Origin of the sequence: Epilithonimonas zeae, assembly GCF_900141765.1 — a bacterium.
Classification (GTDB): Bacteria; Bacteroidota; Bacteroidia; order Flavobacteriales; family Weeksellaceae; genus Epilithonimonas; species Epilithonimonas zeae.
In genome coordinates this window covers 115,033-230,375 of the sequence record NZ_FSRK01000003.1, presented here as the reverse complement: position 1 = coordinate 230,375, position 115,343 = coordinate 115,033, and the positions used below count along the sequence as shown (strand labels likewise).

General features: G+C 35.7%; 101 protein-coding genes and 8 tRNA genes (2 of these 109 only partly in view). 67 read left to right on the top strand and 42 right to left on the bottom strand.

Annotated elements, in window-relative coordinates; all coding sequences use genetic code 11:
* Positions 1–1,122, top strand: the 3' portion of a protein-coding gene (locus BUR19_RS17295; RefSeq protein ID WP_074236762.1) for a TolC family protein. 168 nt of this gene lie to the left of the window's left edge; the window shows 1,122 of its 1,290 coding nt (coding positions 169–1,290); its start codon lies beyond the left edge, outside the window; it ends in the stop codon at positions 1,120–1,122.
* Positions 1,123–1,583: 461 nt separating this feature from the next.
* Positions 1,584–3,680 (top strand): type IA DNA topoisomerase, encoded by a 2,097-nt coding sequence (locus BUR19_RS17290; RefSeq protein WP_074236760.1) that lies wholly within the window; start codon positions 1,584–1,586, stop codon positions 3,678–3,680.
* A 119-nt stretch (positions 3,681–3,799) separates the two neighbouring features.
* Here the strand turns inward: BUR19_RS17290 and BUR19_RS17285 are convergent, their stop codons facing one another.
* Positions 3,800–5,287 carry a glycoside hydrolase family 28 protein gene (locus tag BUR19_RS17285; RefSeq protein ID WP_074236758.1) on the bottom strand — a complete coding sequence of 496 codons (1,488 nt, stop codon included), beginning with the start codon at positions 5,285–5,287 and terminating at the stop codon, positions 3,800–3,802.
* A gap of 394 nt (positions 5,288–5,681) precedes the next feature.
* Between BUR19_RS17285 and fabV the strand changes: the two genes are divergently transcribed.
* A complete protein-coding gene (gene fabV / locus BUR19_RS17280) occupies positions 5,682–6,884 on the top strand; it encodes an enoyl-ACP reductase FabV (RefSeq protein ID WP_074236757.1) in 1,203 nt (400 codons plus the stop codon).
* A gap of 86 nt (positions 6,885–6,970) precedes the next feature.
* On the opposite strand, the gene BUR19_RS17275 is transcribed toward fabV, so the two are convergent.
* From BUR19_RS17275 to BUR19_RS17265, 3 genes are all read right to left on the bottom strand, one after another.
* Entirely contained in the window at positions 6,971–7,768 is a 798-nt protein-coding gene (locus tag BUR19_RS17275; protein ID WP_074236755.1) for a lysophospholipid acyltransferase family protein, read from the bottom strand.
* A 96-nt stretch (positions 7,769–7,864) separates the two neighbouring features.
* Complete coding sequence (locus BUR19_RS17270; RefSeq protein WP_074236753.1) at positions 7,865–8,494, bottom strand: NUDIX hydrolase; 630 nt, start codon at positions 8,492–8,494, stop codon at positions 7,865–7,867.
* Positions 8,495–8,610: 116 nt separating this feature from the next.
* Positions 8,611–9,972, bottom strand: coding sequence for a TolC family protein (locus tag BUR19_RS17265; RefSeq protein ID WP_074236751.1), 1,362 nt, complete (start codon positions 9,970–9,972; stop codon positions 8,611–8,613).
* 173 nt (positions 9,973–10,145) lie between these two features.
* On the opposite strand from BUR19_RS17265, the gene BUR19_RS17260 reads away from it, so the two are divergent.
* The 4 genes from BUR19_RS17260 (at position 10,146) to BUR19_RS17245 (ending at position 14,728) form a co-directional block, all read left to right on the top strand.
* Positions 10,146–10,835, top strand: a complete 690-nt coding sequence (locus tag BUR19_RS17260) for an ABC transporter ATP-binding protein (protein WP_074237032.1) — start codon at positions 10,146–10,148, stop codon at positions 10,833–10,835.
* Between the two features lie 77 nt (positions 10,836–10,912).
* Entirely contained in the window at positions 10,913–12,142 is a 1,230-nt protein-coding gene (locus tag BUR19_RS17255) for an ABC transporter permease (RefSeq protein ID WP_074236749.1), read from the top strand.
* A 77-nt stretch (positions 12,143–12,219) separates the two neighbouring features.
* Positions 12,220–13,488: an ABC transporter permease gene (locus tag BUR19_RS17250; protein ID WP_074236747.1), complete on the top strand. Its 1,269-nt coding sequence runs from the start codon at positions 12,220–12,222 to the stop codon at positions 13,486–13,488.
* Positions 13,489–13,531: 43 nt separating this feature from the next.
* Positions 13,532–14,728, top strand: coding sequence for an efflux RND transporter periplasmic adaptor subunit (locus tag BUR19_RS17245; protein ID WP_074236745.1), 1,197 nt, complete (start codon positions 13,532–13,534; stop codon positions 14,726–14,728).
* Positions 14,729–14,943: 215 nt separating this feature from the next.
* Here the strand turns inward: BUR19_RS17245 and BUR19_RS17240 are convergent, their stop codons facing one another.
* Genes BUR19_RS17240 through dapF form a run of 3 tightly spaced genes read right to left on the bottom strand, consistent with a single transcriptional unit; the run spans position 14,944 to position 19,366 of the window.
* The gene (locus tag BUR19_RS17240) at positions 14,944–17,529 is read right to left on the bottom strand and encodes a TonB-dependent receptor domain-containing protein (RefSeq protein WP_074236743.1); all 2,586 of its coding nucleotides are present in this window, start codon (positions 17,527–17,529) and stop codon (positions 14,944–14,946) included.
* A gap of 26 nt (positions 17,530–17,555) precedes the next feature.
* On the bottom strand, positions 17,556–18,581 hold the full coding sequence (mltG, locus tag BUR19_RS17235) for an endolytic transglycosylase MltG (protein ID WP_074236742.1): 1,026 nt from the start codon (positions 18,579–18,581) through the stop codon (positions 17,556–17,558).
* Positions 18,582–18,601: 20 nt separating this feature from the next.
* On the bottom strand, positions 18,602–19,366 hold the full coding sequence (gene dapF, locus BUR19_RS17230; RefSeq protein WP_175565929.1) for a diaminopimelate epimerase: 765 nt from the start codon (positions 19,364–19,366) through the stop codon (positions 18,602–18,604).
* 214 nt (positions 19,367–19,580) lie between these two features.
* Here dapF and BUR19_RS17225 point away from each other — a divergent pair, with 214 nt between their 5' ends.
* Entirely contained in the window at positions 19,581–20,138 is a 558-nt protein-coding gene (locus tag BUR19_RS17225; protein ID WP_074236738.1) for an RNA polymerase sigma factor, read from the top strand.
* 15 nt (positions 20,139–20,153) lie between these two features.
* Complete coding sequence (gene lipA, locus BUR19_RS17220) at positions 20,154–21,008, top strand: lipoyl synthase (RefSeq protein WP_074236737.1); 855 nt, start codon at positions 20,154–20,156, stop codon at positions 21,006–21,008.
* Between the two features lie 34 nt (positions 21,009–21,042).
* Here lipA and BUR19_RS17215 read toward each other — a convergent pair whose 3' ends face one another.
* The gene (locus BUR19_RS17215; protein ID WP_074236736.1) at positions 21,043–21,231 is read right to left on the bottom strand and encodes a hypothetical protein; all 189 of its coding nucleotides are present in this window, start codon (positions 21,229–21,231) and stop codon (positions 21,043–21,045) included.
* A 173-nt stretch (positions 21,232–21,404) separates the two neighbouring features.
* Between BUR19_RS17215 and BUR19_RS17210 the strand changes: the two genes are divergently transcribed.
* Positions 21,405–22,748 carry an ammonium transporter gene (locus tag BUR19_RS17210; RefSeq protein ID WP_074236735.1) on the top strand — a complete coding sequence of 448 codons (1,344 nt, stop codon included), beginning with the start codon at positions 21,405–21,407 and terminating at the stop codon, positions 22,746–22,748.
* A gap of 59 nt (positions 22,749–22,807) precedes the next feature.
* Here the strand turns inward: BUR19_RS17210 and BUR19_RS17205 are convergent, their stop codons facing one another.
* Positions 22,808–23,506: a class I SAM-dependent methyltransferase gene (locus BUR19_RS17205; RefSeq protein WP_245799101.1), complete on the bottom strand. Its 699-nt coding sequence runs from the start codon at positions 23,504–23,506 to the stop codon at positions 22,808–22,810.
* Between the two features lie 130 nt (positions 23,507–23,636).
* On the opposite strand from BUR19_RS17205, the gene BUR19_RS17200 reads away from it, so the two are divergent.
* Positions 23,637–24,968, top strand: coding sequence for a hydroxymethylglutaryl-CoA synthase family protein (locus BUR19_RS17200; RefSeq protein WP_074236732.1), 1,332 nt, complete (start codon positions 23,637–23,639; stop codon positions 24,966–24,968).
* A 92-nt stretch (positions 24,969–25,060) separates the two neighbouring features.
* On the opposite strand, the gene BUR19_RS17195 is transcribed toward BUR19_RS17200, so the two are convergent.
* Positions 25,061–25,978, bottom strand: coding sequence for a helix-turn-helix domain-containing protein (locus BUR19_RS17195; protein WP_074236731.1), 918 nt, complete (start codon positions 25,976–25,978; stop codon positions 25,061–25,063).
* Positions 25,979–26,190: 212 nt separating this feature from the next.
* On the opposite strand from BUR19_RS17195, the gene BUR19_RS17190 reads away from it, so the two are divergent.
* The 3 genes from BUR19_RS17190 to BUR19_RS17180 all read left to right on the top strand — a co-directional run bounded on the left by BUR19_RS17190 (position 26,191) and on the right by BUR19_RS17180 (position 29,610).
* Positions 26,191–27,717: an aldehyde dehydrogenase family protein gene (locus BUR19_RS17190; RefSeq protein WP_074236729.1), complete on the top strand. Its 1,527-nt coding sequence runs from the start codon at positions 26,191–26,193 to the stop codon at positions 27,715–27,717.
* A gap of 222 nt (positions 27,718–27,939) precedes the next feature.
* Entirely contained in the window at positions 27,940–28,974 is a 1,035-nt protein-coding gene (adhP, locus tag BUR19_RS17185; RefSeq protein WP_074236728.1) for an alcohol dehydrogenase AdhP, read from the top strand.
* A 246-nt stretch (positions 28,975–29,220) separates the two neighbouring features.
* The gene (locus BUR19_RS17180) at positions 29,221–29,610 is read left to right on the top strand and encodes a DUF779 domain-containing protein (RefSeq protein ID WP_074236726.1); all 390 of its coding nucleotides are present in this window, start codon (positions 29,221–29,223) and stop codon (positions 29,608–29,610) included.
* Between the two features lie 216 nt (positions 29,611–29,826).
* On the opposite strand, the gene BUR19_RS17175 is transcribed toward BUR19_RS17180, so the two are convergent.
* Positions 29,827–31,041 carry a dicarboxylate/amino acid:cation symporter gene (locus BUR19_RS17175; RefSeq protein WP_074236724.1) on the bottom strand — a complete coding sequence of 405 codons (1,215 nt, stop codon included), beginning with the start codon at positions 31,039–31,041 and terminating at the stop codon, positions 29,827–29,829.
* A 68-nt stretch (positions 31,042–31,109) separates the two neighbouring features.
* The gene (locus tag BUR19_RS17170) at positions 31,110–32,306 is read right to left on the bottom strand and encodes an oxygenase MpaB family protein (protein ID WP_074236723.1); all 1,197 of its coding nucleotides are present in this window, start codon (positions 32,304–32,306) and stop codon (positions 31,110–31,112) included.
* A 150-nt stretch (positions 32,307–32,456) separates the two neighbouring features.
* Between BUR19_RS17170 and BUR19_RS17165 the strand changes: the two genes are divergently transcribed.
* Positions 32,457–33,707: a CinA family nicotinamide mononucleotide deamidase-related protein gene (locus BUR19_RS17165; protein WP_074236721.1), complete on the top strand. Its 1,251-nt coding sequence runs from the start codon at positions 32,457–32,459 to the stop codon at positions 33,705–33,707.
* A 56-nt stretch (positions 33,708–33,763) separates the two neighbouring features.
* Here the strand turns inward: BUR19_RS17165 and BUR19_RS17160 are convergent, their stop codons facing one another.
* From BUR19_RS17160 to BUR19_RS17130, 7 genes are read right to left on the bottom strand one after another with little or no spacing between them, the layout of a single operon-like run.
* On the bottom strand, positions 33,764–34,507 hold the full coding sequence (locus BUR19_RS17160) for a dienelactone hydrolase family protein (protein WP_074236719.1): 744 nt from the start codon (positions 34,505–34,507) through the stop codon (positions 33,764–33,766).
* A 12-nt stretch (positions 34,508–34,519) separates the two neighbouring features.
* Positions 34,520–35,692 (bottom strand): MFS transporter, encoded by a 1,173-nt coding sequence (locus BUR19_RS17155; protein WP_074236717.1) that lies wholly within the window; start codon positions 35,690–35,692, stop codon positions 34,520–34,522.
* Between the two features lie 3 nt (positions 35,693–35,695).
* Positions 35,696–36,640: an aldo/keto reductase gene (locus BUR19_RS17150; RefSeq protein WP_074236716.1), complete on the bottom strand. Its 945-nt coding sequence runs from the start codon at positions 36,638–36,640 to the stop codon at positions 35,696–35,698.
* Between the two features lie 12 nt (positions 36,641–36,652).
* Positions 36,653–37,645 (bottom strand): alpha/beta fold hydrolase, encoded by a 993-nt coding sequence (locus tag BUR19_RS17145; protein WP_074236715.1) that lies wholly within the window; start codon positions 37,643–37,645, stop codon positions 36,653–36,655.
* A gap of 17 nt (positions 37,646–37,662) precedes the next feature.
* Entirely contained in the window at positions 37,663–38,049 is a 387-nt protein-coding gene (locus BUR19_RS17140; protein WP_074236714.1) for a DoxX family membrane protein, read from the bottom strand.
* Between the two features lie 16 nt (positions 38,050–38,065).
* Positions 38,066–39,118 carry an aldo/keto reductase gene (locus BUR19_RS17135; RefSeq protein WP_074236712.1) on the bottom strand — a complete coding sequence of 351 codons (1,053 nt, stop codon included), beginning with the start codon at positions 39,116–39,118 and terminating at the stop codon, positions 38,066–38,068.
* An 18-nt stretch (positions 39,119–39,136) separates the two neighbouring features.
* Positions 39,137–40,120 (bottom strand): aldo/keto reductase, encoded by a 984-nt coding sequence (locus BUR19_RS17130; protein ID WP_074236711.1) that lies wholly within the window; start codon positions 40,118–40,120, stop codon positions 39,137–39,139.
* Positions 40,121–40,288: 168 nt separating this feature from the next.
* Between BUR19_RS17130 and BUR19_RS17125 the strand changes: the two genes are divergently transcribed.
* Positions 40,289–41,134: a helix-turn-helix domain-containing protein gene (locus tag BUR19_RS17125; protein ID WP_083600816.1), complete on the top strand. Its 846-nt coding sequence runs from the start codon at positions 40,289–40,291 to the stop codon at positions 41,132–41,134.
* Between the two features lie 7 nt (positions 41,135–41,141).
* On the opposite strand, the gene BUR19_RS17120 is transcribed toward BUR19_RS17125, so the two are convergent.
* The 7 genes from BUR19_RS17120 to BUR19_RS17090 all read right to left on the bottom strand — a co-directional run bounded on the left by BUR19_RS17120 (position 41,142) and on the right by BUR19_RS17090 (position 48,883).
* On the bottom strand, positions 41,142–41,555 hold the full coding sequence (locus BUR19_RS17120; protein ID WP_074236707.1) for a DUF6157 family protein: 414 nt from the start codon (positions 41,553–41,555) through the stop codon (positions 41,142–41,144).
* A gap of 1 nt (position 41,556) precedes the next feature.
* Positions 41,557–42,489, bottom strand: a complete 933-nt coding sequence (locus tag BUR19_RS17115; protein ID WP_074236706.1) for a DUF6438 domain-containing protein — start codon at positions 42,487–42,489, stop codon at positions 41,557–41,559.
* Positions 42,489–44,066, bottom strand: coding sequence for a sodium:solute symporter (locus tag BUR19_RS17110; RefSeq protein ID WP_074236704.1), 1,578 nt, complete (start codon positions 44,064–44,066; stop codon positions 42,489–42,491). Before BUR19_RS17110 ends, BUR19_RS17115 begins: the two co-directional genes overlap by 1 nt.
* Positions 44,067–44,114: 48 nt before the next feature.
* Entirely contained in the window at positions 44,115–45,272 is a 1,158-nt protein-coding gene (locus tag BUR19_RS17105) for an MDR family MFS transporter (protein WP_074237031.1), read from the bottom strand.
* Between the two features lie 165 nt (positions 45,273–45,437).
* Positions 45,438–45,827, bottom strand: coding sequence for a hypothetical protein (locus tag BUR19_RS17100; protein WP_074236702.1), 390 nt, complete (start codon positions 45,825–45,827; stop codon positions 45,438–45,440).
* A gap of 18 nt (positions 45,828–45,845) precedes the next feature.
* Entirely contained in the window at positions 45,846–48,398 is a 2,553-nt protein-coding gene (locus BUR19_RS17095; protein WP_074236701.1) for a beta strand repeat-containing protein, read from the bottom strand.
* Between the two features lie 5 nt (positions 48,399–48,403).
* Positions 48,404–48,883 carry a T9SS type A sorting domain-containing protein gene (locus BUR19_RS17090; protein ID WP_074236699.1) on the bottom strand — a complete coding sequence of 160 codons (480 nt, stop codon included), beginning with the start codon at positions 48,881–48,883 and terminating at the stop codon, positions 48,404–48,406.
* Positions 48,884–49,021: 138 nt separating this feature from the next.
* Between BUR19_RS17090 and BUR19_RS17085 the strand changes: the two genes are divergently transcribed.
* A complete protein-coding gene (locus BUR19_RS17085) occupies positions 49,022–51,103 on the top strand; it encodes a tetratricopeptide repeat-containing sensor histidine kinase (RefSeq protein ID WP_083600815.1) in 2,082 nt (693 codons plus the stop codon).
* On the opposite strand, the gene BUR19_RS17080 is transcribed toward BUR19_RS17085, so the two are convergent.
* Together BUR19_RS17080 and BUR19_RS17075 are read right to left on the bottom strand one after the other, a co-directional pair.
* Positions 51,083–51,787: a LytR/AlgR family response regulator transcription factor gene (locus tag BUR19_RS17080; RefSeq protein WP_074236696.1), complete on the bottom strand. Its 705-nt coding sequence runs from the start codon at positions 51,785–51,787 to the stop codon at positions 51,083–51,085. The genes BUR19_RS17085 and BUR19_RS17080 overlap by 21 nt on opposite strands.
* Positions 51,788–51,914: 127 nt before the next feature.
* Positions 51,915–53,438, bottom strand: a complete 1,524-nt coding sequence (locus tag BUR19_RS17075) for a trypsin-like peptidase domain-containing protein (protein ID WP_074237030.1) — start codon at positions 53,436–53,438, stop codon at positions 51,915–51,917.
* Between the two features lie 376 nt (positions 53,439–53,814).
* On the opposite strand from BUR19_RS17075, the gene BUR19_RS17070 reads away from it, so the two are divergent.
* From BUR19_RS17070 to mtaB, 4 genes are all read left to right on the top strand, one after another.
* The gene (locus tag BUR19_RS17070; protein ID WP_074236694.1) at positions 53,815–54,135 is read left to right on the top strand and encodes a hypothetical protein; all 321 of its coding nucleotides are present in this window, start codon (positions 53,815–53,817) and stop codon (positions 54,133–54,135) included.
* A gap of 53 nt (positions 54,136–54,188) precedes the next feature.
* Entirely contained in the window at positions 54,189–54,668 is a 480-nt protein-coding gene (locus BUR19_RS17065) for a hypothetical protein (protein ID WP_074236693.1), read from the top strand.
* A 2-nt stretch (positions 54,669–54,670) separates the two neighbouring features.
* Positions 54,671–54,859, top strand: coding sequence for a DUF6496 domain-containing protein (locus tag BUR19_RS17060; protein WP_074236691.1), 189 nt, complete (start codon positions 54,671–54,673; stop codon positions 54,857–54,859).
* Between the two features lie 103 nt (positions 54,860–54,962).
* Entirely contained in the window at positions 54,963–56,321 is a 1,359-nt protein-coding gene (gene mtaB / locus BUR19_RS17055) for a tRNA (N(6)-L-threonylcarbamoyladenosine(37)-C(2))-methylthiotransferase MtaB (protein ID WP_074236689.1), read from the top strand.
* A gap of 76 nt (positions 56,322–56,397) precedes the next feature.
* Here the strand turns inward: mtaB and BUR19_RS17050 are convergent, their stop codons facing one another.
* Positions 56,398–57,150: a hypothetical protein gene (locus tag BUR19_RS17050; protein ID WP_074236687.1), complete on the bottom strand. Its 753-nt coding sequence runs from the start codon at positions 57,148–57,150 to the stop codon at positions 56,398–56,400.
* A 57-nt stretch (positions 57,151–57,207) separates the two neighbouring features.
* Between BUR19_RS17050 and BUR19_RS17045 the strand changes: the two genes are divergently transcribed.
* Complete coding sequence (locus BUR19_RS17045) at positions 57,208–57,642, top strand: RNA-binding S4 domain-containing protein (protein ID WP_074236686.1); 435 nt, start codon at positions 57,208–57,210, stop codon at positions 57,640–57,642.
* Here the strand turns inward: BUR19_RS17045 and BUR19_RS17040 are convergent.
* Positions 57,639–58,154 (bottom strand): shikimate kinase, encoded by a 516-nt coding sequence (locus BUR19_RS17040; protein ID WP_074236684.1) that lies wholly within the window; start codon positions 58,152–58,154, stop codon positions 57,639–57,641. The genes BUR19_RS17045 and BUR19_RS17040 overlap by 4 nt on opposite strands.
* A 109-nt stretch (positions 58,155–58,263) precedes the next feature.
* Here BUR19_RS17040 and BUR19_RS17035 point away from each other — a divergent pair.
* From BUR19_RS17035 to BUR19_RS17025, 3 genes are all read left to right on the top strand, one after another.
* Positions 58,264–58,336, top strand: a tRNA-Lys gene (locus BUR19_RS17035).
* 36 nt (positions 58,337–58,372) lie between these two features.
* Positions 58,373–58,455: transfer RNA gene (locus tag BUR19_RS17030), tRNA-Leu, on the top strand.
* A gap of 88 nt (positions 58,456–58,543) precedes the next feature.
* Positions 58,544–58,616: transfer RNA gene (locus tag BUR19_RS17025), tRNA-Lys, on the top strand.
* A 95-nt stretch (positions 58,617–58,711) separates the two neighbouring features.
* Here the strand turns inward: BUR19_RS17025 and panC are convergent.
* Positions 58,712–59,557, bottom strand: a complete 846-nt coding sequence (panC, locus tag BUR19_RS17020; protein WP_074236682.1) for a pantoate--beta-alanine ligase — start codon at positions 59,555–59,557, stop codon at positions 58,712–58,714.
* Positions 59,558–59,852: 295 nt separating this feature from the next.
* On the opposite strand from panC, the gene BUR19_RS17015 reads away from it, so the two are divergent.
* The 12 genes from BUR19_RS17015 to BUR19_RS16955 all read left to right on the top strand — a co-directional run bounded on the left by BUR19_RS17015 (position 59,853) and on the right by BUR19_RS16955 (position 74,702).
* Positions 59,853–60,623 (top strand): glycogen/starch synthase, encoded by a 771-nt coding sequence (locus BUR19_RS17015; RefSeq protein WP_074236681.1) that lies wholly within the window; start codon positions 59,853–59,855, stop codon positions 60,621–60,623.
* A gap of 20 nt (positions 60,624–60,643) precedes the next feature.
* Positions 60,644–62,248: a DUF4270 family protein gene (locus tag BUR19_RS17010; protein WP_245799100.1), complete on the top strand. Its 1,605-nt coding sequence runs from the start codon at positions 60,644–60,646 to the stop codon at positions 62,246–62,248.
* Between the two features lie 11 nt (positions 62,249–62,259).
* The gene (gene glmS / locus BUR19_RS17005; protein ID WP_074236677.1) at positions 62,260–64,113 is read left to right on the top strand and encodes a glutamine--fructose-6-phosphate transaminase (isomerizing); all 1,854 of its coding nucleotides are present in this window, start codon (positions 62,260–62,262) and stop codon (positions 64,111–64,113) included.
* Between the two features lie 106 nt (positions 64,114–64,219).
* The gene (gene porK, locus BUR19_RS17000) at positions 64,220–65,644 is read left to right on the top strand and encodes a T9SS ring complex lipoprotein PorK/GldK (RefSeq protein ID WP_074236675.1); all 1,425 of its coding nucleotides are present in this window, start codon (positions 64,220–64,222) and stop codon (positions 65,642–65,644) included.
* 46 nt (positions 65,645–65,690) lie between these two features.
* Positions 65,691–66,368, top strand: coding sequence for a type IX secretion system motor protein PorL/GldL (gene porL / locus BUR19_RS16995; protein ID WP_074236674.1), 678 nt, complete (start codon positions 65,691–65,693; stop codon positions 66,366–66,368).
* Between the two features lie 47 nt (positions 66,369–66,415).
* The gene (porM, locus tag BUR19_RS16990) at positions 66,416–67,984 is read left to right on the top strand and encodes a type IX secretion system motor protein PorM/GldM (RefSeq protein ID WP_074236673.1); all 1,569 of its coding nucleotides are present in this window, start codon (positions 66,416–66,418) and stop codon (positions 67,982–67,984) included.
* Between the two features lie 49 nt (positions 67,985–68,033).
* Entirely contained in the window at positions 68,034–69,251 is a 1,218-nt protein-coding gene (gene porN / locus BUR19_RS16985; RefSeq protein ID WP_074236672.1) for a type IX secretion system ring subunit PorN/GldN, read from the top strand.
* A gap of 57 nt (positions 69,252–69,308) precedes the next feature.
* Positions 69,309–70,340, top strand: coding sequence for an NAD(P)/FAD-dependent oxidoreductase (locus BUR19_RS16980; protein ID WP_074236670.1), 1,032 nt, complete (start codon positions 69,309–69,311; stop codon positions 70,338–70,340).
* 79 nt (positions 70,341–70,419) lie between these two features.
* Positions 70,420–71,133, top strand: a complete 714-nt coding sequence (locus tag BUR19_RS16975) for a phosphoadenylyl-sulfate reductase (protein WP_074237029.1) — start codon at positions 70,420–70,422, stop codon at positions 71,131–71,133.
* A gap of 18 nt (positions 71,134–71,151) precedes the next feature.
* Complete coding sequence (gene cysD / locus BUR19_RS16970) at positions 71,152–72,060, top strand: sulfate adenylyltransferase subunit CysD (protein WP_074236669.1); 909 nt, start codon at positions 71,152–71,154, stop codon at positions 72,058–72,060.
* A gap of 92 nt (positions 72,061–72,152) precedes the next feature.
* The gene (locus BUR19_RS16965; RefSeq protein WP_074236667.1) at positions 72,153–73,391 is read left to right on the top strand and encodes a sulfate adenylyltransferase subunit 1; all 1,239 of its coding nucleotides are present in this window, start codon (positions 72,153–72,155) and stop codon (positions 73,389–73,391) included.
* 18 nt (positions 73,392–73,409) lie between these two features.
* The gene (locus BUR19_RS16955) at positions 73,410–74,702 is read left to right on the top strand and encodes a TSUP family transporter (protein ID WP_083600814.1); all 1,293 of its coding nucleotides are present in this window, start codon (positions 73,410–73,412) and stop codon (positions 74,700–74,702) included.
* Between the two features lie 4 nt (positions 74,703–74,706).
* On the opposite strand, the gene BUR19_RS16950 is transcribed toward BUR19_RS16955, so the two are convergent.
* The 4 genes from BUR19_RS16950 to BUR19_RS16935 all read right to left on the bottom strand — a co-directional run bounded on the left by BUR19_RS16950 (position 74,707) and on the right by BUR19_RS16935 (position 82,026).
* Positions 74,707–75,222 carry a hypothetical protein gene (locus BUR19_RS16950; protein ID WP_074236666.1) on the bottom strand — a complete coding sequence of 172 codons (516 nt, stop codon included), beginning with the start codon at positions 75,220–75,222 and terminating at the stop codon, positions 74,707–74,709.
* Between the two features lie 84 nt (positions 75,223–75,306).
* Positions 75,307–77,565: a TonB-dependent siderophore receptor gene (locus BUR19_RS16945; protein WP_074236664.1), complete on the bottom strand. Its 2,259-nt coding sequence runs from the start codon at positions 77,563–77,565 to the stop codon at positions 75,307–75,309.
* 147 nt (positions 77,566–77,712) lie between these two features.
* Complete coding sequence (locus BUR19_RS16940) at positions 77,713–79,623, bottom strand: ABC-F family ATP-binding cassette domain-containing protein (RefSeq protein ID WP_074236662.1); 1,911 nt, start codon at positions 79,621–79,623, stop codon at positions 77,713–77,715.
* Positions 79,624–79,719: 96 nt separating this feature from the next.
* Positions 79,720–82,026: a M14 family zinc carboxypeptidase gene (locus tag BUR19_RS16935; RefSeq protein ID WP_074236658.1), complete on the bottom strand. Its 2,307-nt coding sequence runs from the start codon at positions 82,024–82,026 to the stop codon at positions 79,720–79,722.
* A gap of 166 nt (positions 82,027–82,192) precedes the next feature.
* Between BUR19_RS16935 and BUR19_RS16930 the strand changes: the two genes are divergently transcribed.
* Complete coding sequence (locus BUR19_RS16930) at positions 82,193–83,017, top strand: carboxypeptidase-like regulatory domain-containing protein (RefSeq protein ID WP_074236656.1); 825 nt, start codon at positions 82,193–82,195, stop codon at positions 83,015–83,017.
* A 39-nt stretch (positions 83,018–83,056) separates the two neighbouring features.
* Positions 83,057–83,836 (top strand): alpha/beta fold hydrolase, encoded by a 780-nt coding sequence (locus tag BUR19_RS16925; protein WP_083600813.1) that lies wholly within the window; start codon positions 83,057–83,059, stop codon positions 83,834–83,836.
* Here the strand turns inward: BUR19_RS16925 and BUR19_RS16920 are convergent.
* Positions 83,833–84,693, bottom strand: a complete 861-nt coding sequence (locus tag BUR19_RS16920; RefSeq protein WP_074236654.1) for a GH25 family lysozyme — start codon at positions 84,691–84,693, stop codon at positions 83,833–83,835. The two genes, BUR19_RS16925 and BUR19_RS16920, sit on opposite strands and share 4 nt — an antisense overlap.
* Before the next feature lie 134 nt (positions 84,694–84,827).
* Between BUR19_RS16920 and BUR19_RS16915 the strand changes: the two genes are divergently transcribed.
* Both BUR19_RS16915 and BUR19_RS16910 read left to right on the top strand, forming a co-directional pair.
* Positions 84,828–85,208, top strand: a complete 381-nt coding sequence (locus BUR19_RS16915; protein WP_074236653.1) for a hypothetical protein — start codon at positions 84,828–84,830, stop codon at positions 85,206–85,208.
* A 133-nt stretch (positions 85,209–85,341) separates the two neighbouring features.
* Entirely contained in the window at positions 85,342–85,980 is a 639-nt protein-coding gene (locus BUR19_RS16910) for a LolA family protein (RefSeq protein WP_074236651.1), read from the top strand.
* A gap of 94 nt (positions 85,981–86,074) precedes the next feature.
* Here the strand turns inward: BUR19_RS16910 and BUR19_RS16905 are convergent, their stop codons facing one another.
* Complete coding sequence (locus BUR19_RS16905; protein ID WP_074236650.1) at positions 86,075–86,659, bottom strand: DUF3109 family protein; 585 nt, start codon at positions 86,657–86,659, stop codon at positions 86,075–86,077.
* A gap of 12 nt (positions 86,660–86,671) precedes the next feature.
* A complete protein-coding gene (locus BUR19_RS16900; RefSeq protein ID WP_074236649.1) occupies positions 86,672–87,577 on the bottom strand; it encodes a DUF6427 family protein in 906 nt (301 codons plus the stop codon).
* A gap of 42 nt (positions 87,578–87,619) precedes the next feature.
* Between BUR19_RS16900 and BUR19_RS16895 the strand changes: the two genes are divergently transcribed.
* A complete protein-coding gene (locus BUR19_RS16895) occupies positions 87,620–87,853 on the top strand; it encodes a hypothetical protein (protein ID WP_074236648.1) in 234 nt (77 codons plus the stop codon).
* Positions 87,854–87,950: 97 nt separating this feature from the next.
* Here the strand turns inward: BUR19_RS16895 and BUR19_RS16890 are convergent, their stop codons facing one another.
* From BUR19_RS16890 to BUR19_RS16875, 4 genes are all read right to left on the bottom strand, one after another.
* Positions 87,951–88,394, bottom strand: a complete 444-nt coding sequence (locus tag BUR19_RS16890; protein ID WP_074236647.1) for a universal stress protein — start codon at positions 88,392–88,394, stop codon at positions 87,951–87,953.
* 69 nt (positions 88,395–88,463) lie between these two features.
* On the bottom strand, positions 88,464–89,072 hold the full coding sequence (locus BUR19_RS16885; RefSeq protein WP_074236646.1) for a fumarylacetoacetate hydrolase family protein: 609 nt from the start codon (positions 89,070–89,072) through the stop codon (positions 88,464–88,466).
* A gap of 20 nt (positions 89,073–89,092) precedes the next feature.
* Positions 89,093–89,857, bottom strand: coding sequence for a 3'-5' exonuclease (locus BUR19_RS16880; protein ID WP_074236645.1), 765 nt, complete (start codon positions 89,855–89,857; stop codon positions 89,093–89,095).
* 62 nt (positions 89,858–89,919) lie between these two features.
* On the bottom strand, positions 89,920–90,669 hold the full coding sequence (locus BUR19_RS16875) for a CDP-alcohol phosphatidyltransferase family protein (RefSeq protein ID WP_074236644.1): 750 nt from the start codon (positions 90,667–90,669) through the stop codon (positions 89,920–89,922).
* 49 nt (positions 90,670–90,718) lie between these two features.
* Between BUR19_RS16875 and BUR19_RS16870 the strand changes: the two genes are divergently transcribed.
* From BUR19_RS16870 to BUR19_RS16750, 25 genes are all read left to right on the top strand, one after another.
* Positions 90,719–92,638 (top strand): LTA synthase family protein, encoded by a 1,920-nt coding sequence (locus BUR19_RS16870; protein WP_074236643.1) that lies wholly within the window; start codon positions 90,719–90,721, stop codon positions 92,636–92,638.
* Between the two features lie 161 nt (positions 92,639–92,799).
* Complete coding sequence (locus tag BUR19_RS16865) at positions 92,800–93,219, top strand: DUF2147 domain-containing protein (RefSeq protein WP_074236642.1); 420 nt, start codon at positions 92,800–92,802, stop codon at positions 93,217–93,219.
* A 126-nt stretch (positions 93,220–93,345) separates the two neighbouring features.
* A complete protein-coding gene (locus tag BUR19_RS16860) occupies positions 93,346–94,329 on the top strand; it encodes a pyruvate dehydrogenase complex E1 component subunit beta (protein ID WP_074236641.1) in 984 nt (327 codons plus the stop codon).
* Positions 94,330–94,767: 438 nt separating this feature from the next.
* Positions 94,768–94,965 carry a 30S ribosomal protein S21 gene (rpsU, locus tag BUR19_RS16855; protein WP_027384137.1) on the top strand — a complete coding sequence of 66 codons (198 nt, stop codon included), beginning with the start codon at positions 94,768–94,770 and terminating at the stop codon, positions 94,963–94,965.
* Positions 94,966–95,041: 76 nt separating this feature from the next.
* On the top strand, positions 95,042–95,941 hold the full coding sequence (locus BUR19_RS16850; protein WP_074236640.1) for a tyrosine-type recombinase/integrase: 900 nt from the start codon (positions 95,042–95,044) through the stop codon (positions 95,939–95,941).
* Between the two features lie 40 nt (positions 95,942–95,981).
* On the top strand, positions 95,982–96,272 hold the full coding sequence (hpf, locus tag BUR19_RS16845) for a ribosome hibernation-promoting factor, HPF/YfiA family (RefSeq protein WP_074236639.1): 291 nt from the start codon (positions 95,982–95,984) through the stop codon (positions 96,270–96,272).
* Positions 96,273–96,536: 264 nt separating this feature from the next.
* Positions 96,537–96,610 (top strand) — tRNA-Thr (locus BUR19_RS16840).
* Positions 96,611–96,629: 19 nt separating this feature from the next.
* A tRNA-Tyr gene (locus BUR19_RS16835) sits at positions 96,630–96,710 on the top strand.
* Between the two features lie 86 nt (positions 96,711–96,796).
* A tRNA-Gly gene (locus BUR19_RS16830) sits at positions 96,797–96,869 on the top strand.
* A 39-nt stretch (positions 96,870–96,908) separates the two neighbouring features.
* Positions 96,909–96,980, top strand: a tRNA-Thr gene (locus BUR19_RS16825).
* A 217-nt stretch (positions 96,981–97,197) separates the two neighbouring features.
* Entirely contained in the window at positions 97,198–98,409 is a 1,212-nt protein-coding gene (gene tuf / locus BUR19_RS16820) for an elongation factor Tu (protein ID WP_027384134.1), read from the top strand.
* A gap of 56 nt (positions 98,410–98,465) precedes the next feature.
* A tRNA-Trp gene (locus BUR19_RS16815) sits at positions 98,466–98,536 on the top strand.
* Between the two features lie 13 nt (positions 98,537–98,549).
* A complete protein-coding gene (gene secE / locus BUR19_RS16810; protein WP_074236638.1) occupies positions 98,550–98,756 on the top strand; it encodes a preprotein translocase subunit SecE in 207 nt (68 codons plus the stop codon).
* 17 nt (positions 98,757–98,773) lie between these two features.
* Positions 98,774–99,316 carry a transcription termination/antitermination protein NusG gene (gene nusG / locus BUR19_RS16805; RefSeq protein WP_074236637.1) on the top strand — a complete coding sequence of 181 codons (543 nt, stop codon included), beginning with the start codon at positions 98,774–98,776 and terminating at the stop codon, positions 99,314–99,316.
* A 204-nt stretch (positions 99,317–99,520) separates the two neighbouring features.
* Positions 99,521–99,964 carry a 50S ribosomal protein L11 gene (gene rplK / locus BUR19_RS16800; protein ID WP_074236636.1) on the top strand — a complete coding sequence of 148 codons (444 nt, stop codon included), beginning with the start codon at positions 99,521–99,523 and terminating at the stop codon, positions 99,962–99,964.
* 11 nt (positions 99,965–99,975) lie between these two features.
* Positions 99,976–100,668: a 50S ribosomal protein L1 gene (gene rplA / locus BUR19_RS16795; protein WP_074236635.1), complete on the top strand. Its 693-nt coding sequence runs from the start codon at positions 99,976–99,978 to the stop codon at positions 100,666–100,668.
* A 15-nt stretch (positions 100,669–100,683) separates the two neighbouring features.
* Entirely contained in the window at positions 100,684–101,280 is a 597-nt protein-coding gene (gene rplJ, locus BUR19_RS16790) for a 50S ribosomal protein L10 (RefSeq protein WP_074236634.1), read from the top strand.
* Between the two features lie 46 nt (positions 101,281–101,326).
* Positions 101,327–101,695 carry a 50S ribosomal protein L7/L12 gene (gene rplL, locus BUR19_RS16785; protein WP_074236633.1) on the top strand — a complete coding sequence of 123 codons (369 nt, stop codon included), beginning with the start codon at positions 101,327–101,329 and terminating at the stop codon, positions 101,693–101,695.
* Between the two features lie 116 nt (positions 101,696–101,811).
* Entirely contained in the window at positions 101,812–102,468 is a 657-nt protein-coding gene (locus BUR19_RS16780; RefSeq protein WP_074236632.1) for a hypothetical protein, read from the top strand.
* Between the two features lie 83 nt (positions 102,469–102,551).
* The gene (locus tag BUR19_RS16775; protein ID WP_074236631.1) at positions 102,552–105,026 is read left to right on the top strand and encodes a thrombospondin type 3 repeat-containing protein; all 2,475 of its coding nucleotides are present in this window, start codon (positions 102,552–102,554) and stop codon (positions 105,024–105,026) included.
* Positions 105,027–105,038: 12 nt separating this feature from the next.
* The gene (locus BUR19_RS16770) at positions 105,039–105,599 is read left to right on the top strand and encodes a hypothetical protein (RefSeq protein ID WP_074236630.1); all 561 of its coding nucleotides are present in this window, start codon (positions 105,039–105,041) and stop codon (positions 105,597–105,599) included.
* A gap of 372 nt (positions 105,600–105,971) precedes the next feature.
* Positions 105,972–109,799: a DNA-directed RNA polymerase subunit beta gene (rpoB, locus tag BUR19_RS16765; protein WP_074236629.1), complete on the top strand. Its 3,828-nt coding sequence runs from the start codon at positions 105,972–105,974 to the stop codon at positions 109,797–109,799.
* A 92-nt stretch (positions 109,800–109,891) separates the two neighbouring features.
* Entirely contained in the window at positions 109,892–114,157 is a 4,266-nt protein-coding gene (gene rpoC / locus BUR19_RS16760; protein ID WP_074236628.1) for a DNA-directed RNA polymerase subunit beta', read from the top strand.
* 83 nt (positions 114,158–114,240) lie between these two features.
* Positions 114,241–114,546 carry a DUF3467 domain-containing protein gene (locus BUR19_RS16755; RefSeq protein ID WP_027384121.1) on the top strand — a complete coding sequence of 102 codons (306 nt, stop codon included), beginning with the start codon at positions 114,241–114,243 and terminating at the stop codon, positions 114,544–114,546.
* Between the two features lie 132 nt (positions 114,547–114,678).
* Positions 114,679–115,343: the 5' portion of an alkaline phosphatase family protein gene (locus BUR19_RS16750; protein WP_074236627.1), read on the top strand. It continues 619 nt past the right edge of the window; 665 of the gene's 1,284 nt are visible here — the first part of the coding sequence; its start codon is at positions 114,679–114,681; its stop codon lies off the right edge, out of view.

Here is a 115,343-nt window from a genome sequence, read left to right as displayed (position 1 = left end):
CTGCCATCTGTGGATGCTGGAGTCAATCACAACTATAATTTCGGAAACGGAATCAATCAGCAGAATAATCAGCGTGAAGCAATCAATACCCAAACCGATAATCTCTATGCACAAGCCAATTGGGAACTGATGAACTGGCGGAATTACCTCAATATTTCTTTGTCCAAAATCAATAAGGAAAGCGCGACTTTCAAAATGAAACAAGCTCAGAACGAGGTTAAAATGAATGTCATCCAGATGTTTTTCACTTACCAGAACAGTAAAAGTTGGCTCGACGTCTTGGAAACGCAGCTTTCTGGGATTGAAGACCAGATCAAACGTACCGAGAAAGAAGTTGAAATTGGGAATCGTCCGAAAAGTGACATTTACGATATTAAAGCAAACCTTGGAACAATGCAGGAACAATGGGTTTCTGCGAAGAATCAGAGAGACCTTTCTAAAATTAATTTATTAAATGCTTTGGCCATTACAAAAGATACACTGGATTTTACAATGACCGAAGAAAATCTGGCAAGTTCAAATTTCAATGATGCTAATTTCATTCAAAATCTTTTGGAAAAAAATCCGGCATATCAAACAACCTTGGCAGAAATTAAAGTCCAGCAGAAAAGTGTTGAAGTCGCAAAATCCGGCTATTTACCAACCCTGAACGGTTCTTACACTTGGTCAAGTTTTTATAACAAAGTCTTGGGACAGCCGGCTCCGGCCAATTTTTCAGACCAAATCAAAACGAACAAAAATCAGCAATTAAGTTTTGGACTCAATATTCCGATTTTCAACAAACTGCAGGTTAAAAACAATGTCGAAATAGCCAAACTGAATGTCATCAATTCCAATTATGATAAAGATATTGTCATTAATGATTTGACAAAAAGCATCAATTCCATCAAAGCACAATTTCTTAATGCTCAGGAAAAGTACAATCTTCTAGAAGCCAATTTCGAAAACCAAAAATTATCATTCCAAAAATCCGAGGAAAAATACAAAGAAGGATTAATGGATGCCTACACTTTTTTTGTGGTCAGAAACAACTGGCTTCAAGCGAATTATAATTTGATTAACAGCAAAAATGATGTTGTCCAGCAGACAGAACTGCTCAAAGTTTTTGAAGCTGGCTTATAAAAAAATTCTTATATTATTTTCTTATGAATCCTTTCGAAGACTCACACTTTGGAAGGATTTTTTATTTAACTAAGTCGAACCACTTAGGTTTGGGCGCCTTTATCCGCCTTCCATTCCCGCTTGTTACTATGAGGCCCTCGAAGAGTCCGCCCAAGTCGGGGCGCAGATTCAACGTAAATCAACATTAGTCATAGAACAGAATATTTGTCATTCTGAAAGAATCTCAACTGCCGAGATTCCTCCGGAAAACAAAAAATATTTTCAATAAAGGTGAAAAAAGCCTGCGTTCTTTGCATTTAAAATAAAAATTAATTCCAATCTTAATATAAGCGAAGTGCCTTTGTGTACATAAACTCTTTTCAGTCAGATAATAAAAAACTTTGTGATCTTTGTGTTCAAAATCCCTCGTTTTTTAAAATTAAAAATTGCATTTTTGCAAGCCTTATTTCAAGCCAAGTCAGATGAAACTTTGTATAGCCGAAAAACCCAGCGTTGCCCGTGATATTGCCAAAGTTTTGGGTGCTACAACGCCCAAAAGCGGATATATGGAGGGAAATGGCTATTGCGTCACTTGGACTTTCGGTCATCTTTGCACTTTGAAAGAACCGCAGGATTATGCACCACATTTCAAATCCTGGGATTTGATTTTCTTACCAATTATTCCTAAAAACTTCGGAATCAAATTGATTGATAACAATGGGGTTGAAAAACAATTTAATACGATAGAAAAACTGGTTCAGGAATGTGATGAGGTCATCAATTGTGGGGATGCCGGGCAAGAAGGAGAACTCATTCAACGCTGGGTTTTGCAGAAAGCAAAATGTGACAAACCGATGAAACGTTTATGGATTTCGTCCTTGACAGAAGATTCAATAAAAGAAGGTTTTGAAAACTTGAAACCTGCCGAAGATTATAAAAATCTATATCAAGCAGGAAATGCAAGAGCAATTGGAGATTGGCTTTTAGGAATCAACGCAACAAGATTATTCACGAAAAAATTCGGTGGAAACAAAGGTGTTTTATCGATTGGACGTGTTCAGACACCAACTTTGGCAATGCTTGTTCAGCGTCAAAAAGAAATCGATGCATTTTCTCAGGAAGAATATTGGGAACTCAAAACCAAATATCGTGATGTGCTTTTCAGTGCGTCAATTGACCGATTGAAAACTTTAGATAAAGCAGAAAAAGGCTTAGAATATCTCAAGAAAAATCAATTTGAGATTGTCTCTTTCGAAATCAAAGAAGGAAAAGAAAAGAATCCGAGATTGTTTGATTTGACGGGACTTCAGGTGGAGGCTAATAAAAAATATGGTTATTCTGCTGAACATACACTTAATTATATTCAAAGTCTTTACGAGAAAAAGCACACAACTTATCCGAGAGTTGATACGACCTATTTATCAGAAAACCTTTATCCAAAAATTGGTGGAATTCTGAGAAGTATGACAATTTATTCAGAGTTAATTTCGCCCTTGCTTTCTCAACCAATTCCGAAAACTAAAGCCGTTTTTGATGATACAAAGGTAACTGACCACCACGCGATTATTCCAACAGAAATTCCGCCTTCATCTAATTTGACAAGAGAGGAGAAGCTGATTTATGATTTGGTAGCAAGACGATTCATCGCAGTTTTTTATCCTGAATGTAAAATCTCGAATACTTTGGTAGAAGGACAAGTTGGAACAATTCCTTTCAAAGCTTCAGGAAAACAAATCCTTGAATCTGGTTGGCGAGCGGTTTATGCTAAAGATAAAAAAGAGGAGAAGGACGAAAAAGATAAAGATGAGGAACAAACCATTCCAGAATTTGTTGCTGGAGAAAAAGGAGAGCACGAACCTTTGATTCATCAAGGAAAAACTTCACCTCCAAAACCATACACAGAAGCTACTTTGCTAAGAGCAATGGAAACTGCAGGAAAACAAGTGGAAGATGAGGAACTACGAGAAATGTTGAAAAATAACGGAATCGGAAGACCATCAACCCGAGCCAATATCATCGAAACTTTGTTCCGAAGAAAATATATCGAACGTAAAAAGAAAAACCTTGTTGCAACGTCGATTGGTATTGATTTGATTGACATCATCGAAGACGAAGTTCTTAAAAGTCCTGAACTCACAGGAGAATGGGAGTCAAAACTGAGAAAAATAGAAAAAGGAGAATATGAGGCAAATCAGTTCAAAGAAGAATTGATAGAAATGGTTACTGATTTGACTCAGAAAGTGATTAGAGGAAAAGGAAAAGTTATTAATTTCGAAGAAGAAAAACCGGCTCCTAAAGAAAAGATACCAAGAGTAAAAACTGAAATCGTCTGGACAGAAACCCAATGTCCAAAATGTAAATCTAATAACCTGATGAAAGGCAAAACCGCCGTTGGCTGTTCCGATTATAAAGGTTGTGGTTTCAAAGTTCCATTCGAGATATTTGGAAAAAAATTATCAGAAAAACAACTTCAGGATTTGATTCTGAAAAGCAAAACGTCTAAACTAAAAGGCTTTACAGGAGAACAAGAAGAAGGCGTTTTGATTATGAACGAAGATTTTTCAATCAGTATAAAATAACTATTAAAGTAAAACCCTTTCAGAGTTTCAAACTCTGAAAGGGTTGAATCGTTTTACTCTCGCAGATTTACAAATTAAGCTGATAAATCTGCAAAATTCGTCAAATCAGCGAGAAATAATTATTTCACAACAATCGCTTTTTTCAAACCGCTGTCGATTTTATAATCTGTAGAATTATTGATTTTCACATTTTCAAAAACGATATTCTGTGCGTTCTTGCCAACGATTCCTTTTTTACTTGTGATATTCACGTTTTTAAAGAAAAGGTTTTCAATCAATTTTTCAGGAAGTCCACTGAAACTGAAAGCCGTTTCGGACGAAGCACAATTCACATTACTCACATAGAAATCGTGAAAATAAGGGACTTTGTCTCCCGAATGTTGCGCCGCTTCGCTTTCTTTTGTACTTCCAACAGGTGCATCTGCATAGAACGTATCAAATAAAACTGCCTCTTTGATAATGTTTTTCATTTCAATATTATCGATGAAAATTTGGCTCACATCACCACCTCTTCCAGAGTTACTTTTCACCCGGATTCCAATGTCCGTCCCATCAAAAGTACAGTTGGTAACGTAGATGTTTTTCATTCCTCCGTCTGTATTACTTCCGATTACGAAACCGCCGTGACCTTCATTCACAGTGCATTCTGCGATGATGACGTTTTGTAAGTTGGCTTCTCCGTTTTTCGGAGTTCCGCTGGATTTCATACAGATTCCGTCATCGCCAGCATTCACTTTTGTGTTGTAAATAATCACATTTTTCGAAGCACTGATATCGATTCCGTCTCCATTTTGAGCCCATTTTGGATTGTAAACCGTTGTATTTCTGATGACAAGATTTGTAATTTGTTTCGGGTTGATAACAAATTTCGGAGAATTTCTGAAAGTCGGTCCGTCAATTAAAAGATTCGTCACTTTAGAAAGCGTGAACATCATTGGTCTTAAAAAATGATGAATTTGCTCGTACATATCTATTGTTGCGCCTGGCGTTTTTGTAATCACTTTGGCTAATTCTTCGCCATTTTTCGCAGCTACACTTGGCCACCAGATTTTTCCGTCCTCGCTAAGTGTACTTCCTGGTTTTGCCAGCAATTCTTTCCATTGCGCATCAGTGGTTTTGAATTTCTTGACTGGTCTCCAAGCCTCACCTGCGCCATCAAAAATTCCTTTTCCAGTGAAAGAAACATCTTTCAAATTATTTCCCCAAATCGGAGCTGTCACCTCAAATTTTCCTGGTGAAGATTCTCTTATGGGGAATTGTTTGATATCGCTGCTGAACTGCACAATCGCACCTTCTTCCACGTGAAAATCGATTTTGCTTTTCAGTTCAATTGGACCTGTCAACCAAGTTCCGGCTGGAACAATCAGTCTTCCTCCACCGTTTTGAGCAATTGTAGAAATCGCTTTTTCGAATGCTTTCGTATTCAGCGTTTTTCCGTCGCCAACACCTCCAAAATCCTTGAAATTATAATCCTTTTGTGGAATAGTTGGCAAAACCATTTCCCCAAATTTAAAAGGGGCTTTCTCGATGTAATAATTAATGTCATTTTTCTGCGCAGAAATCATTGCTGTAACAGAAAATGCGAGACCTATTAAAAGTTTTTTCATTGTTTATCTAAGTAATTTATTCTATTCTAATTTTAATTTGACTTTGTCGAACCACTTTGTTAGGTTTGGGCAGCTTTATCCGCCTTCCGCTCCTAATCTTTTCACTTCACTTCGTTGCGTAAAAAGGATTTCCGCTCAAGTCGGGCTGCGAGTGATTCTACGTTCTCAGATTGTACTTAATATTTTAAATAATATACTTAATACAATTTCGAATGCAGGTAAAATTAAACAAAATAACGACTTGCGCAATCGATTGCGCAAAATAAAAACAACGACTCTCCAAAAGCATTATTAATACTCGAAAAACAGAAAACAGTAATACGCTTTTTTCCAGATAATTCTTAATATATGATTCAAATTTCTTTAATTTGCAATGCTAAAAATAATTTCAACAATGATTATTCAACCTAGAACAAGAGGATTTATTTGTTTGACAGCACATCCGGATGGAGCGCATCAAAGCATTAAAAATCAAATAGAATATGTAAAGTCTAAAGGCAAAATCAAAAACGGACCAAAAAAAGTTTTGGTAATCGGTGCTTCTACAGGTTTCGGACTTTCTTCCAGAATCACGGCTGCTTTCGGTTCTGATGCTGCTACAGTTGGTGTTTTTTTCGAGAAACCAGCATCTGAAGGAAAAATGGGCACAGCAGGTTGGTACAATACTGCGGCTTTCGAAAAAGAAGCGCACGAAGCTGGACTTTACGCCAAAAGTATCAACGGCGATGCGTTTTCTGATGAAGTAAAAAAAGAAACAATTGAGTTGATTAAAAAAGACCTTGGTCAGGTTGATTTGGTGGTTTACAGTTTGGCTTCTCCAAGAAGAACACATCCAAAAACGGGTGTTGCTTATGCATCAGTTCTTAAGCCAATTGGTCAACCATTTACTAATAAAACGGTTGATTTTCATACAGGCGTAGTTTCTGATATCACCATTAATCCGGTTGAAAACGACGAAGATATTTCCAACACTGTTGCTGTAATGGGCGGCGAAGACTGGAAATTCTGGATAGAAGATTTGAAGGCGGCAGGCGTATTGGCAGAAGGCGTTCAAACCGTTGCTTATTCTTACATTGGCCCTGAACTGACTTTCCCAATCTACAGAAACGGAACAATCGGACAAGCGAAAAATGACTTGGAAGCGACTGTAACAGTTTTGAATGATTTATTAAAAGACCTCAACGGAAAATCCTATGTTTCTGTAAACAAGGCTTTGGTAACACAGTCCAGTTCAGCTATTCCTGTAGTTCCATTATATATTTCTTTACTTTATAAAGTGATGAAAGCAAAAGGAACGCACGAAGGAACGATTGAACAAATCCAAAGATTATTTGCTGAAAGATTATACACTGAAAATGGGAATGTTGAATTAGATTCTGCAGGAAGAATCAGAATTGATGACTGGGAAATGGCGGAAGATGTTCAGGCGGAAGTGGCGAAGCTTTGGGAACAAACTTCAACTGAAAACCTTTCCGAAATCAGTGATATCGAAGGTTACAGAAAAGAATTCTTCAATCTTTTTGGTTTCCAGTTTGACGAAATCGATTATGAGAAAGATGCGAATGAGAATGTGCAAGTTCCAAGTATTGAAGCTTAAGAATAGAAATTAGAGTTTAGATGTTAGAATTTAGACTTTAGTTAAAATAATAAAATAGAAACGGCTACTTTTTCAGTAGCCGTTTTTTATTGTTGAGATTGAGATTTTATCTCTTTCTGTTTGACATCGTATTCGTGGAGAAGGTTGTGTTCAGGCGTTTGCTCGATAGCGTGCATTATTTTGTCCAAAATTTGTGTTGCTGACTCATTATCATAATCGATATCCAAAGCTGGTTTAAACTCCATTGTAGGTTTTACACCAGTTACTTTGATTTTCAGTCCTTTCTTGTCAAATGCTCTTCGGAATCCATCAATTTTAATTGGAATTACCGTTGGCCTTTGGTTTTTAATCAACTTCGCCGTTCCTTTTCTACCTTGTGCATAAGCAGAAGTTGTACCTTGAGGAAAAGTAATCACCCAACCGTTATCCAAAGCTTTCATAATGTTTTCAACTTCGGTAAGGTCAACCATTCTGTTTACGTTTTGACCTTCTGCTCTCCACGTTCTTTTTACTGTAACAGCACCGGCAATTTTAAAAATTCTAGCCAGAATTCCTTTATTCATTGTTTCTTCTGCAGCTACATAATAGAAATCTACTTTTGGGTTGAGAAGATAAACAGGATTCTTTATCGTATTGTGATAACCATTATTCACAGCACAAAAAGCGTGATACATCGCCGCAACATCCGCAAAATAAGTCTGATGGTTGGAAACGAAAAGAACGTTGCTGTCTGGCAAATCAGAAAGATTTTCAGTTCCGGTAATTTTCAATTTATTAAAACCATTGAATCTCCTGTAGGAAACAATTCCCAAAATGAAAATAATTATCCTTTTCAGAATATAAATATTTCCAAAAGAATCGGTAAAAATATTTTTTTTTGCCATTGTTTTTTTAATTAGATTTTAAAACTAAAAATCTTTATTAATTTAATAAATTGATTAACCAATTTTCATTCCCAAACTGCGGGAATATTTGCAAAATTAAACATTTTTTAACAAGTTGCTGAATTCACTCAAAATCATTGATGTAGCACCCCAAATGATGTACCCATTGAAATCGATTACGGGAACTTCATAACCTTTCGTGGAAGGCAAAGCCATTATTTTGGGTTGGTTAGGAAGACTCAATAAAGATGAAATCGGGAATTCAATCAATTCTACAGCTTCGGTTTCCTGTAAAAAGAATTCAGGATTTTTCTTCGTATAAGACACAAAAGAGTGAACATAAAAATTACTTGGCGGAATATAAATCGGAGACATTTCGCGGATTATCCTCACGTAATGGTCATCAATTCCTAATTCCTCAGAAGTTTCACGTTTAGCTGTGTAAGCAAAATCAGGGTCTTCTTTTTCTCTTTTTCCACCAGGCAATGAGATTTGTCCACTGTGTCTGTCGTTTTCATTCACGCTTCTTACAATCAGAGGGAAATGCCATTCATTATTCTTAAGATAAAGTAGAATATTAACGGCTGCAAACTTTGGATTTTTAGTCAGAATATCTTCGTAACTGAAAACAGGACGATAGGGCGGAGAATAAATTTTGTGAGCATTTTCGCCTAACAATTCCGCTGCTTTGATATCTCTGAGTAAATCTTTTCCAAAAATCTGCATATCTCAAAGATAAGAAAAGTTAAAGAATTTCTTATCGTCGTTTAATATAAAAAAAGTCGCAAAGACTAACTTTACGACTTTAGAATATTATAATTTATGAATGTTTGATATAATAGTTACAAATTAATCCCACGTCCCGCGTAGAAATCTAAAACTTTGATACTGAACAGATAATTGTATTTCGCCTGTGCTACAGAACCTTGCGCATTTGCATAATTATTTCTGGCAATTGTTACATCATAGATTGTAGAGCGTCCAGCTTCGTAACTTTTCTCAGCAAAATCCAAAGCTAATCTCGTGCTTTTTTCAGCTTCGATGGCAGCGACATAGATTTCATAATTAGAATCTGCATTGAACTGCGCCTGCTGAATATCCTGCTTCAACTGGAATTTCTGTTGCTCCAAATTATTTTTAGCAATGACTTCATTGATTTTTGTTTGCTCCACTTGCAGTTTTGTAATTCCTTTATTGAAAATCGGGATGTTAGCTGATAAGCTCAACTGTTGTCCAAAATTATCTTTGTATTGTTGTGTGAAATTTCTTTCGGTTATTGCCACAGGATTTCCAGCTGCATCTACACTGTAACCAATTGTATTTTTATTCAAAAGATTGTTATAAAAACTTCCAATCCCAGCAGTAGCGGATATTGTTGGATAAAAATTAGTTTTAACAACTTCAGTTTGTGCTTCAGCTGCTTTTATTCTGATTTCCGCAGCTTTCACGATTGGTTGAGAAGTGTAAGCAATATTCAGGACTTCTTCTACAGATTCAGTTTGTGGTGTCAATTCATCGGGAACTGGAATGTCTACCACATCAAATGTTTTGTAATCTTGTAATTGAAGAAGCTGAGCCATTGCAAAAAGCGCTTTATCAACATTGATTTGAGCTGTTTTTACATTCTGTTTTTCTCTCGCCACAGATGCCGTTGCTTCTGCTAAAACGGTCTGAGCCGTAGTTCCAACATCTGTCGTGATTTTCGCCCGGTCATATAATCTTTGTGCATTTTCCATTGCACTTTCAGAGATTTTTTTTATTTCTCTATTCAGCATCACATTCAGATATTGCTGAGCAATTTGAAGGGAAATATTATTTTTGATGGTTTCGATATCCTGTAGACTCGCATCCACATCGAAGCTGGTTTTCTTGATGGTTTTTTCCAATCTTCCGTTATTATAAACCAAAATATTAGCCCCTAAATTGGCACCGTTATAATAACTGTCATTTCTAATACTGCTGGTTCCGACTAAGGATTGTCCAAAATTGGCGTTGTTATTAATTGTTCCGGAAACAGAAGGCAAATATTCCTTTTTAGCCATTTCCAGATTTTTTGTCTGCACATCTTTGTTGTAAGCCTGCGCTTGGATTTGCAAATTGTTTTTAATTGCATAATCCACACATTCCTGAATCGTCCATTTCTTCTGAGAAAATCCCAAAACTCCTATTGACAAAAGCGAAATACAAAAAACTTTTTTAAGCATAAAAGAAAAATTATACCCAATAAGACTCCGGAATTATAAAAATGTTACGCCAGTAATTAAAATTTTTTCAAAATCTGATTAAATAAAAAAATCACAAAATATTTTTTCGTGTTCTGTAACATTTGTATTCTCCGGTTTACTTATAATGGAAAATCCAGACAATGTCTCATCCCATTTTGAAAATAGAAGATGTCAACAAATCTTACGATACAGGCAAGAGCAAACTTCACGTGCTGAAAGGTATTAATCTTAATATCAACCAAGGTGAGTTTGTTTCTATTATGGGAAGCTCGGGTTCCGGAAAATCGACTTTGCTTAATATCATTGGGATTTTGGATGAAGCAGATAATGGGATTTATGAACTTGATGGATTTCCGATTAAACATCTTACAGAAGTAAAAGCTGCTGAATACAGAAGCCGTTTCATTGGATTTATTTTTCAGTCATTTAATTTGATTAATTATAAAACGGCGTTGGAAAACGTAGCGCTTCCATTATATTATCAAAATGTTTCCAGAAAAGAAAGAACCCAAAAAGCTTTGGAATATCTGGAAAAAGTAGGATTGAAAGAATGGGCAGAACACCTTCCCAGTGAACTTTCCGGAGGACAAAAACAAAGAGTTGCTATCGCCAGAGCATTAATCTCTGAACCAAAATTAATTCTCGCTGATGAACCAACCGGAGCTTTGGATTCCAAAACAACCCACGATATTATGAAGCTACTTCAGGAAATTAACAATGAAGGGAAAACAATTGTTGTAGTAACTCACGAGAACGATGTTGCAGCACAAACCAAAAGAAATGTTGTCCTGAAAGATGGCAGAATAGAAAGCGATGAGTATATCCAACAAATTGTTTTATAAATAAATTTAAAAGGCTTCGAAAACTTCAGCCTGACAAAAAATAACAATTAACAATTCATCATTAATAATTAAATAAAATGTTTGATTTAGACCGCTGGCAAGAGATATTTAGTTCCATTCGCAGTAATGTATTGCGGACGGTGCTTTCTGGTTTTACGGTGGCATTGGGTCTTTTCATTTTCATTGTTTTATTTGGGATTGGGAACGGACTTAATAACTCATTTGCGAAGGCATTTACAAGAGATGCAACCAATCTGATAATGGTTTGGGGTGGAAAAACGACTATTCCTTATGCAGGTTTACAGTCGGATAGGACCATTACATTTAATAATGATGATTTTGATGCGATTGTAAAAGAAAGTAAAGGAAAATTAGAGTACGCTTCACCAAGATATACGACAAATCTTACTGTGAAATATGGTAAGGAAAGTGGAAGTTATCAAATCAACGGTGTTTTGGGAGATGAAAAATTTCTCGAAAATAGAACGATGATAGACGGTCGTTACATCAATGAGCGAGATAACGAACTGAAACAAAATGTAGCATCCATTGGAAGAATGGCTTGGCGGGATTTGATTCGTGATGGTAATCCAATTGGGAAAGATTTGGAAATCAATGGAACGATGTTCAAAGTCGTTGGTGTTTTCTCTGACCCAGGTGGTGATTGGGATGAACGCCATATTTCTATTCCGCTTTCCACACTACAACAGATGAAAAAAAGTTCGGACACCATCAGTACTGTGATGCTGGCTTATAACCCGGATATGACACCGGATGAAGGTGTAAAATATGGAGACCAACTCGAGAAAAACATTAGAGCAAGACAAAGTATCTCTCCAGAAGACCAACAAGGAATCAGAGTTAGTAATAATGCTAAAAATACACAGGATTCTTTTGCTTTCTTGTTCGTGATTACTGCTGTTGTAGGATTTATTGGGCTTGGAACTTTGCTGGCGGGAATCATTGGTATTAGTAACATCATGGTTTACATCATCAAAGAAAGAACTAAGGAAATCGGAGTACGAAAAGCAATTGGTGCGAAACCAGCCGGAATTGTCGCTTTGATTTTACAGGAAAGTATTGTGATTACTGTGATTTCCGGATTCGTTGGAGTAGGATTAGGTGTTCTGGCTTTGAAATTAATTGGTAATAATCTGGAAGATTTCTTTATCACAGAACCATCCGTAGGTTGGGGATTAATTGCTGCAGCATTTTTCTGTTTGGTACTTTCTGGTGCAATTGCAGGATTTGTTCCGGCTTACAAAGCCTCAAAAATCAAACCAATTGAAGCTCTGAGAACAGATTAAGTTTAAGGGTAGGAGAATTTGAAAATATAATATTGAAATCATTTATCAATCATCATTAATCATTTATAAACAAAAACGTGAATATACTTTTCAAAAGAGATACCTGGCAGGAGATTTATTATTCCCTTCGGAATAATAAGCTCAGAACGTTTCTCACGATGATAGGCGTGGGTTGGGGTATGTTTTTGTATGTTAGCTTGTTAGGTGCTGCAAAAGGAATGGAGAATGGTTTTAACAAATTGTTTTCCGGGCTTGCGACCAACTCGATATTCCTTTGGCCACAAAATACAAATATCCCTTACGAAGGTTTTGCGAAAGGTAGAAAAATGGATCTTCATCTGAAAGACATAGAATACATCACGAAGAAAATTCCGGAAATCGATTATATTTCGCCGCAAAGTGTACGAGGTAATTTTGGGACGCCAGGTGAGCAGATTTCCAGAAATGGAAAGAAAAATACCTATATGATAACCGGCGATTTTCCTGTTGGTAATCAGATTTCCAAGAAAAAATTATTGTTCGGACGATATATTAATGACGCAGATATTCAGGCTAAAAAGAATGTGATTGTCATAGGAGAGGAGATTTACAAAAATCTTTTCGATGCGAAGAAAAATGAAAATCCCATTGGGAAATCAGTCAATCTGAAAGGTATATTTTTCAATGTCATTGGTGTTTTCAGGGTTCCAAGAGGTGGTGGAATGGAGAATGATCAATCTGCTTATATTCCGTTTTCCACTTATTCCGGGATGTATAACGAAGGTGATAAAGTTGGATTTTTCGCTATTGTTGGAAAACCAAATGCCGAAGCTGCAATTGTAGAAACTAAAGTGAAAGACGAATTGAAAAAAATTAATCACGTTTCACCGGAAGATACTAATGCATTCGGAAGCTTTAACCTTGCAAAAGAATTTAAAAAAGTAACAGGATTTTTAACAGGAATGCAGTTGTTGACAATTGTTGTAGGAACGTTGACAATTTTAGCAGGTGTCATTGCCATCTCGAATATCTTATTAATTACAGTAAAAGAAAGAACCAAGGAAATAGGAATCAGAAGAGCTTTGGGCGCAAAACCTGCAGAAGTTCGAAATCAGATTTTGCTGGAAAGTGTTGTGATTACTTTATCATCAGGATTATTAGGATTTTTATCTGGGATTTTCCTTCTCATTATTCTGAATGTTGCAACGATGAACAACGATGCTTTCCCATTCAGCAATCCGACTGTGGATTACGGAAACGTATTTTCGGCAATGGGAATTATGATTTTCCTAGGATTGGTAATCGGATTGATTCCTGCACAAAGAGCGGTTAAAATCAAACCAATTGAAGCCTTAAGAACAGAATAAAACTAACAATTAATCATTTATAATTAAACTATATTTCTACATAATGGAAAAGGAAAAAAAGAAATTTACATTCAAGAAAGCGATTTCCATATTTTTGGGATTACTTTTCGTGGTAGCTTTAGTTGGCGGAATCGGTTATCTTATCAAGTCCAATTCGGCTGAGAACGAAGTTTTCCTGACCAGAAAGCCTAGCATCAAAAATCTGGATGATAAGGTAATGGCAACCGGAAAAATAGAACCTCGCGAAGAAATCGAAATCAAACCAAACATTGCAGGAATTATCCAAAGCATCAATGTAGACGAAGGTGATAAAGTGCAAGCCGGACAATTGATAGCAACAATAAGAATTGTTCCTAATATCACGGAAGTGAACAACGCTACGATGCAGGTCAATAATTCGCAAATTCAATTGACGAATGCAAAAGTCAATGTTGACAATCAGCAGAAACAATACGAAATGCAGGCGAAATTGTACAAACAAGGTGTGATTTCTAAGCAGGAATACATCACTGCTCAGCAACAATTGGAAACGACGGTTCAACAACAGAAATTAGCCGTACAACAGCTGAATGCAGCTCAAAAGCAATTACAGATTGTAAGAACCGGTGCTACACCAGAATTGCAAAGTATGGCAACCACTCAAGTCCGTGCAAAAGCGGCGGGAACGGTGCTTACAATCCCTGTAAAAGTAGGAAGTCAGGTTATCGAAGCTAACTCTTTCAATGCTGGAACAACAATCTGTTCTATCGCAGACCTTAATTCATTAATTTTTAAAGGTAATATCGATGAAGCGCAAGCTGGAAAATTGAAACAAGGAATGGATATGAGCGTCGTAATCGGTGCTTTGCAAAACAAATCTTTCCCTGGGAAATTAACTTTGATTGCTCCAAAAGGAACTGAGGAAAGCGGAACAATCAAATTCGCTGTGGAAGGAGATGTGTTCAATAAAACTGGAGAATACATCAGAGCAGGTTTCAGTGCAAACGGAGAAATCTTATTGAGTTCTAAGAAAAATGCATTACTTTTGGATGAGTCACTGATCCAGTATGAAAAGGGTAACAACAAATCCTTTGTAGAAGTAAAACAACCGAATGGTGGCTTCAAAAAAGTATATGTTAAGTTAGGTTCAAGTGACGGAATCAATGTTCAAATTCTTTCAGGAATAGACAAAAATGCTGAGGTAAAAGTTTGGAATCCTTCTGATAAGGATAAAGAAGAACTGAAGGAACAAAAAAAATAATAGACCTTTAATTATAATTGTTAAAAGAATCCGTCTCGTTTTTATAGCGAGACGGATTTTTTTTTGTATGTTACTAATTCTATGATGTTTATAACTTATGTATAATACGACTTACAAGAATGGTCTTATTAATGGTCTAATGCCTCGATAAATACCTTAATTAAAAAAGACCCTGCATGCTTGCAGAGTCTTCAATTGTTTTAGTAGGAGGATTTTTACATCGGACCTTGCTGGTCATCACCAGAAGTGTTCGAGTTAATATCTTTTTTACGTTTTGGTTGTTCTACTTTTTCTCCTTGTTTGAATCTGTAGGTTAAAGACATTGTAAACTGTCTAGGTTGCCATTGCATATAAGAGTCTCTTGTGCTGTTTGCAGTGTAGGTAGTAGATTGCATTGCTCTCGTATTAAAAACATCCTGAATATTGAAAGCCAACGTTCCATTACCATTCCATATTGTTTTTGATGCTCCAAAATTGATTGCATACATATCTTTTCTGATTTGATAATCTGTTTTTGTTCCGCCTCTATAGAATCCTTGCAGTTGCAGATTGAGAGTCTTATCAATTTTAAATGTTGACGTAAGTCTTGATCTAGTTGAAACACCTTTTCCATTAAAATTGGCTATTGCAACAATAGGATTTCCATCCTTGTCTAATGTATTATAAGGTGTACTTCCTTTTGTATTATAGCCAAATACATCCACATTACCCATAAACTTGAGCCAGCTTGTAGCATCCCAATTAAAATTTAAATCCAATCCAAATTTGTCATCGGTTCCCAGATTGATAGGCTTGGTATGGAATACGATTCGGTCCTTGAAAACATCAGGCTCAGATTCATATCTTTCTTTTGTGTTGTAAACCAGCATTTTTACATCATCTTCTTGATGTCTGTAATAAAGTGTTGGATTAATGGTGAATTTCTTTTTAGAAATGCTGTAACCTACTTCGTAGGAATCAACATAAGAAGGATTAAGATCTATATTACCATCAAAGATATTCTGATTGTCATTATAGCTAGGATTTGGAATCAAGAAAAATCCTCTTGGTCGGTCAATTCTTCGGGTATAATTAACTAATAATTGATTGTCTTTAGCAAACTCATAGCTCAAAAATACACTTGGAAAAAGGTTGTTGTAACTTTTCTTTCTGTTTACTATTGGATCTGTATAGCCAACCGAGCCTGGAGTTAACAAATTTTGATAATCTATCGTAACACTAGAAACTTCATCCCTTAACCCCAATTGATAACCAACATTTCCAATTTTACTTTTGAATTGTAAATAAAAGGCATTAAACAACTCCTTATAATTAGCATCATAAGTATAAAGTCCAAGATTTCTCAATGTAGGGAAAGCTGTTGTACTTTCCAGAACATTATTATCGTAGGTATTATTATTGGAATCTAAACGATATCCGGCCTCCAACTTGGAAATTTCTCCGATTGGTAATTCATAATCAGCTTTCGCAACAATGTTTTTGTTGAGCGTTCTTTGACTAATAAGATTTTGGAGAGATGTTACGGTGCTGTAATCATCATATTCCTTGATGTTGGAATCATTATTCGAACGATTTCTCTGTAAACTCAATGATAAAGATAGATTCTGTCCTTTATCATCAAATTTATGATCTAAACCAAAATCTCCCTGAAACGCAAGATTGTTACTGGTACCGATGGTATTTCTTAATGTATAAGTGCTTGGTGAATTAAAAAGTTCGTAATTGTAATCAATATTACCAGTGTTATCACTCTCAAATGTTCTTACAGTTCCGGATGCATTGACAGATGTCTTGTCAGATATTTCATAAACAATTCCGGCTGTAGCATTATAGTTGCTGTTTTTATTCTCTATTTCAGAATTTTGGTGAGACTCTGTTTCATCACCGACAGTCGTGACATTATTATAATAATTGTCATTTCTATTGGTGTTTTTAGATTCTCTGTAGCCACCACCACCGTTTAAGAACCAAGAAAAATTCCCTTTTCTCCAACTAAGGCTTGTGTTAAGATTGGTTTGTGGCAAATATCCTAAAGTTCCAATCACACTGCCATTAAAACCTGTCTTTTTATTTTTCTTTAGGATAATATTAAGAATACCTGCAGTTCCACTTGCTTCGAATTTTGAAGATGGATTGGTTATAACCTCAATCTTTTCAATTTGATCGGCAGGGATACTTTGTAACGCATTCGCTCCATCATCAATACCCAGAAGTGCAGAAGGTTTTCCGTTAATCAAAAATCTCACATTTGAACTTCCACGCATAGAAACCGTTCCGTCCGTATCAACAGAAACAGATGGAACATTGGACAAAACATCTTGTAAACTTCCACCTTTGCTCACTAAATCCTGCGAAGGATCATAAGTTTTTTTATCCAATTCAACCTTGTAAGGTTTTGTTGATTGTGCAGTAATTACAACGCCTTGGATGTCGGTTGTATTATTAAGATTGGCTTTTCCATCAGAAACAACAACGAAGGGTGCAATGGCGCCAGCTTTCTCTACTCTGATTGTTTGTGTGAATTTTTTATAATCAACCGCTTCTATGCTTACGTCGTAACTTCCAGGAGCTAGATCTAATTTATAGTTTCCGTCAGCATCTGCCAAAGCTGCATCACTTAATTGTGAATTTTGTTGATTTTTAAAAGTTATGGATGCATATCCAACACCGCCATTTGTATCTTTTACATTTCCAGAAATAGTCACTTTTTGCTGAGCCATTATAAAACTCGCAGCTCCAATGGTTAAGGCTAACCCAAAGAATTTTTTCTGAAATACACTTACAATTTCCGTTCGTTCCATTATTGTTTATTTTTCGCTTTTTCTCTTTATTTTATTTGTTTGCTGTTCAACCAGTCTTGATAGGCTTTTGCATTCTTGGCGTGTTCCGCATCATTATCTGTGAATTTATGATAACCGAATCTCGCAGGATCGGCGCACATAAAAATGTAGTTGTTTTTTTCTGCATCTAAAACTGCATTCAATGAGTTTTTGTCTACAATACAAATGGGGCCTGGCGGAATTCCCTTGTTCGCATAAGTGTTGTAAGGAGAAGGTTCTTTTAGGTGTTTGTAATAAACTCTCTTAATTTGTTGAGTGAAATTACTCGCCTTGTTAACTGCATAAATAACCGTCGGGTCGCTCTGCAACTTCATTCCTTTTTTATATCGATTGATGTAAAGGCCGGCAATTGTTCTTTGTTCATCAGGTTTTCCACCAGATTCTTTGTAAACGATAGAAGCTAATGCATAGATTTGATCTCTTGTTAATCCGGATTGTTTTTCTTTTTCGATTCTGTCAGCTGTCCAAAAATCTTTATAATCTGATTCGAATTTGTTGAAGAATTCTTTTGGTGTTACTGTCCAGAAAAAATCATAAGTGTTGTTGAAGAAATATTTCTTAAGATCCTCTGCGTTTTTGTAACCTTTGCTGATAGCGATTTCGTTCAGTTGATTAGCAAATTTCAAAGAATCAATTTCTGTCTTTTTGGTAACTCTTCCAATCATCTGGTAAACATCATCGAAATCTTTAATCCTGAAAGAATTAGGCGTTTGATTTCCGGCGATAATCATATTGGCAATTTCACGGTTGTTCATTCCTGGTTTCAATTCATATCGACCAGGCTTGTAATTTTCTTTGAGATTTTTATCATCTGCAATACTCGCAAAGTTGTCCTGATTTTTAACGAAAGGAGAAATAGAATCCAGAATTTGTTTATAAGAAGAATGATGCGGAATCAAGACAAATCCTTCTTTTTCCACATTATTTCCAAGATATTTATTATAAAATTTCAATCCAAAGAAACCCAGGATTGCTACAAATACAATAGATATGACAAGAATTATTTTTTTCATAGTTTTAAATTCTCAGGTTTTTATAAATTAGTATCTCCTTTAAAAACCTGAACTGCTGGACCTTCTAACCAAATATTTTTGAACCCGTCTCCATCTTTTTCGGCATAAACTTTCAAATTGCCGCCCATCACTTTAATTCCAACAAACGTTTGATTATTATTTTTCATAAAAGTTAAAGCTGCAGCTGTAACGCCAGTTCCGCAACTGTAAGTTTCATCTTCAACGCCCCGCTCATAAGTTCTCACAAAAAGTTCCTTGTCGGACAATTTTTCTACGAAGTTGACATTGATTCCTTCCTGCTTATAAGTTTCAGAATTTCGGATTTCGTTACCGTTTTTGTAAACATTATAATTATTTAACATTTCCACATACTTAACATAATGTGGCGATCCGGTATTCAAAACGAAGTCATTTCCGTCAGTATCTATGGTTTTTACATCACCCATTTTTAATTTGATAATGCCGTTTTTGATTTCTGCCTCGTGGATTCCATCGATGGCGATAAAAGTTGTCTTATCTTCAATAATATCTAAAAAATGAGCAAATGCAACCGAACAGCGGGCGCCATTTCCGCAAAAACTTTTAGACCCATCAGAATTATAATAATCCACTTCAAAATCAACACCTTCTGCGGAATTAATTTTAATTAATCCGTCTGCGCCAATCCCGAATCTGCGGTCGCAAAGTTTTTGTATGTTTTCGATAGAAAGATCATCCCATTCCCCTAAACGGTTGTCTATCATCACGAAATCATTTCCTGTTCCTTGGTATTTATAAAATTTCATTATTTATTTATCTGATTTTTAAATGTTTATTCTGATTTTCCTAATCCAAAATCAAGCCAGTAAAAATACTCAATTTATAAGGATTTCAATCTTGATATTTGTTATTTAAATTCGCTCTAAATCTCAAAAGAATTCCATTCAAAATAATAGAAATTCTCAATCTCTTCATATTAATATTTTTTAATAATATATAGCTATCTTTGTTCATTGAAAAATGAAAGAAGACCAGTTACTCGCTCTCATCATAAAGGCTAGAGATAAGAATCAAAAAGCTCAGACACAGCTTATTAATCTATTTTGGGTTGATGTTTTTTCTTTTGTAATGAACAGAGTGAAGGATGAGAATGATGCGGATGAAATTACGGTTTCGGTGTTTTCAAAAGTTCTTAACAAGCTAGATTTATTTGATCCTAATTTTCAATTCAAAACGTGGATTCTGACAATTGCTCAAAATACAATCATCGATTTTTGGAGAAAGAAAAACAGAGAGAATGAAGATGCAAGTGATGGCTTGGAAAATGTAAAGAACGAATTTGCAAGGTCGCCGGAAGAATTGCTGATTTCTGAAGAAGACCAGCAAAAAATCATCAAAATCATAGAAACAATGGATGCTAAAAATCAGGACATTATTCGCCTAAGATTTTTTGAAGAAAAAAGCATCAAAGAAATAGCGGAAGAACTCAATCTATCCGTAGCCAACACAAAAGTGAGAATAATGAGAGCTAAGAAAATCTTGGCCGAATTATTAAAAGAAGACGAAACGGATTTTTAATATTAGAAAATCAGAATGGAAGAAACATTAACTCAAAAACCCAAATGGATTCGTGTAAAATTGCCAACTGGTAAGAATTACCGAGAACTAAGAAATTTGGTTGATAAATATAAACTCAACACGATTTGCCAAAGTGGAAGCTGCCCCAATATGGGCGAATGTTGGGGAGAAGGAACGGCAACATTTATGATTCTGGGAAATATCTGTACCAGAAGTTGTGGTTTCTGCGGTGTGAAAACCGGAAAACCAATGGACGTCAATTGGGATGAACCGGAAAAAGTAGCACGTTCTATCAAATTAATGAAAATCAAACACGCTGTATTGACTTCAGTGGATAGAGATGATTTGAAAGATATGGGCTCCATTCTTTGGGCTGAAACAGTGAATGCTGTTCGTAGAATCTCTCCGGGAACAACTATGGAGACTCTGATTCCCGATTTTCAAGGCTTGACAAAGCACATCGACAGATTGGTAGAAGTGGCGCCAGAAGTGATTTCTCACAATATGGAAACGGTAAAACGTCTAACGAGAGAAGTGAGAATACAAGCAAAATACGAACGTAGTTTGGAAGTTTTGAGATACCTGAAAGAAGCAGGACAAAACCGTACAAAAACTGGTGTAATGCTTGGTTTGGGAGAGACTAAAGATGAGGTTTTCCAAACAATTGAAGATATCAGAAATGCTAATGTAGATGTGATTACTTTAGGTCAATATCTTCAGCCGACTAAAAAGCATCTTCCTGTTCAGCGTTTTGTTTCTCCGGAGGAGTTTGATGAATATGGAGATTTTGCAAGAAACTTAGGTTTCCGTCACGTGGAAAGCTCGCCTTTGGTAAGAAGTTCTTATCACGCAGAGAAACATATTCACTAAGAATTTACTTTGATATAAAAATAAAAAAAGACTCCTATATGGAGTCTTTTACTTTTGTTTCTACTGGCTGTATTTTATCAGTTTGATTCATCTGTTCAATTTGTTTAGGAATAAACATCATATATGCGAAATAACCTAAGAGGAAAAGCACGATAATGATTATAATTGCCATCATTGGACCTTTATTGGTTTCGCTGTCTGGTTTTGGAATATCTGGTCTCATAATTTATTATTTTCGTTAATATATCAAAACTGATGCCTTATTATTTTGAGCTTTATCGATTTGTTATTTGATGTAATTTTATTTTTAATAATAAAAAATTAAGGGATGATATTGTGAATTTTTATAATTATTTGAAATTAACCCTATATATTTGCAGGGTTAAAATTTAAAATATGAAAATTGAAAAACGCTGGATAATATCATTTGTGGTAATAAGTCTTATTTCAATTACTGCTTTGTTCTGGCCGGAACAGACTTCTTTACCAAAACCTGGAACTTTTCTTGGAGAAGATAATATTGTAGGTTCTGATGTGGCTTGGATTCTTGCTTCTTCCGGATTGGTTTTATTAATGACACCTGGGCTTTCTTTCTTTTACGGCGGAATGGTTGGGAAAAAGAACGTCATTTCTACAATGTTACAAAGTTTTATTGCACTCGGAGTTATAAGTATTCTTTGGGTTGTTGTAGGATTTAGCTTGTCGTTTGGTGATTCAATCGGGATTACGATTAATGGAGAACATTATGGTTTGATTGGAAATCCGACATCCTATTTGTTTTTTAATAACGTTGGTGTTTTTCCTCACAGCCAGATGGCTTCAACAATTCCATTTATTTTGTTCGCAATGTTTCAAATGAAATTTGCGGTGATTACGCCAGCTTTGATAACCGGTTCATTCGCAGAGAGAGTTAGGTTTATTTCTTACTTGCTGTTTATGGTTTTGTTTAGCCTAATTATCTATACACCGCTTTGTCATATGGTTTGGCATCCGGAAGGTTTATTGAACAAATATTTTGGAGTTAAGGATTTTGCTGGAGGAACGGTAGTTCATATGAGCGCCGGATTCGCAGCTTTGGCTGGCGCAATGATGATTGGAAACCGTAAAAATCCGCATCACGAACCTTCTAATATTCCGTTTGTGATTCTCGGAACAGGAATGCTTTGGTTTGGCTGGTTTGGTTTCAATGCAGGTTCAGCTTTGTCGGCTAATGCAACCGCTGCGATGGCTTTTGGAACGACAACGGTAGCTTCGGCAACTGCAATGCTGACTTGGATTTTCTTTGATAGGGTTAATGGTCGCAAAGTTTCCGCTTTAGGCGCTTGTATTGGGGCGGTTGTTGGGTTGGTTGCGATTACGCCGGCTGCAGGATTTGTGACAATTCCGCACGCTATTTTTATCGGATTTATTTCAGCTATTGTTTCGAATCTGATGTGCAACTGGAAAAGACTAAAAAAAGTAGATGATACTTTGGATGTTTTCGCTTGTCACGGCGTTGGTGGAATTATGGGAATGATTCTGACAGCAATGTTGGCTCAGGGTGAAAATGCAAGTCTTCTTCACGGCGGATTTGAAGTGTTTGCTCATCATATGATGGCGTTGGTTTTAGTTTCTGCATTTACATTTTTAGGATCTCTGATTTTATATAAATTGACAGATTTAATAATTCCGCTCAGAGTTGCAGAAGATTCCGAAAATATAGGTTTGGATTTGTCACAACACGATGAGACTTGCATATAATAAGGTTTTTTGATTTTGTTTAAGATGCCTCATTTGTTTTTAACAGTGAGGCTCTTTTTTTATTTCTTAGAACAAATCAAAATATGTTCGTTTTCACTTAAGCCAAAAAAATCATTTTTTGAGAAAGTTTGAACATCAACCAAAAATCCACTTTTCTCCAAACGTTCTTTCAAGCCGTTGATAGAATAGATACGCACGTGATCATCTTGTCCAAAATGTTTTAAACGATCTTCCTTGGTTTTGATAGAAAAATCCTCATAAGTGTCTCCATCTTTAAAAGGTGTTTGGATGAGGCAGGTTCCATCAGCTTTTAAAACTCGGAACAATTCATTCATTGCTTGTTGGTCAGAATCGATGTGTTCTAAAATATGATAGCAGATAATCAAATCAAAACTTTCAGGTTCTGCAGCAATATTGGTGATGTCAAAACGATAATCGGCTAGAAATTCATTCTCAAAATCGGTAGAAAAATAAGTAATGTTTTTATTTTTTTTGAGATTCCTGTAAATCGCTCTGGAAGGTGAAAAATCTAGAATCTTAATTTCAGGTTTTAAATACTTTTCATTCAGAAGTTTCCAAAGCCGTCTCGTTCTTGGCAAGCTGCCACAAACAGGACAAACCAAATTGCCATTTTCTACCAATACAAAATCTTTCAAGTGCTTGTTGCAAATATTACACTCGTAATTTTCACCTTTGTAAAGGGGATAAATCAGCGAACGCAAAAGAACCTCATTTTCAAAAAGAAATTTTTGAGGCATAATATTTTTGACGACTTTTTTTAAAGTTTTGTACATCCGTAATAAAAAATGAGCTGCAAGATAATAAACCTCCTCTATATTTAGGCGCTTTCCATAAGATTTTCTAAATTCGTGTCTTAAAATTTTTAAAATGACGAAATTCGGAGTTGATGCGGCCAGTTTTTATGTGCCTTCTTTATATTTAGAAATCAAAGACCTTGCAGAGAAAAGAGGAATAGAACCAGCAAAATTGGAAAAAGGTTTGGGCTTACACAAAATGGCTTTACCCGATCTTCACGAGGATGCAGCAACTTTCGCAGCGGAAGCTTTGCTTAAATTAATTCAAGATTATAACATCAATCCGAAAGAAATATCGAGAGTTTATCTCGGAACAGAAAGCGCATTGGATGCTGCAAAGCCAACCGCAACTTACGCCGTTCAAATGGTAGAAGGATTTTTAACCGAAGAATTTGGGGGAAAAAGTTTCAAAAATTGTGACGTTGTTGATATGACTTTTGCCTGCGTTGGTGCAGTTGATGCGCTTCATAATTCATTAGATTTTGTAAGAGCAAATCCTACTAAAAAGGCCGTTGTGATTGCCAGTGATTATGCAAAATATGAGTTGGCTTCTTCCGGAGAATATACGCAAGGTGGCGGCGCAGTTTCATTATTGGTTTCTGCGAATCCGAAATTGATTGAAATTGATAATAATTGGGGCGTTGCAACAGAGAGTGTTTTTGATTTCTTCAAACCAAGACGTCATCATTCCAAATCTGAATTGACTTCTGCTCCAGAAAATTATCCGGACAAAATTGAAGTGTTTACAGACGAACCTGTTTTCGACGGTCAATATTCTAATCAATGTTATCAGGACAGGATTCGCGAAGCTTATCAGCACTATAAAGAACAGACTTTTACTGTTAGACCTTACGAAGATTGGAGGTATTTGATTTTCCATTTGCCTTATGCATTTCACGGGAAAAGAGTTTTCACCGAAATTTATAGTTTAGAAAATCATCTTGATTTTTCTGATGCCGAGAAACAAAAAGCCATCGCAAAATCTGAAGATTATATCAATTTCATCAATGAAAAAATTGAGAAATCTCAACGCGCTTCTTCCGAAATTGGAAATATGTACACGGCTTCTATTTTTATGGCACTGTTGTCTGCACTACAAACTTCGTTTAACGAAAATGAAGATTTAACGGAAAAAGAAATTGGTTTCCTGGCTTACGGAAGTGGTTCCAAATCAAAAGTATTTGTAGGAAAAATTTCTCCAGAATGGAAATCTATTGTAGAAAAATGGAACGTTTTCGAAAGCTTGAAAAACAGATTAGCAATTGATTTCGAAACTTACGAGAAGTTGCACCGCAAACAATTGGATTCTTCTGTAAATCCAGATTATAAAGGATTCGGATTGATAAAAATTGAGAAAGAAAGTCCTGTTCTGAAGGGCGCGAGATATTATTCTTATCAAAAATAAGATTCTTACAATAATTATGAAAAAGCGAAGACGAGCAAATGATGTATTTGCTCGTCTTCTTTTGAAAATCTATAACTAACTACTAACTTAATTCAAAATAATTTTTTGGTCTGAAAGATTTTTGGCGTTACACCTTCCATTTGTTTGAAAACCCGGATGAAATAATTAGTATCCGAAAATCCTGTACTGAAAGCGGTCTCACTTACCGAACTGTTATGAATCAGCATTTCTTTCGCTCTCTTGATTCTCTCCTGAATAATAAACTCATTAGGAGAAATCCCCAATTCTTCCTTGAACATCTTGAAAAAATTCGATTTACTGACATAAGCCATTTTCGCAATCGCATCAATGGATAATTTCTGATGGAGATTTTTCTTGATGTAATCTGCAACAAAACCAATTCTTGATTTATTTTTCAAAGTGTTTTTCTCTACCAGATTTCTCGCCTGAGTTTGCATCAGTCTTATCAAAAGTTCTTTCAAAGCAAAATCTGCAATTACATCTTTATAAGAATTATCGTCCATTGCAATTCTCATAATATTATTAGTTGCGGAAGCTAGAGCTTTACTATTGAGTAGATAAAATTCTTCCAAAGAAATATTCCATTGCGAAGAATCGTCCACTTTTTTCGCATTGAAGTTCAAAAGGTCAAGCGATTCCTGGACAAATTCGGGATTCAAAGTCAATGAAATACACTGCGAAGCATCTTTATCAGCATCAGGAAAATCAATAACCATTGTTTCTCCAGGAGCGACCAAAACACTTTCTCCAGGCAGATATTCGAAGTAATTACTCTTATCCTGAAGCTTCATCCACTTCTTTCCTCTTAACATTCCAGTAAACGCCAAATGCTCAAAATGCAATTTCACATCATAAGCACTCTTATGCGTTTCATAGATACTGAATTCACAATTATTTAAACTGAACTTGGTCTGATTTTCCACCAATGTGTTCAGTTTATTTTCCTGTGTCAGATTAGGTTTGTTAAGCTGAAAATGATTTAGATTCATTATTCAAGATTTTTATAACATCTTGTTTCTCAAATATAATAATTTTAAGAACACAGCCCAACATAATTTTTTCTTAATGAAATGATAAAGAATCTTAAAAATAGGATTTTACTATTTTTTTGGAGAATTGTGCTATTCTATTAACTAAATATGGAATTAACTTAGCTTTAATCAAATGTTAACTGATTATTAATAACAAAACAAATATTATTATGAGCACAACACTAGAACAACAAAATTCGACCACTTTAGCTTGGCCAGAATTCAAAGCTAAATATGATAATTACATCGGTGGAAAATTTGTACCATCCGCTGGCGGACAATATTTCGATGTGGTTTCTCCTATTAATGGAAAAGTATTCACACAGGCTGCACATTCTAACAAAGAAGATTTGGAAAATGCTGTGAATGCGGCATCAGAAGCCTTCAAAACTTGGAAAGATACTTCTCCAACAGAACGCAGTATTATCCTGAACAAAATTGCAGACAGGATTGAGGAAAATCTGGAATATATCGCAACTGTAGAAACAATTGACAACGGAAAAGCGGTAAGAGAAACTTTAGCTGCGGATATTCCTTTGGCGATAGACCATTTCAGATATTTTGCTTCGGTAATTAGAGCAGAAGAAGGTTCACATAACGAGTTGGATAAAGACACGGTTTCATTAATCGTCCACGAACCACTTGGCGTCATTGCACAAATCATCCCTTGGAATTTCCCAATCTTGATGGCCGTTTGGAAACTTGCTCCAGCTTTGGCAGCAGGTAACTGCGTCGTTCTGAAACCGGCGGAAAGTACACCAATTTCAATTATGATTTTGATGGAACTGATTGGAGATTTGCTGCCGCCCGGCGTTGTAAACATTGTAAACGGTTTCGGCGCAGAGTTAGGAAGAGCTTTGGTAACTAATCCAAAAGTGAACAAAGCAGCTTTCACAGGTTCTACAGCAACAGGTCGTTTGGTGATGCAATATGCGACAGAAAATATTATTCCTGTGACATTGGAATTAGGAGGGAAGTCGCCTAATATTTTCTTCAATTCAGTAATGGATGCAGACGACGAATTCCTGGATAAAGCAATCGAAGGCGCAGTTCTTTTCGCATTGAATCAAGGAGAAATCTGTACTTGTCCTTCAAGATTATTGGTTCAGGAAGACATTGCGGATGCTTTCATCGCAAAAGTGATTGAAAGAACCGAAGCTATAAAAGTTGGAAATCCATTAGACAAAACTGTGATGATGGGAGCGCAAGCTTCCAAAATCCAAAAAGACAAAATCGAAGGTTATTTGAAACTGGGTAAAGAAGAAGGCGCAGAAGTTTTGACAGGAGGAGAAGCTAACCACATCGAAGGATTGGAAGACGGTTACTACATCAAGCCAACCATTTTCAAAGGAAACAACAGAATGAGAATCTTCCAGGAAGAGATTTTCGGACCTGTGGTGGCGTTCACGACTTTCAAAGACGAAGCGGAAGCTCTGGAAATTGCGAATGATACGATTTATGGTCTAGGAGCTGGAGTTTGGACGAGAGACGCGCATCAGTTGTATCAGATTCCTCGCCACGTGCAGGCTGGTAGAGTTTGGGTGAATCAATACCACGCTTACCCTGCTGGAGCACCTTTCGGAGGTTACAAGCAGTCTGGAGTTGGTAGAGAAAATCATAAAATGATGCTCGACCACTACCGTCAAACCAAAAATATGCTGATATCCTACAACAAAAACAAATTAGGATTCTTCTAAGATAAAGTATTGTGTTTTTAATGGCGTGCCCTTCGCCTTGGCTAAGTCCGAGGCTACGGTCGGGCTTTTCAGGGCTGCACTTCGTTCCGGTGCTACATTTCATTTCGCACTTGCTCGTTCCTCGCAACCCTTACAATCCCTCACGCAGATGACGCATTAGACAGACATTGGAACATCAAATAACAATAAAAACAATAATATTAACCATATAAAAAGTAAATTATGATTCCAAAAACAATGAAAGCGGCAGTTGTACAAGGTTATGGCGAGCCATTGAAAATTATGGAAGTTCCGGTAAAAACTCCCGGACGTTATGAAGTATTAGTAAAAGTAATTGCCTGTGGCGTTTGCCACACTGACTTGCACGCTGTGGACGGCGACTGGCCGGCGAAACCCAAAATGCCTCTGATTCCGGGACACGAAGGTGTCGGAATAGTTGTGGCTTGCGGACCGGAAGCGATGGTGAAGGAAGGCGATGCAGTTGGAGTTCCTTGGTTGTATTCGGCTTGTGGATGCTGCGATTATTGTATAACGGGATGGGAAACATTGTGTGAAGCTCAGAAAAACGGAGGTTACAGCGTAGATGGTGGATTTGCAGAATATGTGATCGCGGATTCCAGATATGTAGGACATCTGAAATCAAATGTCAACTTCCTAGAAATCGCTCCGATTCTTTGCGCTGGTGTAACGGTTTACAAAGGACTTAAAGAAACCGAAACAAGACCAGGCGAATGGGTGGCTATTTCCGGAATCGGTGGATTGGGTCACGTTGCCGTTCAGTATGCAAAAGCAATGGGGATGCACGTTGCAGCGATAGATGTCTCAGATGATAAATTGAAATTGGCTAAAAAATTAGGTGCAGATTTGGTTGTGAATGCAAAAGAAACCGACCCGGGAGAATATCTTCACAAAGAAGTTGGAGGAATGCACGGTGCATTGATTACCGCTGTTTCTCCAATTGCTTTCAAGCAGGGGATAGATGTTCTTAGAAGAAAAGGTACCATTGCATTGAACGGACTTCCGCCAGGTTCTTTTCCATTACCTATTTTCGAAACGGTCCTTAAGAGAATTACCGTGAGAGGCTCTATTGTTGGAACTAGAAAAGATTTACAAGAAGCGCTTGATTTTGCGAACGAAGGTTTGGTAAAAGCCACAGTGACTTCTGCGAAACTGGAAGATATCAACGATGTATTTGACAAAATGAAGAAAGGACAAATCGACGGACGTATCGTTCTGGACATCGCCGGACAAAATTAATTTATTGTTATTTGTGTTTTTGAGCCCGGCAGATTTTGTTTGTCGGGTTTTATTAACTTCATTATAAATGGCAATTACCACAAAGGCACAAAGCTTTCATTGTAATGATTGAGTTTTTAAGGCACAAAATTTTTAATTTCGTCAATATTAAAAAATCTTTGATTTTTTTAAGTTCCTTGAAACAAGTTTAAATAAATTAATCTTTGTGCCTTTGTGTTTAAATCATCAATTAAAAAATTATAGTATATGGAAGCCAAAGATAAAATCGCAAGACTTTCCGTAACCGAAAAAGCTTTGGAAGTCATTTGGGAACTGGAAAAAAAACACGGCGAACTGATGTTCTACCAAGCTGGCGGTTGTTGCGAAGGCACACAACCACAATGTTTCGAAAAAGGAGGTTATTTCCCAAGAATGAATGACGCAATGATTGGAACCATCAATGATCACGAATTCTGGATAGACCGCGACCTATTCGAATATTGGAAGTATTCTCATTTTACTTTGGATGTTTTAGATGGTTGGGGACCTGGTGGATTTTCTCTGGAAACGCCTTTGGGAAAAACCTTCAAAGTTCATTATAGATTGTTCACACCGGAAGAGCTGGAAAATCTGGAACCTTTCAAGAGAAGTGAGTAAAGCTGCATTGGCGAGCCGCGAAGTGGCGAAATGTTGGTATAAAATCTAATTCCACGGTGCGAAGCACCTACATTTGAAGTATCCCAGCGAATTGCCAACTAGCCGCGATGGCAACGGCATCCTTTTTTGTTTTCTGATTTTAATTTCAATCGGATTGACAAACTTTGTAAAAACAAAAAAGATACAGTGGACAGCGGGATTAAGCTCCTAAAAAAATTAAACAACTTCGGTTTTCACAAACTTCGAAACAATCATTGATGCCAAAATATTCCCGACGGAGTTCAAAACCGTTGCCAGCGGGTCAACCAAAGTCCCAATAATGATGACTGCAGGAACAACATCAGGCGGAATTTTGTAAACCGAAATCATCAACATTTCTCCGATATAACCGCCATTTGGGATTCCGCCAGCGACCGCACTTACGAAAACTGTGATTCCCAAAGCCATTATAAGATTCATTGGTTCGAAGAAATTCCAGCCGAGTAACTGAAATGCCACATAAATTTTGATAATTGATGAAATGGAGGAACCGTTTTTGTGGATCGTAGTTCCAATAGGAATTACAACGTTGGCAATAGATGCAGGAATGCCCATTTTTTTTGCAGACTCGATGGCTACTGGCATTGTTGCCAAACTGCTACACGTACTGATGGCAGTTGCGGTCGGCAAAAGACTTTCTTTCCAAAAAGCTTTCACGCCTTTTCCACCTTTCCAAACGAAGGCGTAAAGACTGAAAAATACGATGAAATAAATAGTTCCAGCGATGTAATATAATCCTAAAGGTTTAGCGTAAAATCCGAAAAGCTGAGGTCCAATAGTCCCGACTTGGTAAGCGAAGTAAGTGCCTAATCCAATTGGAGCAACTTTCATTATTAATAACAAAAGCTGTTTCATCACTTCGTTTCCAGAAAGGATGAAATTTTGAAAAGGCTTCCCTTTTTCTCCTGATTTTCTAATAGAAATGCCAACTAAAAATGAGAAGACTAACAATGCGAGCATATTTTGTCTCGAGAACAAATGGTAGAACTCGCTGACAGTGAAAAATCCTACTATTTGATCATTGATACTAGAATTATTTTGAATATTTTCTGATATGGTTTCGCTGATGTTTTTCGGTGTTTCGGTTGGGAAAAAATAAACCATTATGATGCAAAACGTCGCTGAAATCAAAATGAAACTCAAGAAAGTCAAAGCCATTGTTCCGATAATTTTGCCCAATTGATTTTGCTGTTCAATTCCTGATATAGCAGAAACAATCGCAAAAAATACTAATGGAATAACCGTTACGAATAACAAATTCAAAAAAATGTCGCCAATTGGTTTCAGATAAGTTACAAAATCAGGTGCGAAAATCCCGACGAGACTTCCAATGAAAATCCCGATGAGAAGCAGAATAATGTTGCTGTAGTTGTTCCAGAAAGATGATTTCATTCCCCAATTTTAATCAAAGATAATTATAAAATTGTTTGGAAATCCAATTGAGTTTTCTGACTGGAGAATTAATGAAAATTCGACTGTTGTGTGACTCTTAAATAATCTTTTAAAACCTGCATTTGGTCTTTATTTCCTTTTGCGATTCGGTTTTTGCGGCTCACGACATTATTGTAGATTTTGTTGATGAATCTTTTGGTATTTGGAAAGACGCTTTTTCCGAAAACTTTTGGGATTTCCAACCTTTTGCAAACCGCATCATCGAGTAGAAACCACGTGCAACTGATGTGAAGAAACCGCAACATTTTTTTCTGAAAACCATATTTTAGAATTGGATTTTCCAGAGATTCGTTCAACAGAGAATGCGCCAATAAAATCGAATCTTTATCAGAAGGTGGCTGGATGGCTGTCCAGAGATAAAAATATTCGGTTGCCTGTTTTTTGTCGTCTGGCAGAAGGTCTTCCGGAATTCCCAAAAGATAGCCCACGTATTTCCAAAGATGAAAAAGGCCTCTTTCTTCCTCATCAGAAAAAGTATTCCCCAATTTTTTGAGACTGTGAAGAAAAACCAAACTGAAACCAATGTAAGTCGCCATCATATCCCACGAATTAATCGGTTCTCCCCAATTTTCTGTGTCCCAGTTTTTGTAATGTTTCTTGATGGAAAGTCTGGCGTAGGAATGTATCAGCCGTGTTTTTATGGCAAACTCATAACCTTTTGCGTGAATTTCCAGAGCATTGTATCTTGTCACATTTACCCAAAAATCTAAGGTTTCTGAAAGTCGTTTCACTGCGCCTTTCTTCAAAGCTTCTGTAACAATCAGCGGTTTGTTGAGGTAAGCATAATCGTAACCGCCGATGAGACAATAATCCCGCAAAGAAATTAGAGAGTCCACATTGCTCCGCATACAAAGTTCTGCGCCGCTTTTCAGCAGATTGTAATCCAGCCAATTAGGGACAGCTTGTGTTTGTTGGAAAAGACTTTGAACACTCGCCGGAACATCGTCGGTTTCTGAAACGCCTTTTCGGATGTATTGTTCGATTTCTCGGGAAGCTTCCTGAAATTTCTTGGTAAAATAAACTTCTTTTACAATGTCGTCGCCTAGTTCATCAACGTGATAAAAGTAACGGGAGAATTTGTCAAAATCTTTGAAGCTAACTTCAGCGCCGGAAAAATCGATGAGCTGTTTTCCGTTGCCAGTTGTCCAGAAATCTTTAAAATGTGGGGAATCTTTAAATCGAGGTTCTAAAATTGTCTTTTCCATTACTATAAAATTACAAGTTTTAAGCCGATATTCAAGCCGAAATGAATTATATCATAAGATTTGAATAGACAAAAAAAATATCATTTTAAAGTTTAATAAAAATGAGATATTGTTAATCAAATATGTCAGTTATTCCCGAAATTTGTTCTTATGAAAACAGCAGTTCTGATTACCATTGGCGACGAGATTCTTTCAGGAAACACCGTTGACACCAATTCCAATTTCATTGCCACACAACTTAAGGAAATCGGTGTGAAAGTGACTTCCATTTTCACAATTCCTGATGATGAAAGTACGATTGTCTCTACACTAACGAAAGCTTTTGAAATGGCTGATGTGGTTTTCACAACTGGCGGATTGGGTCCTACGAAAGATGATATTACCAAAAAAGCTTACGCTGAGTTCTTCGAAGACGAATTGATTTTTTCCGATAAAGTTTACGAACATTTGCGCGCTTATCTCGAAAAGCGAAACCGACTTTGGATTTTGGAACACAATAAGGAACAGGCGATTGTCTTGTCAGAAGCTGAGGTTTTTCTGAATTATTTCGGGACGGCGCCTTGTATGGTTTTGGAGAGAAATGGAACGTTTTGTTTCAGTTTGCCCGGCGTTCCTTACGAGGTCAAACCTTTGGTGAAAGACCAAATCATTCCATTCTTGAAAGCGAAATTGTCATTAGACCATATTGTTACGAGAATCGTGTCCGTTGTGGATGTTCCAGAAAGTATTTTGTCAGAAAACATTGAAAGTTGGGAATTAGCATTACCGGAACATATTGCGTTGTCTTATTTACCAATTGGTACGAGAGTGAAATTAAGATTAACAGCTTCTGGAGATTCTCAGGAGAAATTAAATCAAGAATTGGAAACTGAAATTCAGAAATTAATCCCAATCATCGGAGACAATATCATCGCAACCCACGAAGATAAAATCGAAAAAATCCTTGGCGAATTGTTGAATGACAGAAAGTTGACCATTTCGGTTTCGGAAAGTTGTACGGGCGGAGAATTATCACGATTAATTACCTCAATAACGGGAAGTTCGAAATATTTCATCGGCGGAATTGTGAGTTACGCAACCGAGAAGAAAGTTGATATTCTGAAAGTTAATCCTAAAACGATTGAAGAATTCACTGTTGTTAGTGAACAAGTAGCTTCGGAAATGGCGAAAGGCTGTCAGGAATTATTCAAAACTGATATTGCTATTTCTACCACAGGCGTTGCTGGTCCCGGAAAAGGCGAGGACGGGAAAGATGTAGGAACGGTTTATTATACGATTAGAATTGGAAACGATGAAACAACTTCAAAATTGTTTCTTCCACATTTGGAAAGGATTGATTTTATGAATTTTGTCTCTCAGAAAGTGGTGCAGGATATCGTTTCATTGCTCATCAAAAAATAAAAAAAAGACAGCTGTAATGGCTGTCTTTCTAACTTCTAATAACTAAAGTCTAACTTCTATTTCAAAATTTCTTTAAGGAAAGTCAACGTGTGATTCCACGCACGTTTTGCCATTGTTTCATTATAATCAGGAGATTCTGGACTTGTAAACGTATGTTTGGAATTGGCGTAAGTGATGATTTGAAAATCTGTTTTTCCTGTTTTTAATTCTGCAATCAGATTCATCATATCTTCCGGTTTTACACTTTCGTCATCTGCAGGATTTTCTACGAGAACTTTTGTTTTGATTGGGACATTCAGTCTGTCATTTCCTTTCGCCAAACCACCGTGAATAGAGACAACGCCAGCAACTGGAAATCCAGCTCTCGCCGTTTCCAAAGCGCCCGTTCCACCGAAACAATAGCCGATGACAGCTATTTTATCAGGATTTGCGCCTTGCTTTTTCAGTTCTTCCAAAGCGACAGAAATCCTCTGTTGATAAGCTTTGTAATCTTGTTTGTAAGTTCCTGCGATTTTTGCGGCAGCTGCATTATCGGCAGGAATATTTCCTTCGCCATAAATATCAGCCACAAAAGCAATAAAACCTTGCTTTTCCAATTGAAGAGCAGCGTCTTTTGCTTCGTTATCAATGCCTTTCCAAGCTGGCAGAATCAGAACGCCGGGAAGTTTTTTTCCTGAATTTGAGGTAACTAATCCATTCAGTTTTTGAGTTCCGTCTTTGTAAGTAACAGTTTTCAAGTTTTGAGATATTGTAAGATTTAATCCTAAAAATAGTGTTAATAGTGTGATTGAAAGTTTCATATTTTCTTTTTATTAATTTGATTTTACAGCTTTAAATATATTCATCAAAAATACAATTAAACTAAATACAACGAGTTGAATCCCAACATAATGCCAACCACCAGTTTCCCAACATTTTAGTCCTATAAAAGTTCCAATTGCGCCACCGGCAAAATAAGAAGTCATATAAATCGTATTGATTCGGCTGTTGGCTTTTTGGTCTAACCTGTAAATTAATGCAACATTTGTCACTTGAATAGATTGTACGCCAACATCAATGAAAATCACGGCTAAAATAATGGATATTAAATAACTTGGAAACAGAAAAATAATAACTGAACCTGCTAAGAGAATAACACTTGCAATCAACTGTGTTTTTCCAGAACCGCCTTTGTCAGAAGCTTTTCCAATCATTGGTGCGACTAGAGCTCCTGCAATTCCCAGCATTCCGAAAAGTCCGATTGTGTCTGAACTATAATTGTAAGGTTTTTCAACTAAAAGAAATGTCAAAGTTGTCCAAAATGAGCAAAATATGGAGAAAGCAATTCCGCCCATTAATGCTAATATTCTCAGTTGAGGGAATCGTTTTAATTGATAAAATGAGGATGAAATTAATTTAAAATAAGATTCTTTGAAAGTCGGTTTGACACTCGGTAATTTGAAATAAACAAATGCCAACGAAAATATTGTAAATCCTGCCGAAATGTAATACACCATTTTCCAATTGCTCCATTCGGAAATATAACCACTGAAAACTCTTGCCATTAAGATTCCGACAAGGATTCCTGTGAAAATAATTCCAACATTTTTACCTTTTTCGTTACCTGACAATTCCGCTGCCATTGGCAAAATAACCTGTGCCGCAACAGCAGTTAAACCCAGTAGTAAGCTAAATAAGAAAATGAAGTAATAATTGGAAACCAATCCGATAGCCATCAGAATACAAAATAAAATCCCCAATAGAATCAATATCAGATTTTTACGATTGACTTTATCACCCAATGGAACTAAAGTCAATAATCCCGCACCATAACCGACTTGTCCCAAACCAACCATAATTCCCATTTTACTTTCTGAAACATTGAAAGTTTGTGCAATCTGATGCAGGATTGGCTGTGCGTAATAGATATTTGAAACACAAATCCCTGCTACGACAGCCATCCCGAGAACCTGAACTTTACTCAGTTTTGATTGTTCTTCTATCATTGGTTATTCTGAAGCTTGATTAAGGATTTCCAAATCTTCCGAATCCAAATGTAATTTCGGAGCATCGAAAATCGTTTGCAATTGTCTTTCACTGGTCGCACTTACGATTGGCGCAGTAATGAATGGGTTTGCCAATAGCCAAGCTAAAGCAACCGTTGCAGGCTGAGATTGGTGCTTTTCTGAAACTTTATCAAGTGCACTCAAAACTGCTTTTCCTTTGTCATCAAAGTATTTTTTGATTCCGCCGCCTCTTGCTGTTGTTTCAAAATCGGCTTCTGTTCTGTATTTTCCTGTTAAAAATCCCGCTGCCAAAGACCAGTAAGGAAATGCACTCAATTCAAATTTTTCTACCAATGGCGCATATTCGGTCTCAAATTTTTGTCTTTCCACCAAATTATAATGCGGTTGAAGTGCTACATATTTTGGGAAATTATTTTTCTCAGCAACTTCAAAAGATTCAATTAATCTTTCCGGAGAAACATTGGACGCTGCGATGTATCTTACTTTTCCGGCTTTTACAATTTCGTCATAAGCTGATAATGTTTCCTCCACAGGCGTTTTGTTATCATCAAAATGGGTGTAATATAAATCGATATGGTCTGTTCCAAGACGTTTCAATGATTCGTCTACAGATTTAAGAATATGTTTTTTACTGATGTCAAAACCGTGTTCTTTGGTTTCTGAACCAACTTTTGTGGCGAGAACGATATCTTGTCGGTTCTTCTTTTCCTTCATCCATTTTCCGATGATTTCCTCGGACTGTCCGCCTTTTCCGTTCACCCACCAGGAATAAGTGTCGGCTGTATCGATGAAATTAAATCCATTTTCTTCAAATTTATTCAGGATATTAAACGATTCTTTCTCATCCAAAGTCCATCCAAAAACATTGCCTCCAAAGTTGATTGGAGCGATTTCTAAGTCTGTATTTTTAATATTTACTTTTTTCATTTTGATAATTTATTATTTTAAAAATTCTTTCACAGGTTTGATAAATTGGTCAAAAACCTCGATGTGCGGAAGATGCCCCACGTTGTCGATTTCCACCAGTTTTGAACCTTTTATTTTTTGTTGAGTTGCTTTTCCCAATAAGTCGTATCGTCCCATCGTTTCAGCTATTTTTGGGTCTTTCACATTGTTTTTTCCAATCGCCGTTCTGTCTCGTGTTCCGATAATCAGTAAAGTTGGAACATTCAGATTTTGAAATTCATAAACCACGGGTTGCGTGAAAATCATATCCGAAGTTTTAGCATTAACTAAAGCAACTTTTGGATAATCAGGCGATTTTATCCAACCTGTTAAAAGATAAACCCATTCGTCATATTCCGGTTTCCATTTGTTGTTGTAATAGAATCCGTTTTGATATTTTTTGGTTGATTCGTAATTGGCTTTTAATTCAGTTTGATAATTCTTGTCGATAGAAGCGTAAGGCGCAACCAGTTTCCAATCTTCTAGTCCGATTGGATTTTCAAGAATTAATTTTTCAACCGTTTCGGGATACATTAATGTGAATCTTGTCGCCAGCATTCCACCCATCGAATGTCCCAGAAGATAAATTTTATCCAATTTTAATTCATCCAAAATTGCTTTCGTATTCTGAGCCAATTGCTGAAAACTGAATTGATATTCTATCGGTTTTGATGACTTTCCAAATCCAATCTGGTCAGGAACTACCACTCTGAATCCTTCTTTTGTCAAAGCCTGAATCGTTGTTTTCCAATAAGCTCCATTGAAATTTTTTCCGTGAAGCAGAACAACTGTTTTTCCATTTGATTTTTCGGGTTTGATGTCCATATAAGCCATTTTCAAATCCTGATTCTGACTTTTTAAATCAAGAAAATGAACGGGATAAGGATATTCATAATTCGTCAGCATAATATCCAAGATCGGACGATTCTGAGCCGATAAATAATTAACGGACAAAATTAAAAATGCTATTACTTTTAAAAATTTCATACTTTATTTTTAGAAAATTAATGATTCGAAACGGGTTTATATTTTTCATAAAACCAAAGCAATCCACCCAAATAAACTGAATGCAATAACTGCGCTTCAATCGCACTCCAATTCTCGATTGATGCACTTCCTAATATCAAAATGCTCATCAAAACTAATCCTGAATAAATTGTGTATTTGGTTTGAAATCCAATTAATAATGATAATCCAATCAAGAATTCTACAATCGGTAAAATATAACTGAAAGGCACAATAATAAAACTTGGGATTGCAGATTTGTCCATTGATGTTACCATCCAATTGCTGAACGTTTCAAGCTTTGGAAGTCTTACCAATCCGTGACCTAATAAGGAAATGGCGATTGGCAATCTCAAAAAGAAATAAGTCATTTTGAAGTCTTTCATAGTTTGTTTTTAAAACTTATTTCAAATGGCTGTAAAAATCCGGTGTTGGGTTCAGGCTTTTATTTTTCCATTGATGCCAATACGGATAAGTTGGTGGAACTTCGCTTGCTTTGTCGAGTTTTTCAACTTGTTCGCGAGTCAGATTCCAGCCGACAGCTTCCAGATTTTGTTTCAATTGTTCTTCATTTCTTGCACCAATAATGATGCTGGAAACGGTCGGACGTTGTAATAACCAATTAAGGGCAACCTGAGCAACAGTTTTTCCAACTTCGCCAGCAACATCTTCCAATGCATCAATCGTATTGTAAAAAATCTCTTCCTGAACAACGGCTTCCGGAACAGGGCTTCCGCCTTGAGCAATCCGCCCATCCTTCGGAATTTCTTTATTTCTTCCGTGTTTTCCGCTCAATCTTCCGGATGCCAATGGCGACCAAATAATCGAACCCACATTTTGGTCCAATCCCAAAGGCATCAATTCCCATTCATAATCACGATTTGCTAAGGAGTAATAAACCTGATGCGCAATATATTTGCTCCAGCCATATTTTTCTGAAATCCCGATTGACTTCATCAGATGCCAGCCGGAGAAATTGGAAGCTGCAATATATCTTACTTTTCCGCTTGTTACTAATTCGTCCAAAACTTTCAAAGTCTCCTCAATCGGTGTGTTTCCATCGAAGCCGTGCATATGATAAATGTCGATGTAATCTGTTCCGAGACGTTTTAGACTTCCTTCGATTTGTTTCAAAATATGGAGTCGGGAAGAGCCTTGATTATTCGGTCCTTCACCAAAAGTGAAAGTTGATTTCGTTGATAAAATCAATTGTTCACGGGAAATACCTTCAATAGCTTTTCCTAAAACTTCTTCCGATTTTCCATCAGAATACATATCGGCTGTATCAAATAGATTAACGCCTGCATCCAAACAAATATTGATGAGTTTTTTAGCTTCGTCAACCTGCGTGTTTCCCCAAGCTTTGAAGAAATCACCTTCTCCACCAAAAGTTGCCGTTCCAAAACTGAGAACAGGCACTTTAAGTCCTGATTTTCCTAAAAATCTATATTCCATTTTTTTTGAATTGAATGATTAAAAAGCATTGACCAATTCATTAATACTATCAATTTCTTCTTTCGAAAGTTTGATGTCTATCGCTTTTGCATTTTGAACTGCTTGTTCTGCATTTCTCGCACCAGCCAGAGCAATCGTAATTCCGGGTCTTTCAATCGTCCATCGCAGAACCAATTGTCCAAGAGTTGCATTATACTCGTCAGCAATTGGTTTTATTTTATCTAAAAGTTCGTTGGTTTTCTTAATGAAATCTGGCTGGAAATGAGGATGACCGGCTCTGTGGTCGCCATCTTGAAATTTGTAATCTGAAGTGATTTTCCCCGTCAGCAATCCTCTTTCCAAAGGACTGTAAGCCAAAATGGATTTATTATTTTCGATGCAATAAGGAACGGTTTCGTCCTCAATCCCACGATTCACCATACTGAACGGAATCTGATTGGAAACCAGTTTCAAAGTTTTTTCCGCTTCAGCCATTTGCTGTGCATTGTAATTACAAACACCTGCAAAACGAACTTTTCCTTGCTCAATTAATTTAGAAACCGCTTCGAAAGTTTCACCAATCGGCGTTGTAACATCAGGCCAATGGATTTGATAAAGGTCGATGTAATCTGTTCCAAGTCGTTTCAAACTTTGCTCACATTCGTAAATGATGCTTTCTTTTCCGGCGTATTTGTAAATGTCGATATCTTTTCCGTCATTATTTTTGCTGTTCATTGCCAAAGTTCCCTTGTCCAAATCCCAGCGCATTCCAAACTTTGTAAGGATTTGAACCTTGTCTCGAGAAATATCTTTAATCGCTTCGCCTACAATTTCTTCGCTCGTTCCTTGCCCGTAGATTGGTGCGGTATCAATAGAAGTTACGCCAACATCATAAGATGCTTTGATGGCTTCGATAGCTTCGTTTCTGTCTGTGCTTCCCCACATCCATCCGCCGGCTGCCCAGGCTCCGAAAGTGATTGCTGAAACGTCTAAATCGCTGTATCCTAATTTTCTATATTCCATTTTTTGATGATTTCGATTAAATTTAAATTTAGAATTTGAGTTCCAATTTTTATGCCTTGGAAACCTCTTTACAAATGTTGGGAAAAATTAAAAATTTTAGCTTGTAGTATTAATTCAAATAATTGTATTTTTATGCTATCGTAAGAAATTTAAAATTAATTTAATATTGTGAAAAAACTGCAGTTTGAGTCTTTGGTGATTAGTGATTTGGAAGGCGAGGAGTTTGGTCATCCGTCGCACAGCCATACTTATTATGAGATGATTTATGTGTTAAAGGGAAATGGCAATCATCACATCAACAATATTATTCTGCCTTACAAATGTGGCGACCTTTTCTTGATTTCGCCAGATGACCAGCATTATTTTGAGTACAACAAATATTCGAGATTGATTTTCATTAAGTTCACCGATGATTATTTCAAAGGCAACAAACACCTTTCGCCCGATTCTTTTGCGATGAATTCTCCGGAAAATGTGATGAGAAAACAAATCCTGAAAGAGAAAAAACTCATCTTCACAGAACCTTGCAAAACGATTCTGAAAAAGACGATTGAAAATATCCTTTCTTATAATTGCAGAAAAGATGTTTCCACTTCGCCAATTGTTTTTTATCAAATCCTTTCAATTTTTGGATTGATAAAAGAAGCAACTTCCAAAATGGATATTAGGCTGGATTTTGGACTTCAGAATAAGGAAGATGTGATTTCGTACATTCATCAGAATATCTACCAGCCGGAGACGATTCGAATCAAAAATATTGCTTATCATTTCAATATTTCGCCGACTTATTTCAGTGCTTATTTCAAACGGAACTTCGAAGTTTCGTACCGCGATTACGTCAATGATTATCGGATGGCTTTGATAGAGAGACGAATGGAGTCCGGACAGAACACAATCAAGCAGATTGCTTATGAATTTGGTTTTACAGATGAAAGCCACCTTTCACATTATTTCAAAAATAAGAAAAGTAAAACGCTCGGTTCGTACAAAAATAAGAGTCGGAGTTTAGCTTAAAGCCAAATTATTTTTTAGACTTCATCGCTTTCACTTTCTTGATAGAATCATCGGCCAATATTTTTTTATAATCATCAGATTCTGCCGGAATCAATTGGATTTTAGAATCCTCATTATGAAAAATCCCGAATCCATTTTTCTTGGCCAAAGGCGAAGTTCGCAAACAAGGTTGACCTTTTGAAAAGAATTTCTGTTTCTCTTCTTCAAACTCAGAAGACGAAATGTGGTTTCGTTCCACAAAAATTTCAAACAGCAATTCGTCCGAAGTATATTTCAAAGGTTTTTTCGACAGCTTTTCGAATTGATAATTGGCAATTGTTTTCTTCTCATTTTTCACCACCGGAATCACCGCTTTGGAAACCGGAGAATCTTCTGCGATTTCTATTAATGTGTTGGTATAATTGGTGGTGTGGGTTTTCATTTTATTTCCAGTTTTGGTTAAATCGTAAATTAAACAATAAACTGTAAATTCTGTCTAAACCATAAGTTCCAATCATCCCATAATCACTTATTTCCTTTACCTTTCCATTATTGTAAGTGATTTTTAAAGTAGATGTTTGGTCATCCGTCCAGTTAACAGAATAATTATTCTCTAAATTTGGAAAATCAACATAATTCATTAAGCTAATTAATTCATTGTAATCATTTTCATTAATAACGGCTTTAAAGTTTCCTCTAACTTCTACTTTACCTTTACTTTTATCAATATTGTAATTCTCCGCTTTAAAAACGCTATTCTTATTTTTATCAATTGAAATGTAAAATTGTGGACATGTTCCATAGCACATCGTTGTTTGAAACTCTACCTTTTCAATATTATAAGAAGCTGGATTTGAATTGTATTCAACAAAATCTCCGAACTTAAATATCAAATCTTTTTTGGTTAGCTTAGATTTTTCTTCACTGAAGATATGTGGTTCAGAGAAATAATAGTAATTGATTATCGAATCATTTGTAATCTTTGGAAAAGTGCAGTTTTGAAAACTTCGTCGGGTCAATCTATTTATTTTTAAAGGATCATTTCCGTTATTCATCAAGACAAAAATTTTGAAATCATAATAATCACCTATCACAAGTAAGTCAGTATAACCATTATTATCAAAATCGGCCTTATAAAATGATTTATCGATTTTTAAAGAGTCAGCTATTTTTTTACAAAACTTATTTTCTCCGCGCTCTTCTTTGAAGTCAGCAATCTTTTTTATTTTGAAATATGTATAATCTTTACCTAAGGTATGAATCAGGTTTTCTACTTCTTTTTCAGTATTTATCGAATCAATTTTAGAAATTAATTTTTGAGCAAAAATATTTTTACTCATTATTGTAATTAATATGATTAAAACTAATTTTTTCATTATTCTACTATTAAAGTTTTACTTTTCGACCTAACCAACCACAACCCAACAAACGTCAAAAACCCATTCAGGATAATCAGCTCCACACCAATTCTATAATCTGTATTATTCGTTACCAAATAATTAATCAGATAAGTAACAACAGGCGCCAAAATCGTCACAGCTAAGATGGAATATTTCTTCGTGATTTGATATTTTGTCAAAATTCCGAAAGCAAATAATCCCAACAATGGACCGTAGGTGTAACCCGCAATTTCCATTATCAGATAAACAATCGATTTATCATTGATTGCTTTGAAAACCATTATCAATACAAAGAAAATCACTGTGAAAGTCAAATGAACTTTCATTCTCAGATGTTTCTTTTGTTTCTCAGTTTTTTGCTGGTCTTCATTCAGGTTTAAAAGATCCACACAATAAGAACTTGTAACCGCTGTTAAAGCACCATCAGCAGAAGGAAACAGAGCGGAAATCAAACCGATGATGAAAATCACAGAAAGCGCCATCGGAAAATGACCTTGAAGAGATAGAGCAGGGAAAAGGTCGTCGCCCATTATATTTTTGATTTGACCCGCAGAATCCTTGAATCCAAAAGTATTTGAAATCATTTCTTTTCCGTCAACCATAGTCGAGATTTGTCCATAATCTGCGCCGTGTTGCATCGCAAAAAGATAAAGCAAACCGCCTAAAAATAAGAACGCCAGATTCACAAAAAGCAAAGTTCCTGCAAAGGTTAGCATATTCTTTTTTGAGTTTTTAAGGTTGTCCACAGAGATATTTTTCTGCATCATTTCTTGGTCAAGCCCTGTCATTGCAATCGTAATGAACATTCCGCCCAGAATCGTTTTCAGGAAAAATGTTTTAGAATTCACATCCGTATTGATAAAATGGGTGTATTGCTTCTGCTCAAGAATAGAAAATGCTTCTCCAAAAGACAGATTAAGATTTGATAAAATATAAACAATGCAGGCAATGAGACTGATAATCATAAACGACGTTTGCAACGTATCCGTAATCACAATCGTCTTCACACCACCTTCAAACGTATAAAGCAAAATCATCAGCAACAACACAAAAGCCGTTACCCAAAACGGAACACCAAGTGCTTCCAATAGGAAAATCTGAAGAATATTCACCACCAGATACAATCGTGCCGTCGCACCAATCGCTCTCGAAATAATGAAAAATACAGACCCGATTTTATGCGCCTCCACATTGAAACGTTTCCCCAAATAAGTATAAATCGAGGTCAGATTCATCCGGTAATAGAGTGGGAGCAAAATCCCCGCAACAATGAAGTAACCGATGAAAAACCCAATCACCATCATATAATATTCGAAACCGCCAAACGGATTTTCGCCACCTAATAATTTCCCAACCGTTCCCGGAACCGAGATAAAAGTTACACCCGAAAGCGATGTTCCAATCATTCCAAACGCCACCAGCCACCATTTACTTTTCTTGTTTCCGATGAAAAAAGACTGGTTGTCCGAGTTACGGCTTGTAAAATAAGAGATGACCAAAAGCCCGATAAAATAGGCAAAAACGAATAAAAGTAGAATAGTTCCCGGATTCATTGTTCAAATTTGAGTTGAACAAAAATAGTTTTTTTATCGAGACAAAAGTTATTTTGCCGGTAACATCTTTTTGACAATGATATAAAGAAGAACAGCCGATATTGCCAGAACGACAAAAGAACCATACCACAAACTATCGAATCCAAATCGGCTCACAACATAAGTTCCCAGAAATGGTGTAATAATGAATGAAAAGGAAAATGCAATCCCATTAACACCCATATACGCGCCTTTGTTTCCATTTTCTGAACGAAGTGCTGTCACAGTTGACATAAATGGGAGTGCCCAAATCTCGGCAACACAAAGCACCGTCATCGAAATGATTAACCAAAGAATATTGCTTCCAAATACCAACATCAAATAGGATAATCCAGCCAATACTGCTCCTAAAAACAAAATCTGAGGAATCTTCAAAGTTCTTTCTGCAATGCTTACTAACGGCATTTCCAATAACACAATGATAAATCCACTATAACCTAAAATAAAACCAATCGTACTTTGGCTCAATTTCGCAACGTCTTTATAAAACAAGGGAATCGTATTGAAAAACTGGAAAAAACAAATTGCAAAAACAGTACACAAAAAACTATAAAGTAAAAAGGGATAATCTTTGTAAGGTGATTTTCCTGTCTTTTTGATAACTTCAGTCGTTTCTGATTTCTTTTTCTCACGGAAGATTTTGTTTCTTTTTCGGAAAAAGATGACATAGATTATTCCGGCAACAAGAGCTCCTATGAAATTAAATACAAATAGGAAATTATAAGAGATTCCGGATAAAACGCCACCCAAAGCCGGACCAATCGAGAACCCTAAGTTAACTGCCATTCTATTAAGAGAAAAAGCTTTAGTCAGATTCTCAGGTCTTGCATATTTTGTAATCGCCACAGAATTGGCTGGTCGAAAAGTATCACTGATTGTACTTTGAAGAAAAATCAAAACAGCCATCATCTCCACGCTTGGAAAAAACGGAATGATTAAAAATATCGGTGCGCTGAGAAACAAACTCCAGGTCTGAATATAATATTCCCCGAATTTATCTGTCAAATAACCACCCAACCAGGAACCGAGCACAGAACCGATACCATAAAAACTTAAAACTATTCCGGCATTCTCTAAAGAAAACTTCAAATGGTCTGTCATATAAACTCCCAAAAACGGCAAAACCATCGAACCGGAACGGTTGATGAGCATTACAATGGACAACATCCAGGCTTCTTTGGAAAGTCCTTTGAAAGTATTGATATAAGAATTGAAAAGTTTCACAGGAGTTTTTAGACTGCAAAAATATCGTTTTGTTTCCTAGATTCAGAATGAATTTTATATTAAATAGAAAAGACTTATCAATTTCGATAAGTCTTTTCTAAATTAAAATTAGTTTTTAGGAATTGTTTTCTTAATTTCAGCAAGAGTCGCTGTATTTGGCAATCCTTGTACTTGTTTTTTTGTACTGGACTGTTTTTTATTAGTAATAGCTCTTCCCGGAATACTTGCCTTTATTTCGTAAATGTCAGATGTTCCAGGAATCGTTTTGCCAGAAGGAGCCGAAGCTTTATTCTGAGTTTTCGATTTTTGAAGTCCTTGTTCCGAGGCTAGACCAGTTCTTTCAACTTTCTTTTCTGCTGCTTTGTCTTTGTAGGCTTTGGCATTGGCTTCCATTACTTCTTTAGGGATTTCTTGTTTTTCCTCAGTAGTTTTGTTTTGCTGAGCCATTGCGAAAGACGTTCCTGCAATCATTAGAATTGTGATATATAAATTTTTCATTTTGTTTAAATTTTAGAATTATTTGATACTGATTAGTACATTGATTTTACCGATGTCTTTACCGTCATAAGATTGCAAAGCTTTTCCAAGAACTTGTCCTACTTTTACTTTGTCGATATCGGCCTTCATTGCTACACCTGCTATAGATGAGGTTACTAATAAATCTCCTCTTTTGATTGCTCCACCTTCCAGACAAACTTTTGTAGGAATTACACCAATCACACCCATTGGAACTTTATCAGAAATATCTGTGTCAATATTTTCTTCCGTCAAAAGTACACCAGGTTTTGTAGCATAAACACCAGCAACTAGGTTAGAATAAGGTGCTGAAGATTTTTCTACAGTTCTATCAGAATCGGTAGAAATTACCAAAATATCACCAGTTTCATATTGTGAAATATGACCTTCTACATCAAATGCTTCGGCAATATCAGCTCCACTATTTTGAGTTCCTCCATTGAAGAAACCTCTTCCGGCTTTATTGATCCGGGCTACATTGGCACTACCGCTTTGGAATGTAGCAAGATTTCCAGACGCCCCAGTATGATTGATCAAGAGAGTTGATCCAGTTCCTGTTGTGGTAATATGTACAGTAGGTTGTCCATTGGAGTTGTTATAATTAGCAAATCTTCCTGCTTTTCCTGTTCCGAAGTTAGGCGTGAATCCTGATATTGCATTTCCTGCGCCATCCGCACTTGCTTCTATACCATCTCCGGTTCCTCCTGCGTTTGCTGTAACTCCATTGCCACTTCCCTCTGTAAGGGCTAAAACGCCAGGGGCATTTCCAGAAGGATTACTGGAATAAAATAATCCAGCAAATCCACCTGTTCCAGATGATTTTCCATAGATTCCTGCGGTGCCAAAATTGGAGAAAATAGAATTTACTTCACCAACAACTGCAGGAGATGTACCTTGTGTGTTGTCTACCAAAAAATTTCCGCCAGCCCCATTTCCAATAGTCTTTACATTAACCACGGAATTGTCATTATCTTCATTGAAATTTTCAAATCTCGCTGCGCGTCCTGTTCCAAATGAAGGAACCCATCCATACATTGCAGTTCCAGCACCATCTATGTTGGCTTCCATAGCATTGCCATCTTTACCTGCGTTGGCAGTAATGGCATTACCATTCCCATCTGTTAAAGCAATTAACGCAGCGCCATTTCCTGCCGGATTGGAAGCGTAAAATAAACCTGCTCTACCACCAGTTCCGGATGATACTCCAAAAACACCTGAAGCTCCAAAGTTTCCAAAAATAGTATTGACTTCTGCTCTTACTGCAGCACCCACACTATTTGTATTATCTAAAAGAAAAGATGATGCATTACCCAATGTATTATCTGGAATATTTCCGTTAGAATTACTTTCGACTTCTAAGATATTAGCTTCTGTATTACTTTGATTAAAATTTTCAAATTTTCCGGCTCTACCAGTACTGCCACTTATTCCAACTTGACCATACACTCCAATACCTGTATTGGATGTGTTAGTTGCAACAAATCCTCGCACTCCATAACCTCCGCCATCATTTCTTCCCACAACTGCACCTGCAATATCGCTATTGGCTAAACCTACAACCGCTTCACCAGCTCCGGAATTACGTCCAATTACTCCGGCTGCTGTTTGAGCACTGGTAGAGGTATCTACACCAGTTCCTCCTGTACTTGAAGCTTTTACTCCGTTTCCGTTTCCAGTTGTACTAATATTGATAACATCTCCGCTACCAACTGTAGATGCATTCAAAACATTATTGTTATTGGCATTATTAAATATGGAAATACTTGCAGGAATTCCGTTAGTACTGGTTGCTGTAAGACCTGTGCCAGAATTGCTATTGGCATAAACTCCAGTCCCATTGGCTGATGAGTTACCATAAACACCCAAACCATTTGGTGTCACACCATAAACTCCCCAACCGGAACCTGCCTGAGATCCCCAAACACCAATTCCTAAGCCGCCGGTACCATTATTGATACCTTTTACTGCTGAAGAAAAACCGCCTGGAGCTGTGTTTGTAACTTCTCCTCTTATAGCAGAGATGCTGGATGTCGTTGTAGAGTTTTGTCCTACAATAGAGCTTCCGTCACCATTATTGGATAAAGTAAAAAGATCGGAAGCATTGGTTACTGTGTTGGTATAAGGTATTGTTAAACTACCGCCACCACCTCCGCCAGAAGATTTTGCATATAATGCGTAAGGGACACTTAACAATTGACTCGTTCCTGTAATCGTGTAATTAGTTCCTCCAGTTGGATCGGTTTCAGTTTTAAGATAATAGGAATTTCCGCCCCAGTTGATGGTGTTGAATGTTCCACTGAGAACTGTTCCTGAACCTATTTCCATACTTACCAAACCATTAACATTAGTCGTTCCCGTGATTCTTTCGGAATAAACAGATGTTCCTGCTGCTGAGCCTTGTAAAACGCTTACTCGTACAGCAACATTTTGATTTGTCAGAAGTTGCCCAGTATTATTTCTAATAATTGCCTGATAGCTCATTTTTTCAGGAGCTTGTGCAGAAACCATATAAGTTCCCAAGGCAAACGCTGCAATTAATACAATTTTTTTCATAAGTCTTATTTTTTGATGATTTTAAATGTTTTGATGTTTTGGTTGTTCTGGAAAATCTGAATGATATAAACAGAAGAAGGCAAAGTAGAGAAGTCTAGTTCAGATTTTTGTTGGGTAAGATTTCCTTTCTTTATCAATTTTCCTTGTGAATCGAATAAGGCATAATTGGAACCTTGGTAATTTTCATTATTGAAATCAACAAACAGAAAATCTTTCACAGGATTTGGACATAAGAGGATATTCTTTGCTTTGTTATCCAAATCTTCTACAGCAAGAGTTATGATTTCATAAGCGTGCTGTACGCCTTCCATTACCTGAGCATTAGCTCCTTTTTGCTGGTAATCTATTTGCCCGACAGTATAAGATATGCTGCCACCACTTCCGCTGGCGGTTATCCCTGTTGATGCAATTGTCTTTTGCGCTTTCAATAATCCTGTTGGAACAATGGATAGAATCAAAAGCTGAATGAGTATTTTATTTTTCATAGGGTGAATTTTTCTATTCCAAAGTTAGAATTACGACTCCTGATGAAAACTTATAATAGATAAACGACAATTTTAATAGACCAATGACATTTATTGAAAAATAATTGTAGCTTTAATGTGGTTTTTAAAATTCTATTAATGAGGAAACTATATGTTTTTCTTATGCTGAATTCTATCTTGTTTCTATTCTCACAGAAGCGACCTAATCTTTTGCAATACAAAACGACAGGAGAAAAAATCAAAGTCTGGGATTCATATTGTAATTCATTAACAGAGACAGAAAAATATCCTTTATTAATCAAAGAAGCGGAGATTGGAATTGTGCTTGCCAAAAATCATCGTAAGTACTTATCAAAATTCTATTTCTACAAAGGCTACGGTTACGAATACACTAACAATCAATACGAGAAAGCAACCGTTTTTTTTGAAAAATCTTTAATGCTTTCAAAAGGTAAATATCTGGAACAGGAGGTTCTAGCTTTGATGAGGCTCAATTATATGTATTATTCTATTAAAGAGTACAAGAAAGGAGAGGAACTCATTAATTATGTCAAAGAAATTGTTGATACTGTCAAAGTCAAAAGCTCGAAAGCAACCTTGTTAGGAAGTATTGGTGAATATTATCTTGACAGATCTGAATTTGAAAATTTTATTAATTATAAGTTAAAAGCTATTGATTATTTGTTGTTGGATAAAAGTAAAAAGGAGACCAGTAACAACATCGGGATTTCTTATCTTCAGATTGCAGATGCTTATAATGATATGAAACAATTTGAAAAAGCAGTAGAATATGCCAACTATGCTGTTCCATATCTCAAAAGGTCAGATGGGATTGCATTTTTGTATAATACCTATATAGAGGCTTATACCAATTTGGGAAATATAGATTTGGCCAAAAAATATTATCTGGAACTCTACCAACTAGGACAGAATAACCAAATGCTTTTTTTGAATATAAGTTATGCGAACCGAAATATGTCTGAGTTTTATTTGGAGAAAAACAGATTGGAGCTGGCAGATGATTATGCTGATAAAGCATTGCATTTTGCGGAGAAATCAAACGATGAAGAAATCTTGATGGAAGCCAATGCCATCAAAGGAAAAGTGCTTGTAGGACAAAAAAAATATCCGGAAGCCATCAAAACACTCAATAAAGCTCTGAATTTTGCCTATATCTATGATAAACGATTTTTTGCTGAAATCAATAAAAAGTTATCCGAAAGCTATGCTTCCCAAAAAAAATGGGACAAAGCGTATCAATATTACAAAGCTTACAATCAAACCAATGATTCTCTTCTCATAGAATCGGGGAAACAAAGTCTTGCCAATGCAGAAGCCCAATTTCAAAATAAAAGTAAACAGCAGGAAATAAAATTTTTGGTCAATGAAAATACCATTCACGAACTGACAATTAAAAACTCGAAAAAACAACGGATTTATTTGATCTCGGGCTTAGTTGCCATAGCGATTATTGGAGGTTTGCTCTATTACCAAAGTCGTAATAGAAAAAAAATCAACCGAAAATTGATGATTTTGAATGCGGAACTCGACAAAGCCAACAAAACCAAAATGCAGTTTTTTGGAATCCTGAATCACGACCTAAGAAGTCCGATTATTTCGTTAATCAATTTTCTACATCTCCAAAAAGAGGCACCAGAAATGTTGGATGAGGAAACTAAAAACCGCCTCGAATTACAAACAACAACAGCAACAGAACAGCTTTTGGAGCAGATGGAAGATCTCCTGCTCTGGAGCAAAGGACAGATGGAAAATTTCGTTCCATCGTTCAATAATTATAAGATAGAAGAGATTTTTTCTGAAGTTAAAAAAGAATTTGTTTGGGTTAATGATATTCAGATTTCCTTTAATTATTCGGAAAATATGTCGGTTTTCACGGATAAAGAATATATGAAAACGATTCTTAGGAATCTCATCAATAACAGTATTAAAGTATTGCAAGGAAAATCAGAAGCTCAAATTGTTTGTAAAGCTTGGGAAGAAAGTAACGAAAGTTTTATAGAAATATCAGATAATGGAGGAGGAGCGAATATTGAAAAATTCAGAGCGTTGTATGATGATCATACAAGTATTGGAATCAAAAAAGGTTTGGGATTGCACGTGATTCGAGACCTTTGCAAATCTATTAATTGTAATATCGAGGTTAAAAGCAATCAGATAATTGGTGAAACTCAAATCATTTTAAGAATCAAAAAAGCTTAAGTTTTCTTTGTAAGCTCTGCCAATTGGCAAATTGATATTACTATTGATCACCACTTCATAGCTGTTTTTTTTAGTAATAAGATGCTTTGGAACTGCATAACTTTTATGGATTCTGATAAAATTTGAGAAATGATTTTCTTTCAGGATTTGACCAATTGATGATAAAACACAATGTTTTTTTTGCAAAGTAATCAGTCTTGTGTAATCTTTCAGAGCTTCCAGATAAATAATATCGGAGATTTTTATTTGTATAGTATTATGACCTTCTTTTATTTTTAGAAATTGAGAGCCAGAGAGAATGTCAAAATATTCAGACTTTTCTTTCATACTGAAAAAATCTATCAGTTTATGAATGGAATAATCAAAACGATCCTTTTTCAAAGGCTTTGAGATAAAATCTAATGTATCAATTTCAAATGTTTCTATCGCATATTCCGGATGTGAGCTTATAAAAATACATGCAGGGATATTTACATTCTTTTTCCTGAATTCTATTCCATTCATTCCTGGCAAATCAATGTCCAGAAACAAAACATCTATATCAGAACTCAAATGATTAAGTGCTGATTCCGCATTATTGAAATAAGCGACCAATTCAAGATTATCATTTTGATTAATCAAATGCTGGAGAAGAAGTCTGTCGACTTCTTGATCTTCTATGATGATGCATTTCAATTTTTTCATTTCAAATGTGGTTCTATCAAAATTACAAAAAAATAAGCTTAAAAATATTTATACTTTAATAAGATTTAAACGAAAAAAAACCTTTCCAAATTTCGGAAAGGTTTTTTATAAACTAAAATTCTTTTTTTTACTGTAATTTAAAACCTCTTGTCGTGATTCTACCGTAAGCATCTACATATTTCACCTGAACATTTCCTTTGTAGCCGTTCAAGATTTTTTCAACATCTTTTTGAGAGTTCACTGGTTTTCCATTGATTTCCATCACGATGTAGTTGTCTACTACACCAATTTTGTCCATCTCACTACCTTCAAGAACATTCTTTGCAATTACACCGCTTTCCAATCCGTAATCTGTTTTTACTCTTTCGCTAAGAGGTTCAAACTCAGAACCGATTTTTTCAGTCACGGTCAAATCGTCTTTGCTTCTGGAAGAGGTTCCACCTTTTTGGTCTTTCAGTGTTACACTTACGTTGTTTATTTTACCATTTCTGGAGTAAGTTACATTCACTTTATCGCCAGGTCTTCTGCTTCCAATAGCTAAAGAAAGGTCAGAGAATCCGGAAATATCCGTGTTATCAATTTTTGTAATAATATCACCAACTTGGATTCCAGCATCCTCAGCACCACTTTTTTTCGTGATTTCTGTAACGTAGATTCCGTCGCCAGCTTTCAGATTTTTCTTTTCTCTTTGGTTATAAGCCGCCACTTGCATTTCATTGGACAAATCAAGACTTCCTACACCAAGGAAACCTCTCTGTACCAATCCAAACTTCTTGATATCTTCAACAATTTTTCTTGCTAAGTTGGATGGTACTGCGAATCCATAACCTTCGTAATATCCGGTTTTAGATTGAATTGCGGTATTGATTCCAATCAAATCTCCATTCACATTTACCAATGCACCACCACTGTTCCCAGGGTTAATCGCTGCATCTGTCTGAATGAAACTTTCAATCGGGGTTCTGGATTGTTGACTAAGGATATCAATACTTCTACCTTTCGCAGAAATAATTCCCGCCGTTACAGTAGAATTTAGGCCAAGAGGATTACCAACTGCCAAAACCCATTGTCCAACTTCTGTCAAATCTGAGTTAGCGAAATTTAAATAAGGCAAACCTTTTTCTTCTATTTTAAGAAGAGAGATATCTGTATTCGGGTCAGTTCCGATTAAAGTTGCGATGTAAGATTTTTTATTACTCAAAACAACTTCCAGTTTATTTGCTCCGGCAACCACGTGATTATTGGAGATAATGTAACCGTCCGGCGAAATAATAACTCCAGAACCTAAACCAGAAGGCATATTTTTAGGAGGTTGCTGTTGTTGTCTTTGCTGACCGCCGCCAAAAGGACTATTGCCTGGACCAAAAAAGAAATCGAACATATCAGATTCTTGTGGTCTTTGAGTAGCTCTGTCCTGATAATTTTTGATAGTTACCACAGCCGGAACCGTAGCTTTAGAAGCTTTTACGAAGTCGTCTCCAACTGCTGTCCCCATTCCTACGAATGCAGATTTTTTGGAAGCTGTAGTGAAATATGAGAAATCTTCTCCATTATTTTCGTGGCTGAAGTATTGACTAGCTCCGAAAACCGTTGCACCAGATATAACTCCGGTCAATGCAAAAGGCATTAGTTTTTTTAATGTATTCTTCATCTTAATATTCATTTCTTTTTTGAGATTATTGTTAGACAAATTTAATGCTAAATTAGTATGAACTAAAAACTTAGTGTTACACTTTTAACGAAGTTTAACCATATTTAAAAAATTATTAATAAAATCCTTGATTCGATTGATGTGATCAGATGGATTAAGTTAATGATAATTATGACAAAGTGTTTGTTTTATTATTTTGATTATCAGTTTGATTTGAGTTTTTCTTTGGTTTAATTTCCAATAAAAATCCATAGTGACTTTTTGTCATATTCTATTTGTCATCATTTCCAATTTAATCTCTTTCGGAATCATTTCTTAAAATTTGAATAAAACTCTTTGGCAAAACTTTTGTTTTCTATATTGAAAATGAAAGAATATGAACAACAATGTAAAAATAGCTTTAGGAATTATCGCAGGCGGAAGTTTGGTTTTGGCAACTCAATTACTGAAATCAAAAAAGAAAAACAAAATTTTTACTGCACCAGACGGAAATTCTTACAAAGAAAATCAAATGTATAGAACTGCGCACGGAGAGATTTTCCAAAACGGGAAACAATTGCATTTTGAAACTCCCGAACTTCTTGCGGAAGCTAATCAATCTTTAGATTCTAATTATGGCAATGATAAATCTTCGAGAAATAATCAATCTATTCCGAGAAACATCAATTATCACCAGAAGGGTGTAAGACATCATTGATTTTCTAATTTTCAGAAAGTATTTATAATAATATTTAACAAAAAGAATAAATTATGGAATCAGAGAATATAGTAGAAAGACTTACCAAATATGGGTTTGATAATAGCAACCTTTATACGGGATTTAAATCTGTAGGTGAGGCACGAAAATTTGCTGAAGAAAGAAATGGCAGATTGGTTGAGGTTGGATTTTTGGATGGAAATGATAATCCAGTCGAAGATTCTTCTCAGAACCTAATCAGTGAAAATAAGTATTATAAAGCATTTGCTGGTCCAGATTATAGAATTTTGCATTCTGCAGATGAAGGTTTCCAGGATATAGCTGAAAAGCTGAAAGAAAGAAAAAATGAAATTACTGAAAAAAGTTCCGATGAGAAATATTTTTCAGATTCAGACTCTTTGTTGGAAGAAGACGCAGTGATTGTTCTTTTTAAAGATGAGGTGCAGGAAGTCACTTCTCGTGAAAGGTCAAAATATCTGATGCACACCAAAGTGTATGAATTGGCAGTTGAAGTTCCAAAAACACCAGAGTAATTATGGCAACTAAAAAATATTCAGACAAAGCTCAGGACAAAGTTGGAAAAGTAATGAAAGAATTCAAAGAAGGAAAACTAAAGTCAGGTTCAGGTGACAAAGTCACAAGCAGAAAGCAAGCCATTGCAATCGGAATCTCCGAAGCAAAAGAAGAGGGATTGAAAGTCCCAAAACAGAAAAAATCTAAATAAAAATAATCCGGCTCAGGTCGGATTTTTTGATGTTTGAAAGTCAAGTTTTATAAAAAACCTTCATTTGGAATGATTTGGATTTTATTAATAACTTTGCAGACTTATGTCGAATGTCATTTCTCAACCGAAAACCGTTGCGTTTCACACACTTGGCTGCAAACTGAATTTTGCAGAAACGTCCACTATTGCCCGAACTTTAACAGATGCTGGCTATCAGAAGGTCAATTTTGATGAACCTGCAAAAGTTTATATTATCAACACTTGTTCTGTTACAGAAAATGCAGACAAAGAATGTAAACTTCACGTCAAGCGCGCTGCGAAAGCTAATCCGGAAGGTTTGGTCGCAATTATTGGTTGTTATGCTCAGTTGAAACCGGAAGAAATTTCGTCTATTGCTGGAGTTGATTTGGTTTTAGGAGCTAAGGAAAAATTCAATATTCTGAGTTATCTGGATGATTTGGAAAAGTCTGAAAGTTATGCTCAGATTCATTCTTGTGAGATTGATGAAGCCGATTTCTTCGTTGGTTCCTATTCTATTGGTGACAGAACCAGAGCTTTTTTGAAAGTTCAGGATGGCTGTGATTACAAATGTACTTATTGCACAATTCCTTTAGCCAGAGGGATTTCACGTTCTGACACTATTGATAATGTGGTTGCCAATGCGAAGGAAATTGCGGCGAGAGATATTAAAGAAATTGTTTTGACCGGCGTTAATATCGGTGATTACGGAAAAGGAGAATTCGGGAATAAAAAACATGAACATACTTTTCTCGATTTGATTTCCGAATTAGATAAAGTTGAAGGTATTGAAAGAATCAGAATTTCTTCCATCGAGCCCAATCTTTTGAAAGACGAAAGTATCGAATTGGTTTCCAAAAGCAGAAGTTTTGTGCCACATTTTCATATTCCGCTTCAATCCGGAAGTGATGAATTGTTGAAGAAGATGAAGCGTCGCTATTTAACGAAGTTATATAATAACAGAGTTAATAAAATCCGAGAAGTAATGCCGGATGCAGCGATTGGTGTTGATGTAATTGTCGGATTTCCTGGCGAAACGGAAGAGTTATTTATGGAAACTTATAATTTCTTAAATGATTTGCCAATCAGTTATCTCCATGTTTTTACTTATTCTGAAAGAGAAAATACCGAAGCTGCCGATATGCAAGGCGCGGTTCCAATTCCAGAAAGAAAAAGACGTAACAAAATGCTGAGAATCCTTTCCGAAAAAAAGAAAATGGAATTCTACAGAAATCAATTAGGGAAAAAACTTCCAGTTCTTTGGGAACACGAGAATAAGAACGGAATGATGTATGGCTTTACTGAAAATTATGTCAGAGTTTCAAAACCATTTGATGAAAAATCAATCAATCAAATAGAAATGATTGTCTTAGATAAAATTACTGAAGAAGGTAATATTTCTATTAAAGAAACTCAGTTTGAAGATTTTTTAGCTAAGATTTAAAATAAATTATTAAAAATAAAAGGGAGAAATTTCACGATTGAAATTTCTCCCTTTTTATTTTTAGATGAAAATCTAATTAATTTTCATTAGTTTTTCTTGCTCTGGTATTATAAAGCTGGAAATTGAAAACGAAACTTCTGTTTCTATAAGCAGTGCCATAAATGGAATTATCTCTTCCATAAGCAGCTCTGGATGGCACTATAATCACACCTTGCATGTTATATTCTGCAGAATTATCTAAATCAAAAGATTTGAAATATTTTAAACCTTCTTGAAAGCCCTCGATTTCATAAAAATCTTTTCCAATATTTGTGCTATTAGCTTTGTTATAAGCTTCTAAAACGGATTGTTTAACGTAAAAATAATTTGTTGGATTCAAGAGAGAGGTATCAGATATAACGTTTCCTGAAGCAATTGAATTTACAAAAGTTGATTCATTATTATATATAATTTTATCATCTACTTTTGCAGAAGAATAACTTTTTGCAAATTGAAATATACTAATAACATCTGTAGTTCCAACCTCTTTACCAGGATCTGGCTGTGCACCTGGTCTTACAATATAGATAACTCCTGACGGAAGTGTTTTATAATCATAATCAATCAGTTTTTTCTCATTATCATCTGTGGTTACAGTATCATCAAAAGCAGTGATAACACCTTTGCTGTTAAGATAATTTTTGGTTAAAAAATCTTTTGCTGCTGCATCGTCATAGGTTTTTTGTTCCTCAACTGATATTTCCGGAACAACTTCCTCTTCATCACGATCCTTTTTGCAGCCTTGCAATACGACTACGGAAAGAGCTATTCCTAAAAGTATTTTCTTCATTTTTTTATTTAATGTTAAATTGCGATTAATTTTAACGTGACAAAAGTATAAAAAATTATGAGAATAGATAAATTTTTATGGAGTGTAAGATTTTATAAGACCAGAACCATTGCAGCAGATGAAATAAAAAAAAATAGAGTAAGCATAGGAGAAAATGTTGTAAAATCTTCTAAAGAAGTGAAAAATGGAGATATTATAAAAATCAGAAAAAATCAAATCGATTATAAAATCAAAGTTATAGATATACCGAAGAGCAGAGTAGGAGCCAAATTAGTTTCTATCTATGTAATTGATATGACGGAGAAAGACCAATATGAAATCTTGGCAATGAGAAAATCTTCACAAGATTATTACAGACAAAAAGGTATCGGTCGACCGACCAAAAAGGACAGAAGAGATATGGACGACTATTCTGCAGGTGATTCTACTGAAGATATGGATAATGATGATTGGGATGTATTTTTCAATGAGAATAAAGACGATGAAGATTAAATTTTTAAAAGTGATATAATTTCGTCTGAAATTAAATTAGCACTTTTAGAATCTGTATCAACAGTGAAATGAGCTTGAGAATAATAAGGATTTCTCTCAAAAAGATGTTTAGCAATAAACTCGGGAACATTAGAATCTTCTAATTTGGAAATCAAAGGTCTGGTGTGTTTTTGTAAAAGAACACGTTCTGTTAAAGTTTTTACAGAGCTTCTCAAAAATATACTTTTAGATTTTTCATTGATGATTTCCATATTATTATAGTAAACAGGAGTTCCTCCGCCAAGACTTAAAATAATGTTGTCTTCTGAATTTAAAATTTCTTCCAAAATCCTTTTTTCCTCTTTTCGAAAGAAGATTTCACCCTTGTTTTGGAAGATTTCTGGGATTGTTTGGTGATGCTCTTCAGAAATCTTTTGATCAAGGTCAATTAATGTGAAATTTATTTTTTGGCTCAAGTTTTTGGAAATGTGAGATTTACCACTACCCATATATCCCAATAGAGAAATAATCATAATTTTATTTTAAACAAAGTTCGAAAAAAATTTTGAGATTTTAAAAAAAGCCCTATCTTTGCACCACTCTAAACGGAACAACATATGTTGCTAAGTTTAAGAAGTGGCCGACCTGGTAGCTCAGCTGGTAGAGCAATACACTTTTAATGTATGGGTCCTGGGTTCGAATCCCAGCCAGGTCACTAGCAAATAAATCCGTAGCGATACGGTTTTTTTTTGCCTGCGTGGTGAAATTGGTAGACACGCCATCTTGAGGGGGTGGTTTCCTAAGGATGTGCTGGTTCGAGTCCAGTCGCAGGCACTGCAAAAATTTAGATAAGAGATAATCGATATTTGATTTGTAATTTTCTAATCATTTATCTCTCATCAATTATCATTCATCAAAGACCGACCTGGTAGCTCAGCTGGTAGAGCAATACACTTTTAATGTATGGGTCCTGGGTTCGAATCCCAGCCAGGTCACAATTTACGCAAGTAAATTTTTTTCATATTAATATTTTGTGATTTGGTGTAGAAGCTTCTTGTAAAAGAAGCTTCTTTTTTGTTTAAATCTATCTTTAATCCAAATGAAGATTGTCAATTAATCTTACGCTTCCAACGTTCACAACTATAAAAGCTCTGTAGTTTTTGTTTTCTGATAAAGAATCAACCTCTTTCAAAGTTTCTTCATCCGCAATCATAAAATATTCCAAAGCCATTTCTCCTTGGCAGAAGATATTTTCAACTTTTTCCTTGATATCAGAAATACTTAAGGTTTTTGTCCAGTCATTAACCTGCTTCAAAGTCTTATATATAATAGATGAAGTTTCTTTTTCAGTTTCAGAAAGTCTCATATTACGAGAACTCATGGCTAATCCGTTATGTTCTCTATGGATTTTCACACCGTGAATTTTGATTTTCAAATCCAAAACTTCAACCAATTTTTCGATGATTTTTAATTGCTGAAAATCTTTTTCTCCAAAATAAGCGTTGTCTGGTTGTACTTGTCGGAATAATTCTTCTACAACTGTTCCAACACCATCAAAATGTCCTGGTCTGGCAGCGCCTTCCATTTCGTTTTCGATTCCTCCAAAATTGTAACTTTTCCTTTCCATCCCGTTAGGATAGATATCTTCAACTCTCGGAATATATACTGCATCTACAAGATTTGAATTTTCTAATTTCTTGATGTCATCTTCTATGGTTCTAGGATATTTTTCAAGATCTTCAGGATTATTAAACTGAGTAGGATTAACAAAAATAGAAGATACTACAATATCGTTTTCCTTTCTCGCTTCCTGATAAAGTGAAATATGTCCTTCGTGCAAGGCTCCCATTGTGGGTGCGAAACCTATTGATTTGCCTTGTTTTTTTTGAGTATTAATATAATTTGAAAATGAATTGTAATCGTAGAAAACCTGCATTATTATATTGATGTTTATAGTTCAAAGGTAATAGTTTTTAGATTGATTTTATTAGAATCCAGATAGTTTCATTCAAATTTAAAAACATTTAAATGATAAAAATTGTAATTGAGTGACTTGTAATGTTTAATAAATCCATTGTTTCATTTAGAAATTAACATTTAGCTATAATTAACTTGTTGATATATAATATGTTTGAATGTTAAGTATTAATATTAAGGAAAATAAATGTTTTGATTTAATTTTTTGTAATTTTGCAAAATGAAGTTTTTGTACTTCGTTTAAAGTAAATTTTATGCCTAATCAAAAGATTTTATACGTTACTACGGAAATGTTTCCCTACCAAGAGGAGACAAATATCGGGAGCTTGGTACACAAAATGGCGCTGAAAATGCACGGCGGAGGTAACGATGTAAGGGTTTTTATGCCTAGATTCGGACAAATCAGTGAAAGAAAATTCCAATTACACGAGGTAATCAGACTTTCTGGGATGAACATCATTATTAATGATCTGGATCAACCATTGATTATTAAAGTTGCTTCTTTACCTGGTGAGCGTTTGCAGGTTTATTTCATTGATAATGAAGAGTACTTCAAAAGAAAACAATATTATTTTGATGACGAAGGAGCACCATTTGAAGATAACAACGAGAGAGCTGTTTTCTTTGCAAGAGGTGTTATAGAAACTATCAAAAAACTAAACTGGGTTCCGGATGTTATCCATTTAAATGGATGGATGTCAGCTTTAATCCCGATTTATTTGAAAACTTATTACAAAGACGATACTTATTTCAAAGATACCAAAATTGTTCTTTCTGTATATAATGAGGATGATATTCCGTTGAATGAAAATACCAAAGAAATTTTGGAATTCGATAATATTTCTGGTCTACAATCGTTAGATAAACCAAGCTTCTTGAATTTTGTTAATGCAAGTATGGATTATGTAGATGTCATCGTAAAAGGAAATGAATTTCTTGAAGAAAAACTTGAGGAGGCTTATGGGAAAGCAGATGCTGAAAAATCAGACTATCTGAATGCAGATTCTATAGCTCAGGTTTATTAATTACTATTGTTCATAAAATAATGATAAAAATAAAAACATTAATGAAGTTGCTTCCGTTCTTGTTGATGGGAGTAATTGTATTAAATTCTTGTGAAGGAGATTTAGATGATCTAGGGTCTCAATTGGTAGAAGGAGCAGATGGTGCGGATCAAGCATATAGTATTATCGCTTACAATATTAATAATAATGATGTTATCCAATCAGATGCGTCTAAACTGGATAGTGTTAGAATAGGTAATTTTGAAGAGGATGTTTTCGGAAGTCAGAAAGTATCATACCTTACTCAGTTAAGATTGGATACTTATAATCCTGATTTTGGAAAAAATCCTGTTATCGACTCTGTAGTTCTTACTTTGAAGCCGAGATACGCTACAGATTCTCTTACTACAAATACAACCGAAGATTATATTTACCCAGATGGTTCTGTTGCTGCTAAAAAGGTAGTTACGACATATCCTGTAAGCAAATACGGAAGAACCAAAAACGGAAAAGATAAATTAGTCGTTAATATAAAAGTGAATGAAGTAACCGACTTTATGGGCGGAGCTTCAGATTCATTATCTTCTAATAAAGCTTTTGCGATAGGTTCGGAGATTGGATCCAAATCATTTAATGGAACAATAAACTCTGTTGTGATTACAAAAGATTCAGATGGTACCGAATTGGTAAATAATGCAGTTTCTCTTCGTATCCCACTGGATAAACCATTTTTCCAAGATAAAATTATCGCTAAACAAGGTAATCAGGTTTTAAAGGATGCGGCTTCTTTTATCAGATATTTCAAAGGAATCAGCATTTCTGTTGATGAGCCAAAAGGTTACCTTTTTTCTATGGCACCTAACGATGCAGGAATTGTAATTTATTATAAGAACGATGTTACTGCAACAGATGGAACCGTTACAAGGACAAAAGCACAAACTACTTTGAATTTAGGATCTGGTAATACTCATTTTAGTAGTATTATTTTCAATAGGCCTACTGATTATACGACTGCAATGGGCTTAGCTGTTAAGGCTAAAGATTTGGATAAACCTGAAGTGCCTCAGTTTTCAGTTACTGCAGCTGATAAGCTATATATGCAAGGAATGGGCGGAAGTAGTATTGGTTTAAGAATCCCTGCTGGTACTATTTTATCGCTTAAAAAACTATATAAGGAGAATAAAGTAGGAATCGTTTCTGCAAAACTTCGTTTATTCAATGATGATACAACTTGGAAAAATTCATACAGAAAACCAAGCAGTTTAATCGTTCGCCAAAATAATGAAACTGGATTTTTACCAGATATGACAGAGTTGGCTAGTGCAGGCTATTCATTAATAAAAACAGCTAATCTTTCTACAGAAAATGCATCTTATGATATAGGAATTACGGCATCTTTAAAGAAAATTATCGAAGATGAGACTTATGATGTTACAAAAGGAAAAGACTTTATTGTTAATGTCGGAAGTTATTTAAGTGATGCTTCTACTGGTCTTTTATTAGGACAAGCATATAATGACAGAGCTTATAATCCGTACCGTATCGTGCTTAAAGGAACAGATATAAATAATCTGGGTAATGCGGGTGAAAAAATATTAAATACTTCTAAGGTAGCTCAGCTTAGAATAATATATACTAAAAAATAAAAACATAAACTATGTGTGGAATTGTTGGATATACAGGTTTTAGAGATGCATATGATATAGTAATCAACGGGTTGCGTCGTCTGGAATATCGTGGTTATGACAGTGCTGGGATTATTTTAGAATCTCAAAACGGAGATTTGGAAGTTAAAAAAACCAAAGGAAAAGTAGATGATCTTGTCGCAATTTCAAAAGGTTTGAAGGAAACTGCTAAATTAGGGATGGGTCACACAAGATGGGCTACACACGGTGTTCCTAGTGATAACAATTCTCATCCACACCTTTCTAATAATGGTAAAATTGCAATTGTGCATAATGGTATTATAGAAAATTATGATACGATTAAAACAATGCTTATCAATAAAGATTACGAGTTTAAATCTGAAACAGATACAGAAGTTTTAGTAAATCTTATCCAGTATTTTATGGATAAAGAGCCTGCTTTAGACTTTCCGGAAGCTGTAAGATATGCTTTGAACGAAGTTTATGGCGCTTATGCGGTTTCTGTGATGCATGAAGATTTTCCAGGACAGTTAGTAGTTGCGAGATTAGGTTCTCCTTTAGCTGTTGGTATTGGTGAAAACGAGTATTTTGTTGCTTCTGATGCATCACCATTTGTTGAATTTACAAAAGAAGCAGTTTACCTTGAAGAAGGTCACATGGCGACAATCTCTTTAGAATCTGGAATCGACATAAGAACAATTAAAGAAAATGCTAAAATCGAGCCTGCTATTCAAGAGCTGAGACTTAATCTGGAACAAATAGAAAAAGGTGGTTACGATCATTTTATGTTAAAAGAAATCTTCGAACAGCCAAAGTCTATTCACGATACAATGAGAGGCCGCCTTTTGGTTGATGAAGGAATCATTAAAATGGCTGGTATCTGGGATCATTTAGATAGGTTGACTAATGCGGAAAGAATTATCATCATTGCTTGTGGTACTTCTTGGCATGCCGGATTAATAGGCGAATATCTTATTGAAGAGTTTGCCAGAGTTCCGGTAGAAGTAGAATATGCTTCAGAGTTCAGATACAGAGATCCAATTATAAGTTCTAAAGATGTAGTTATTGCAATTTCCCAATCGGGTGAAACGGCTGATACAATGGCTGCCATCAAATTAGCTAAAGAAAAAGGGGCTTTCGTTTTTGGAATTTGTAATGTTGTCGATTCTTCAATCGCTCGTTACACAGATGCTGGTGCTTATACACACGCTGGACCAGAAATTGGTGTAGCTTCTACAAAAGCTTTCACTGCACAATTAACAATATTATCATTAATTGCAATTAAGTTAGGTAATCATAATGGAAATCTTGGAAAAGCAGATTTCATGAGATTAATTACTGAATTGAATGCTATTCCGAAAAAAGTAGAAGACGTTCTTAACTCAGTAGATGAAACAGTTAAAACAATTGCTTCCAAATTTGTTGATGCTACCAATTTCTTGTATTTAGGTAGAGGTTACAATTTCCCTACAGCTTTGGAAGGAGCTCTTAAATTAAAGGAGATTTCTTACATTCATGCTGAAGGTTATCCTGCTGCTGAAATGAAGCACGGACCTATTGCTTTGATTGATGAAAATATGCCAATTGTTATTATTGCTCCAAAAGTTGGACATTATGATAAGATTGTGAGTAATGTACAAGAAATCAAAGCTAGGAAGGGAAAAGTAATTGCAATTGTCAACAAAGGTGATATGCAAGTTTCTGCAATGGCGGACTATATTATAGAGATTCCTGAGACATCAGAATGCTTCTCTCCAATCTTAGCATCTGTACCTTTACAGCTATTATCATATTATATTGCTGTGGCTAGAGGAGCTAATGTAGATCAGCCTAGAAACCTAGCAAAATCAGTTACTGTAGAATAATTTTGTAGTTTGTGAAATATTCTTTAACAAATTACGTTTTCAATTAAAATTGATAATTATTCATAAAAAAAATTATATATTTACCGCTTAATTTCTTTAAAATAGGATGAAAAGGATATTATTTATATTGTTGTCAACTTCGGTTATCATTTCTTGTTCCAAAGGTGGAGGGAAAGGTATTACAGGTAACCCCGGAATCAAGGGTGAGCTTGTTCCAAGAGGATCTTCAAAATCATTTATAGCAGAAAGACCTTATGGGATGGTTCCAATTCCTGGTGGATCTTTTGTAATGGGTATGGCAGATCAGGACTTTGCGAGTACACCGGAGAAAGCAATGCCAAAAACTGTGACAGTTTCTTCCTTTTTTATGGATGAGACAGAGGTTACAAACGCAGAATATCGTGTTTTCATCAATGCTGTTAGAGATTCAATTGCCAGAGGCTTATTAGCTGAAGCTGCTGGAGAAGGTGGAGGAGAAGAAGGCGGAAACGGCGGGTCTATTGCTGACTATGCTTATGCTTCTAAAAAAACTGGTGAAGAGGCAAGTCCTTATCAGAAATTTTTGGAATCTCAAGGTGGTAGAGATGGTTATGATGAATCTAAAAAATTAGATAAAAAAGTACCATTAACTTATAATACTTCAGCTTATCCGGATGAGAAATATGCAGAGGTTTTAGAATCTATGTACTTACCTGCTGAAAAGAGAATCAATAATGAAAGAATCATTGATTGGTCTAAGATTAAATATAATTATCAGTGGGAAGATGTTGCTTCTGCGGTAAAAGATAAAGATAGAGGGACTAAGTATCTTAAGAAAGAAAGTATTGCCGTTTATCCAGACACTACAGTTTGGGTTAAGGATTTTAACTATGCTTACAATGAGCCTTTGTTTGATCAATATTTTTGGCATAATGCCTATAAAGAATATCCTGTTGTTGGTGTAACTTGGGATCAGGCTAGAGCTTATTGTGATTTCAAAACTAAAATCAAAACCGATTATAACAACAGTCTTAAAAAGAAAAAGCAAAAAGCTATGAGATTCCGTCTTCCAACAGAATCTGAATGGGAGTATGCTGCAAAAGGTGGAATCCAAAATGCTACTTATCCTTGGGGAGGGCCTTATTTGCAGGATGATAGAGGATGCTACTTAGCCAACTTCAAACCTAAAAGAGGTACTTATATAGAAGATGAGAAAAAAGGAACCTATACTTACACAGGTCCTGTAAAAAAATTCCCTAAAAATGGATATGGTTTGTATGATATGGCAGGAAATGTTGCAGAATGGACAGAGTCTCCTTACAATAACTCAACTTACGAATTCTCATCAACTTTAAATCCATATTTATCTAACCAAGCTTACAGAGAAGTTAAGAAAACTGTAAGAGGTGGTTCTTGGAAAGATGTAGGTTATCTATTAATGACTGGGTACAGAGATTGGGAAAGAAAAGATTCTGCAAGAAGTTATATCGGGTTCAGAACTATCCAGGATATTCCAGCTGGAGCAGGTAAATTCACAAGAAAAACAAAATAAATTATAAAATAAACTAACTTTTACTAACTAACTAAAAATTGAAAAAATGTTTAAAACTAAAGAATCAATAACTAACTTTGTTTATTCGTTTGGTGCAGCTATCGTAATCTTAGGTGCTTTATTCAAAATGACGCACTGGCACGTAGGACCTATTACTGGTAACGTAGCACTTGCTGCAGGTTTGATTACAGAAGCAATCATCTTCTTGTTCTTCGCATTCGATCCACCAGCAAAAGAAGAAAATTATGCTTGGGAAAACGTTTACCCAGAATTATTGGATGAGTCTGCTGAAAGACAACCAAGAAAAGTTGTTGCTAAAGTAGAAAATAAAGAATTGGAAGTTTCATTATCTGACAAGCTTGACAAAATGTTAGCTGATGCTAAATTAGACGTAAGCTTATTCGAAAGATTAAGAGGCGGAATTGATAAATTCTCATCTTCCGTAGATCAAATCAACCAAACTGTAGATGTTTCTGCTTCTACTCACAAATATAACGAGCAATTGAATCTTGCTGCTTCTCACCTTGAGAGTATGAATGCTTTATATGCTTTACAATTGGAACAAGGTCAAAAACAGTCTGAGTTCAGTAAAAAATATGTTGAAGATATCCAGAAATCTGCAGCACAATCAGAAAAATTCAATGAGGAATTACAAGGTTTAACTTCTAATCTTAATAGCCTTAACAGAGTTTATGGTGGCATGCTTAGCGCAATGAAGTCTTAATCACTATCATTTTAATTATTGTTTAACATTTAAATTATTGTATTAAAATGGCAGGAGGTAAACAGACACCACGTCAGAAGATGATTAACCTGATGTATTTGGTTTTCATTGCGATGCTTGCAATGCAGATCGATCAGGAAATCATCAGATCATATAAAGATACCAATCAATCATTAACTGATACCAGACTTACAGTTCAGGACAAGAATGATAAGATTTTCAAAAAGACTTTAGAAGCTAAGGCTGTTTCTTCACCAGAAAACTATGGTCCATTGTTAGATCAGTATAAAGGTTTAGAAGGAAAAACTAACGAATTAGTTAATTTTATCGAAGACCTTAAAACTAAAATGAGCACCGAAGCTGAGTACAATCCTACTTTGGCTGTTGAAGAAAGTTTTACTGCTCTTAACAATACTGAGCCAGCTACTAATAACTTCTTTAAAGATGGTGATGAAAAAAACCCATCTAAAACGGCTACAGATCTTCAAGCTAAGATTAATGGCTTAAGAGATTTTATTGTAAGTACTTTCGGAGCTAATCCTCAATTGAAAGATGTTGCTGAAAGAGCTAAAAAAACACTTGTTGCAGATTTTCCTAAGGGAGATAAAAGAGCTGCAAAAGGGTGGATCCAGTATAAATTTTATAACCAACCATTAGTTGCTGCACTTTCTAACTTAGAAGTTATACAGTCAGAAGCTAGAAACTTGCAGTCAGATGCAATCACTTCTATGCTTCAGGAGAAAGTGGATGCTGATATCAAATTTGATGCTTACGAAGCTTTAGTATCTGGACCAAGTTCAGTTATGAAAGGTGAACCAGCTCAAATTAAAGTGGCGATCGGAACTTTTGCTAGTTCAGTACCTGGTCTATCAATTTCTGGAGCTCAAGTTGTAAATGGACAAGGTATTATTACGCCTAATACAGGTTCTACTGGAGAGCAAAAATTCCAAGGGACTATTACATTTAACGATAAAAATGGAAAGGCACATTCACTTCCATATGCACATACACTTAATGTAGTTTCTGGTGCAGAAGCACTTAAAGAACAGAGTGGTGCAATCTTAGCAGCTGACAAAATGAATGTTCTTTACAGAGGACTTTCCAACCCAGTTTCAGGATCAATCTTAGGTGCAGATCTTAGTGCTACTACTTTATCAGCTGCTGGTGCATCTGTTAGCGGAAGCAGTGGAAAATGGAATGTTACACCAGGTTCTGGTAATGAGGTTACACTTACAATTGCTGGAAAATCACCAAGTGGAAAAACAATTACTCAGCCTTTCAAATTTAGAATTAAAAATATCCCTCCACCAAGAGGAGAGATCAGAGGTAAGAGTTATGACGTTATGCCTGCAAACATGATTTCAAAACAAACTTTAACGGCTACGCTTAAAGATTTTGATTTCCCTGTGTCTTTTAACGTTGTAAGCTTCAAAGTTAAAGTTCCTGGTAAAGCAGTAATGACTGTAAACGGAAACTCATTAGCTCCTGTTGAACCTTTAACAAAAGGCTTGAGATCTGGAGATAACATAGCAATCTTTGATGTTCAGGCAACTGCACAAGGATTAAGTGGGGTAGTACTTCCTAATATTAGTGGGGTTGTTATTAGTGCACTATAAAAAATTAAAAAACAGTTTATCTGATTGATTTTATATTTCAATACTTATTATGAAAAAGATTATATATAGTTTAATTTGTCTTTCCTCAACAATGGTTTTTGGACAGAGTAGCATTCTTAATGCTAATTCGCCACAGACTTTCAGAGAAGATCGTGAGATTAAGAAAGATAGTATTACACCTCTTAAATATGGATTTATCGAGGATAAAGACATCTTAAGAAGTATGGTTGTATGGGAGATTATTGATATGAATGATAAAATCAATCAGCCTTTTTACCATAATGCTGATGGCTTGGTTTCTCAAAACAAGTCTCTTTATCAGATCTTATTAGATGCTGTTAATTCAGGTAAAATAAAAGAAGTTTATTCTGGCGATGATTTTACAAGCAGATTAACTCCTGAGGGAATTGCTGCTGCAACGTCTGTTCCAATGGTAGATAATTATTTTACCGAAATAATGAACGCTAATAAAATCGAAGATGCAGAAGCGCAAAGACTTTTAAAATATTTTACTTCATTAAAAGGAACTGGTAACAAGCAAGTTGATGGAATGTTTATGAAATATTCTACTAGACTGGCGGATGTTTTGGAGTATAACGGAGCTGCTCAGCCTGCTGCTACTGAAGAAACTGTAACTACTGGTAAAGGTAAAAAGAAAAAAACTGTTAAAAAAACAACCAAAGCGCCTTCTATTGAACCAGGGACTATGCTTGTGAACTTAGACGGTTCTTGGTACAAAATCAAGAAAAGTGACATTGAAGCCAATGTTGGTTTTTCTGAAACCAAAACTGAAAAAGTTAAGGCACTTAAGTTGATGGGAATGTGGTATATCGATAAGAGAGATACTCAATTAAGATATAGACTACTTGGAATTGCAGCGATGGGTGAAGATCCAAATGCGGCGATTCTAAAAGCAGAAAGAGCACAACAAATGCAAGAATCTGGAGCTCCGGTTGATCCTTCTATCTTAAATGAAGCTGGTGATTTAATTGATCTTTTCTGGATCTATTATCCGGATGCTAGACAAGTTCTAAGCAGCAATTATATCTTTAATGCTAAAAACTCTACTTCTGATATTACTTTTGATGATGTTCTTAATGCAAGAAGATTTTCATCAGTAATCTATAAAGCGGACAATGGTCTTGGTAGAGGCGGAAGCGGTATCATCGATGAGTATATTCCGAATGATGCAGAAGGCCAATTGGAAGAAAGCGACAGAATCAAAGCACAGATTCTTCAAATGGAAAATGATATGTGGAATTACTAATATTTCTCATAATCCAAATAAAAAAACCTGAGTATCTTTACTCAGGTTTTTTATTTTATGAAACAGGTAGATTACATCATCGTTGGAGCTGGATATGCTGGAGTTTTCTTCGCTCATCAATTGATTAAGGAAAAGAAATCTTTCAAGATTTTTTATGATGAAAATATCTCCGCTTCTCAGATTTCTGCTGGCGTTTGTAATCCTGTTATCCTGAAGAGATTTAATACATTTTGGAAGTCCCAGGAACAAATCGATTATCTGGATGTTATCTTCAAAGAAATAGAAACTTATACTTCCAAAAATTATTTGATTGATGAAAATGTTGTTCGAATTTTTCATAATGATTCCGAGAAAGTGCAATGGACCAAAAATTCTCAGAAAGAAGATTTGAAGTCTTACCTTAACCCGGATTTTATAAAATTAGAGTCTGTTGAAAATTCTTTCGGAGCTGGAAAGGTCAATCAATCCTGCAGAATTGATGTTTCTAGTTTCTTTACAGATATATTGAATTATTTAGAAGACAACAATTATTTAATCAAAGAAAAATTCGATTATCAATTAATTGATACTGCAAACAATTCGTATAAAAATTTCACATTTAAAAATCTTATTTTCTGCGAAGGTATTGCAAGCAACACTAATCCATTTTTTAGTAATATTCCAATTCAACCTAACAAAGGCCATTGTTTGAAAGTTAAGTTAAATAAAGTTCCAGACTCTTACATTATTAAGAAAAAGCATTTCTTATTTAATCTTCAGAATGATAACTATTACTACGGTGGAAGTTATGACCGTTTTGATAAAACTAATAATATCAATGATGAATCAGTCGAAGAATTAAAATCAGCACTTAAGGGAATTTATAAAAATGACTTTGAAATTCAAGATATCAATGTAGCCTTTCGTGCGACGGTTGCGGACAGAAGACCAATTTTAGGAAGGCATCAGAAATATCAGAATTTCTACATCTTTAATGGATTGGGAGCAAGAGGTGTTTATAACGGAAGTTATTTTTCAAAAGTACTATTTGATTTTATCGAGAATAATTTGAATCTCGAATCCGAAATTGATGTTAAAAGATTCTATTAATTTTTTAACGTATTTTAAATTATACTAATTTGGTCAAAATTGAATGAATTGTTAAATTTGTACCTGATTACATTGAATGATGGAGAACGAACTAAAAAAAACTTACCAAAAACTTATAGATGAAAATATTGAATCAAAATCGATAGATGAAGTTCTGGAGATTCTGACAAATACTTTTCCCGATGAAGTTTGCTTTTCAACAAGCTTTAGTTTCGAAGACCAAGTAATTACAGATTTGGTCAAAGATTTACCAATAAAAGTTTTTACGCTGGACACAGGTCGATTATTCGAAGATACTTATAACACTTGGAATTTAACCAAATCCAAGTACAAACTACATATAAAAGCCTATTACCCAAATCCGGAAGAATTGGAACCATTCATTCAGGACAATGGACCGGATTCATTTTACAGGTCTGTAGAGAACAGGAAAACCTGCTGTGAGATTAGAAAAGTTCATCCGTTGAAAAGAGCATTGAAAGGTAACAAAATCTGGATTACAGGACTCAGAGCAGAACATTCTGTAGCGAGAGAAAATCTTTCTCAATTCGAATGGGATGAGTCGAACCAAATCATCAAGTATCATCCAATCCTATTCTGGACAACGGAACAAGTAAGAGATTACATTAAAAAAAATAATATTCCTTATAATGTTTTGCACGACAAAGGTTTCGTTAGCATTGGTTGCGCGCCTTGTACAAGAGCAATTCAGCCAGGCGAAGATTTTCGTGCAGGTCGCTGGTGGTGGGAAGATGCCAGCAAAAAAGAATGTGGACTTCACGTTCATAAATAACAATTAATTAAGATTAAAATGTCAAAATATCATTTGGATTATCTGGAGCAGTTAGAATCCGAAGCCATTCATATTTTCAGGGAAGTTGCGGGGCAGTTTGAACGTCCAGCTTTGCTTTTCAGTGGAGGTAAGGACAGCATTACCCTCGTTCATCTAGCACTAAAAGCTTTTCGTCCAGGCAAATTTCCATTTCCGTTAGTTCACATCGATACAGGTCATAATTTTCCCGAAGTTCTGGAATTTCGTGACCAATTAGCTGAGCAGATTGGAGAAAAACTAATTGTAAGAAAAGTAGAAGACACTATTAAAGAAAAAGGTTTGAGAGAACCCAAAGGTAAATTGCCGAGCAGAAACGCACTGCAGACTTTCACATTGTTGGACACCGTTGAAGAATTCGAATTCGACTGTTGCATTGGTGGCGGAAGACGTGATGAGGAAAAAGCCAGAGCCAAAGAACGTATTTTCTCCGTTCGCGACGATTTTGGGCAATGGGATCCGAAACTTCAGCGTCCCGAGCTTTGGAACACTTACAACGGAAAAATCCACAAAGGAGAACAAGTGAGAGCGTTTCCAATCAGTAACTGGACAGAATTAGACGTCTGGAATTACATCTTGAGAGAGAATATTCAATTACCTTCGATTTACTTCTCACACGAACGCGAAGTTCTCAATTTAGATAATCAATTCATCGCAATGAACGAGTTTGTCAATCTTGATGAAAATGATGTCGTGACCACAGAAAAAGTTCGCTACAGAACAGTTGGCGATATGACATGTACTGCAGCAGTATTATCGGAAGCGAGTAATCTAGAGCAGGTGATTGCCGAAATTATCACCACCAAAACCAGCGAACGAGGCGAAACAAGAATAGACGACAGAACTTCGGAAGCCGCAATGGAGGACAGAAAAAAAGCAGGTTATTTTTAATTATTAATGATGAATGATAATTGATGAATGATTATAATCTAAAGCTAATTGTAAAATCATTTATCAACTATTAACTATCAATTATCAAAAAAATGGACATATTAAGATTCATCACAGCAGGAAGTGTAGACGACGGAAAAAGCACACTGATAGGCAGATTATTATACGATAGCAAAAACATTCTGATAGACCAGTTGGAAGCTGTTGAACGCGCCAGCAAATTCAAGAATGATGGCGAACTTGATTTAGCTTTGTTAACAGATGGTTTGAGAGCAGAACGTGAACAGGGAATCACCATTGACGTGGCGTACAAATATTTCTCCACACCTAAAAGGAAATTTATTATTGCGGATGCACCCGGTCACGTTCAGTACACCCGAAATATGATTACCGGAGCCAGCAATTCGGATTTGATTATCATCCTGATTGACGCTCGAAACGGAATCATAGAACAAACCAAAAGGCATTCGATTATTGCATCATTACTTAACATTCCGAATGTTGTAGTGGCGATTAACAAACTGGATTTGGTTAATTATTCCGAAGACATTTTTAACAATATCAAAAATGACTATTCAGAAATGGCAGAACAGCTGTCATTGAATAATGTCGTTTATATTCCAATTTCGGCTTTAGATGGTGACAATATCGTTGATAAATCTGAAAACCTGAATTGGTATGAGGGAAAAACTTTATTGGATTATCTGGAATCTGTGGAATTGGAAAATACAATCAATCTGGACAAAGCGAGATTTCCGGTGCAATACGTCATTCGTCCTCAGACAGATGAACTTCACGATTACCGTGGTTACGCAGGGAAAATCTCCAGCGGAATCTACAAAGTTGGAGATTCGGTGACGATTTTACCTTCCGGAACTGAAAGTAAAATCTCAGCCATCGAAATCAATCAGGAAAAAGTAGAAGAAGCTTTTGCTCCTCAAAGTGTGATTTTGCATTTGGAAAATGATATTGATATCAGCCGTGGCGATTTGATTGTAAAATCCGACGACCTTCCAAAAATTGAACAGGAATTAGAAGTTCTCGTTTGCTGGATGGGCGATAAACCGCTGAAATCTGGTGCAAAATATTTGATTCAAAACAACACAACTCAAGTAAAAGGTGTCATCAAAGAAATTGAATACAAACTCGATGTCAATACTCTGGAAAAGCAGGAAGTGGAACAAGTTTCTCTCAACGAAATTGTAAAATTAAAATTAAAAACAGCAAAACCTTTGGCTTATGATTCTTACAAAGATTTGGCGACAAACGGCGGAATCATCTTTATCGATGAATCCAGTTTTGTAACAGTCGGTGCAGGTTTAATTCAATAATTTTAAATAAGAAAAACCTTGACATCCAAAATTTCACTTCCGGTTTTTATCAATGCATCGACTAACAAAATCCTGATTGTCGGCGGTGGAAAGTTAGCTTCTGAACAGCTCAATGATTTGATGCAGAATATTCCGGATGCTAATATCAGCGTTCTTGCCAAGAGACTTTCTGATGATATCAAAAACCTGTTGCTGGAAAATACTTCGGTCAGGATTATTAATGAGGATTTTGATGATTCATATTTAGAAATTGCAGATTTGTTCATTGTGGCGACAGAAGATTCTGCTCAAGATCAATTGATAATTAATAAAATTAAAGAAAGAAAAAACTTATATTTCGCTCCAAGTCTCCCTTCTGATCAAGATTTTTTCTTTCGTGGAAATAATGATTCGCAAGAGAGGAAATCTCTTTTCATTATTAATGGCGAGAAGAAATGGCGAAGGATTGCAACTGTGTTTTTCTGGGCATTTGTCGTTTTGCTGATAGGAAATATAGTGTCATTTTATATCGGATTCAAAGATTTGCAAGTTGCTTATCAATATCTGAATCATAATACAGATGAACGATTTTTCTGGTTATTTTTGGTCGGATTTTTAGCACAATTGATTGATGGCGCATTAGGAATGGGCTATGGTGTGACTTGCACAGCCGCACTTTTGTATATAGGGATTCCTTTGCCGGCAATCAGTAGCAGTATTCATACAGCAGAGATGTTTTCCAGCGGCGCTTCCGGATTTAGCCACTATAAATTTGGGAATATCAATAAGAAATTATTCAAAAATATTTTGATTCCGGGAGTTATCGGAGCAGTTTTGGGTGCATTGCTTTTGTCTTATTTCGGGGAGAAATATGCCGGAATCATCAAACCGATTCTGGCAACATACACTTTCATCCTTGGAATCAGAATTTTGTTCAATGCTTTTAAGAAAAATAAGAAACGCAAAAAGACCAAAAGGGTTGGTTGGCTTGCTGGAGCTGGTGGTTTCTTGGATTCCTTTGGTGGTGGAGGCTGGGGACCATTAGTCACATCAACCTTGATTTCGAAAGGAAAAACCCCACGTTATATTATCGGAACAGTGAGTTTAACGGAGTTTTTTGTAACCTTCGCCAGTGCATTGACATTCTTTTCAGTCATCGGAATCAGTCATTGGCAATTGATTGCCGCTTTGATTTTAGGAGGCGTTCTAGCTGCTCCAATTGCTGCAAAACTGGCAGGGAAATTACCTCTTAAAGCAATGTTTGTCGGAGTAGGATTAATGGTTATAATCTGGAGTCTTAATGTTTTATTGAAGGCTCTGCATTTTATTTAATTGTTTAAATAAACGTCAAAATCAAAGCAATTACCAATCCGATAGCTGTGAAAACCATACCGCGTTTGAAAGCTTTTGTCTTAGGATTAAACATCCAGAAACTAGAAATTACAAAGAAAAATAAGGAAATTCCGAAGAATGTATTCAGTGGAGATAGTGTGTCTTTGGATTGAGATTTGTGAAGTTTCGTCATTTTGTCTAAAACGAATGGTAATTCTTTTTTAGAATATTTTGCTTCTCCTGTTTTCATATTATAAGTTCCCTGCTTGAAAAACATTACATCTCCTTCCGTTTTCTCCACTTCAAACCCTTTGATTTTGATTTCTTTTCCTAGTTTTTTCTCATCCAAATTAGCCTCGAATTTCTTCTCATAACTCTTTTCCTTTTTAAGAAAATCTGTATCTCTGTAAACCAACAAAACGCCACTGATAGCATAAACAGCCATTATTCCAGCCAAAAAATAGCCCAGATATCGGTGCGTGATTCTCATAAACGTTTTTGTATTCTTGATTTTATCCATTTTTATATTTGTTTTTTAAATTTGAAAAAGTGGAGACAAATGTATGACTCCACTTTTATTTTTAGAAATTTGATTTGATATTTATTAAAGTTTATATGTCAAAGTCACATAAAAGTTTCTTGGCATAATTGGGTTTACCGAGTAGTTCTCGTGAACATTATAATTTAAAACATTGAAAGCATTAGCCAATTTCCCTTGGATAAGGAACTTTTTGTACTGATAACCTACGCTGAAATCAACTTGAGTAAAATCAGTCATTGGTATTAGTCTATCTGTTTTTTGATTACCATTTGCATCCTTCAAGTTATTCCATCCACCATAACGATTTCCGGTATAAAATGCTGTCGCTCCAATCTTAAGACCTTTAACATATTTATCAAAAGTGTAGAAAACTGATGCATTGGCAGTGTTCATTGGTGTTCTTACAATTCTTTCGCCTTCAATAAAACTTCCATCCGTGTTTGGTGTTTCGAGGTAGGTCATATGATTATAAGAATATCCTGCTATTACAGAAAGATTTGGTAAAGGATTACCGGTAATGTCAACTTCCACACCACGGCTTCGAGTTTTACCTGTAAGTTCTTTGATGTTAGTGTCCGTATTCACTTGTCCCACACTGTTGAATGGTGCCATCTGTGCAAGATTACTGTTGTCAATTTGATAAGCTGTGGCATTAAAAGCTAAAGTGTTTGAAAACAGATTTTTCTTGAAACCCACTTCCCATTGGTCTACAATTGACGGGTCCAGCGATTGACCATTAATGTCATTTCCTGTATTTGGAACAAATGAATTGGTGTAACTGGCAAACGTCATCAAGCTTTCTGTCCATTCATAAACTAAGCCAACTCTTGGTGAGAAGGCATTTTTACTAAGTTTACCAGCTGTAGATGTTTTGCTGAAATTTTGTGTATCAAATTGATAATTAGTTTTCAAAACCGGCATATTCTCCAAATAAGACCATCTGATTCCAGCCAGCAATTTGAATTTTTCGGTTATGGAAACCAAATCTTGAAGGTAGACGCCAGCTCTTCTTGTTGGTGTTCTTGTCAAACTTTGTTTTGATGTTTCTGGTTTGTAACCTGAAGCCCAAGTAGATTCATCTGTTAAAAGAACGTTTCCACTGGCGTTATTCCCGTTGGTTCCATAAGTTAAAGCGCCATTGTTCCAGCTTCCATTTTGTTTTTGTAGAAAATAGGTATAACTGTCAGACTGAAGATAGTCAGCGTCTGCACCGAAAAGTAGTTTATGTTTAACTTGTCCCGTCTTGAATTCTCCGTTTAAGTTAGCTTGCAAAGAACCGTAGTTTTGTTCGTTATAAGTCTTGGTCAAACTTCTGTTCCAAAGATAAGAACCGTTGTTAGGCTGAAAATTCCACTGCATTCTTTCATTCCCGAAAAAATCTTTGGTATAATTCTGATAAGAACCAACAACATTCAAGTTCCAGTTGTTGTTGATTTGATGATTCAAGGTGACCGTGCTTGTAGCCATTTGTGCGTTCTGATACTGAAAATCAACACCAGCATTTTTACGAATGTCAAGTAAATCGTTGATCACAGACCTGGAAGTTTTTGTGTCCAGAACCAATGTTCCAATTCCAAAGTCCGGAGTGAAATAATTTTTCAGATAGTCACCTTCAACGATTAATTGCGTTTTGTCTGAGATATTGAAAAGAAAACTTGGGTTGAAGTAATATTTTTGAGACGTTATATTATCACGGAAACTGCCTTTATCTTCAAAAGCACCATTCACACGGAACGCAGAACTTTTTGAAAGTGCATCGTGGAAATCCAGAGCTACTTTATAATTGTCCCAACTTCCCGCACTCAAGGCAACGCTTCCTCCTTGGTGAAATAATGGTTTTTTGGTAATCATATTGAGGATTCCGCCGGGTGCTACATTTCCGTAAAGAATGGCCGCACCGCCTTTCAGAACTTCCACTCTTTCCATTCCCGAAACTTCTGGAAAAATACCGCTGTTGACACGAGCACCGTTTTTATATATATTCTCGTTGCCAAAAGTGTAACCTCTTGCACCGAAACTATCCTGAGAACCACCTCTAGCAGAAGTAATATACATTCCGTTGATGTTTCGTACGACATCCGACAATTGCTGTGCCTGTTGTTGTTCGATGATTTCGTGAGTTACAATAGCAGTGGCCTGCGGATTTTCCATCACGTAAAGGTTGGACTTGGTAGTGAAAGTTTTTGCCTTATTCGGATTTCCCGCTTTATGAAGCTTGACATCTTCTATGGTTCTTACATTCAGTGAATCTGTTTTCTTTTCCTGACCGTAGCCAAAAACAGACAAAGTAATAAGACCTATTGCAACAGCATTTTTTCTCATAGTTTATTTAGAATATTTAAAAACTGTGCAAAAGTATAAAATGTGTTAACACCTACCCAGTATTATTTTAAATAATTCTAAATAATAATATAAATATGATTTAATTGACTTAAAATCAAAATATTATGATTTTATGATATTTATCAATTATTCCTGAAGCTCCAACCAACGCATTTCAAATTCTTCCAATTTTCCGGAAATCGACTCTAATTCGGAAGATAGTTTTGAGATTTTGTCGTAGTCAGATTCGTTGTTGAGTTGTTCTAATATTCCGGCTCTTTTCTCTTCCAGCTTTGGCATTTCTTTCTCGATGGTTTCCAACTCGTGTTGTTCTTTGAAAGATAATTTCTTTTTTGGTTGCTGGTTGTTGGTTGCTGATTGTTGGTTGGTCACATTGAGCGGAATCGTTGTATCTTCTGACTTCCGACTTCCAGCTTCCAACTTTTCTTCTTTTGGATTTTTCTCCTCGTTTTTCAGATGTTCTCTGTATTCTGAGAAATTCCCAACAAATTCTTTGATTTTTCCGTCACCTTCAAAAGCCAGAACGTGGTCCACAATTCTGTCCATAAAATAACGGTCGTGCGAAACGATGATTAAACTGCCTTGGAAATTCTGAAGAAAATTCTCAAGAACCGTCAATGTAGGCAAATCCAAATCATTCGTCGGCTCATCAAAAATCAGGAAATTTGGGTTTTGATAAAGAATATACATCAAGTGCAGACGACGTTTTTCTCCACCAGACAATTTTGAAATGGGCGAATATTGCGTTTGGTCATCAAACAAGAATAATCTTAAGAACTGAGAAGCAGAGATGGTTTTACCATTAGCCAAAGGGAAATTCTCACCGATTTCTTTTATGAAATCAATCACTCTTTCGTCCTCTTTATATTGCAAACCTTTCTGTGCAAAATAGCCGAATTTAATCGTTTCTCCGGTTTCTATTTCGCCGGAATCTTTTGGTTCAAAACCTTGGATGATATTCAGTAAAGTCGATTTTCCGGCACCGTTTTTTCCAACGATTCCCACTTTTTCACCTCTTTGGAATTGGTAAGAAAAATCTTTGAATAAAACTTTCTCACCATAACTTTTATTGATGTCCCGAAGTTCAAGAATTTTATTTCCCAATCTTTTCATTTCGAAATCCAGTTCCAGCTTTTCTTTTCTGGTGTCGGTTTTCGCTACTTTTTCGGTTTCGTAGAAGTCATCTTGTCTGGATTTGGACTTCGTGGTTCTTGCTTTTGGCTGTCGTCTCATCCATTCCAACTCCTTTCTGTAAAGGTTTTGTGCTTTATCAATCGTTGAGTTCAGATTGTCCTCACGAATCATTTTGTTCTCAAGATAAGTCGCATAACTTCCGTTGTGTAGGTAGAGATTGCCGTCTTCCATTTCCCAGATCTTGTCGCAAACGGCATCCAAAAAGTAACGGTCGTGCGTTACGAGAAGCAAAGTGATTTTAGCCTTACTCAGATAGTTTTCCAGCCATTCTACCATTTCCACATCCAAGTGGTTGGTCGGTTCATCCATAATCAATAAGGTATGGCGATGTTCAGCTCTGGTTTCTGTCAAAAGTTTTGCAAGCGCAATTCTCTTGATTTGTCCGCCGGAAAGCGTTCCCATTTTCGCTTTCAAATCTGTGATTTTGAGCTGAGAAAGGATTTGTTCCATTTCGTTTTCCAAATCCCAAGCCTTATGGATTTCCATCTCTGCCAAAGCCGCTTCCATATCATCAGGATTTTCAGAAGTTAATGCGTAATGGTATTTTTTCAAAGCTAAAATTGGGGCAGAATCCAAAGTCATCATAAATTCTTCTACAGACAATTTCGGGTCAAAATCAATTTCCTGGTCAAACAAAACTACCTGAATGTCTTTGTTAATAACCGTTGTTCCGCTGTCGGCAATTTCTTTGCCCATCAGGATTTTCAGAAGGGTAGACTTTCCGCTCCCATTTTTGGCAACGATAGCAATTTTGTCGCCTTCGTTCACGTGGAAATTGATATTTTTGAATAAGATTTTAACGCCGTATGATTTGCTAAGATTTTCTGCAGAAACGTAATTCATTTTTTTGTTGGATGATGGAGGTTAGAGATTGGGTGTTTATTTGAGGTGCAAAAATACGAAATAAAAAAGCGATTCGTTTGGGAATCGCTTTATCTATTATTTTTTGATGAATTTGATGACTTTCTCATTATCTAGCTTGAGGAGATATTCTCCAGAATTCAGGTTTGAAACATCAATTTTATTTGAATTTATTTTTCCAGTTTTCAGCAGTTTACCATCCAAAGCATATATTTCAAAACTTTTTTTGTTCTCTGATGAAATGATGCTAAGCACAGATTTTACAGGATTTGGATAGATGCTTATACTTTTTTTATCAGTTTCATTCACATTTAAAAAATTCTCGATAACTTCAAGCTTTATGTCATCCAGATAGATTCCGTCTTCTGTAACAGCTTGATCTGCAATCAGGCGAAAACGAATCTTAATATTTTTTCCAATATAGTTGGAAAGCGATATTTTTTCAAATTTCCAACCTTCAGATTTTCCATCATAAAGAGGTTGGTTAATGAGTTGATCGGCTGATCCAAGATTTGTGAATTCTCCACATTGCGTTTGCCAAGTGCTTCCGCCATTGTCCGAAACTTCAAAAATTGCGGAGTCGTATCCGTTTTCTATGTTCCATTTGGTTTTGAAACTGATCCAGGCAGCTTTTACATTAGTCAAATTGTAAGAATTTTTTGATGTGATAGAGGTCTGAGAACCATTGGCATAATTACCATTTGGACTGTCTGTGATAGAACTTGGAGACGAAGAAGATGCCGCATTGGTAATTCCCCAACTTCCTGTTTTATTCCAATTGTCCATTGTGTTTCCTTCGTCATTTAATAAAACTTTAGAAGTCCCGAATATTTTTGAAATAGGAATGGTTTGAACAAAATCGCCATTGTCAATTTTCAAACTAAAAGAAACCAGATCTCCAACATTTGGAGATTCTGTGATGTTTCCAGAAAAAGATAAGTTAGTAGAAGAGCCTTGTGCGGAATCTGGGATGTTGGAATTGGCATTGGTAATATTAATTCCCGGTGTATTACTTACCAATGTCACTGCAGATGTGCCGGTTCCGAGTCCTATTTTTCTTGCAGAAATATCAATTGTGAAAGTCTGCCCAGAAATGTTGTAATTACTTTTGTCCTCGATAGTATAATAATTGTACAAAGATTTCAAAATAGAAAGATTTGAAAATAACATTCCTCTATTGTTGATGCTCACTTGAGAAGGCGTATCCCAAAAACTAAATCCATTTTCCGGTGTGTAGGCAAATATTTTTGGTTTTTGAGGAGTAGGATCATACATCCAATCGTCAGATGATCCGGATGTGGGATATAGCGCGGAAGAAAGTTGATTGATATAGCCACTTTTCTTTACCATCTCATCGCCAAGTATGGTAAATATATCGTGATCTGGCGTTGGTTGGTCATAATCAAAACCATAAGGGAAAAGCATCAAACCAGAAAAAGTATGATTGTTGATGGCAACAATAAACTGATTCTGTTCGCAAAGCCATTTTATAGCTTGGTTTTCTGGTTCGGAAAAAGGAGCTGGACCACAGTAGGTATCAGAAGTTGGATTTGTAGAAATTCCCGTTGTTCCCCATCTTGCATCATAATTTCTGTTGTTGTCAACACCAAAAGAACCTCCATTGTTTCTTCTGTTTTTTCTCCACATTCCGCCACCGTTCGGATTTGTGTTCCAGTTGTAGAAAAATCCGTCTGGATTTACAATTGGAACTATGTAGAGTTCCGTCTTGTCTAGAATCGTTTTTATTTCAGGATCGGAAGCGTAATTTTCCAAAAGATACCACATAAAGTAAATCAATTGTTGCATAGATCCGGCTTCTCTTGCGTGGTGAAGTGCGGTGAAAAGCAATTTCTTTTTTGGAGTATTGATTTGATTATTGCTAAGTTTTACTAAGAAAATATCTCTGTTTTCCGCGGTCTTGAAAGTACTGATTGGTGCTTTGTCCGTTATGAGATTGGGATACAGCGTATGCATTTTCGTCAAATCCTGAAAAACTTCATTATAATTAAGAAAACCTGCCATACTTCCAGTTCTGTAATTCACAGGGTCAGAATAGGTACCGTTGCAAGCTGGAGTAAAATTTTTGAATGATGTATTTTTTTCTTCAAGATATTTTTTGTGAAAAGTTTCGATGACGTTTTCATCCAAAATTTTGACTTGAAATTTTTCTGATTTCAATTTTTCAAGAATTTCGCTGGAAACAATGGTCTCTACAAAATGACCTTTTTTTCCTTTAAAATGATCCAACTCAGCGATTTCCAATATTTTTTGAAATTCTTGTTGAGAAGAGTAAGGGATTTTGATTTTCGAAAATTGCTCCGATTGCGAATAAAGTTTTGTAAAACAAACGCAGGTTAGAAATAGAAAAAGTAAATTATTTTTCATTATTTGATTTTTAATAATTCGATAAATATAATTAAAAATAGATATTGTGTGTAGATGATTTTCTGTGATTTTTCTCGAAAAATTTAACTAAAGTTTTAGTTGTTTTAACTTTTCTTTGAGATAATGCCTGTTGAAAATTTCAGAAGTTTGCTGAAAATTATTTTCAATGAAAAAAATCAACTTTATCTTTGCATTATTCACATTTCTAACTTTTCAGGCGCAGGCTATTTCTGGAACTGTTATTTCTAAAGATGACAACCAACCTATTCCTTTTGCCAAGATTGGAATCGTTAATAGTAGCTATGGAATTCAGGCTGGTGAAGATGGGAAATTTCAAATTAAGCTTGATAATGTAGCGAAGGATAAAGTAGTTATTGTAGATGTTCCCGGATACAAACAGTTCAGAAGTTCTGTAGAAGATTTTGTAAAACAGAATCCCCATAATATCTATTTGTACGAAAAAGTCACTAATATCCAAGAAGTTTTCATCGCTCCGAAAAATTATAAAGAGAAGAATCTGGGTGTAAATAGTAAATCAAAATCGATAATGTTTACCCCAAATATGGAGAAAGGAAATGCTGTTGTGGAGGAAACTGCGGTAGAATTCAGTTCTAATAAAAAGTTGAAAATCAATAAAATCAATATCAATTTTTCCAGATTCGAATCTACCACGCCAATCAAAGTTCGCTACACGATTTACGACGAAAAAGATGGCAAACCGAATAATCTGATTTTGGATAATGATATTATTGCGACCATTGGCAAAGATCAATTGCAGGATTCAACATTTTCTTTGGATCTTAAAAAAGAAAAAATCTGGTTGGAGGGTAAATTCTTTGTTGGCATTCAGTTCATTGGCGATTCCAATGGGAAAGTTGCTTTGAGTGGTGCGCTTCTCAGATCCGGATATTACAGGTCTTTTTATGGCGCTTGGCAAAAAATTGGAATGGCCGCACCAGCGATTAACATTGATGTGACTGTGAGAAAGTAATTCAATTTATTTTTAAATTTGATAATCAATCCCATTGAAATGAAAAAAATATTAGCCTTAATCGCTCTGTTTGTTTTTACAATTTCTTTTGCTCAAGTTATAGACTTTGGTAAAAATCCTGAAGCTGGAAAGATTCTTCATCTAAAAGATGCGGATATCTATTATGAAGTTTACGGAAAAGGCGAACCGTTATTTTTACTTCACGGAAACGGAGGAAGTATCGATGCTTTTTCAAAAGAAATCCCTGAGCTTTCTAAGCATTTTAAAGTCATTGCAATGGATACGCGAGCTCAAGGAAAAAGCACAGATATTTCAAAAGAGCCTTTGACTTACATAAAATTTGCTGATGATGTGAAAGCTTTAGCCGATGAATTGAAATTCAAAAAAATCAATATTCTTGGCTGGAGTGATGGCGGAAATACAGCGATTGAATTTGCTATCAAATATCCAAAAAATACAAATAAAATTGTCACAAGCGGCGCCAACGTTTTCCCCAATGGAGTAGGTGAAAATGAAGTGGAAAATATGAAAAAGGATGCTGCAAAAATGAGAGCGGAAAACAAACCAGAACGTGATATCAGATTACTTCAATTGATGATTGATGAACCAAAAATCACCAAAGAACAACTCAATAAAATCAAAGCGAAAGTTTTCGTTGTTGCTGGAGAAAACGATTTAATTCTTCGTTCTCACACCGAATATATTGCAAAAGAAATCCCAAACTCTAAACTAAAAATTTTCAAAGGTGCTTCTCACGGTGTTCCTGTTGAAAGAGCAGAGGAGTTGAGTAAAGATGTGATTGAATTTATAAAGAATTAATCAATCGTCAACATTTTCAATGACCAAAGATTCCCATTATAAATATCCAAATCCACTTTAGAATTGATTCCATAAACAATTCCGTTTTCTGAAAATTGCCAAAATTGCCATTCATCATCTGGTGAAGGCGTTGGAACATCATTATAATTGGCTAACCAAAGCGGATAATCATCGAATTCGCCTTTCAGATAGTCTTTATAATAATGATAGTAGGTATAGATAATCGGTTTTTCGCCGTACGTGTCTTCCATTATTTTAATCCAGACTTTGAGGTCGGAAATCAATTGTTCTTTAGACTTTTTTCTAGGATTTTTCTCAATGTCAAGAATTGGAGGAAGGTCGCCGGATTCCAATTTGGCAACAGAAAGAAAAGAATTAGCCTGCATCACAGGATCTTCATCCGGACGATAAAAATGATAAGCACCACGAATCAATTGATGTTGTTTCGCTGTTTCCCAAAAATGATCAAAGTTTTTATCCAGCTTTCGGTTTCCCATACTTGCCCGCAGAACCACAAATTTTAGAGGAATAGTTCTGTTTCCAATACTCAAGCTGTCCCATTGGATATCTTCTTTTCTTTGATAATGAGAAATATCAAGACCAAAAGTCTGGTTGGCATAAAGTCCAGTAATTTTTTCAATTCTTGCAGCTTCAGCTTCTGTATTCGATAGTTTTTTGTGTTCAAAGTGCTTTCCAAGATAGTAAGCGAAGTAATAATTGATTTTTTGTCTTAGATAATATCCTGTTCCCAGCAAAGAAATACAAAGTATAATCAAAAGAATCCAACGCTTTTTGATAAATGCGCTTTTTCTTTTTTGGTGAATTTTCTTCTTTGTACTGAGATTTGCCTTTGCCATAAGTTTTGCAAAAATATTATTTTTCCTCGTCGAAAAGAGCGGAAAAATTTATTTTTAAAAATTAAAATATGAATGAATTTTTTTGGCTTATTTTGTGCTAATATTGTACTATTAATTTTAAAAACATTCAAAAAATGAAAAAAGGAATTTTGTCATTGTCAGCTGTAATGTTATTAGCAGTAGCAATGAGCGCTCAAACCGTAAAACAAGAAGTTAAAAAAGATGCTAAGGCAGTTGGAAATGCTGTTGAGAAAGGTGCAAAAGCTACAGGAGAAGGTGTAGAAGATGCTGCAAAATGGACTGGAAAAACAGTGAAAAAAGGAGCTAAGGCTACGAAAAAAGGTGTAAAGAAAGGTGCAAAATGGACTGGGAAAACGGTTAAAAAAGGCGCTAACGCAACTGCTGAAGGTGTGAAAGATGGCGCTAAATGGACTGGGAAAACCGCTGAGAAAGGAGCTAAAGCAGTAAGCGATACTTATAAAGATGTGAAAGACGATATCAAGAAAAAAGATTAATCTTCGCAAAAAAGAATTAGAACAACTTCAGCACATGGAGTTGTTTTTTTGTAACAAAAATGTTCTATTACGAACTAATGATAAAAGATAATCTTAATATTTAACTATCTTCGTTGTATAAATTAAAAATTAAATGAAAAAATTGATTTTGACATTTGCTCTTTCTGTTGCGACAGTAGCAAATCTTTCAGCTCAGACAGCTAAGCAAGTGATTGATAATTATGTAACTGCGTTGGGCGGAAAACAAAAATTAGAATCTGTAAAAACACTTTCTATGAAAAATACTATCAGTGTGATGGGAATGGAAATGGAAGGTAAAACGGTTAAGAAAGATAACAAATTCAAGTCTACGCAAAGCATGATGGGGCAGGAGATGTCTCAGGTTTTTGACGGTGAAAAAGGTTTTGCTAACCAAATGGGACAAAAAATAGATTTCCCTGCTGACCAAGTTGCAAAATTGAAAGATGCAAAATTGATGGATGCACTTGGGATGAATCCTGAAAAAATGAAGACTGTTGAGAAAAAACAAATTGATGGAAAAGATTATATCGTTTTGTCTTCTGATGACAGCAAGTATTACTTTGATGCAAAAACCAATTTGCTTTGGAAAACAGAAGGCGATAAAGGAACAATGATTATTTCAAAATATGCGGATATTGACGGAATCAAATTTGTGGAAGAAATGTCTATTGATGCAGCCGGACAACAGGTCTCGGTGAAAAATTCTGATATCAAAATCAATCAGCCGGTTTCTGATGACGAATTCAAATAATGGAATTTAACAACAAAATAAAAAAAGGATTCAAAATTAATTTTGAATCCTTTTTTCTTGGAATGTTTTTGATTTTTGAAGCTTCAAATCTTAATTAAGAATTATATTCTTTTTCCCATTCTTCGGCAGCTTCACAAAGTGTTTTATAAAAATCTTCTCCGTATTTTCTAATGAGCGGCTCTTTCAGGAATTGATAAATTCTAACCTGTAATTCTTTTCCCAAAGTACAAGCATCATTACAGATTTCCCATTCGTGATAATTCAAAGCAACAAAAGTTTTGTAATCGTTCACACGGATTGGATAAAGATGACAAGAAATTGGTTTTTTCCAATCCACAACACCATCTTCATAAGCTTTTTCGATGCCACATTTCGTGGTTCCTTTTTCGTCAAAAATCACATAAGCACATTCGCTGCCGTTGACCAAAGTCGTCACATAGCCACCATCATAAGGATCAATCACCCAAGTTCCTTGTTCCTCGATAGCTTTCACGCCTTCTGGTCTTAGGTAAGATTTGATTTTCGGAAAAATTTCGTCAAGAATTGGCAACTCATCCTTATCCAAAGGCGCACCCGTGTCTCCATCTACGCAGCAAACACCTTTACATTTTGCAAGATTGCAGACAAAACTTTCTGCGAAAACATCTTCTGAAATTAATTTATCATCTATCTGAATCATTCTTCATCCATTTTAATATTGTGCAAAATTAGCGATTTTAAACGCTGCCAAGCAAAAAACAATTATCCAAAGTCCCAATTCCTGCATCCAATATTTGGGCAAGAAACGTAGCATTCTACTGATAATAATGCTGGACGGTAATGCCAGAAGCAGAAGATATTCATAATCTTTGCCCATATAAAAAATGATGGTTATCAACTGGGCAAGAGAAAAAACGAGTACAAAAGTATATTTGTACCTGCTGATAGGGCTTTTCTCATTGTAATGCTTGAAATGGTCAGACAAAGAGTACAACAACATCAATGCAATCGGAATTAAAATATATAATGGATAATAAGAATCCATCATTTCAAACTTTCCGTAGAAGGGCAAATAAGTTTTGTCCCAAGTCGTGTAATGAATCAAATACATCAATCCAAAGTAGCTCAAAACAACCAAAATAATTCCGAATAACAAACGGAAAATATTAAGTCCAATTCTACCTGATGTTCCAATAATATGAAAAATCACAAAAACTCCTAAAGGCCAACTCGCCGGAAAAACCAGATAATTAAATGCCAAAATAGAACCTACCAGCATAAAAGAACTCTTTCTGAGTTGGTCGTTTTGGCTGGTTAAAATCAATAAAATAATCGCGCTCGTCAAAAATGTAAATGCCAATCCCACGTCAATTGTTCCATCATAAAATGATGCCACAAAAATTGTATAAAGAAAAAGTGGCAGATGCGAAAATTGATTAAGCGCAATCGCATTGAATAAAAAATACCCTAAACTGATTCCCATAAATGTAATTATCGCTGGAAATACATCTATGTATTTGAAATCTAATAGATTAAGTGATAAAAATATCAAAAACAGAAAACCAATGTAAACCGGAACCGAAAAAATATTGCTTTCTTTAGAAAGTAATCGAAACATTTTTTATAAATTTGTGCAAAGTTAATTTAAAAAAAGAAAAAGATGACATCTTTCTGGTTAGCATTAAGCGCAGCTTTCAAATGGTCTTTCGGTTTTTTTGACCTTACGGCTAATGTTCTGAATTGGATTTTATTCCTAGTAGCTACAGGATTTTTCTGCTATTGGTGTTATATTTTGGTAGTAACGTTGGGAGCTCAAAAAGATAAAGACTATCACTCTCCTACAGAAGGGAAGCACCCTTATTATGACCCAAAAATCTACAAAAACGAAGGTTAAATAAATTGATTATATTTATAAAAAACCCGTCTTGTTATTGCAACGAGACGGGTTCTTTTATTTTTAATCTTGTTTAAGTTCTTGAATCCTAAAAAAATTATTCCTCATCGTGACAAGGCACAACCAAAACCGGAATTTTAGATTTCTTGGTAATTTCTTTTGTCAGACTTCCAATGAAAACATCATAAACACCACTTCTTCCGTGCGAACCAACTACGATATAATCAGCATTTTTTTCATCAGCAAATTCCAAAATGGTATCTCCGGCAATGCCTTGTTTCAAAATATGAGTGCAGTTTACACCTTGAGAAATCACTTGTTGTTCAAGTCTATTTAACTCTTTTAGCTCGTATTTGATTTCGTTTTCTTCCACTTCCGGAAAATACTGAAAACCCATATCGCCAATTACAAAACCAATATCAGAGGCAGCCACGTGAATCAAAGCAATTTCTGCGTTCACATCTTTCGCAAAACTCACGGCATAATCTACCAATTTATTAGAGCTATCAGAAAAATCTACAGGTAAAATAATTTTTTTCATAATCCTAGGTTTATAGTTTATTTAAAGCAAAAATTTAGCCATTAATAGAATGAGTTGGCTGATTTTTGTCTACTGAATTTTAAGTGAAAATAATTTTTCTTTTTCCAAATAAGCTTCCAAAATATCATTTTCAGAAACTTTTCCAACACCTTTTGGTGTTCCTGTGAAAATCAAATCGCCAACTCGCAAAGTAAAATACTGTGATGCAAAAGCTATAATATCATCAAAACTGAAAATCATTTCATTAGTGTTTCCATCCTGAACTTTATCATTGTTTTTCGTCAAAGAGAAATTCAAATTCTGTAAATCATAATTTTCTTTTGAAACAAAATCTGAAACAACGGCGGAGCCATCAAAACCTTTTGCCAGTTCCCAAGGTAGACCTTTATCTTTTAGTTTTGACTGCAAATCTCTCGCTGTAAAATCGATACCAAGGCCAATTTCGTCAAAATGTTTTCCGGCATTTTGTTTCTGGATATATTTTCCACCTTTAGAGATTTTCAAAACCACTTCCAGTTCATAATGAACATCATCAGAAAATTCAGGAATATAAAAATCAGAACCTTTTTTCAGGATTGCCGTATCAGGTTTCATAAAAATTACGGGGTCTTCAGGAATCTCGTTTCCTAATTCTTTGGCGTGTTCGCCGTAATTTCTTCCTATGCAGATTATTTTCATAATATTTTTTAATTAATAAATTAGAACCGGGATTTTAACTGGATTTTAGTAAATATTTTCTTTGTATAAAGCGGGAAATCAGCATTCTGAAGCCAGCCATAATAACCCAAATCTTTTTGGAAAACTTCTTTCACAACTTGACCTTTATATTTTCCAAACGCAAAAATCTCCTGCTCTTTTTCATTAAAATGAATCATTCCGGCCAAATCTGCAAACCTATTATGGAAAGAAAAATCGCTTAAACCGGCAACTTCGTTAGGTAAATCTTCGTAATGACCAACTTGTGCATCCAGAACTTCAAAAGTTGCTAAAACATCGGCTTCTGCAGAGTGTGCATTTTCTAAAGTTTTTTGACAGTAGAAATTATAAGCGGCGGAAAGATTTCTAGGTTCCATTTTGTGATAAATGGTTTGTGCATCAACTAATTTGAATTTACTCAAATCAAAATCCAAACCTGCACGCAACAATTCTTCCGCTAAAAGAGGGACATCAAAGCGATTGGAATTGAAACCTCCTAAATCCGTCCCAGAAATCATTTCCATAATTTTCGGCGCAATGTCTTTGAAAGTTGGCGCTTCTGCAACATCAGCATCATAAATCCCGTGGATTGCCGAAGATTCTTTTGGAATTGGCATTTCTGGATTCACTTTCCAGGTTTTACTTTCTCGGGAAGCATCCGGATTGACTTTTAGGATGCAGATTTCCACGATTCTGTCTTTTCCGACATTAGTTCCCGTTGTTTCTAAATCGAAAACACAAAGCGGTTTATATAGTTTTAAATTCATTATTTATAGTTGATGAGTGATTGTTATTCTAATTCTAATTTCTAGCTTCTAAAATCTAATTTCTACTTCAATTGTTTTTGAAATATCAATGAAATCAAAATATAATAGATAATGATTAATGGAATCCCGACTGTTTTAAATATTAATAAAATCAAAATCCCGCCTATTAACAAAGCTAGTTTTGGATAATTATCTTTTAATTGTTTTGATTTGAATTTCATCGCAATCATTTTAATTGGAGAAATAGGAAGCCAAGAACTTAATATGGTTATTAAAATTAAAGATAGAAGTGAAGGAAAAAAATGAACATTAGTCAAATTTTCACCAAATAAAAATTCTAAATTTTCGGGCAATGGAACTTGCGTTAGATAGTAAATCCCAAAAATCAAAATCGTATTACTTGGTGTATTCAAACCTTTGAAATAATATTTTTGGTCATCATCCAAATTAAAAATTGCTAATCTAAGACAAGAAAAAAGTGTAATCAAAAATCCGAAATATTTGATTTCAAAAGGTAATTCGATTCCAAATAATTGATTTCCGAAAGGTTCTAGCATTTTCATCATCGCAACACCTGGCAAAAATCCGAAACTCACCATATCCGCCAAAGAATCGAGTTGTCCTCCAAGATTACTGCTGGAATTCATAGCTCTTGCAATAAAGCCATCGAAAAAATCGAGAACTAATGAGATAATAATGCAAATTGCTGTCGTTTGATAATCGCCTGAAATGAGATGAACAATCCCAACGCAACCCGAGAAAAGATTCCCTAAAGTAAATGCGTTGGCAAGGTTGTTTTTGATGAAATTCATATCACAAAAATAAGAAAAACAAATACAAGGAAAAGTTTAATTTTGCAAAATGAAGAATTTGAGAGGGCAAGAAATTTTTACCTTAGTTTATAGGCTTTTTTTAGTGTTTTTCTTTTATCAGATGGCGAGACTTTTGTTTTGGGTCTTTAACAAAGATTTGATAAAAGTTGAAGGGCTATCAGAATATTTTAAATTATCATATTACGGAACTGCGTTTGACACGACTGCAATTCTTTATGTGAATGCGGTTTTCATTCTGCTAAGTATTATTCCGATTACCATCAATACAAAGAAAAGCTATCAGAAATTTTTGTTCTATTGGTATTTTATCACAAACGGAATTACTTATTCTTTTAATTTTGGAGATATTATTTATTATAGATTCAGTCAGGCGAGATTGACTTCTGCGGCGATAGAAGTTGGTAAGAATGAAAATAATCTTGGTAGGATTTTTTGGAATGCATTGTTACAACATCCATTTGTTTTTATTTGGTTTGTCATCATCATTTTCGTCTGGATTTTCCTTTACAAAAAAGTTAAAGTCCAAGAAGAAAAACCAAAACAATTGGTTTCCTATTTTATTTCGTCAATTGTTATTCTTTGCATTACTGCAACATTAGTTGTCGGCGGGATCCGTGGTGATTTCAAACATTCTACAAGACCAATTAATTTGGTAGATGCAAATAAACACGTCAGCAATCCGTTACAGGGAAATTTGGTTCTGAACAGCGTTTTCTCTTTTTTCAGAACATTGAATACTAATAATTTTAAATTGGTTCATTTTGTTGATGAGAAGTTTATTGATAAAGAAATTCAACCATACAAATTATACAATCGCGAGGTTGAACCCAAACCAAACGTCGTAATTTTCATTATGGAAAGTTTTGGGAAAGAATATTCTGGAGCGTTTAACAAGCAAAATAATATTAAAGATTTTGTTTCTTACACACCGTTTTTGGATAGTTTGGCGAATCAAAGTTTGATTTTTACTAATGCTTTTGCCAACGGTCGACAATCTATCCACGGAATGAGTTCTGTTTTAGCTGGAATCCCGAGTTTGACTGATGCTTTTACGAGTTCGCCTTATTCTAATCAAAAAATCCAATCTATTGTTTCGGTTTGTAATGATTTGGGCTATGATACAAGTTTTTATCATGGTGCGCCAAATGGTTCAATGGGATTTCAGGGATTTGGAAATATTTTAGGATTCAAACATTATTTCGGAAAAACAGAATATAATAATGATAACGATTTTGATGGAATCTGGGCGATTTGGGATGAACCATTTTTTCAATATTTTGCCAAAAATTTAGGGAAAAAGCAGCCGTTTATGTCAACTTTATTTTCTGCTTCTTCTCACGACCCTTTTAAAGTTCCTGAAAAATATCAGAATAAATTCAAATCTGGACCACTACAAATTCACGTTCCGATTCAATACACAGATTATGCTTTGAAAAAATTCTTTGAAACGGCGAGTAAACAACCTTGGTATCAGAACACGATCTTTGTGATAACGGCTGACCACACCAATCAAACTTACTATCCGGAATATCAAAAAGCAATGAACCGATTTGCAATTCCATTATTGTTTTTCTCACCTAACCCAAAATATAATTTGAAAGGTGTGGATGATAGGTTTGCACAACAGATGGACATTTATCCAACATTGGTAGATTTATTAGGATATAATAAAAAAATCAGAAGTTGGGGAAGAAGTTTGGTTTCAGATCAAAATGAAAATTATATGATTGTCAATTCAGATTCTATTCAAGAGCAACTGATTATTGGAAATTACATTTATATCTTCAATGGGAAAGATATGACAGGAATTTATGACAAAACAGATTTAGGATTATTAAAGAATCTTATTAAAAATAATTTGAACGCAGAGCAAAAACTCGGGATTGAAAAAACCAAAGCCTGGTATCAGGATTATATGGATAGAGTAATTAACCGGAAACTCAGGTAGTATCATTGTTTAAGTTTTTAAAATTCTGCCAGAACTCTTTATTTATGCTTCGGATAGCAAATAATTCTTGTTTGTTTAAAATTAATTTATATTTTTAACAATATTAATTTAACGTTAACAATTTAACATAATCAAACAACAAACAACTTAAAATAAAGACAATGAAAAAGTTAATTTTAGCATTTGCCTTATCATTTATCGGAGTTCTATCATTTGCTCAAATCGAAGGAAAATGGAAAACCATCGATGACGAAACAGGAAAAGCCAAATCTATTGTAGAAATCTGGAAAAAATCAGACGGTAAATATTACGGAAAGATATCTCAGTTGTTAATTAAGCCAGAAAATGCCAACTGTGTAGCTTGTAAAGATGATCGTAAAAATAAGCCTTTGGTTGGCTTGGAGATTATCAGAGGCCTTTCAAAAGATGGCAATGAGTTTACTGGAGGGACAATTACTGATCCTAAAAAAGGAAAAACCTATAAATGTACAATTACAAGAGATGGAGATAAATTGAATGTAAGAGGTTATTTAGGTATTTCTTTATTAGGTAGAGATCAGACTTGGCTTAAAGCTGACTAACTGAAAATTATGATAAATCGCAGGCTCCCATTTGGGAGCCTTTTTTGTTATGCAGATAATAAAAAAATTAATACTTTTGTAGTTCGAAATTTTAAACAAAGAACATTTTCATAATCTTTATATCAAATGAAAGAACATACATTTCGTGAAGTAATTGCTCAGGCTATGAGCGAAGAAATGCGTAAAGACGAATCCATTTTTCTTGTAGGAGAAGAAGTTGCAGAATACAACGGAGCTTACAAAGCTTCGAAAGGAATGTTAGACGAATTTGGAGAAAAAAGAATCATAGATGCGCCTATTGCAGAACTTGGTTTTACAGGTATTTCTGTAGGAGCTGCAATGAACGGGAATCGTCCGATTGTAGAATTTATGACTTTCAATTTCTCGATGGTTGCGATTGATCAGATTATCAACAACGCGGCAAAAATCTATCAGATGAGCGGTGGACAATGGAACTGTCCAATTGTTTTCCGTGGGCCAACAGGTTCTGCAGGACAATTGGGAGCAACGCACTCTCAGGCTTTCGAAAGCTGGTATGCGAACTGCCCAGGTCTTAAAGTAATTGTTCCTTCCAATCCTTATGATGCGAAAGGACTTTTGAAATCAGCGATCCAAGATAACGACCCAGTTATTTTTATGGAGTCTGAGCAGATGTATGGCGACAAAATGGAAATTCCGGAAGAAGAATATTATATTCCAATCGGGAAAGCAGACATCAAGAAAGAAGGAAAAGATGTGACTTTAGTTTCTTTCGGAAAGATTATGAAAGTGGCTTTACAAGCGGCTGAGGATTTGGAAAAAGAAGGGATTTCTGTAGAAGTTATCGACCTTAGAACCATCCGTCCTTTGGATTACGATACAATCCTGGAGTCTGTGAAGAAAACCAACAGATTGGTAATTTTGGAAGAATCTTGGCCATTCGCTTCTATTTCTACAGAGATTACTTATATGGTTCAGCAAAAAGCGTTCGACTATTTGGATGCGCCAATCAAGAGAATCACTACACCAGATGCTTCGGCACCATATTCAGCACCATTATTTGCAGAATGGTTCCCGAAAGTGGACAAGGTAAAAGAAGAAATCAAAAACGCATTGTACATCAAAGCATAAAACTAACTAACTCCCGATTTATTCGGGAGTTTTTATTTGATTAAAGATTTTTTTAGGAGCTTAATCCCGCTATCCACTATATCTTTTTTGTCATTGTGAACGAAGTGAAGCAATCTTTAGAAATTACTCAGCACAATGACAAAAAAGGATGCCGTTACTATCGGGGCTAGGGATTTTGTCGTCCAAATCAAAAGCCACTATCAAAACACAACTTTATTATTCCGTAGGAATCTAAACCGCTGAGATTCCTACACAATGACAAACTACCTTTATAAATTATGCAACTTTAATGAGTTGAAGTTTATGCTGAGCTTGTCGAAGTGTCTTTGCGGACTTTGCGTTAAATCATATTCAATATAAATTTTTAAAATATAGACATAAAAATTTGTAGGTTAATAAATTATTTATATTTTTGCACCTCAAAATGAGATGTAAATTATGTTAATAATACCAGTAAAAGACGGAGAGTCTATCGACAGAGCTTTAAAAAAGTACAAAAGAAAATTTGATAAAACTAGAGTTGTAAGAGAACTTAGATCTAGACAACAATTTATTAAGCCTTCTGTAACTTTGAGACAAGCTAAACTAAAAGCAGCTCACAAGCAAAGAAACTTGAGCAAAGAAGAGCAAGCTTAAGCTCTTTTTTAGCAAAACATAATAAAAATCACTTCCGAATTTCTATATTTGGAAGTGATTTTGCATTTATAGACTTATGATAGAAAGATTTCTGGACTACATAACAGTGGAAAAAAGATATTCTCCACATACATTGACCAACTACAAAAAAGATTTGTCAGATTTTTCGGCCTTTGTTTTGAAGACAGAAGCTTCGGAAGATATTGTTCACATACACAAGAAAGTAATTAAAAATTTTATTGTGGATTTGAGTAACTCTGGATTAAGCAAAAGGAGTATTAATCGAAAGTTGTCATCGCTCCGTAGTTTCTATGTTTTTATGCTTCGTTTGGAGGAAATAAAGGTTTCTCCTATGGAAACCATCGATTCTCTCAAGTTCTATGCAGAAAAACGAATTCCGTTCTCTGTAGAAGAAATGGGGCAAATGAAAACAGAAGTAGAAGAGAAGGGCAGTATGACGCTTCTTGATAAGCTGATTATAGAAACCTTATATCAAACCGGAATCAGAAAAGCAGAGTTGTGTGGTCTCTTGCTGGAGAATGTGGACTTCTCAAAAAAAGAAATATTGGTTATTGGTAAAGGAAACAAAGCGAGAATCATTCCTATCGCGGATGAATTGCTTGCAGACTTTCAATTATATCTCAATATCCGTAATGCAAATAAGGAAAATGAGCATTATTTTTTCGTTAATAAAAATGGAAAAAAACTCGGAGAAAAGTTTGTGTATTTGGTCGTTAATAAGTACTTTAGTGTAGTTACTTCTAAGCAGAAAAGAAGCCCGCATATTCTGAGACATACTTTTGCTACCCACGTTTTGAACCAAGGTGCAGAAATATCCAAAGTTCAAAAAATATTAGGACACGCCAGTTTAGCAAGTACACAAGTATATACAAGTGCGAATATAGAAAAGCTGAAAGAGGTTTATAAAAATGCACACCCAAGAGAAACTAAGAATAAACAAAACGATATGGAGTAAAATTTACTATTTAATTGTTTAACCATTAAAATCAGACGTTATGAAGATTACAATTCAGACTGTAGGTGTAACACCTCACGAACCTTTAAAAGAAAGAATTGAAAAAAAATTAGCCAAGCTTGAAACTTTTTATGACAAAATTGTAGAAGCAGCGGTTTACCTTAAAGTAGAAAATACATCAGAAAAAGAAAATAAAACGACGGAACTTGTTGTGAAGATTCCGGGGAATGATATAGTTGTAAAGAAAACTTGTGCCAGTTTTGAAGAAAGTTTAGATGATGCTGTGGAGACAGCTAAGAAACTGCTAATCAAGAAAAAAGAATTAGCTTAGAAAAAAAATACATTTTTTTGTAAAAAAAGACTTGTAGGTTTCAAAAAAGAGTCTCATATTTGCACTCGCAAAACGGAAACAACCGCGATGCAGCAATATGATCTTTAATTTGAAACCTACTTTGTATAAACTAAAAGTTTAGAAGATGTCGGAAAAATATTTTAAAAAATATTTGCAAGATTCAAAAAAAAATTATCATATTTGCACTCGCAAAAAGGAAGTAACTAGAATGCAAGAGTAACGATCTTTCTTAAAAAAATAAATGCCTCCATAGCTCAGTTGGCCAGAGCACGTGATTTGTAATCTCGGGGTCGTGGGTTCGAATCCCTCTGGAGGCTCAATTTATAAAAAAATACTGGGGAGATACCAGAGCGGTCAAATGGGGCTGACTGTAACTCAGCTGCTTCGGCTACGTAGGTTCGAATCCTGCTCTCCCCACTTTTTTATAATTTATTTTAGTTGCATAATTCAAAAATTATTTTTAGATTTGCACACGTTTACCAACAATTTAGGAAACAAAAATTGCGAAAGTAGCTCAGTTGGTAGAGCGTCAGCCTTCCAAGCTGAATGTCGCGGGTTCGACCCCCGTCTTTCGCTCAAAAATCACAAACCCTCGGGAATGTGATTTTTTTTTAAGCCGACTTAGCTCAGGGGTAGAGTGCTTCCTTGGTAAGGAAGAGGTCACGGGTTCAAATCCCGTAGTTGGCTCAAAAGATTCTTTTTTAGAATTTTTTTGGAATGGGTTTTATGTTTTTTAATGTAAATTTGCGTTCCGACTGAGGAGTGTATTTGATGGATTGTTTTAAGTTATTTTAAATTGAAAATCATATTATTATTTTTTATTCAAAATAATTTTTGATATTCAAAAATTCATTATATTTGCAGACCGAAAAAAACAATATTAAATAAATTAAATATTAAAATCATGGCAAAGGAAACGTTTAATCGTTCAAAACCACACTTGAACATTGGTACTATTGGTCACGTTGACCATGGTAAAACTACTCTTACAGCTGCTATTTCTGCTGTATTAGCAAGCAAAGGTCTTGCTGAGAAAAAAGACTTCTCTGCAATTGACTCTGCTCCTGAAGAAAAAGAAAGAGGTATTACTATCAATACTGCTCACATCGAGTACGAAACTGAAAAAAGACACTACGCTCACGTTGACTGCCCAGGTCACGCGGATTATGTAAAGAACATGGTAACGGGTGCTGCTCAGATGGACGGTGCTATCGTTGTATGTGCTGCTACAGACGGACCTATGCCTCAAACTAGAGAGCACATCCTACTTTGCCGTCAGGTAAACGTACCTAGAATCGTTGTTTTCATGAACAAAGTAGATATGGTGGATGATCCAGAATTGTTAGAGCTTGTTGAAATGGAATTGAGAGACTTATTGTCTACTTACGATTTCGACGGTGATAACTCTCCAGTAATCCAAGGTTCTGCATTAGGAGCTCTTACTGCTGCTACTGCTGCTACAGTTGATACTGAAGACAAATGGTTCAAATCTGTTGAAGAATTGATGGATGCTGTTGATACTTGGATCGAGCAACCACCAAGAGATACTGATAAGCCTTTCTTGATGCCAATCGAAGACGTATTCTCTATTACAGGTAGAGGTACTGTAGCAACTGGTAGAATCGAGGCTGGTGTTATCAACACTGGAGATCCAGTTGATATTGTTGGTATGGGTGATGAGAAATTGACTTCTACTATTACAGGAGTTGAGATGTTCAGAAAAATCCTAGATAGAGGTGAAGCTGGAGATAACGTAGGTCTATTGTTGAGAGGTATTGAAAAAACTGACATCAAGAGAGGTATGGTTATCGCTAAGAAAGATTCAGTTAAGCCACACAAAAAATTCAAAGCTTCTGTTTATATCCTTTCTAAGGAAGAAGGTGGACGTCACACTCCATTCCACAACAAATACCGTCCTCAGTTCTACGTAAGAACTACAGACGTTACAGGTGAGATCTTCTTACCAGAAGGTGTAGAAATGGTAATGCCTGGTGATAACTTAGAGATCACTGTAGAATTGTTACAACCAATCGCTCTTAACGTAGGTCTTAGATTTGCGATCAGAGAAGGTGGTAGAACAGTTGGTTCAGGTCAGGTTACTGAAATCTTAGACTAATCGTCTTACAATAATATAAAGCTTCCGCAAGGAACTCTTGCGGAGCTTTTTAATCTACGGGCATCGTCCAATGGTAGGATACCGGTCTCCAACACCGTTGATCTGGGTTCGAATCCTAGTGCCCGTGCAAAAATAAAATAATGAGCTCATTAGTTAATTTTTTAAAAGGTTCTTATACAGAATTTAAAGATAAAGTGGAGTGGCCAAAATGGCCAGACTTGCAGTCTTCTACAATTGTTGTAGCGGTGACTACTGTTATCCTTGCTTTATTTACATTTGGAGTAGATTCTTTGTTTAGTGTAACTATCAAGAATTTTATTGCGACGTTTATTAATCTATTTAACTAATTCAAATTACTTTCCTCATGAGCGAATCGAAATGGTATGTGCTGAAAGCTATTAGCGGACAGGAAAATAAAGTGAAGAATTACATTGAGAACGAAATCCAACGTTTAGGTATGGATGCTTATGTTACTCAAGTTGTAATTCCTATGGAAAAAGTTATCCAAATTAGAAATGGTAAGAAAGTTCCAAAAGAGAAACCTTATTATCCTGGTTACCTTATGGTAGAAGCTGATCTTGTTGGGGAGGTTCCTCACGTGATCAAAAACATTCCAGGGGTTATTTCTTTCTTGAGTCTTACAAAAGGAGGTGAACCTGTTCCGATGAGAAAATCTGAGGTTAACAGAATGCTTGGAAGAATGGATGAGCTTTCAGAATTTGCAACAGATGTCGAGATTCCTTTCATTGTTGGAGAAAATGTGAAGGTAATCGATGGTCCTTTCAACGGTTTCAATGGAACTATTGAAAAAATTCTTGAAGACAAAAAGAAAATCGAAGTTTCGGTTCTTATCTTCGGAAGAAAGACACCTATGGAACTTAGCTTTATGCAAGTAGAAAAAGTATAATTTACTTTTATAAAATATAGAAAAGCTTTTCAATTTTTTTGGAAAGCTTTTTTTGTTATATTAATTTTTAATAAATCATTGCAGATTTAAAAAATATTCTTATTTTTGCAAACTGAAAAGTAAGATTTTGTTTATGAGGACAATAACTTACTGAATAATAAATGCTTCCACATTCATTATTTATTAATTTAATCAAACATTAAAATGGCTAAAAAAGTCTTTAAAATGGTAAAGCTTCAGGTGAAAGGTGGCGCTGCTAACCCTTCTCCACCGGTAGGTCCAGCTTTGGGTTCTGCGGGTGTGAACATCATGGAGTTTTGTAAACAATTCAACGGTAGAACTCAGGATAAGCCTGGTCAAGTTTTGCCAGTTGTTATTACGGTGTATGAAGACAAATCTTTTGAATTCATCATCAAAACACCTCCAGTTGCTATCCAATTATTGGATGCTGCAAAACTGAAAGGTGGATCTGGAGAACCTAACAGAAATAAAGTAGGTGCTGTATCTTGGGCTCAAGTTCAGAAAATTGCTGAGGACAAAATGGGAGATCTTAACTGTTTCTCACTAGAACCTGCAATTTCTATGGTAGCTGGTACTGCTAGATCTATGGGATTGAGAGTAACAGGAACTAAACCAACTAACGCTTAAAACTTAAAGAAATGGCAAAATTGACAAAAAAGCAAAAAGAAGCTTTAAGCAAAGTGGAAAAAAATAAAATTTACAATCTTGACGAAGCATCTGCTTTGGTAAAGGAAGTAAATTTTGCAAAATTTGATGCATCTGTAGATATCGCTGTTAGATTGGGTGTAGATCCAAGAAAAGCAAACCAAATGGTAAGAGGTGTTGTATCTCTTCCTCATGGGACAGGTAAAGATATCAAAGTTTTGGCTTTGGTAACACCGGATAAAGAAGCTGAAGCTAAAGAAGCTGGTGCAGACTATGTAGGTCTTGACGAGTATTTGACTCAAATCAAAAATGGTTGGACAGATGTTGACGTTATCGTTACTATGCCAGCTGTTATGGGTAAACTAGGACCATTAGGTAGAGTTTTAGGACCAAGAGGTCTTATGCCAAACCCTAAATCTGGTACTGTAACTATGGAGATCGGAAAAGCTGTAGCAGAAGTGAAAGCTGGTAAAATCGATTTCAAAGTAGATAAATATGGTATTATCCACGCAGGTATTGGTAAAGTATCTTTCGATGCTGCTAAACTTAAAGAAAATGCTCAGGAATTAATCTCGACATTGATCAAGTTGAAACCAACTGCTGCTAAAGGAACTTATGTGAAGAGTATTTATTTGTCTTCTACAATGAGTCCTGGAATTGCTGTTGATACAAAATCTGTTAACTAATTATAATCCTAAACAATGACAAAAGACCAAAAAGTTGTAGCAATACAAGAGATCAAAGATTTGCTTCAGGATGCAAAAGTAGTTTACGTAGCAGATCTTACAGGATTGAACGCTTCTAAATCTTCTGACTTCAGAAGACAAGCTTTCAAGCAAAATATCAAAATCAAAGTTGTGAAGAATACATTGCTTCAAAAAGCAATGGAACAAATCGAAGGTGTAGATTACGCTGAGATGTTCGAAACTTTCAAAGGAAACTCTGCATTAATGATTGCTGATACAGCTAACGCTCCGGCAAAATTAATCAAAGATTTCAGAAAGAAAGAAGAGAAACCAGCTCTTAAATCAGCTTTCGTTCAAGAAACTTTCTATGTTGGTGACGAAAATCTTGATACTTTGGTAAGCATCAAGTCTAGAGAAGAAATGATCGGTGAAATCATCGGATTACTTCAGTCTCCAATCCAAAGAGTTGTTTCTGCTCTTCAAAACAAATCTGAAGCTGGAGAAGCTACAACTGAAGAAGTTGCTGCTCCTGCAGTAGAAGAAACTCCTGCTGAGGCTGCTCCAGAAGCTCCTGCTGCAGAAAGCACTGACGAAACGCCAGCTGCTGAATAATACACTCAAAAAAATAGATAATTAATCAACAAAAAACATTACAACAATGTCAGATTTAAAAAATTTAGCTGAAACGCTAGTAAACTTAACAGTAAAAGACGTAAATGAATTAGCTACTATCCTTAAGGATGAGTACGGAATTGAGCCAGCTGCTGCTGCTGTAGTAGTTGCTGCAGGTGGTGCAGGTGATGCTGCTGAAGAAAAAACAGAATTCGATGTAATTCTTAAATCAGCTGGTGCATCTAAATTAGCTGTTGTTAAATTGGTAAAAGATTTAACTGGTGCTGGTCTTAAAGAAGCTAAAGATATCGTAGACGGTGCTCCTGCTCCATTGAAGCAAGGTGTTTCTAAAGACGAAGCTGAAGCTCTTAAGAAGCAATTAGAAGAAGCTGGTGCTGAAGTAGAATTGAAGTAATTATTTACTCAATAATATTATAAAGCGGTAAGTCCTAGACTTACCGCTTTTTTTACGTTTATGTTAATTTTGCATATATTGTTTTCATAAGTTGTTATTTTTACTAATTTTGCAACGTGAAAAAAAATTTATTGCCTTCCTTTGCGAATGTAAAAGATTATGCTGGTTTGTTATCTAAATCCTGGCAATTTTCTGTTATACTTTTATTTCTTTTTCTAAATTCTCTTTCTGCTCAGGAAACACAAACACAGGAGCCTGTTTCGTCTGGACTGATTATTACTGCCGGAGATGCGGTAATCTATTCTAAAGATGCTTCTTTTAACGAGCAGATTTCCAAAAGTAAAACAATACAGCAATACTCGAAAGTCATCAAAATCAATAATGATGAATTAAAGATTGTTGCAAAGAATTCAGATGAACCAACGAAGAAACTACAGCCTAAGATTAAGGAAGAGGTTGATTTGTTGGCTGCTAAAAAATTAAAAGATAGTAGGAAAGTAGATCTTCCTAAAAAGAAAATCGATCTGCACATTTCTAAAGGTTATAGCGATGGTAAATTCCTTGCTGGCGTTAGTTCAATAAATGGTTCATTTGTATCGCCGAGTAACGATTATCACTATTCTAAATATTTTTTGAATTCTTCTGCTAATCCAGAAAATACTTCATTAATATTCTTACACTTTAGTAGTTGTTTTTATAAAAATGATAATTCAAGATTGCAGATAAACGTTTCTAGTTTTTCTGTAAGACCCCCACCTACTGATTTAATTTAATCATTAAATTTTTTTACACTCACATTTCTTGAGAAATTCTTTTTTCTCAAAGGAATCTTATTTTCAATAATAATAAATTTTTTATGAAAAAATTAAATCTACTTTTTACAGTAGTGTTTCTGCTTGTTGCAAATCAAATGCTATTTTCGCAAGTAGTGGATAGATTATATCTTTCGTTGTCAGCTACTGGAAGAGTTTATGATATTACCGGAGTGCCTGCAGTACTTCCAACTCCACTGGCGGCACCTAATTATTCTACAGGTAACCAGAATTTTATCAGTAATCTTGCTGTTGGTTATGATACTCCTGGGGGAAATCCTACAAGTTTAGCTTTTTTGCACTCTAACACAGCTGCTGGTAGTACAATATTTAAATATTTACCAGCTACAGGATCACAATCGACAGGTCAGATAACCCCAGCAGGCAATCTTATTGGAGGGATCGGGACAAATAATGTTCCAAAGGCAAATGGTGATCCGTCTGGGCTTGCATATGGGTTTAGCACAACAAGTAAAAATTTGTACCAAATTTATCCTACGAGTACAGATTTGGGAGCTGTAACAGCTCCTGCCAGTGATGCTATTTGGAATAATACAGGTGGTAATACATCTACAATATGGGCAACAGATACATTTTTTGATTATCAAAACTTCATCTATGTGATTGTACAGAATACAAACGGAGCTACAGTTACAAGACACTTATATAAGATTGATCCAACTACAAGAGTTGCTACTCGTGTTGTACAACTAACCGGTCCTGTAGGGACTTCTAGTGGTGATAATACCGTTAGCAGCAGTACTACAGTAGGAAACGTGAGAGGTATTGCATATCTAAACGGATTGGTTTATGCTGTTTCTGTAAATGGTAATCCAGGAACAGAATTGGCGGTTTATACTATTAATATATCTACTGGTGTTTCGACATATATTAGAACATATACTGGAATAACAGGTGGTTTATGGGCAACTAACCAAGATTTGGCTTCAGTTCCTTATTACATACCCTTCATTTTTAATTGTGGAGGAGCGACAATACAAGAAACAACGCCATTTGTTGCTGGTGTAAGTTCTACAAAAACACTTAGAGCGCCTATTTCTACAGTTTATGGTCCTGGAACATATAGAATAAATGTATCGGGAACGGATTTTGCATCTACATTTACAGATGTTACAATAACTTCCACTACAACATACATAGATATTCCTGTTACCTATAATGGGACTGGCTCAGGTGGTACTAGAACTCTCACCTATAATATCAACGGAAGTACAACAACTTGTACATTTAATGCGGTTATTGAGCGTGATCTGGATGGAGACGGTATTCCTGATATATTGGATCTGGATTCTGATAATGATGGGATTCTTGATATTTTCGAATGTCCAGAAAGTGTAGTGGATGTTAATTATAATATTGCAGATGGTAATACTGCAACTTTTAATGCGCCAGCTGCCGACTTGGGTTTCATCTTCGATGTATATACTTTAGATAATTCATTTAACTTAAATATTAATGGAGTTAATCTTTCGACCTCCAAATTAGAATTCCAGCCGGATCAAACAGACAATGTCAGATTTGTAGACGGAAATACTTATGGTAATGGAACTGTGCCTCAAATATATAATATGACAGGGACAGCAGCTAATCCTTTGGTTAGAATTATTATTCATAAAAATGGATCTGTAAGTATGTATGGCAGCAAAAGCAGTGGTGGTCAATTGTTTCCTTTGCAGCTATACAATGGTAATACATTCAATTCAATTACCTGGAATAGAACAGGAGCTAATACTGTAATTTTAAGTCAATTGGTTGTAGGTCCTACTTACATCACTGGCCGGGGAAATGGTGTCAAAAATGGTTTCTGTGATCCGGATAATGATGGTGTTTCTAATCAATTTGATGTAGATAGTGATGGCGACGGTTGTCCTGATGCTATCGAAGGTAGTGAGGCTGTACGCTATGATCAGGTTCATTCTATGACATTGCCGGCTGGAGATGCTAATTATGCTTACCGCGGTCAAATAAAAACTATTTATAATGGTGTCACTACAGGTACACCAGCTCAGATCATCAGCACATCTCCTTCGGCAAGCGGCGTTCCGCAATTGGTTAACTATGCAGGCTTTAATTTAAATACTGGTACAAACCCTTCTAACCTTGCAGGTCTTGTGGATAACACTGATGGGACATCGGATATTGGACAAAGTATTGGTACATCTCAAAATGCTACAACTACGGATATTGAGTGTGGAAGATGCTTCCGTCCGGCTACTACAAGCGGAACTGCTTTACCAACTAATCATGGGATTACAGCTTTGGCTAGAGCGGGAGGTAATACGGGAGACTGGCCGATTAGGATTAATGGAGCATATACGGCACTAGATGCAAAGACAAAAGGTTTTGTGATTAATAGAGTTCCTACAGCTTCTTTAAGTTCAATCACTGCCGTGATTGGAATGATGGTTTATGATACCACTGCTAATTGTCTTAAAATGTATGACGGAACTGGATGGTACTGCTATACAAAACAGACGTGTAATAATTTTAACCAATAAAAATACAGCGATATGAAAACATATATAATATTATCCTTAATATTAATTTCAAGCATTTCTTTTGGCCAAGTTACAATTGGAAAAGCAAGTCCATATACGCCGGCAAATGCAACGGTTTCGTTAGAGTTTGGTAATCCAACAGGAGGTGCAAGAGGTGTCGTTTTGCCTTGGGTAACAGCTGCTGTAAATGTAACTTCTGCAGTTCCCGGAACTTTGATTTTTGATAGTACGGATCAGAAAGTTAAATTTGGAACTGCTGCTACAGCCAACGCAACAGCTGTTACTAGCTGGACAGATCTGTCTGCAGGAGCTTATGCTCCAACAACAGCCAATGTTCCTGATGCCAATGCAGAAAATACGACAGCAAAAACTTTGATTGGTGGAACGCCAGCCACAGATACAACGCCAGGGATTTTGGTTTTAGGAGATGCGAATAAAGCAATGATTTTACCAAGAGTGAATTCCTATACAGATATTGTAAATCCAAGTGCCGGAATGATGGTCTATGTGACCGGAACTCAGCAATTGGCTTTGTACAATGGTAGAGAATGGTCTTTCTGGACTAAACCTTAAGATTTTTTAATCTAAATATTTCTAAACCACTTCTTTGTGAAGTGGTTTTTTTGTATATGTCAATTATTTTATATAAATTTGCAAATCTTTTGGCGCTAATAATTTCATATACTGTAATCAATTTATAACTCTTTCATTTTATGGAAGGGAATTTCTTGTTTATATGTACATTGTTTCGTCGTTAGATATAAAAATATTTTGCATTACGTCGTGAAAAGATATACCGGCGTTGCAGTTAGAAAAGATTAATAAGTAAGGATTTAAGGTTTATTCTGATAGCGCCAAAAATCAAAAAACCTGATTCTTTATTTTTAAATCTTGTCTGATATTTTTTTAAACAAAATATTTTTTAACCCTTTTTCTTATAATTTTATGAGTAAAACACAGGCCGCTCCTAAAGTTCAAGGTACAGAGAGAATCAACTTTTCGTCAGCGAAAGGTAAAATCGAAACACCTGACTTTTTGGATATCCAAATCCAGTCTTTCAAGGAATTTTTCCAGTTAGACACGCTTCCTGAGCAACGTTTGAATGAATCACTTTACAAAACGTTCCAGGAAAATTTCCCAATTACAGATTCTAGAAACCAATTCGTTTTGGAATTTTTAGATTATCTGGTAGATTCTCCACGTTATTCTATCGATGAGTGCGTAGAGAGAGGTTTAACGTATAACGTTCCTCTAAAAGCCAGACTTAAATTATATTGTACAGATCCGGAGCACGAAGATTTCCAGACTGTTGTACAAGATGTATATTTAGGTCCGGTTCCTTATATGACGCCGTCTGGTTCATTCATTATCAATGGAGCAGAGCGTGTTATTGTAACTCAGTTACACAGATCTCCGGGTGTATTCTTCGGACAGACCTACCACGCCAACGGAACTAAACTTTACTATTCAAGAATTATCCCTTTCAAAGGATCTTGGATGGAATTTACAACAGATATCAACAGCGTAATGTACGCGTATATCGACCGTAAGAAAAAATTACCTTTAACAACATTACTAAGAGCAATTGGTTACGAATCTGATAAAGAGATTCTTCAGATTTTTGACTTGGCAGAAGAAGTGAAAGTTTCTAAAGCGGCTCTTAAAAAAGTAGAAGGTAGAACTTTAGCTGCGAGAGTATTGAACACTTGGTTCGAGGATTTCGTAGACGAGGATACAGGTGAAGTTGTTTCTATCGAAAGAAACGAAATCATCTTGGATAGAGAAACAATTCTTGAAAAAGAACACCTGGATGTTATCTTGGATTCTGGAGTTAAGTCCATCTTAATTCACAAAGAAAATTCTAACGAGTTCTCTATTATCCAAAATACACTACAAAAAGATCCAACCAACTCAGAAAAAGAAGCGGTTGAATATATTTATCGTCAGTTAAGAAATGCTGATGCGCCGGATGAGGAAACTGCAAGAGGAATTATTGAAAAATTATTCTTCTCAGAGCAGAGATATTCATTAGGTGAAGTTGGTCGTTACAGATTGAACAAAAAATTAGGTCTTAATATTTCCGAGGATAATCAGGTTTTGACGAAAGAAGATATCATCTCTATCGTAAAACACTTGATCGAATTGGTGAACTCTAAGGCTGAAGTTGATGATATCGATCACCTTTCTAACAGAAGAATCAAGACTGTTGGTGAGCAATTATCAGGACAGTTCGGTGTAGGTCTTTCTAGAATTGCGAGAACAATCAAAGAAAGAATGAACGTTAGAGATAACGAGATTTTTACACCAGTTGATTTGGTTAATGCTAAGACTTTAACGTCTGTTATCAACTCATTCTTCGGTACCAACCAGCTTTCTCAGTTTATGGATCAAACCAACCCGCTATCAGAAATCACGCACAAGCGTAGACTTTCTGCACTAGGACCTGGTGGTTTATCTAGAGAAAGAGCAGGTTTCGAGGTTCGTGACGTTCACCATACGCACTATGGTCGTATTTGTCCGATTGAAACTCCGGAAGGACCAAACATCGGTTTGATCTCTTCTTTGGGAATGTATGCAAAAATCAATACTTTAGGTTTCATCGAAACGCCTTATAGAAAAGTTGAAAACGGTAAAGTAGATTTACAAGCTGCACCAACTTATCTAAATGCAGAGGATGAAGAATACAAAGTAATTGCTCAGGCGAACGTTGAAATGAATGACGATGGTAGCATCAAAACAGACAGAGTTATTGCTCGTTTGGACGGAGATTATCCAGTTGTTGAGCCTCAACAAGTAGATTTGATTGATGTTGCTCCTAACCAAATTTCTGGTATTTCTGCATCATTGATTCCTTTCCTAGAGCACGATGATGCGAACAGAGCATTGATGGGATCGAATATGATGCGTCAGGCTGTTCCATTATTGAAACCTCAGGCTCCAATCGTAGGTACTGGTTTGGAAAAACAAGTAGCTAGAGATTCTAGAATTTTGATTAATGCAGAAGGTACAGGTGTTGTAGAATACGTAGATGCTGAGAGAATTGTTATTAAGTATGAAAGAAGCGAGGAAGACGATCTGGTTAACTTCGATTCTGCGACTAAAACTTATAAATTAACTAAATTCAGAAAAACCAACCAGAGTACGACGATTACACTGAGACCAAACGTAAGAGTAGGTGATACAGTGGAAAAAGGTCAGGTTCTTTGCGATGGTTATGCAACTGAAAACGGAGAATTGGCTCTTGGTAGAAACTTGGTAGTTGCGTTCATGCCTTGGAAAGGTTATAACTTTGAGGATGCGATCGTGATCAATGAAAAAGTAGTTCGTGAGGACTGGTTTACTTCTATCCACGTAGATGAATATTCTCTAGAAGTTCGTGATACCAAATTAGGTATGGAAGAATTGACAGCAGATATTCCTAACGTTTCAGAAGAAGCTACTAAAGATCTTGATGAGAACGGTATGATCCGTATCGGAGCTGAAGTGAAGCCTGGCGATATCCTTATCGGAAAAATCACGCCAAAAGGTGAGTCTGATCCAACGCCGGAAGAAAAACTTCTTAGAGCGATCTTTGGAGACAAAGCTGGTGATGTAAAAGATGCTTCATTGAAAGCAGATTCTTCTCTACGAGGCGTTGTTATCAACAAAAAATTGTTCTCTAGAAACATCAAAGACAAAAAGAAAAGAAGCGAAGAGAAAATCAAGTTGGAAGAAATCGAAAATACTTACAAAAATAAGTTTGACGATTTAAGAAATACTTTGATTGACAAATTGAATACTTTAGTTTCTGGTAAAACTTCCCAAGGTGTGAAAAATGATCTTGAAGAAGAAGTGATCGGAAAAGGAACTAAGTTCACTTTGAAGTTGCTTCAGTCTGTTGAAGATTATGTAAACATCAGTGGTGCAGATTGGACTGTTGATGCTGACAAAAACGAATGGATCAAACAATTGATTCACAATTATAAGATTAAATACAATGATCTTTCGGGAGTTAAAAACCGTGAGAAATTTGCATTGTCAATCGGAGACGAATTACCAGCTGGTATTATCAAATTAGCTAAAGTTTACATCGCTAAGAAACGTAAACTGAACGTAGGTGATAAAATGGCAGGTCGTCACGGTAACAAAGGTATCGTTTCTAGAATCGTTCGTGAAGAAGATATGCCATTCCTAGAAGATGGAACACCAGTAGATATCGTATTGAATCCACTTGGGGTACCTTCTCGTATGAACATTGGTCAGATCTACGAAACTGTTCTTGGATGGGCTGGTAGAAAATTAGGATTAAAATTCGCTACGCCAATCTTCGATGGAGCTAGTTTAGAGCAGATTACAGAATATACAGACGAAGCAGGTCTTCCTAAATTCGGTCACACACACCTTTATGATGGTGGTACTGGAGAGAGATTTACTCAGGCTGCAACAGTAGGTATTATCTATATGTTGAAACTAGGCCACATGGTAGATGACAAAATGCACGCACGTTCTATCGGACCATATTCATTAATTACGCAGCAGCCGTTAGGAGGTAAAGCGCAATTCGGAGGTCAGAGATTTGGAGAGATGGAAGTTTGGGCTCTGGAAGCATTTGGAGCATCAAACATCTTGAGAGAAATCTTGACTGTGAAGTCGGATGACGTGATTGGTAGAGCAAAAACTTACGAAGCAATTGCGAAAGGAGAAGCAATGCCAGAACCTGGTATTCCGGAATCTTTCAACGTATTACTTCACGAGTTACAAGGTCTTGGACTTGATGTAAGATTAGAGGAATAATTTATTAATAATTAAGAAATTATCACTCTAAAATTAAGAGCGAAACTCAATTTGAGTTTTCAATCTTTTTAATCTTTAAATCAAAATAAAAAATGTCAAATAAAAATAAAACAAGTCGATTTAATAAAATCACTATTGGTTTAGCTTCACCAGAGTCTATTCTTCAGGAATCGAGAGGAGAAGTTCTTAAACCAGAAACGATCAACTATCGTACGCACAAACCAGAAAGAGACGGTTTGTTCTGCGAGAAGATCTTCGGTCCTGTAAAAGACTACGAGTGTGCTTGTGGAAAATACAAAAGAATCCGTTACAAAGGGATTGTTTGTGATAGATGTGGAGTAGAAGTTACAGAGAAAAAAGTACGTAGAGAAAGAATCGGACACATTGGTTTGGTTGTTCCTGTGGCGCACATCTGGTATTTCCGTTCTTTGCCAAACAAAATTGGTTATTTATTAGGGATTCCGTCCAAGAAATTGGATATGATTATCTATTACGAGAGATATGTTGTGATCCAACAAGGTATTGCTAAGAAAGCAGACGGTTCAGATTTCGATGATAAAGAATTCTTGACTGAAGAAGAATATCTGGATGTTTTGGAAACACTTCCTATCGAGAACCAATATCTTGATGATTCTGACCCGAATAAATTCGTAGCGAAAATGGGAGCAGAAGCTGTTGAAGAATTGTTGAAGAGAATCGACCTAGATTCTTTATCATTCGATTTGAGACACAAAGCTCACAACGAATCTTCTAAACAAAGAAGAACAGAAGCGCTTAAGAGATTGAATGTTGTAGAAGCATTGAGAGGTGCTAACACAAGAATGATCAACAGACCAGAGTGGATGATTATGCGTGTTCTTCCTATCATACCACCAGAACTAAGACCATTGGTTCCATTGGATGGAGGGCGTTTCGCAACTTCTGATTTGAATGACCTTTACAGAAGAGTTATTATCAGAAACAACCGTTTGAAGAGACTATTGGAGATCAAAGCTCCGGAAGTAATCTTGAGAAACGAGAAGCGTATGCTTCAGGAATCTGTAGATTCATTATTCGATAATACAAGAAAATCCTCTGCTGTAAAATCTGAATCAAACAGACCATTGAAATCACTTTCAGATTCATTGAAAGGTAAGCAAGGTCGTTTCCGTCAGAACTTATTAGGAAAAAGGGTAGATTACTCGGCTCGTTCAGTTATTGTTGTAGGTCCTAGCTTACAATTGCACGAGTGTGGTCTTCCAAAAGATATGGCTGCAGAGCTTTACAAACCGTTTATCATTAGAAAACTAATTGAGAGAGGAATTGTAAAAACTGTAAAATCAGCTAAAAGAATCATCGACAGAAAAGAGCCTGTAGTTTATGATATCCTGGAAGGTGTGATGAAAGGCCACCCTGTTCTTTTGAACAGAGCACCTACTTTGCACAGATTAGGTATCCAAGCGTTCCAGCCTAAGATGATCGAAGGTAAAGCGATCCAACTTCACCCATTGGTAACAACGGCTTTCAACGCCGATTTCGATGGGGATCAGATGGCGGTTCACTTACCTTTAGGCCCAGAAGCTATTTTGGAAGCTCAACTATTGATGTTAGGTTCTCAAAATATCTTGAACCCTGCGAATGGTTCTCCAATTACGGTACCATCTCAGGACATGGTTTTGGGTCTATATTTTATGACCAAAGAAGCTCATTCTACTGAAGAGAAGAAAATCCAAGGTGAAGGTCTTGCTTTCTATTCTCCGGAAGAAGTAGAAATCGCTTATGCAGAAGGGAAAGTTTCTCTTAATGCAAAAGTAAGATGTCGTCTTCCAGTAAAAGAAAATGGAGAAATTGTAACAAGATTGCTGAATACAACTGTTGGTAGAATTTTGTTCAACCAAATTGTACCTGTACAAGTTGGATATGTTGACGAGTTATTGACTAAGAAATCTCTTAGAAATGTAATTGGTCAGATCTTGGCAGATACAGATTTCCCAACTACTGTTAAGTTCTTGGATGATATGAAAAACCTTGGATATGCCAACGCATTCAAAGGAGGTCTTTCATTCTCTCTGGGAGATATCGTAATTCCTGCTGAGAAAAAAGGAATGATTGCTACAGCGGTTGAGAACGTAGATGAAATTAAGGCTAACTATAACATGGGGCTTATTACAGATACAGAACGTTATAATCAGGTAATCGACGTTTGGACTAATACTAATGCTGGTCTTACCGAAATGATTATGAGCAGAATGAAGTCTGACCAAGGCGGATTCAACTCTGTATTTATGATGCTAGATTCTGGTGCGAGGGGTTCTAAGGAGCAGATCCGTCAGTTATCTGGTATGAGAGGTTTGATGGCAAAACCACAAAAAGCTGGTTCTGTTGGAGCTGAGATTATTGAAAACCCGATTGTTGCGAACTTTAAAGAAGGTTTGTCAATTTTGGAGTACTTTATCTCTACCCACGGTGCTCGTAAGGGTCTTGCGGATACCGCTCTTAAAACTGCCGATGCTGGTTACTTGACCAGAAGATTGGTAGACGTTGCACAGGATGTTATCATTACTGAGGATGATTGTGGAACTTTGAGAGGTACAGAAATTACTGCACTTAAGAAAAATGATGATATTGTTGAAAAAATCTCTGACAGAATTCTTGGTAGAGTTTCTCTTCACAACATATATCACCCAGAAACTGATGAGTTGTTGGCTAATGCAGACGAGTTAATCGTTGAAGCTGTTGCTAAACAAATCGAGGAAGCAGGAATCGAAGCTGTAGAAGTTCGTTCTCCATTAACTTGTGAAACCAAAAAAGGTATCTGTGCAAAATGCTACGGTCGTAACCTTGCAACAGGTAAAGGAATCCATATGGGAGAAGCTGTAGGTGTTATCGCTGCACAGTCTATTGGTGAGCCGGGAACTCAGTTAACCTTGAGAACTTTCCACCAAGGGGGTACTGCAAGTAACATTTCAGAAAACCCAAGTATCGTTGCAAAACGTGATGGTATTGTTGAGATGGATGAAGTTAGAACAATTAAGTCTGAAGGCGAAGAAGGACAAACTGCGGATATTGTTGTATCCCGTTCAACAGAATTTAGATTGGTTGCTGATAACGAAGCTAGAACGCCAATCATGGTTGCAAACGTTCCTTATGGTTCCGAACTATTTGTGAAACCAGGCGATAAAGTGAAAAAAGGAGATCTTATTGCAAAATGGGATGCCTATAACGCCGTTATCATTGCAGAAACTTCTGGTAAGGTAGAGTATGAGGATATTATCCAAGGTATCTCTTTCGTATTGGAGATTGATGAGCAGACTGGTTTCGAAGAGAAAGTAATCTCTGAATCTAGAAATAAAAAAGCGGTTCCAACACTTAAAGTTGTAGATGCAAAAGGCGTAGAGCAAAAAGCTTACAACTTACCAGTAGGTGCCCACTTGATGGTTAACGATGGGGAGAAAATTAAGGCTGGTAAAGTCCTAATCAAGATCCCAAGAAAATCTGCAAAAGCAGGGGATATCACCGGAGGTCTTCCAAGAGTTACCGAATTATTCGAAGCTAGAAACCCTTCAAACCCAGCTGTAGTTACAGAGATTGATGGTGTAGTTTCTTACGGTAAAATCAAAAGAGGTAACCGTGAGCTAATCGTTGAGGCTAAAACTGGAGAAATCAAGAAATATTTGGTTAAATTATCAAACCAGATCTTGGTTCAGGAGAATGACTTCGTTTATGCTGGTGGTCCACTTTCAGACGGTTCTATCACACCAGACGATATCTTGAGAATCAAAGGTCCAACTGCGGTTCAGGAATATTTGGTTAATGAGATTCAGGAAGTTTACCGTCTTCAAGGGGTGAAAATCGATGACAAGCATTTCGAAATTATTGTTCGTCAGATGATGACAAAAGTATCGATTGTGGATGGAGGAGATACTCAGTTCTTGGAAGGAGCATTGGAGCACAAATTCGATTTCTTGGAAGAGAACAACAGAGTTTTCGGACTGAAAGTTGTTACTGAGCCGGGAGATTCTAAAGTATTCAAGGCAGGTCAGATGATTACGGCAAGAGAACTTAGAGATGAGAACTCGAAGCTTAAGAGAGAAGATCAGGCTTTGGTACAAGTTAGAGAAGCGCTTCCTGCAACTGCAACACCTGTTTTACAAGGTATTACAAGAGCAGCGCTACAGACAAAATCATTCATGTCTGCAGCGTCATTCCAGGAAACAACTAAGGTTCTTAACGAAGCTGCAGTATCTGGAAAAATCGACTTCTTGACAGGTCTTAAAGAAAATGTAATTGTAGGACACAGAATCCCTGCAGGTACAGGTCTTAAAGATTACCAAAACGTAATCGTAGGTTCTAGAAAAGAATTCGAAGATATTAACTAAAAAAGATATTATAGATTATGAATTTAAATTTTAAATGATTTATATTCGTAATCTATAATTTTAACAAAATAATTAAACAAAAAATGGACAATAATCAAAACCAAGATCCAAACAACATTAACATCGAACTTAATGAAGTTGTAGCAGCAGGAGTTTATGTGAACTTAGCTTTAGTAAATCACTCTCCATCAGAATTCGTATTGGATTTCATCCAATTGATGCCAGGTGTACAACAAGCGAAAGTAAGATCTAGAGTTATCGTAGCACCTCTTCACGCAAAAAGAGTTTTAGCTGCACTTCAGCAAAATGTTGCTAACTATGAGCAGCAGTTTGGTGAGATCAAAGAAGTTGAACCTTTCGTATTAGGAGGTAACAACGTTCAAGCTTAAAATTTTTTCTTAAATATATCAATCCCGATTCTTCACTGAGTCGGGATTTTTTGTTTTTAGGTTTAATATTTTATTAACTCAACATTTTTTCCAGTTGAAATCTTACCCACTACCTTTGTCAAAATTTTTATAATGAAGAAGCTATTAGTATTTCTACAGCTATTTTTATCATTAACGGTATTCGCACAGAAAGAAATTATAGATACAGCTCAAATCATCGTTCCAAATCGGTTCAATAGTGCAGAAGCAATGCAGAAACCTTATGTAATTATGATTTCTACAGATGGTTTCCGGAGTGATTATATTAAGAAATACAATGCAGAGAATCTTCTGAAACTTTCCAACCAAGGTGTAAAGGCAAAAGCAATGCTTCCAAGTTATCCAAGCATTACTTTTCCCAATCATTGGACTTTGATTACAGGTTTATATCCTTCTCATCACGGTCTCATTGATAACTTTTTCTACGATTATAAAAGAAAAGAACCTTATGCAATGAGCAATCGAAAGAATGCAGAAGATGGCTCTTGGTATGGCGGCATTCCTTTGTGGAGTCTGGCAGAGAAACAAAATATGGTGAGTGCTTCTTTACAATGGGTAGGTTCTGCAAGCGATGCAGGCGGAATTAGACCAACTTACTATTATCCTTATCACGAGAAATTTTCGCCATCTGAAAAAGTCAATAAAGTGATTAATTGGTTGAAGCTTCCGGAAGAGAAACGTCCGCATTTTATCTCATTATATTTTCCTGAAGTGGATGGTGCAGGACATCATTACGGACCAGAAACAAAGGAAACTGA

What these genes read in the sequence shown, in the direction of transcription:
- BUR19_RS17050 (WP_074236687.1), bottom strand. Translation starts at nt 57,150, where the DNA reads ATGAAGAAAATACTTTTAGGAATAGCTCTTTCCGTAGTCGTATTGCAA.
- BUR19_RS17105 (WP_074237031.1), bottom strand. Translation starts at nt 45,272, where the DNA reads ATGTTGTCCATTGTAATGCTCATCAACCGTTCCGGTTCGATGGTTTTG.
- BUR19_RS16860 (WP_074236641.1), top strand. Translation starts at nt 93,346, where the DNA reads ATGAAAGAACATACATTTCGTGAAGTAATTGCTCAGGCTATGAGCGAA.
- BUR19_RS17150 (WP_074236716.1), bottom strand. Translation starts at nt 36,640, where the DNA reads ATGAAAAAAGTAAATATTAAAAATACAGACTTAGAAATCGCTCCAATC.
- lipA (WP_074236737.1), top strand. Translation starts at nt 20,154, where the DNA reads ATGGAAGAAACATTAACTCAAAAACCCAAATGGATTCGTGTAAAATTG.
- mltG (WP_074236742.1), bottom strand. Translation starts at nt 18,581, where the DNA reads ATGAAAAAAATAATTCTTGTCATATCTATTGTATTTGTAGCAATCCTG.
- porK (WP_074236675.1), top strand. Translation starts at nt 64,220, where the DNA reads ATGAAAAGGATATTATTTATATTGTTGTCAACTTCGGTTATCATTTCT.
- hpf (WP_074236639.1), top strand. Translation starts at nt 95,982, where the DNA reads ATGAAGATTACAATTCAGACTGTAGGTGTAACACCTCACGAACCTTTA.
- BUR19_RS17205 (WP_245799101.1), bottom strand. Translation starts at nt 23,506, where the DNA reads ATGCCTCAAAAATTTCTTTTTGAAAATGAGGTTCTTTTGCGTTCGCTG.
- BUR19_RS16865 (WP_074236642.1), top strand. Translation starts at nt 92,800, where the DNA reads ATGAAAAAGTTAATTTTAGCATTTGCCTTATCATTTATCGGAGTTCTA.
- BUR19_RS17290 (WP_074236760.1), top strand. Translation starts at nt 1,584, where the DNA reads ATGAAACTTTGTATAGCCGAAAAACCCAGCGTTGCCCGTGATATTGCC.
- mtaB (WP_074236689.1), top strand. Translation starts at nt 54,963, where the DNA reads ATGTCGAATGTCATTTCTCAACCGAAAACCGTTGCGTTTCACACACTT.
- BUR19_RS16915 (WP_074236653.1), top strand. Translation starts at nt 84,828, where the DNA reads ATGAAAAAAGGAATTTTGTCATTGTCAGCTGTAATGTTATTAGCAGTA.
- BUR19_RS17095 (WP_074236701.1), bottom strand. Translation starts at nt 48,398, where the DNA reads ATGAAAAAAATTGTATTAATTGCAGCGTTTGCCTTGGGAACTTATATG.
- BUR19_RS16925 (WP_083600813.1), top strand. Translation starts at nt 83,057, where the DNA reads ATGAAAAAAATATTAGCCTTAATCGCTCTGTTTGTTTTTACAATTTCT.
- BUR19_RS17065 (WP_074236693.1), top strand. Translation starts at nt 54,189, where the DNA reads ATGGAATCAGAGAATATAGTAGAAAGACTTACCAAATATGGGTTTGAT.
- adhP (WP_074236728.1), top strand. Translation starts at nt 27,940, where the DNA reads ATGATTCCAAAAACAATGAAAGCGGCAGTTGTACAAGGTTATGGCGAG.
- BUR19_RS16965 (WP_074236667.1), top strand. Translation starts at nt 72,153, where the DNA reads ATGGACATATTAAGATTCATCACAGCAGGAAGTGTAGACGACGGAAAA.
- BUR19_RS16770 (WP_074236630.1), top strand. Translation starts at nt 105,039, where the DNA reads ATGAAAACATATATAATATTATCCTTAATATTAATTTCAAGCATTTCT.
- BUR19_RS16885 (WP_074236646.1), bottom strand. Translation starts at nt 89,072, where the DNA reads ATGAAAATAATCTGCATAGGAAGAAATTACGGCGAACACGCCAAAGAA.
- porM (WP_074236673.1), top strand. Translation starts at nt 66,416, where the DNA reads ATGGCAGGAGGTAAACAGACACCACGTCAGAAGATGATTAACCTGATG.
- BUR19_RS17275 (WP_074236755.1), bottom strand. Translation starts at nt 7,768, where the DNA reads ATGGCAAAAAAAAATATTTTTACCGATTCTTTTGGAAATATTTATATT.
- BUR19_RS17285 (WP_074236758.1), bottom strand. Translation starts at nt 5,287, where the DNA reads ATGAAAAAACTTTTAATAGGTCTCGCATTTTCTGTTACAGCAATGATT.
- BUR19_RS17110 (WP_074236704.1), bottom strand. Translation starts at nt 44,066, where the DNA reads ATGAATCCGGGAACTATTCTACTTTTATTCGTTTTTGCCTATTTTATC.
- BUR19_RS16890 (WP_074236647.1), bottom strand. Translation starts at nt 88,394, where the DNA reads ATGAAAAAAATTATTTTACCTGTAGATTTTTCTGATAGCTCTAATAAA.
- porN (WP_074236672.1), top strand. Translation starts at nt 68,034, where the DNA reads ATGAAAAAGATTATATATAGTTTAATTTGTCTTTCCTCAACAATGGTT.
- BUR19_RS17240 (WP_074236743.1), bottom strand. Translation starts at nt 17,529, where the DNA reads ATGGAACGAACGGAAATTGTAAGTGTATTTCAGAAAAAATTCTTTGGG.
- BUR19_RS17145 (WP_074236715.1), bottom strand. Translation starts at nt 37,645, where the DNA reads ATGAAATTTTTAAAAGTAATAGCATTTTTAATTTTGTCCGTTAATTAT.
- rpoC (WP_074236628.1), top strand. Translation starts at nt 109,892, where the DNA reads ATGTCAAATAAAAATAAAACAAGTCGATTTAATAAAATCACTATTGGT.
- BUR19_RS17040 (WP_074236684.1), bottom strand. Translation starts at nt 58,154, where the DNA reads ATGATTATTTCTCTATTGGGATATATGGGTAGTGGTAAATCTCACATT.
- BUR19_RS16940 (WP_074236662.1), bottom strand. Translation starts at nt 79,623, where the DNA reads ATGAATTACGTTTCTGCAGAAAATCTTAGCAAATCATACGGCGTTAAA.
- BUR19_RS16875 (WP_074236644.1), bottom strand. Translation starts at nt 90,669, where the DNA reads ATGAATTTCATCAAAAACAACCTTGCCAACGCATTTACTTTAGGGAAT.
- BUR19_RS17210 (WP_074236735.1), top strand. Translation starts at nt 21,405, where the DNA reads ATGAAAATTGAAAAACGCTGGATAATATCATTTGTGGTAATAAGTCTT.
- BUR19_RS17225 (WP_074236738.1), top strand. Translation starts at nt 19,581, where the DNA reads ATGAAAGAAGACCAGTTACTCGCTCTCATCATAAAGGCTAGAGATAAG.
- BUR19_RS17120 (WP_074236707.1), bottom strand. Translation starts at nt 41,555, where the DNA reads ATGAAAACCCACACCACCAATTATACCAACACATTAATAGAAATCGCA.
- porL (WP_074236674.1), top strand. Translation starts at nt 65,691, where the DNA reads ATGTTTAAAACTAAAGAATCAATAACTAACTTTGTTTATTCGTTTGGT.
- BUR19_RS16980 (WP_074236670.1), top strand. Translation starts at nt 69,309, where the DNA reads ATGAAACAGGTAGATTACATCATCGTTGGAGCTGGATATGCTGGAGTT.
- rplJ (WP_074236634.1), top strand. Translation starts at nt 100,684, where the DNA reads ATGACAAAAGACCAAAAAGTTGTAGCAATACAAGAGATCAAAGATTTG.
- BUR19_RS17160 (WP_074236719.1), bottom strand. Translation starts at nt 34,507, where the DNA reads ATGAAACTTTCAATCACACTATTAACACTATTTTTAGGATTAAATCTT.
- rplA (WP_074236635.1), top strand. Translation starts at nt 99,976, where the DNA reads ATGGCAAAATTGACAAAAAAGCAAAAAGAAGCTTTAAGCAAAGTGGAA.
- BUR19_RS16900 (WP_074236649.1), bottom strand. Translation starts at nt 87,577, where the DNA reads ATGTTTCGATTACTTTCTAAAGAAAGCAATATTTTTTCGGTTCCGGTT.
- BUR19_RS17165 (WP_074236721.1), top strand. Translation starts at nt 32,457, where the DNA reads ATGAAAACAGCAGTTCTGATTACCATTGGCGACGAGATTCTTTCAGGA.
- rplL (WP_074236633.1), top strand. Translation starts at nt 101,327, where the DNA reads ATGTCAGATTTAAAAAATTTAGCTGAAACGCTAGTAAACTTAACAGTA.
- BUR19_RS17265 (WP_074236751.1), bottom strand. Translation starts at nt 9,972, where the DNA reads ATGCTTAAAAAAGTTTTTTGTATTTCGCTTTTGTCAATAGGAGTTTTG.
- BUR19_RS16950 (WP_074236666.1), bottom strand. Translation starts at nt 75,222, where the DNA reads ATGGATAAAATCAAGAATACAAAAACGTTTATGAGAATCACGCACCGA.
- BUR19_RS16895 (WP_074236648.1), top strand. Translation starts at nt 87,620, where the DNA reads ATGACATCTTTCTGGTTAGCATTAAGCGCAGCTTTCAAATGGTCTTTC.
- BUR19_RS16905 (WP_074236650.1), bottom strand. Translation starts at nt 86,659, where the DNA reads ATGATTCAGATAGATGATAAATTAATTTCAGAAGATGTTTTCGCAGAA.
- BUR19_RS16910 (WP_074236651.1), top strand. Translation starts at nt 85,342, where the DNA reads ATGAAAAAATTGATTTTGACATTTGCTCTTTCTGTTGCGACAGTAGCA.
- BUR19_RS17135 (WP_074236712.1), bottom strand. Translation starts at nt 39,118, where the DNA reads ATGGAATATAGATTTTTAGGAAAATCAGGACTTAAAGTGCCTGTTCTC.
- BUR19_RS17200 (WP_074236732.1), top strand. Translation starts at nt 23,637, where the DNA reads ATGACGAAATTCGGAGTTGATGCGGCCAGTTTTTATGTGCCTTCTTTA.
- BUR19_RS17115 (WP_074236706.1), bottom strand. Translation starts at nt 42,489, where the DNA reads ATGAAAAAATTAGTTTTAATCATATTAATTACAATAATGAGTAAAAAT.
- tuf (WP_027384134.1), top strand. Translation starts at nt 97,198, where the DNA reads ATGGCAAAGGAAACGTTTAATCGTTCAAAACCACACTTGAACATTGGT.
- BUR19_RS16920 (WP_074236654.1), bottom strand. Translation starts at nt 84,693, where the DNA reads ATGGCAAAGGCAAATCTCAGTACAAAGAAGAAAATTCACCAAAAAAGA.
- BUR19_RS17085 (WP_083600815.1), top strand. Translation starts at nt 49,022, where the DNA reads ATGAGGAAACTATATGTTTTTCTTATGCTGAATTCTATCTTGTTTCTA.
- rplK (WP_074236636.1), top strand. Translation starts at nt 99,521, where the DNA reads ATGGCTAAAAAAGTCTTTAAAATGGTAAAGCTTCAGGTGAAAGGTGGC.
- BUR19_RS17010 (WP_245799100.1), top strand. Translation starts at nt 60,644, where the DNA reads ATGATAAAAATAAAAACATTAATGAAGTTGCTTCCGTTCTTGTTGATG.
- BUR19_RS16870 (WP_074236643.1), top strand. Translation starts at nt 90,719, where the DNA reads ATGAAGAATTTGAGAGGGCAAGAAATTTTTACCTTAGTTTATAGGCTT.
- secE (WP_074236638.1), top strand. Translation starts at nt 98,550, where the DNA reads ATGAGCTCATTAGTTAATTTTTTAAAAGGTTCTTATACAGAATTTAAA.
- BUR19_RS17195 (WP_074236731.1), bottom strand. Translation starts at nt 25,978, where the DNA reads ATGAATCTAAATCATTTTCAGCTTAACAAACCTAATCTGACACAGGAA.
- BUR19_RS17090 (WP_074236699.1), bottom strand. Translation starts at nt 48,883, where the DNA reads ATGAAAAATAAAATACTCATTCAGCTTTTGATTCTATCCATTGTTCCA.
- dapF (WP_175565929.1), bottom strand. Translation starts at nt 19,366, where the DNA reads ATGAAATTTTATAAATACCAAGGAACAGGAAATGATTTCGTGATGATA.
- BUR19_RS17075 (WP_074237030.1), bottom strand. Translation starts at nt 53,438, where the DNA reads ATGAAGAATACATTAAAAAAACTAATGCCTTTTGCATTGACCGGAGTT.
- BUR19_RS16935 (WP_074236658.1), bottom strand. Translation starts at nt 82,026, where the DNA reads ATGAAAAATAATTTACTTTTTCTATTTCTAACCTGCGTTTGTTTTACA.
- rpsU (WP_027384137.1), top strand. Translation starts at nt 94,768, where the DNA reads ATGTTAATAATACCAGTAAAAGACGGAGAGTCTATCGACAGAGCTTTA.
- glmS (WP_074236677.1), top strand. Translation starts at nt 62,260, where the DNA reads ATGTGTGGAATTGTTGGATATACAGGTTTTAGAGATGCATATGATATA.
- panC (WP_074236682.1), bottom strand. Translation starts at nt 59,557, where the DNA reads ATGCAGGTTTTCTACGATTACAATTCATTTTCAAATTATATTAATACT.
- BUR19_RS16930 (WP_074236656.1), top strand. Translation starts at nt 82,193, where the DNA reads ATGAAAAAAATCAACTTTATCTTTGCATTATTCACATTTCTAACTTTT.
- BUR19_RS17215 (WP_074236736.1), bottom strand. Translation starts at nt 21,231, where the DNA reads ATGAGACCAGATATTCCAAAACCAGACAGCGAAACCAATAAAGGTCCA.
- BUR19_RS17080 (WP_074236696.1), bottom strand. Translation starts at nt 51,787, where the DNA reads ATGAAAAAATTGAAATGCATCATCATAGAAGATCAAGAAGTCGACAGA.
- nusG (WP_074236637.1), top strand. Translation starts at nt 98,774, where the DNA reads ATGAGCGAATCGAAATGGTATGTGCTGAAAGCTATTAGCGGACAGGAA.
- BUR19_RS16975 (WP_074237029.1), top strand. Translation starts at nt 70,420, where the DNA reads ATGGAGAACGAACTAAAAAAAACTTACCAAAAACTTATAGATGAAAAT.
- BUR19_RS16880 (WP_074236645.1), bottom strand. Translation starts at nt 89,857, where the DNA reads ATGAATTTAAAACTATATAAACCGCTTTGTGTTTTCGATTTAGAAACA.
- BUR19_RS17270 (WP_074236753.1), bottom strand. Translation starts at nt 8,494, where the DNA reads ATGCAGATTTTTGGAAAAGATTTACTCAGAGATATCAAAGCAGCGGAA.
- BUR19_RS17070 (WP_074236694.1), top strand. Translation starts at nt 53,815, where the DNA reads ATGAACAACAATGTAAAAATAGCTTTAGGAATTATCGCAGGCGGAAGT.
- fabV (WP_074236757.1), top strand. Translation starts at nt 5,682, where the DNA reads ATGATTATTCAACCTAGAACAAGAGGATTTATTTGTTTGACAGCACAT.
- BUR19_RS17140 (WP_074236714.1), bottom strand. Translation starts at nt 38,049, where the DNA reads ATGAAAGACTTCAAAATGACTTATTTCTTTTTGAGATTGCCAATCGCC.
- BUR19_RS17245 (WP_074236745.1), top strand. Translation starts at nt 13,532, where the DNA reads ATGGAAAAGGAAAAAAAGAAATTTACATTCAAGAAAGCGATTTCCATA.
- BUR19_RS17180 (WP_074236726.1), top strand. Translation starts at nt 29,221, where the DNA reads ATGGAAGCCAAAGATAAAATCGCAAGACTTTCCGTAACCGAAAAAGCT.
- BUR19_RS17255 (WP_074236749.1), top strand. Translation starts at nt 10,913, where the DNA reads ATGTTTGATTTAGACCGCTGGCAAGAGATATTTAGTTCCATTCGCAGT.
- BUR19_RS16755 (WP_027384121.1), top strand. Translation starts at nt 114,241, where the DNA reads ATGGACAATAATCAAAACCAAGATCCAAACAACATTAACATCGAACTT.
- BUR19_RS17045 (WP_074236686.1), top strand. Translation starts at nt 57,208, where the DNA reads ATGAGAATAGATAAATTTTTATGGAGTGTAAGATTTTATAAGACCAGA.
- BUR19_RS16775 (WP_074236631.1), top strand. Translation starts at nt 102,552, where the DNA reads ATGAAAAAATTAAATCTACTTTTTACAGTAGTGTTTCTGCTTGTTGCA.
- BUR19_RS16850 (WP_074236640.1), top strand. Translation starts at nt 95,042, where the DNA reads ATGATAGAAAGATTTCTGGACTACATAACAGTGGAAAAAAGATATTCT.
- BUR19_RS17175 (WP_074236724.1), bottom strand. Translation starts at nt 31,041, where the DNA reads ATGAAATCATCTTTCTGGAACAACTACAGCAACATTATTCTGCTTCTC.
- BUR19_RS17190 (WP_074236729.1), top strand. Translation starts at nt 26,191, where the DNA reads ATGAGCACAACACTAGAACAACAAAATTCGACCACTTTAGCTTGGCCA.
- BUR19_RS17100 (WP_074236702.1), bottom strand. Translation starts at nt 45,827, where the DNA reads ATGAAAAATTTATATATCACAATTCTAATGATTGCAGGAACGTCTTTC.
- cysD (WP_074236669.1), top strand. Translation starts at nt 71,152, where the DNA reads ATGTCAAAATATCATTTGGATTATCTGGAGCAGTTAGAATCCGAAGCC.
- rpoB (WP_074236629.1), top strand. Translation starts at nt 105,972, where the DNA reads ATGAGTAAAACACAGGCCGCTCCTAAAGTTCAAGGTACAGAGAGAATC.
- BUR19_RS17155 (WP_074236717.1), bottom strand. Translation starts at nt 35,692, where the DNA reads ATGATAGAAGAACAATCAAAACTGAGTAAAGTTCAGGTTCTCGGGATG.
- BUR19_RS17015 (WP_074236681.1), top strand. Translation starts at nt 59,853, where the DNA reads ATGCCTAATCAAAAGATTTTATACGTTACTACGGAAATGTTTCCCTAC.
- BUR19_RS17060 (WP_074236691.1), top strand. Translation starts at nt 54,671, where the DNA reads ATGGCAACTAAAAAATATTCAGACAAAGCTCAGGACAAAGTTGGAAAA.
- BUR19_RS17170 (WP_074236723.1), bottom strand. Translation starts at nt 32,306, where the DNA reads ATGGAAAAGACAATTTTAGAACCTCGATTTAAAGATTCCCCACATTTT.
- BUR19_RS17130 (WP_074236711.1), bottom strand. Translation starts at nt 40,120, where the DNA reads ATGGAATATAGAAAATTAGGATACAGCGATTTAGACGTTTCAGCAATC.
- BUR19_RS16945 (WP_074236664.1), bottom strand. Translation starts at nt 77,565, where the DNA reads ATGAGAAAAAATGCTGTTGCAATAGGTCTTATTACTTTGTCTGTTTTT.